The sequence below is a fragment of the Tanticharoenia sakaeratensis NBRC 103193 genome, assembly GCF_000963885.1.
In the GTDB taxonomy this organism is placed as follows: domain Bacteria; phylum Pseudomonadota; class Alphaproteobacteria; order Acetobacterales; family Acetobacteraceae; genus Tanticharoenia; species Tanticharoenia sakaeratensis.
Map to the genome: position 1 here is coordinate 1 of NZ_BALE01000010.1, position 114,689 is coordinate 114,689.

General features: G+C 65.0%; 101 protein-coding genes and 1 tRNA gene (1 of these 102 running past the window's edge). 47 read left to right on the plus strand and 55 right to left on the minus strand.

The window, feature by feature from the left end; genetic code table 11:
• Window positions 1–478 precede the first annotated feature (478 nt).
• Together B8446_RS03875 and B8446_RS03880 are read left to right on the plus strand one after the other, a co-directional pair.
• Window positions 479–3,820, plus strand: coding sequence for a GH92 family glycosyl hydrolase (locus B8446_RS03875; RefSeq protein WP_084712055.1), 3,342 nt, complete (start codon window positions 479–481; stop codon window positions 3,818–3,820).
• Window positions 3,821–3,889: 69 nt separating this feature from the next.
• On the plus strand, window positions 3,890–6,187 hold the full coding sequence (locus tag B8446_RS03880) for a GH92 family glycosyl hydrolase (protein WP_048847466.1): 2,298 nt from the start codon (window positions 3,890–3,892) through the stop codon (window positions 6,185–6,187).
• A 236-nt stretch (window positions 6,188–6,423) separates the two neighbouring features.
• Here the strand turns inward: B8446_RS03880 and B8446_RS03885 are convergent, their stop codons facing one another.
• Entirely contained in the window at window positions 6,424–6,858 is a 435-nt protein-coding gene (locus B8446_RS03885) for a DUF4142 domain-containing protein (RefSeq protein ID WP_084712056.1), read from the minus strand.
• Between B8446_RS03885 and B8446_RS03890 the strand changes: the two genes are divergently transcribed.
• Complete coding sequence (locus B8446_RS03890; RefSeq protein WP_206742553.1) at window positions 6,839–7,444, plus strand: HAD family hydrolase; 606 nt, start codon at window positions 6,839–6,841, stop codon at window positions 7,442–7,444. The two genes, B8446_RS03885 and B8446_RS03890, sit on opposite strands and share 20 nt — an antisense overlap.
• A gap of 180 nt (window positions 7,445–7,624) precedes the next feature.
• On the opposite strand, the gene B8446_RS03895 is transcribed toward B8446_RS03890, so the two are convergent.
• Window positions 7,625–7,945 (minus strand): SemiSWEET family sugar transporter, encoded by a 321-nt coding sequence (locus B8446_RS03895; protein ID WP_048847470.1) that lies wholly within the window; start codon window positions 7,943–7,945, stop codon window positions 7,625–7,627.
• A gap of 317 nt (window positions 7,946–8,262) precedes the next feature.
• On the opposite strand from B8446_RS03895, the gene B8446_RS03900 reads away from it, so the two are divergent.
• Window positions 8,263–8,721: a YsnF/AvaK domain-containing protein gene (locus tag B8446_RS03900; protein ID WP_158507521.1), complete on the plus strand. Its 459-nt coding sequence runs from the start codon at window positions 8,263–8,265 to the stop codon at window positions 8,719–8,721.
• Window positions 8,711–9,628, plus strand: a complete 918-nt coding sequence (locus B8446_RS03905; protein ID WP_048847474.1) for a YsnF/AvaK domain-containing protein — start codon at window positions 8,711–8,713, stop codon at window positions 9,626–9,628. The genes B8446_RS03900 and B8446_RS03905 overlap by 11 nt, the downstream gene beginning before the upstream one ends.
• A 1,081-nt stretch (window positions 9,629–10,709) precedes the next feature.
• On the opposite strand, the gene B8446_RS03915 is transcribed toward B8446_RS03905, so the two are convergent.
• The 4 genes from B8446_RS03915 to B8446_RS03930 all read right to left on the minus strand — a co-directional run bounded on the left by B8446_RS03915 (window position 10,710) and on the right by B8446_RS03930 (window position 12,522).
• Window positions 10,710–10,800 (minus strand) — tRNA-Ser (locus tag B8446_RS03915).
• 35 nt (window positions 10,801–10,835) lie between these two features.
• Entirely contained in the window at window positions 10,836–11,495 is a 660-nt protein-coding gene (locus tag B8446_RS03920; protein WP_048847478.1) for a phosphoribosylanthranilate isomerase, read from the minus strand.
• A gap of 11 nt (window positions 11,496–11,506) precedes the next feature.
• The gene (pyrF, locus tag B8446_RS03925; RefSeq protein ID WP_048847480.1) at window positions 11,507–12,202 is read right to left on the minus strand and encodes an orotidine-5'-phosphate decarboxylase; all 696 of its coding nucleotides are present in this window, start codon (window positions 12,200–12,202) and stop codon (window positions 11,507–11,509) included.
• Window positions 12,202–12,522 carry a lipopolysaccharide assembly protein LapA domain-containing protein gene (locus tag B8446_RS03930; protein ID WP_048847482.1) on the minus strand — a complete coding sequence of 107 codons (321 nt, stop codon included), beginning with the start codon at window positions 12,520–12,522 and terminating at the stop codon, window positions 12,202–12,204. Before B8446_RS03930 ends, pyrF begins: the two co-directional genes overlap by 1 nt.
• Window positions 12,523–12,696: 174 nt before the next feature.
• Between B8446_RS03930 and B8446_RS03935 the strand changes: the two genes are divergently transcribed.
• From B8446_RS03935 to B8446_RS03960, 6 genes are all read left to right on the plus strand, one after another.
• Window positions 12,697–12,948, plus strand: a complete 252-nt coding sequence (locus B8446_RS03935; protein ID WP_373277126.1) for a hypothetical protein — start codon at window positions 12,697–12,699, stop codon at window positions 12,946–12,948.
• Window positions 12,949–13,090: 142 nt separating this feature from the next.
• Window positions 13,091–13,588, plus strand: coding sequence for a protein-export chaperone SecB (locus B8446_RS03940; RefSeq protein ID WP_048847486.1), 498 nt, complete (start codon window positions 13,091–13,093; stop codon window positions 13,586–13,588).
• 43 nt (window positions 13,589–13,631) lie between these two features.
• Complete coding sequence (locus B8446_RS03945) at window positions 13,632–16,667, plus strand: glycosyltransferase (protein WP_048847488.1); 3,036 nt, start codon at window positions 13,632–13,634, stop codon at window positions 16,665–16,667.
• Entirely contained in the window at window positions 16,664–18,076 is a 1,413-nt protein-coding gene (locus B8446_RS03950) for a M20/M25/M40 family metallo-hydrolase (RefSeq protein ID WP_048847491.1), read from the plus strand. Before B8446_RS03945 ends, B8446_RS03950 begins: the two co-directional genes overlap by 4 nt.
• 32 nt (window positions 18,077–18,108) lie before the next feature.
• Complete coding sequence (gene pdxA, locus B8446_RS03955) at window positions 18,109–19,098, plus strand: 4-hydroxythreonine-4-phosphate dehydrogenase PdxA (protein ID WP_048847493.1); 990 nt, start codon at window positions 18,109–18,111, stop codon at window positions 19,096–19,098.
• Entirely contained in the window at window positions 19,095–19,817 is a 723-nt protein-coding gene (locus B8446_RS03960; protein ID WP_048847495.1) for a pyridoxine 5'-phosphate synthase, read from the plus strand. Before pdxA ends, B8446_RS03960 begins: the two co-directional genes overlap by 4 nt.
• Here the strand turns inward: B8446_RS03960 and B8446_RS03965 are convergent.
• Both B8446_RS03965 and B8446_RS03970 read right to left on the minus strand, forming a co-directional pair.
• Window positions 19,801–20,397, minus strand: a complete 597-nt coding sequence (locus B8446_RS03965; protein ID WP_199484041.1) for a hypothetical protein — start codon at window positions 20,395–20,397, stop codon at window positions 19,801–19,803. The genes B8446_RS03960 and B8446_RS03965 overlap by 17 nt on opposite strands.
• 59 nt (window positions 20,398–20,456) lie before the next feature.
• The gene (locus tag B8446_RS03970; RefSeq protein WP_048847496.1) at window positions 20,457–20,963 is read right to left on the minus strand and encodes a hypothetical protein; all 507 of its coding nucleotides are present in this window, start codon (window positions 20,961–20,963) and stop codon (window positions 20,457–20,459) included.
• A gap of 206 nt (window positions 20,964–21,169) precedes the next feature.
• Between B8446_RS03970 and B8446_RS03975 the strand changes: the two genes are divergently transcribed.
• The gene (locus B8446_RS03975) at window positions 21,170–21,394 is read left to right on the plus strand and encodes a DUF3126 family protein (RefSeq protein WP_048847975.1); all 225 of its coding nucleotides are present in this window, start codon (window positions 21,170–21,172) and stop codon (window positions 21,392–21,394) included.
• A 31-nt stretch (window positions 21,395–21,425) separates the two neighbouring features.
• On the opposite strand, the gene B8446_RS03980 is transcribed toward B8446_RS03975, so the two are convergent.
• Entirely contained in the window at window positions 21,426–22,172 is a 747-nt protein-coding gene (locus B8446_RS03980; protein WP_084712059.1) for a DUF2939 domain-containing protein, read from the minus strand.
• Between the two features lie 200 nt (window positions 22,173–22,372).
• On the opposite strand from B8446_RS03980, the gene B8446_RS03985 reads away from it, so the two are divergent.
• From B8446_RS03985 to pyk, 3 genes are all read left to right on the plus strand, one after another.
• Window positions 22,373–23,167 (plus strand): HesA/MoeB/ThiF family protein, encoded by a 795-nt coding sequence (locus B8446_RS03985; RefSeq protein WP_048847498.1) that lies wholly within the window; start codon window positions 22,373–22,375, stop codon window positions 23,165–23,167.
• Between the two features lie 166 nt (window positions 23,168–23,333).
• On the plus strand, window positions 23,334–24,326 hold the full coding sequence (locus tag B8446_RS03990) for an SH3 domain-containing protein (RefSeq protein WP_084712060.1): 993 nt from the start codon (window positions 23,334–23,336) through the stop codon (window positions 24,324–24,326).
• A gap of 162 nt (window positions 24,327–24,488) precedes the next feature.
• Entirely contained in the window at window positions 24,489–25,937 is a 1,449-nt protein-coding gene (pyk, locus tag B8446_RS03995) for a pyruvate kinase (RefSeq protein ID WP_048847980.1), read from the plus strand.
• Between the two features lie 118 nt (window positions 25,938–26,055).
• Here the strand turns inward: pyk and B8446_RS04000 are convergent, their stop codons facing one another.
• Window positions 26,056–26,955, minus strand: coding sequence for a prephenate dehydrogenase/arogenate dehydrogenase family protein (locus B8446_RS04000; protein WP_048847499.1), 900 nt, complete (start codon window positions 26,953–26,955; stop codon window positions 26,056–26,058).
• Window positions 26,952–28,034: a lysylphosphatidylglycerol synthase domain-containing protein gene (locus B8446_RS04005; protein WP_084712061.1), complete on the minus strand. Its 1,083-nt coding sequence runs from the start codon at window positions 28,032–28,034 to the stop codon at window positions 26,952–26,954. The genes B8446_RS04000 and B8446_RS04005 overlap by 4 nt, the downstream gene beginning before the upstream one ends.
• A 323-nt stretch (window positions 28,035–28,357) precedes the next feature.
• Between B8446_RS04005 and hpnA the strand changes: the two genes are divergently transcribed.
• From hpnA to hpnC, 3 genes are read left to right on the plus strand one after another with little or no spacing between them, the layout of a single operon-like run.
• Window positions 28,358–29,356 carry a hopanoid-associated sugar epimerase gene (gene hpnA / locus B8446_RS04010; protein ID WP_048847502.1) on the plus strand — a complete coding sequence of 333 codons (999 nt, stop codon included), beginning with the start codon at window positions 28,358–28,360 and terminating at the stop codon, window positions 29,354–29,356.
• Window positions 29,357–29,361: 5 nt separating this feature from the next.
• Window positions 29,362–30,501 carry a glycosyltransferase gene (locus tag B8446_RS04015; protein ID WP_048847504.1) on the plus strand — a complete coding sequence of 380 codons (1,140 nt, stop codon included), beginning with the start codon at window positions 29,362–29,364 and terminating at the stop codon, window positions 30,499–30,501.
• Window positions 30,498–31,379, plus strand: a complete 882-nt coding sequence (gene hpnC, locus B8446_RS04020; RefSeq protein WP_048847505.1) for a squalene synthase HpnC — start codon at window positions 30,498–30,500, stop codon at window positions 31,377–31,379. Before B8446_RS04015 ends, hpnC begins: the two co-directional genes overlap by 4 nt.
• 51 nt (window positions 31,380–31,430) lie before the next feature.
• Here the strand turns inward: hpnC and B8446_RS04025 are convergent, their stop codons facing one another.
• Both B8446_RS04025 and B8446_RS04030 read right to left on the minus strand, forming a co-directional pair.
• Entirely contained in the window at window positions 31,431–31,772 is a 342-nt protein-coding gene (locus tag B8446_RS04025; protein WP_048847507.1) for a DUF1491 family protein, read from the minus strand.
• A 42-nt stretch (window positions 31,773–31,814) separates the two neighbouring features.
• Window positions 31,815–33,446 (minus strand): S41 family peptidase, encoded by a 1,632-nt coding sequence (locus tag B8446_RS04030; RefSeq protein ID WP_048847984.1) that lies wholly within the window; start codon window positions 33,444–33,446, stop codon window positions 31,815–31,817.
• Window positions 33,447–33,912: 466 nt separating this feature from the next.
• On the opposite strand from B8446_RS04030, the gene typA reads away from it, so the two are divergent.
• Both typA and B8446_RS04040 read left to right on the plus strand, forming a co-directional pair.
• Window positions 33,913–35,739: a translational GTPase TypA gene (gene typA, locus B8446_RS04035; RefSeq protein WP_048847509.1), complete on the plus strand. Its 1,827-nt coding sequence runs from the start codon at window positions 33,913–33,915 to the stop codon at window positions 35,737–35,739.
• A gap of 211 nt (window positions 35,740–35,950) precedes the next feature.
• Window positions 35,951–36,232, plus strand: a complete 282-nt coding sequence (locus B8446_RS04040) for a hypothetical protein (protein ID WP_148505835.1) — start codon at window positions 35,951–35,953, stop codon at window positions 36,230–36,232.
• Between the two features lie 713 nt (window positions 36,233–36,945).
• On the opposite strand, the gene B8446_RS04045 is transcribed toward B8446_RS04040, so the two are convergent.
• The 3 genes from B8446_RS04045 to B8446_RS04055 form a co-directional block, all read right to left on the minus strand.
• Window positions 36,946–38,202 carry a D-amino acid dehydrogenase gene (locus tag B8446_RS04045; protein ID WP_048847513.1) on the minus strand — a complete coding sequence of 419 codons (1,257 nt, stop codon included), beginning with the start codon at window positions 38,200–38,202 and terminating at the stop codon, window positions 36,946–36,948.
• Between the two features lie 871 nt (window positions 38,203–39,073).
• Window positions 39,074–40,204, minus strand: a complete 1,131-nt coding sequence (gene alr / locus B8446_RS04050; RefSeq protein ID WP_048847514.1) for an alanine racemase — start codon at window positions 40,202–40,204, stop codon at window positions 39,074–39,076.
• A gap of 185 nt (window positions 40,205–40,389) precedes the next feature.
• The gene (locus B8446_RS04055) at window positions 40,390–41,403 is read right to left on the minus strand and encodes an NAD(P)/FAD-dependent oxidoreductase (protein ID WP_048847516.1); all 1,014 of its coding nucleotides are present in this window, start codon (window positions 41,401–41,403) and stop codon (window positions 40,390–40,392) included.
• Between the two features lie 72 nt (window positions 41,404–41,475).
• Between B8446_RS04055 and B8446_RS04060 the strand changes: the two genes are divergently transcribed.
• The 5 genes from B8446_RS04060 to trxA all read left to right on the plus strand — a co-directional run bounded on the left by B8446_RS04060 (window position 41,476) and on the right by trxA (window position 50,180).
• Window positions 41,476–42,606 (plus strand): glycosyltransferase family 4 protein, encoded by a 1,131-nt coding sequence (locus B8446_RS04060; protein ID WP_241767623.1) that lies wholly within the window; start codon window positions 41,476–41,478, stop codon window positions 42,604–42,606.
• A 66-nt stretch (window positions 42,607–42,672) separates the two neighbouring features.
• Window positions 42,673–43,143: a tRNA (adenosine(37)-N6)-threonylcarbamoyltransferase complex ATPase subunit type 1 TsaE gene (gene tsaE, locus B8446_RS04065; protein ID WP_048847518.1), complete on the plus strand. Its 471-nt coding sequence runs from the start codon at window positions 42,673–42,675 to the stop codon at window positions 43,141–43,143.
• Window positions 43,140–46,208, plus strand: a complete 3,069-nt coding sequence (gene addB, locus B8446_RS04070; RefSeq protein WP_241767624.1) for a double-strand break repair protein AddB — start codon at window positions 43,140–43,142, stop codon at window positions 46,206–46,208. The genes tsaE and addB overlap by 4 nt, the downstream gene beginning before the upstream one ends.
• Window positions 46,201–49,743, plus strand: coding sequence for a double-strand break repair helicase AddA (addA, locus tag B8446_RS04075; RefSeq protein ID WP_241767625.1), 3,543 nt, complete (start codon window positions 46,201–46,203; stop codon window positions 49,741–49,743). The genes addB and addA overlap by 8 nt, the downstream gene beginning before the upstream one ends.
• 110 nt (window positions 49,744–49,853) lie before the next feature.
• Complete coding sequence (gene trxA, locus B8446_RS04080) at window positions 49,854–50,180, plus strand: thioredoxin TrxA (RefSeq protein ID WP_048847522.1); 327 nt, start codon at window positions 49,854–49,856, stop codon at window positions 50,178–50,180.
• Between the two features lie 31 nt (window positions 50,181–50,211).
• Here the strand turns inward: trxA and B8446_RS04085 are convergent, their stop codons facing one another.
• The 5 genes from B8446_RS04085 to B8446_RS04105 form a co-directional block, all read right to left on the minus strand.
• Window positions 50,212–50,622, minus strand: a complete 411-nt coding sequence (locus tag B8446_RS04085; protein ID WP_148505836.1) for a DoxX family protein — start codon at window positions 50,620–50,622, stop codon at window positions 50,212–50,214.
• A 291-nt stretch (window positions 50,623–50,913) separates the two neighbouring features.
• The gene (gene hpnK / locus B8446_RS04090; protein WP_048847992.1) at window positions 50,914–51,759 is read right to left on the minus strand and encodes a hopanoid biosynthesis-associated protein HpnK; all 846 of its coding nucleotides are present in this window, start codon (window positions 51,757–51,759) and stop codon (window positions 50,914–50,916) included.
• A 153-nt stretch (window positions 51,760–51,912) separates the two neighbouring features.
• Window positions 51,913–53,337, minus strand: coding sequence for a hopanoid biosynthesis associated radical SAM protein HpnJ (hpnJ, locus tag B8446_RS04095; protein ID WP_048847524.1), 1,425 nt, complete (start codon window positions 53,335–53,337; stop codon window positions 51,913–51,915).
• A gap of 85 nt (window positions 53,338–53,422) precedes the next feature.
• On the minus strand, window positions 53,423–54,598 hold the full coding sequence (gene hpnI / locus B8446_RS04100) for a bacteriohopanetetrol glucosamine biosynthesis glycosyltransferase HpnI (RefSeq protein WP_048847526.1): 1,176 nt from the start codon (window positions 54,596–54,598) through the stop codon (window positions 53,423–53,425).
• 83 nt (window positions 54,599–54,681) lie between these two features.
• A complete protein-coding gene (locus B8446_RS04105) occupies window positions 54,682–55,359 on the minus strand; it encodes an ABC transporter substrate-binding protein (RefSeq protein WP_241767626.1) in 678 nt (225 codons plus the stop codon).
• 502 nt (window positions 55,360–55,861) lie between these two features.
• Here B8446_RS04105 and hpnH point away from each other — a divergent pair.
• The gene (gene hpnH / locus B8446_RS04110; RefSeq protein ID WP_048847528.1) at window positions 55,862–57,064 is read left to right on the plus strand and encodes an adenosyl-hopene transferase HpnH; all 1,203 of its coding nucleotides are present in this window, start codon (window positions 55,862–55,864) and stop codon (window positions 57,062–57,064) included.
• A gap of 87 nt (window positions 57,065–57,151) precedes the next feature.
• Window positions 57,152–58,444 carry a hemolysin family protein gene (locus B8446_RS04115; protein ID WP_048847530.1) on the plus strand — a complete coding sequence of 431 codons (1,293 nt, stop codon included), beginning with the start codon at window positions 57,152–57,154 and terminating at the stop codon, window positions 58,442–58,444.
• Here the strand turns inward: B8446_RS04115 and B8446_RS04120 are convergent, their stop codons facing one another.
• The 7 genes from B8446_RS04120 to B8446_RS04150 all read right to left on the minus strand — a co-directional run bounded on the left by B8446_RS04120 (window position 58,445) and on the right by B8446_RS04150 (window position 65,978).
• Window positions 58,445–58,978, minus strand: a complete 534-nt coding sequence (locus B8446_RS04120) for a 6-pyruvoyl trahydropterin synthase family protein (protein WP_048847532.1) — start codon at window positions 58,976–58,978, stop codon at window positions 58,445–58,447.
• 33 nt (window positions 58,979–59,011) lie between these two features.
• Complete coding sequence (gene queE, locus B8446_RS04125) at window positions 59,012–59,644, minus strand: 7-carboxy-7-deazaguanine synthase (RefSeq protein ID WP_048847995.1); 633 nt, start codon at window positions 59,642–59,644, stop codon at window positions 59,012–59,014.
• 72 nt (window positions 59,645–59,716) lie between these two features.
• Window positions 59,717–60,607, minus strand: a complete 891-nt coding sequence (locus tag B8446_RS04130) for a DMT family transporter (protein ID WP_048847534.1) — start codon at window positions 60,605–60,607, stop codon at window positions 59,717–59,719.
• 127 nt (window positions 60,608–60,734) lie between these two features.
• Window positions 60,735–62,918, minus strand: coding sequence for a pyrroloquinoline quinone-dependent dehydrogenase (locus tag B8446_RS04135; RefSeq protein ID WP_048847536.1), 2,184 nt, complete (start codon window positions 62,916–62,918; stop codon window positions 60,735–60,737).
• On the minus strand, window positions 62,918–63,322 hold the full coding sequence (locus B8446_RS04140) for a hypothetical protein (RefSeq protein WP_048847538.1): 405 nt from the start codon (window positions 63,320–63,322) through the stop codon (window positions 62,918–62,920). The genes B8446_RS04135 and B8446_RS04140 overlap by 1 nt, the downstream gene beginning before the upstream one ends.
• A 102-nt stretch (window positions 63,323–63,424) precedes the next feature.
• Window positions 63,425–64,540: a hypothetical protein gene (locus tag B8446_RS04145; protein WP_241767627.1), complete on the minus strand. Its 1,116-nt coding sequence runs from the start codon at window positions 64,538–64,540 to the stop codon at window positions 63,425–63,427.
• Between the two features lie 538 nt (window positions 64,541–65,078).
• Window positions 65,079–65,978 carry a Rossmann-fold NAD(P)-binding domain-containing protein gene (locus B8446_RS04150; protein ID WP_048847540.1) on the minus strand — a complete coding sequence of 300 codons (900 nt, stop codon included), beginning with the start codon at window positions 65,976–65,978 and terminating at the stop codon, window positions 65,079–65,081.
• A gap of 77 nt (window positions 65,979–66,055) precedes the next feature.
• Here B8446_RS04150 and B8446_RS04155 point away from each other — a divergent pair, with 77 nt between their 5' ends.
• From B8446_RS04155 to infC, 3 genes are all read left to right on the plus strand, one after another.
• Window positions 66,056–66,973: a glycosyltransferase family 9 protein gene (locus tag B8446_RS04155; RefSeq protein WP_048847542.1), complete on the plus strand. Its 918-nt coding sequence runs from the start codon at window positions 66,056–66,058 to the stop codon at window positions 66,971–66,973.
• 62 nt (window positions 66,974–67,035) lie between these two features.
• Entirely contained in the window at window positions 67,036–68,958 is a 1,923-nt protein-coding gene (gene thrS / locus B8446_RS04160) for a threonine--tRNA ligase (RefSeq protein ID WP_048847544.1), read from the plus strand.
• A 212-nt stretch (window positions 68,959–69,170) separates the two neighbouring features.
• Window positions 69,171–69,692: a translation initiation factor IF-3 gene (gene infC, locus B8446_RS04165; protein WP_048847546.1), complete on the plus strand. Its 522-nt coding sequence runs from the start codon at window positions 69,171–69,173 to the stop codon at window positions 69,690–69,692.
• A 569-nt stretch (window positions 69,693–70,261) separates the two neighbouring features.
• Here the strand turns inward: infC and B8446_RS04170 are convergent.
• From B8446_RS04170 to B8446_RS04200, 7 genes are all read right to left on the minus strand, one after another.
• On the minus strand, window positions 70,262–70,498 hold the full coding sequence (locus tag B8446_RS04170) for a DUF3072 domain-containing protein (RefSeq protein ID WP_048847549.1): 237 nt from the start codon (window positions 70,496–70,498) through the stop codon (window positions 70,262–70,264).
• A 39-nt stretch (window positions 70,499–70,537) separates the two neighbouring features.
• On the minus strand, window positions 70,538–71,233 hold the full coding sequence (locus tag B8446_RS04175; RefSeq protein ID WP_048847551.1) for an SIMPL domain-containing protein: 696 nt from the start codon (window positions 71,231–71,233) through the stop codon (window positions 70,538–70,540).
• Between the two features lie 18 nt (window positions 71,234–71,251).
• Entirely contained in the window at window positions 71,252–71,545 is a 294-nt protein-coding gene (locus B8446_RS04180) for a hypothetical protein (RefSeq protein WP_048847553.1), read from the minus strand.
• Window positions 71,542–73,026 (minus strand): sensor histidine kinase, encoded by a 1,485-nt coding sequence (locus tag B8446_RS04185; protein WP_084712062.1) that lies wholly within the window; start codon window positions 73,024–73,026, stop codon window positions 71,542–71,544. Before B8446_RS04185 ends, B8446_RS04180 begins: the two co-directional genes overlap by 4 nt.
• A gap of 16 nt (window positions 73,027–73,042) precedes the next feature.
• Window positions 73,043–73,723, minus strand: coding sequence for a winged helix-turn-helix domain-containing protein (locus B8446_RS04190; RefSeq protein WP_048848002.1), 681 nt, complete (start codon window positions 73,721–73,723; stop codon window positions 73,043–73,045).
• A gap of 253 nt (window positions 73,724–73,976) precedes the next feature.
• Complete coding sequence (locus tag B8446_RS04195; protein ID WP_048847555.1) at window positions 73,977–74,936, minus strand: fatty acid desaturase family protein; 960 nt, start codon at window positions 74,934–74,936, stop codon at window positions 73,977–73,979.
• Window positions 74,937–75,072: 136 nt separating this feature from the next.
• On the minus strand, window positions 75,073–76,293 hold the full coding sequence (locus B8446_RS04200; RefSeq protein WP_084712089.1) for a S1C family serine protease: 1,221 nt from the start codon (window positions 76,291–76,293) through the stop codon (window positions 75,073–75,075).
• A gap of 258 nt (window positions 76,294–76,551) precedes the next feature.
• Between B8446_RS04200 and folP the strand changes: the two genes are divergently transcribed.
• Genes folP through folE form a run of 3 tightly spaced genes read left to right on the plus strand, consistent with a single transcriptional unit; the run spans window position 76,552 to window position 78,861 of the window.
• The gene (gene folP / locus B8446_RS04205) at window positions 76,552–77,376 is read left to right on the plus strand and encodes a dihydropteroate synthase (protein ID WP_048847556.1); all 825 of its coding nucleotides are present in this window, start codon (window positions 76,552–76,554) and stop codon (window positions 77,374–77,376) included.
• Entirely contained in the window at window positions 77,373–78,263 is an 891-nt protein-coding gene (folK, locus tag B8446_RS04210; protein WP_048847558.1) for a 2-amino-4-hydroxy-6-hydroxymethyldihydropteridine diphosphokinase, read from the plus strand. Before folP ends, folK begins: the two co-directional genes overlap by 4 nt.
• Window positions 78,253–78,861 carry a GTP cyclohydrolase I FolE gene (gene folE, locus B8446_RS04215; protein ID WP_048847560.1) on the plus strand — a complete coding sequence of 203 codons (609 nt, stop codon included), beginning with the start codon at window positions 78,253–78,255 and terminating at the stop codon, window positions 78,859–78,861. Before folK ends, folE begins: the two co-directional genes overlap by 11 nt.
• Window positions 78,862–78,888: 27 nt before the next feature.
• Here the strand turns inward: folE and B8446_RS04220 are convergent, their stop codons facing one another.
• Window positions 78,889–79,710 (minus strand): class I SAM-dependent methyltransferase, encoded by an 822-nt coding sequence (locus tag B8446_RS04220; protein WP_053053696.1) that lies wholly within the window; start codon window positions 79,708–79,710, stop codon window positions 78,889–78,891.
• Between the two features lie 233 nt (window positions 79,711–79,943).
• Here B8446_RS04220 and B8446_RS04225 point away from each other — a divergent pair, with 233 nt between their 5' ends.
• The 4 genes from B8446_RS04225 to B8446_RS04240 are packed head-to-tail and all read left to right on the plus strand — an operon-like array spanning window position 79,944 to window position 83,856.
• Window positions 79,944–80,843 carry a cytochrome c oxidase subunit II gene (locus B8446_RS04225; protein ID WP_048847562.1) on the plus strand — a complete coding sequence of 300 codons (900 nt, stop codon included), beginning with the start codon at window positions 79,944–79,946 and terminating at the stop codon, window positions 80,841–80,843.
• A 39-nt stretch (window positions 80,844–80,882) separates the two neighbouring features.
• Window positions 80,883–82,919 carry a cbb3-type cytochrome c oxidase subunit I gene (locus tag B8446_RS04230; RefSeq protein WP_048848008.1) on the plus strand — a complete coding sequence of 679 codons (2,037 nt, stop codon included), beginning with the start codon at window positions 80,883–80,885 and terminating at the stop codon, window positions 82,917–82,919.
• Window positions 82,916–83,542: a cytochrome c oxidase subunit 3 gene (locus B8446_RS04235; RefSeq protein WP_048847565.1), complete on the plus strand. Its 627-nt coding sequence runs from the start codon at window positions 82,916–82,918 to the stop codon at window positions 83,540–83,542. The genes B8446_RS04230 and B8446_RS04235 overlap by 4 nt, the downstream gene beginning before the upstream one ends.
• Window positions 83,539–83,856, plus strand: a complete 318-nt coding sequence (locus B8446_RS04240; protein ID WP_048847567.1) for a cytochrome o ubiquinol oxidase subunit IV — start codon at window positions 83,539–83,541, stop codon at window positions 83,854–83,856. Before B8446_RS04235 ends, B8446_RS04240 begins: the two co-directional genes overlap by 4 nt.
• Here B8446_RS04240 and B8446_RS04245 read toward each other — a convergent pair.
• On the minus strand, window positions 83,835–84,293 hold the full coding sequence (locus B8446_RS04245; protein ID WP_048847569.1) for an iron-sulfur cluster assembly scaffold protein: 459 nt from the start codon (window positions 84,291–84,293) through the stop codon (window positions 83,835–83,837). The genes B8446_RS04240 and B8446_RS04245 overlap by 22 nt on opposite strands.
• Before the next feature lie 67 nt (window positions 84,294–84,360).
• Here B8446_RS04245 and B8446_RS04250 point away from each other — a divergent pair, with 67 nt between their 5' ends.
• Both B8446_RS04250 and B8446_RS04255 read left to right on the plus strand, forming a co-directional pair.
• Entirely contained in the window at window positions 84,361–85,539 is a 1,179-nt protein-coding gene (locus B8446_RS04250) for an outer membrane beta-barrel protein (protein WP_241767628.1), read from the plus strand.
• Window positions 85,540–85,579: 40 nt separating this feature from the next.
• The gene (locus B8446_RS04255; protein ID WP_048847571.1) at window positions 85,580–87,466 is read left to right on the plus strand and encodes a potassium transporter Kup; all 1,887 of its coding nucleotides are present in this window, start codon (window positions 85,580–85,582) and stop codon (window positions 87,464–87,466) included.
• A gap of 204 nt (window positions 87,467–87,670) precedes the next feature.
• On the opposite strand, the gene B8446_RS04260 is transcribed toward B8446_RS04255, so the two are convergent.
• The 13 genes from B8446_RS04260 to B8446_RS04320 form a co-directional block, all read right to left on the minus strand.
• Entirely contained in the window at window positions 87,671–89,116 is a 1,446-nt protein-coding gene (locus B8446_RS04260; protein WP_048847573.1) for an NADH-quinone oxidoreductase subunit N, read from the minus strand.
• Window positions 89,113–90,657, minus strand: coding sequence for a complex I subunit 4 family protein (locus B8446_RS04265; RefSeq protein ID WP_048847575.1), 1,545 nt, complete (start codon window positions 90,655–90,657; stop codon window positions 89,113–89,115). Before B8446_RS04265 ends, B8446_RS04260 begins: the two co-directional genes overlap by 4 nt.
• Window positions 90,658–90,661: 4 nt before the next feature.
• Window positions 90,662–92,488: an NADH-quinone oxidoreductase subunit L gene (gene nuoL / locus B8446_RS04270; RefSeq protein WP_048847577.1), complete on the minus strand. Its 1,827-nt coding sequence runs from the start codon at window positions 92,486–92,488 to the stop codon at window positions 90,662–90,664.
• 13 nt (window positions 92,489–92,501) lie between these two features.
• On the minus strand, window positions 92,502–92,813 hold the full coding sequence (nuoK, locus tag B8446_RS04275; protein WP_048847579.1) for an NADH-quinone oxidoreductase subunit NuoK: 312 nt from the start codon (window positions 92,811–92,813) through the stop codon (window positions 92,502–92,504).
• 4 nt (window positions 92,814–92,817) lie between these two features.
• Window positions 92,818–93,327, minus strand: a complete 510-nt coding sequence (gene nuoJ / locus B8446_RS04280; protein ID WP_048847582.1) for an NADH-quinone oxidoreductase subunit J — start codon at window positions 93,325–93,327, stop codon at window positions 92,818–92,820.
• Window positions 93,324–93,836, minus strand: a complete 513-nt coding sequence (gene nuoI / locus B8446_RS04285) for an NADH-quinone oxidoreductase subunit NuoI (RefSeq protein WP_048847584.1) — start codon at window positions 93,834–93,836, stop codon at window positions 93,324–93,326. Before nuoI ends, nuoJ begins: the two co-directional genes overlap by 4 nt.
• Window positions 93,837–93,852: 16 nt before the next feature.
• Window positions 93,853–94,809: an NADH-quinone oxidoreductase subunit NuoH gene (gene nuoH / locus B8446_RS04290; RefSeq protein ID WP_048847586.1), complete on the minus strand. Its 957-nt coding sequence runs from the start codon at window positions 94,807–94,809 to the stop codon at window positions 93,853–93,855.
• Window positions 94,806–97,502: an NADH-quinone oxidoreductase subunit NuoG gene (gene nuoG / locus B8446_RS04295; protein ID WP_048847588.1), complete on the minus strand. Its 2,697-nt coding sequence runs from the start codon at window positions 97,500–97,502 to the stop codon at window positions 94,806–94,808. The genes nuoH and nuoG overlap by 4 nt, the downstream gene beginning before the upstream one ends.
• Before the next feature lie 11 nt (window positions 97,503–97,513).
• Entirely contained in the window at window positions 97,514–98,809 is a 1,296-nt protein-coding gene (locus B8446_RS04300; protein ID WP_048847590.1) for a complex I 51 kDa subunit family protein, read from the minus strand.
• The gene (gene nuoE / locus B8446_RS04305; RefSeq protein ID WP_084712065.1) at window positions 98,809–99,348 is read right to left on the minus strand and encodes an NADH-quinone oxidoreductase subunit NuoE; all 540 of its coding nucleotides are present in this window, start codon (window positions 99,346–99,348) and stop codon (window positions 98,809–98,811) included. Before nuoE ends, B8446_RS04300 begins: the two co-directional genes overlap by 1 nt.
• Window positions 99,335–101,041 carry an NADH-quinone oxidoreductase subunit C/D gene (nuoC, locus tag B8446_RS04310; RefSeq protein ID WP_373277127.1) on the minus strand — a complete coding sequence of 569 codons (1,707 nt, stop codon included), beginning with the start codon at window positions 101,039–101,041 and terminating at the stop codon, window positions 99,335–99,337. Before nuoC ends, nuoE begins: the two co-directional genes overlap by 14 nt.
• A gap of 85 nt (window positions 101,042–101,126) precedes the next feature.
• Window positions 101,127–101,765 (minus strand): NADH-quinone oxidoreductase subunit B, encoded by a 639-nt coding sequence (locus B8446_RS04315; protein ID WP_053053700.1) that lies wholly within the window; start codon window positions 101,763–101,765, stop codon window positions 101,127–101,129.
• Window positions 101,762–102,328 carry an NADH-quinone oxidoreductase subunit A gene (locus tag B8446_RS04320; protein WP_084712067.1) on the minus strand — a complete coding sequence of 189 codons (567 nt, stop codon included), beginning with the start codon at window positions 102,326–102,328 and terminating at the stop codon, window positions 101,762–101,764. Before B8446_RS04320 ends, B8446_RS04315 begins: the two co-directional genes overlap by 4 nt.
• Window positions 102,329–102,512: 184 nt before the next feature.
• On the opposite strand from B8446_RS04320, the gene B8446_RS04325 reads away from it, so the two are divergent.
• Together B8446_RS04325 and B8446_RS04330 are read left to right on the plus strand one after the other, a co-directional pair.
• Window positions 102,513–103,583, plus strand: coding sequence for an AbrB family transcriptional regulator (locus tag B8446_RS04325; protein WP_048848019.1), 1,071 nt, complete (start codon window positions 102,513–102,515; stop codon window positions 103,581–103,583).
• 73 nt (window positions 103,584–103,656) lie between these two features.
• Window positions 103,657–103,809: a DUF3309 family protein gene (locus tag B8446_RS04330; RefSeq protein ID WP_084712068.1), complete on the plus strand. Its 153-nt coding sequence runs from the start codon at window positions 103,657–103,659 to the stop codon at window positions 103,807–103,809.
• 56 nt (window positions 103,810–103,865) lie between these two features.
• On the opposite strand, the gene B8446_RS04335 is transcribed toward B8446_RS04330, so the two are convergent.
• The gene (locus tag B8446_RS04335; RefSeq protein WP_048847596.1) at window positions 103,866–104,642 is read right to left on the minus strand and encodes a DsbA family protein; all 777 of its coding nucleotides are present in this window, start codon (window positions 104,640–104,642) and stop codon (window positions 103,866–103,868) included.
• 249 nt (window positions 104,643–104,891) lie between these two features.
• On the opposite strand from B8446_RS04335, the gene B8446_RS04340 reads away from it, so the two are divergent.
• The 4 genes from B8446_RS04340 to B8446_RS04355 all read left to right on the plus strand — a co-directional run bounded on the left by B8446_RS04340 (window position 104,892) and on the right by B8446_RS04355 (window position 107,660).
• Window positions 104,892–106,343, plus strand: a complete 1,452-nt coding sequence (locus B8446_RS04340; protein WP_048847598.1) for a gamma-glutamyltransferase — start codon at window positions 104,892–104,894, stop codon at window positions 106,341–106,343.
• A 145-nt stretch (window positions 106,344–106,488) separates the two neighbouring features.
• The gene (gene ykgO, locus B8446_RS04345; RefSeq protein WP_048847602.1) at window positions 106,489–106,614 is read left to right on the plus strand and encodes a type B 50S ribosomal protein L36; all 126 of its coding nucleotides are present in this window, start codon (window positions 106,489–106,491) and stop codon (window positions 106,612–106,614) included.
• Window positions 106,615–106,905: 291 nt separating this feature from the next.
• Window positions 106,906–107,376 carry a hypothetical protein gene (locus B8446_RS04350; protein WP_048847607.1) on the plus strand — a complete coding sequence of 157 codons (471 nt, stop codon included), beginning with the start codon at window positions 106,906–106,908 and terminating at the stop codon, window positions 107,374–107,376.
• A gap of 56 nt (window positions 107,377–107,432) precedes the next feature.
• Entirely contained in the window at window positions 107,433–107,660 is a 228-nt protein-coding gene (locus tag B8446_RS04355; RefSeq protein WP_048847609.1) for a hypothetical protein, read from the plus strand.
• 488 nt (window positions 107,661–108,148) lie between these two features.
• Here B8446_RS04355 and B8446_RS04360 read toward each other — a convergent pair whose 3' ends face one another.
• Window positions 108,149–110,425, minus strand: coding sequence for a primosomal protein N' (locus tag B8446_RS04360; protein ID WP_084712070.1), 2,277 nt, complete (start codon window positions 110,423–110,425; stop codon window positions 108,149–108,151).
• Window positions 110,426–110,539: 114 nt separating this feature from the next.
• Between B8446_RS04360 and B8446_RS04365 the strand changes: the two genes are divergently transcribed.
• Together B8446_RS04365 and B8446_RS04370 are read left to right on the plus strand one after the other, a co-directional pair.
• Window positions 110,540–111,535, plus strand: coding sequence for a tyrosine recombinase XerC (locus B8446_RS04365; RefSeq protein WP_048847610.1), 996 nt, complete (start codon window positions 110,540–110,542; stop codon window positions 111,533–111,535).
• Complete coding sequence (locus B8446_RS04370; protein WP_148505837.1) at window positions 111,532–112,482, plus strand: retroviral-like aspartic protease family protein; 951 nt, start codon at window positions 111,532–111,534, stop codon at window positions 112,480–112,482. Before B8446_RS04365 ends, B8446_RS04370 begins: the two co-directional genes overlap by 4 nt.
• Here the strand turns inward: B8446_RS04370 and B8446_RS04375 are convergent.
• From B8446_RS04375 to B8446_RS04385, 3 genes are all read right to left on the minus strand, one after another.
• On the minus strand, window positions 112,472–113,011 hold the full coding sequence (locus B8446_RS04375) for a hypothetical protein (protein ID WP_048847612.1): 540 nt from the start codon (window positions 113,009–113,011) through the stop codon (window positions 112,472–112,474). The genes B8446_RS04370 and B8446_RS04375 overlap by 11 nt on opposite strands.
• Window positions 113,012–113,110: 99 nt before the next feature.
• Complete coding sequence (locus tag B8446_RS04380) at window positions 113,111–114,427, minus strand: ammonium transporter (protein ID WP_276325074.1); 1,317 nt, start codon at window positions 114,425–114,427, stop codon at window positions 113,111–113,113.
• Window positions 114,428–114,480: 53 nt separating this feature from the next.
• Window positions 114,481–114,689 carry the 3' portion of a P-II family nitrogen regulator gene (locus tag B8446_RS04385; protein ID WP_048847614.1) on the minus strand. Its footprint extends 130 nt past the window's final position, so only the last 209 of its 339 coding nucleotides appear in the window; the start codon falls outside the window, past its right edge — the gene reads right to left on this strand; it ends in the stop codon at window positions 114,481–114,483.

The following is a 114,689-nucleotide window of genomic DNA, read 5'->3' on the forward strand; positions in this document are numbered from 1 at the left end:
ACAGACCCTAACTTAAATCCGTGGGCATGTTCGGGGCAGGGTCAAGAGGCATCTTCTCCATAAGGGCATATCCTCGCGTGTCGGGTGGCAGGCAGGGTCAGGACACACATCGAAGACGACTTCGACCTGGCGCCGTCCACGCGCATCTCCGCCAGAAAAGCGATCCGATGCGCCTGACGCCTCGTCACACAAGCAGCGTCCAGGTGAACGACCGGCGTTCCCGGCCGTGATGCGCCGGGAGATTGTGGCTAGGCGCTCTATCGGGATGCCGGTAGCGTCATGAGCGACGCTGCGTGGCAGTCCCGGGATATTGACATGACAATAGACGACGGGCGGAGAAAAACGAGAAATGCATATGAGCGCGGACAGCCTGAATAGCTGCGAGACATCGAATGATGTCGCGATGCACACACTGTGCTGGCATACTTGGTCCCGGATGCGGCTTGTCGCTGTAGCCACAGTGGCGTGAGCGGCCGAGATGAAGAAATACATCCGCTCAAGCAATCTGGCCGCATTGTCATTGATTGCCCTGCACGCCTGCTTCACTTGGGCTCTGGCCGCGCCGATCCGGTTCGATCTACCTGATCTGTCGCAGGATCGAACCGGGCAGTCCGGCGCGGGTTGGCATATGTCTCTCGGCGGCCCGCAAAAAGACGAGGTGCTCACGGCGCGTCCCGACAGCGGTTTTACCAGCCAGCGTGCCATCCGTTTCGATGTAACGGGCAAGACAGTGTCGGCGGTCGTCGCACGGCCGTCGGATGGCGTGAATGCTCACGTCAGCTCTCGTAGCGTTTTCAGCTACATGATTTTCCCGGTCGCCGATCCTCGATCCCTGATCGATCCGGCCACGTTCACGACGCTCGACATCACGTTTTCCGACGGAAGCCGGGCATCGGCTCTCGGCGCGCATGATCTCGCAGGCGCGCCTCTTACCGCGCACGGGCAGGGAAACGGGCGCGCGCTGTATCCCAACCAGTGGAATCGCGTCGAGGTGCCGCTTGGCGCGATCGCTACAGGCAAGACGGTGTCGACAATCGAGATCCGCTCGGATGCGCCGGTATCGGTACCTTACCATGTTTATCTCGATGATATCGCGATTGAAGATGCCCAAGATGTTCGGGCGCTGACCCCGGCGGACTGGGTGGATACCCGGCGCGGCACCAATGCCAACGGCCATTATTCGCGCGGCAACAATTTCCCGGCCGTTGCAATGCCGCATGGCTTCAATTTCTGGACGCCGGCCACACGGGGCGACTCCAACTGGCTCTATCAGTATCAGGAGCGCAACGGCCCGAATAACAGGCCCCGCCTCGAAGCGCTTTCGCTCAGTCATGAACCCAGCCCCTGGATGGGCGATCGTCAGACTTTCCAGCTCATGCCGGTCCCCGGCGGTGCTGCGCCGTCTGCCGACCGGACGGCCCGCGCGGCGGCGTTCAGTCATGCACATGAAACGGCGTTGCCCTATCGCTATGCCGTGGCGCTCGACAACGGGATCACGGCGGAAATGGCGCCGACCGATCATGCCGCCACCATGCGTTTTCGATACCCGGGACCGGAAGGGCAGCTCGCCTTCGACAACATCAACGATCACGGGCGCCTGGTCATCGCGCCCGATGGACGAAGCGCTGCCGGCTATACGGACGTCGCCAGCACACTCTCGACCGGCGCCACGCGCATGTTCATCCATCTGGCGTTCGACCGGCCCGCCAAGGCGCAGGGACGCCTGAGCGGCCAGAAGCGCGACGACGTGGAAGCCTGGGCGTCGTTTGACACCCGTGATGGCAGGCCCGTCGAGATCCGCATCGCGACATCGCTCATCAGCCTTGATCAGGCCCGGCGCAATCTGGCCATGGAACTGCCGCCCGGTTCGACATTCGAGAGCGTTGCGAACGCGGCCCGGGATGCCTGGAACGCGCGTCTCTCGCGCGTTTCGATCCCCGGTGCGCCTGCCGATGAGCAGCGCACGCTCTACGGCAATCTCTATCGCCTGTATCTCTATCCCAACGAGGCGCACGAGAACGTGGGAACGTCCGGTGCGCCACGCTTCATGCATGCAAGCCCATTTGTGCCGTCTGGTGGCGCGAACACCGACACGCAGACCGGTGCAAGGGTCGAGCCGGGGAAGCTCTACGTTAACAACGGCTTCTGGGACACCTACCGCGCGGCATGGCCGGCTTATGCCCTGCTGACGCCCGAGGAAGCCGGTGCGCTCATCGACGGCTTCGTGCAGCAGTATCGGGAGGGTGGCTGGATCGCGCGCTGGTCATCGCCCGGGTATGCCGATCTCATGACAGGAACCAGCGCGGATGCCGCTTTCGCGGATGCATGGCGCAAGGGCGTGCGCAATTTCGATACGGATGCCTTCTATCGTGCGGCGTTGAAAGACGCGACGGTCGTGCCGGATGATCCGGGCGTCGGGCGCAAGGGACTGGCGCGATCGGCCTATCGTGGGTTCACGGATACCGATACGGACGAGGCACTTTCCTGGTCGAATGCCGCGACACTGAACGACTTCGCGTTGGGCGAGATGGCGTCGGATCTCGCCTCGGGTGCGCCTGCCGGCTCCGCCGCGCGTGCGGATCTTGCAGCGGAGGCCTGGTATCTGCACAACCGGGCGCTCGATTACGTCCATCTTTTCGATCGCGAGATCGGCTTTTTCGTCGGACGCAAGCCGGATGGTACGTGGCGTGCGACAAAGGCGACGTTCGATCCGCTCGCCTGGGGTGGCGACTACACCGAAACGAATGCCTGGACGATGGCGTTCGATTCCGTGCAGGACGGGCAGGGGCTCGCCAATCTTTATGGCGGCCGCGCAGGTCTGGCCCGAAAGCTGGATGCCTATTTCGCAACGCCCGGCGATTATCATGTCGGTGCCTATGGCGACGTGATTCACGAGATGCGGGAGATGCATGACATCCGCATGGGGCAATACAGCCACAGCAACCAGCCGGCCCATCATATCCTTTACATGTACGACTATGCCGGAGAGCCCTGGAAAGCGCAGGATAAGATCCGCGATGTCATGAACCGGCTCTATCGCGGCACGGCGATCGGGCAGGGTTATCCCGGCGACGAAGACAACGGCGAGATGTCGGCCTGGTGGATCTTCAGCGCCGCGGGCTTCTATCCGCTGCGGATCGGAACGCCGACCTATGCGATTGGCGCGCCGCGCTTCGAGACGATGCGTCTGTCCGTCGGGCACGGCAGAAGCCTGACGATCCGCGCGCCAGGCGTGAGCGACGACAATCGGTATATCCAGTCCGTGACGCTCAACGGCCAGCCACTGAGACGGTGGTGGCTTTCACAGTCGGAAATCGAAGCGGGGGGAGAGCTGCGCTTCACCATGGGACCGCATCCGTCGCACTGGGGCGCGGCCGAGATGGCTTCGCTGCCGTCGCTTACGCAAGGAAAGGCTCAGCCCGACCCGGCGGTCGATCTCATGGACATGGCAGGCGCTCGGATCAGCGCCCCGGCCACGGCGTTCGACAATGACGCAATGACGATCGCGACGATGCCGGCCGCGGGTCTGAGCATCACGCTGCCGGCACCCGTGCGCGCGCTGGCCTATACGATCACGTCCGGTACCGTGGCGACGCATGCTCCGTCCTCGTGGGACGTGCGCGCGTCCGACGACGGCGTGCACTGGATCGTCATCGATCATCGTGGCGAAGAGGTGTTCGCATGGAAGTATCAGCTCCGGCCGTTCCTGCTTCAGGACCGGCGTCCCCATCGCTTCTATCGCTGGATACCGCGCGATGGTCAGGCCGTCGAGATCGGCGAGTTCGAGCTTCTCGGGCGTCGGTCGAACGATCGGCGCTAGCGCGTTCGCCTGTTACCCATCGAGATATACCGTCCCTGAATTTCTGTTGTTTTGGTCGAGTTGTTCCGTATGAAATATCACGCTTTGTTCGCTCTCGTTCTTGCGAGTTCAACGGTCCTTCTGGCTGCGTCGCCGAGCCCGGCGCAGGCCGCTGACGACGCGGTATCCGCAGTCGATCCGCGCATCGGGACCGGGGGCGCGGGCCATACCTTCCCCGGGGCGACGGTGCCGTTCGGCATGGTTCAGCTCTCGCCCGATACGACGATGACGGATTTCAAACATTCCTATGCGTGGGCTGCGGGCTATCAGTATGGCGATCCCACTATCATGGGTTTCTCGCATACGCATTTTTCCGGCGCGGGGCATTCCGACCTCGGCGACGTGCTGGTGATGCCGATTTCCGGGGACGTGCGGCTTGATCCGGGCGATGCATCAGTGCCCGGCAGCGGTTATCGCTCGCGTTTTCGTCACGTAACGGAGGTGGAGCACCCGGGATATTATGCCGTGACACTGGATGATTACGATGTCCGGGCGGAACTTACCGCAAGCCGGCGCGTGGGCTGGCATCGCTACACGTTCCCTCGAGACAAGCCTGCGCATCTGCTGCTCGATCTACGGCCCAGCATCTACGATTATCCCGGTAAGGTCAGCTGGGCGCGTCTGCATGTCGGCGCGGACGGCACCGTGTCCGGTTGCCGCATGACGCGCGGCTGGGCGCCTGGGCGCGTGCTGTGCTTCGCTATCCGGTTCTCGCAGCCCATGACGGCGCGCACGCTCTATAATCGGGAGACGAACGTCCCGTACAAGGGGTTCAGGGGGCCCGGCAACCAGCCAGCCGATCATGACGCGCAGAATGGGCGTGCGCTCGAAGCGGTGTTCGATTTCGGCAAGCCCGTGGCGCCGGTCATGGTGAAAGCGTCCATTTCGCCGGTCAGCGAAGCAAATGCGATCGACAATCTTGATCGTGAAGGCAAGGGCTGGGATTTCGACGCACAGCGCACAAAGGCACAGGCAGCCTGGAAAAGCGCGCTCTCCGTGATCGACGTTCAGGGAACGGCCGACCAGCGCACGCAGCTTTATACCGCGCTGTATCACACGATGCTGGCGCCGACGCTCAGCATGGATGCAAACGGCGACTATCGCGGGCCGGATTACGAGGTCCACAAGGCCCGCGGATTTGACTTCTATTCGACCTGGTCGATGTGGGACGTCTACCGCGCGCAGCAGCCTTTGCTGGCACTTCTGCGGCCCGATCTCAGCACGGAGTTCGTCCGGTCACTGGTGGCATCGGCACAGAACAGCCCATTCGGCCTTTTACCCGTCTGGTCGTATCAGGGTCTCGAAACGTGGTGCATGATCGCGTATCACGCGGTGCCTGTCATCGCTGACGCCTATCTCGCGGGTGTGCGGGGTTTTGACGCCGATGCGGCACTCAAGACCATGGTGCGCAGCGCCACATACGGCCCTTACGGCGATCTCGCCGACTATATGAAGATCGGTTACGTGCCGATCGACAAGGAAGCCGAAGGCGCTTCGAAAACCCTGGAATATGCCTACGACGACTGGGCGCTTTCACGCATGGCGCGTGCCATGGGCCGGACAGACATTGCCGACGAGTTCGAACGTCGCTCGCATAACTGGCGCAATGTCTGGGACCCCAAATCAGGCTTCATGCGTGCGCGCCAGACCGACGGTCAGTTCCACATGCCGTTCAATCCGGCTGCCGCCGCCTATGGCAGCGATTATACGGAAGGCAATGCCTGGCAATATTCATGGTACGTCCCGCAGGATATCCCCGGACTTATTGCGGCAATGGGCGGCCAGGCACAGTTCACCGGCAAGATCGACGCGCTCTTCGACGCGAAGGTGGATCCGGCGATTTTCAGGAATGTCGAGGATATCAGCGGTCTGATCGGATGGTATGCCCATGGCAACGAGCCGGATCACCACGTCGCCTATCTGTACGATTACGCAGGAGCGCCATGGAAGACGCAGCAGCGTCTGACGCAGATCATGCAGACGCAATACGCCACAAGCCCGGATGGACTCGCAGGCAATGACGACCTCGGCCAGATGTCGGCATGGTATATCTTCACGGCGCTGGGCTTCTATCCCGTGACGCCGGCAGGCGGAGAGTACGCCATCGGCCGTCCGTTCCTGCCCAGGGCGGTGGTCCATCTCGGCAACAAGCATGATTTCACGGTGATCGCCGAGCACCTCGATGCAGAGCACCCTTACGTGGGGTCGGTAACGCTCAACGGTCAACCGCTCGAAAAGCCCTTCCTGTCGCGAAAGAGCGTTCTGGCAGGCGGCGAGCTACGTTTCGTCATGCAGGCACAGCCGAACACCACCAAGGCCTTTCAATAGGGCGCTATAGAAGTCGCTCTGCAGCGCTGGGTGGCCTGTCGGAAGCACATCCATCGTGTTGCAAAGAACCGATAAGGCACTTCAACTCAGCTATGGCGACAGCTGAACTTGTACGAGAGTTGAGGCCGGTCAAGCCTTATCTCTCGCCAGATACCTGCCAGCAGGGAGCATGCAGCATGCTCCCTTGTCTCCAAGATGTTCCGCCCAAGGCTGACTATCCGCGCGCGAACAGCAGTTTATTTCGGCAGGTTCCTGGCCAGCTCAAGATGATGCTCAAGCGTCGGCAAGGTCTGCCCCGCCCAGTTCTTCAACTGTGCATTATCGCCGTTCTGTGCATAGCGACGGAACAGAGCAACCGCGTCTTCGTGGCCGCTGATCTGGTCGCGCCGGTATTCGGTGACAAATGCGTGGCCGTGCAGCGTCCGAAGCTTTTCCAGCATCTCCTTGTGCGCGCCATCCAGAGCCGTCGGTATCTCCGCCTGTGCGGAGCCGCTCTGCACCATGGACTTGAGTTGGGACGACGTCTTCTGATGATCCTCGATCATTTGCGTCGCAAATGCTTTCGATTTGGCCTCGCCGCCCTGAGAGGCAAGCTGGCTGGTGTCGATTTCAAACATATCGCTGATTGCGGCTTCTTTCACGAAATCAGCGGTGGTGGGCGCGATTCCCATTGCGGATACGTTCGATTTCCAGAAGATCCGGGCGGAAATCGGTAAAGGCGGCGATCAGCTGCTGCCGGTTTTCCTCACGGAAGAGGAAATCACCAGGGACGGAAAAAGTATAGAGAACCATCGAAGCGATTTGCTCAAGGAACGCTATCTATCGAAGTTTACAGCCTTTCCGAAAGTGCGTTCGTTGTTCCTGCGCCTCAAGGAAGACCATATCCAGACCGTTCTGGCATCCTCGTCAAAAAGCGCCGAACTCGAAGTCTACAAGAAAATCGCCAAGATCGACGATCTGGTCGATAGCGAGGTCTCTTCCGAAGACGTCACGCAGTCGAAGCCAGCGGCCGACATTTTCGTGGTCGCCGTGAAAAAATTGCATTCTGTCTTTCCGCAGGACGTCGTCGTCATCGGTGACACGCCCCATGACGCAACAGCGGCGCGGAAAGCCGGGCTGAAGCCGATCGGCGTTTTATGCGGTGGCGTCTCTGATGAAAAATTGCGCGATGCAGGATGCGCTGCAATCTACAAGGACCCGGAGGACCTGCTGAACCGCTACGAGACATGGACGGGCGCCGGTCAGACTGGCTCCTGACAGGCATTCTCGAGCGAAATCCTCCCGGAAATTTACGTCTGGCCTCATCCCTTGAGCGAATGTTCGTCCCGCTCCCGGAAGCGCTCGTTCCGTCATCAGCGTCTCGACCGCTATTCGGCAGGCTGGAAGAAGAACCCGGACCCGGTTGGGCTGCCTGCAGAAGGTAGTCACCAAACCAGTCTATGGATCTTCACTGACGAATTTCGGGGTGAGCGTTTCGGCGACTGCTTCCTTGTGTTGCTGAGGCAGCAACTTCATCACGAGAATCAATGTCGAAAGACTGAGGCAGATAATGTTCTGCCCGATCATGGCCCACTGCATGAGCAGAATGCCATCAATAAGCCAGGCGACGAATCCCGCGACTGTTATTACATACATTTTCAGGGAAATTTCGTCTGTATTGCGTGATTTGATGACGCTCCAGGCCTGCGGCACGAAGCTTACCATCGAAAGCGTCGCCGCGAAGATACTGACGACCGTCACTGTGCTGGTAATCAACATGGAATGGATTTCCTCGCAGCGCCTGTACGGGCAAGTTTTGGCATCTCGCACGCATACCGCTTCATCTTTTACGCCACGGAGCGGCGCTTGTTCCGTCCGGCATTGTTTGCGGGAAGCTGTTGAGACCAGGGCTCGGGCATATGAGCCTCCAGGTCTGCGCTGGCGATCACGGGAGCGTGTGTCGAAAGAGCGCCCCACGTCTTCGATCGATACGTAATCGGACAGAACTCGATATTTTACAAATGAGGGTTGAAACCCCCTACCGATCCGGGCGCTTTCAGATCACCACTTCATCGTAGGCTGGACTGAGTAGCATCTTGGATAATGAGCCGACGCCAGAAACACCGGATCAGCAAATTCTGCGGCTTAGCGCCGAGCAGGTCACGGTTGAGGCAGGTCAGCGCGTTACCGGGAAAGTGGACGTTTCAGTCAGGACAAGCACGCATACGGAAAATGTGCGTGCAGCGCTGTCAGACGAGCGCGTCGTAGTGGATCGCGTTTCCGTAGGGGCGGTTGTCGATGAACTTCCTCAACAACGGCAGGAAGGCGATACGACGATTATACCTGTTGTTGAAGAAATCGTCGAAGTCCGGAAGCGTTATCTCATTCGAGAAGAAGTGCGTATTCAACGCATCATAGAACATCGCATTCACGAAGAAGCAGTCGATCTGCGACGAGAGGAAGCGACCGTTCACAGAACCGCGTTTACAGATCAGCCCGACGAAGCATCACGCCTGGCAGATAGCCAACCTGGAGATTCACATCATGAACAGTGAAACAATTGTCGCCGTGTTTGACGAACCCGCGGCAGCATCACGTGCGATCGAAGCGCTCGGAACGGCGGGTATTCCCCGGAACGCCATTCATCATTACGAGCGCACTGACGAAGCGAAAGGGGAAAACACCGAAAGCTCCGATGTAGAGACCCATCATCATACTGGGTTCTGGAGCTGGCTGACGGGCGGCGAGGCCAATCACGAGCATCACGCCCTGTATGACCAGACAGTCAAAAGCGGCGGAACGGTGGTCACCGTTGTCTGTGAAGGCAATCAGGTAGACGAGATCTATCGTGTGTTGGAACAGTATGGGCCCATCGATCTGGAAGAGCGTCACTCGCAATATCAGACCAGCGGTGCCTATGGCGCGACATCGGACATAACAGGCAGCAGCAATGTTGCGAATGCCGGGCTGAACGACGTCGCCCCGACGGGCGGGGTTGCCTCCAGCGGCGCCGCTCTGGGAGGCGCTGGCTCGGGCGATGTTCGATCTGGTGGGAATGCGTCGGCGGCGGCTGAGCAGGTTATTCCTTTGGCGGAGGAGCAGCTCGAGCTTGGCAGGCGGGACGTCGATCGCGGAACAACCCGCGTCCGGCGCTATACGGTGTCACGCCCGGTCGAAGAGCATATCCGCCTGCGTGATGAAGCCGTCTCCGTTCTGCGCCGGCCGGTTCATGGTGATCCCACTGTCGGCCCCGACGCGTTCACGGACCGCGAGATCAGCGCGACCGAAATCGACGAGGAAGCGGTCATCGGCAAGACCGCCCATGTCGTGGAGGAAGTCGTGTTGAAGAAAGATGTCAGCCACCACGACGAGACGGTGCATGACACGGTGCGCCGCGAGGAAATCGAGGTGACCGGCCCGAAAGGTCATGAGATCGAAAAAACTAACGATCGCAAAATCTGATCTGGAAAACGACATGTGCTCGCATTCAGGATGCTGGCACATCTGAACAGGGTTTTGCGTGAGGCCGCGCCGTCATGCTGAAGCAGGATGACGGCGCGGTTGTATTTCTGGCGTCCTGGTTTGCGAATGATGCCGGTGACCGGATCGGCGTGCCTGATTGACTCCAGTGGGCGTGGAATTCAGCTTTTTTGAACTCGCTGCTTGGCGATTGAGCAAACGAACGCGTTACAAGATACGGCGCCGGATGCGTTATTCACCTGAGAGGCACGCTTGCGGAACCTCTTTTCGCGGCAATTGGGACGCGATTTTAGGGTAATTCTGAAAATTCGTTTCTGTTTTGAGGATTTATTGCGGAGAAAGCATCTGTCTCGCGTGCATTTCTCAAGCTGAGAAATTGATGTCGGTAATTCGTGTCCGGTGCCGATTTCAAGTCGCATGTTTTCGAGCTCCGGCGAAGTCACGGCAATACTGCGAAGACGGAACCGAATGACATCCGGCTGTCGACATGCATCGGCGTAATTGGGCAGCGGCGCGGGCTCCCGATGATGGTTCTGTCGGATGCGCGCTGTTTGCGTGACTTTGTGCATAGAATTTGGATGACAGAAGGTCTTTCCGTGTTCGCAATTTCGTCGGCAATGCACGTCCAAGGTGGATTGTCCGACTATGGACGATTCACCTTTGCTGACAGCCATGAAGTGCTTTTGACGCCAGCGATGTAGTTATGTCCGTCAATCCTTCCGACTTTGGCTCTACGTTGGAGCGACTGCGTCCTATGCAGTGGAACTGGATCGGTTGGTGTCAGTCGTATCTCTGTTGCGACGATATTCTGTGGTCCGCGAGCAGCAGCCCCTGGGGAATAGCCAGAAAGACAGCCAACTGATGTAGTGCATTTCCGTAGCTATAGGCTGTTCTTGTCCTCAGGCCGGACGGCGCGTATTTCACCGGGACCGCAATGGCGGTGCTTGTCGACCAATACTCGTTGTGAAAATGACGCGTCTGTCATGAAGACGCGCGATAGTCACGCATCAGCATTTCTTCATACACAAGAATGATTTGTGCAGGCAGCGTGCAGATGGGAGGCTGGCGGAGAGAGTGGGATTCGAACCCACGGTACGCTATTAACGTACACACGCTTTCCAAGCGTGCGCCTTAAGCCGCTCGGCCATCTCTCCTGCTGAGCGGCGCGGACCATACCAACTTGCGAGGGTTACGCAAGGGGGTTCAGATGGCGTCGTGCCTCGTCAATGAAGCGGGCGATCAGGGCAGGGGACTTTTCGCCCGGTGCGGTTTCCACGCCCGATGAGACGTCCACGGCAAGCGCGCCGCTCGCGCGCAAGGCATCGGCCACATTGTCGGGCGTCAGCCCGCCTGCGAGCAGCCACGGGGCTGGCGCGTGCCAGCCTGTCAGGATCGACCAGTCGAACGTCAGGCCATTGCCGCCGGGTCGGCCGGCTTCTCTGGGTGCCTTGGCCTCGATCACCAGGCCTTGCGTATCGGCGGTGCGTGGCAGGTCGCTCTTTTCAGAAATACCGATAGCAGCCCAGATCGGCAGGCCGGTGCGGCGGCCGATCGCTGTGATCCGCTCAGGCGCGTCATAGAGCTGCAGGATGTCAGGCTGAAGGATGTCGCAGACGGCATCGACCAGCGCGTCGTCCGGTTTGACCAGCAGGGCCACGCGACGTGGTCCACCGGCGGCATGCGACGGCGCTGCCCTGCAGAGCGACGCCGCGGCGTCAGGCGTCACGTAGCGCGGAGAGGCAGGATGAAAGACAAGCCCGATCCAGTCGGCGCCATGGCGAACGCAGGCGTCCACATCCGCAGGCTTCGTCAGCCCGCAGATCTTGATCCCGATACGGCGCGCCGTCATCGCGGCCCCGATCAGGCTGTCAGTTCGGCGCGGATACGACGCGCCGCATCGCCTGGATCAGCGGACCCCGTGATCGGACGCCCGACGACGATCCAGTCCGCACCTGCGTCTGCCGCCGCGCGCGGCGTCATGACGCGGGCCTGATCGCCATGATCGGCGCCCTCCGGACGAATGCCCGGGACGACCAGAACAGGCTCCGCGCCGAATGTGCGCCGAAGCGCCGGAAGCTCCGCGGGCGAGCATACGAGCCCGTCGGCACCGGCATCGAGTGCCAACGCACCCAGGCGCAACACCTGCTCCTCCGGCGTGCCTTCCACTCCGATTTCGTGCAAGGCGTGACCATCCAGGCTGGTCAGCACCGTTACGGCGATCAACCGGGGCCTTTCGCGTCCGACGCAGCTCTGTTCCAGCGCCTCACGCGCACGGCCGATCATCGCCCGCCCGCCCGCGGCATGGATGGTGACAAGGGCGGGGGCGAGCGGCGCAAGGCTTCTGAGCCCACCCGCCACGGTGTTCGGGATGTCGTGCAGTTTCAGGTCGAGAAACAGCTGTCGATCCCGCGCGAGTTCTGCTACGGCGTCGAAACCGCGCGCGTAGCAGAACTCCAGGCCCAGCTTGATCGCATCGACATGACCGTCCGTCGCGCGCGCGAGTTCCGCGGCCCGGTCCATGTCGGGCGTGTCGATGGCAACGATCAGGCGTGTCATCAGAGGGGCTGCCCGCCTACGGGCGTGGTGGTCACGGTGGCGGTCTGCGCGTTCAGGCGGTTATGCAGATCGACCACCTGGGCCTGCAACTGGCGGACCTGGGCTTCGGCGCGCCGGGCACGGCGGCGCTGGCGCAGTTCACCAAGCCAGAGCGCAAAGGCCCCCAGCACGAAGAAGATCGCCCCTGTCGCAAGGGCAAGAATGCCTGCCGGCGTCTTCCAGCCATAGGAGACGAACCACATCTGCTGCGGGTCGGGATTCGTCACCGCGAAGATGACGAGAGCGAGGATAAACGGCAGAACGATAAGCAAGCGCAACATGGTCAAGTCCTATCCCGGCGTCCCACGCGCGGCAAGCCGGGCGCATTGTGCTCAAAAGCACGATCGACGCTTGCGTTCCTTGGGTGGACGCGCGCACGGTTCATGAACTGGTGCAATGGATCGGGGGCATCACGAGTGAATGAAGTCATCACGTTCCGGGCCAGGCTCCCAAACGTGGATACACTCTGGGCCGTGGTCGCCCGGCAGGGGCGCACGACACGGATCGCCGATGTGCACCCCGATCAGGCGGCGGCCCTGGCCGACTGCGCCTGGCGGGCACAGCAGGTGCGGGCCTATGCACAGTTCATCCTGGGCGAGCGCCAGCCGCTGCCCCAGTACAGCGTGCGCACGATCAGACGTGCGGAACTGCCACGCGCCTGGCGCCCGTTGCCGGCCTTGGGAATCCTGCGGGGCCAGGCAATCTGACGACGCATGTGATCAGCCGCGTGCACGGGTTTCGTGGCGGGTAGTCAATTCGGCGGCAGCATGACACAACATGCCATCGGATCCGGGCCCGATGGCAGCTGGATCCTTCAGGCCACGTGTCATCAGGGAACGCGCCCGCCATATGTCTCCGAACGATCATGCCGATTCCGTCCAGGGTGCCGCGCAGGCCGGCTCACCCGGTCTTCTGATCGGCAACCAGTATGTGCGGTCCTTCTCCCTGACAGTACCCGGCGCGCCAGGCGTTTATGCCAATGTTCCGCTGCGCGTGCATATGGCGCTGGGGATCGATGTGAGTGCACGGCAGCTTGCCGACAACCAGCCGAACTTCGAGGTCACGCTCGTCATGCGGGCCCAGGGACTGCGCGACGCGCCGAGCGCCGAGGTGCCGAATCCTGAGCGTCTCTACGAAGCGGAGCTCGCCTATTCCGGTCTCGTGATGCTGCAGAACGCCGGGCCGGACACGTTCGAGCCGCTCCTGCTGATCGAGGCGCCGCGCATGCTGTTTCCGGGCGCGCGCAACGTGCTGGCCATGAACGTCCGCGAGGCGGGCTTCCCGGTCACCATGCTGCAGCCGGTCGACTTCGTTGCCCTGTGGCACGCCCGGCGCGCGCAGCGCTAAAAATGTACCGCTTCCACTCGATCCCGGCAGACGTCTTCGAGCCATGACCGATATCCTGATGCCTCACCAGTCCAGACACGGCACGAACGAGGCACGCTGGCTTCGTCCGGACGCGGGATGGGCGCGCGTGCACCATGCAGAAATTCTTGCCCGGGAAGCGCCGGATGCCATCCACGACGATGTGGCGCTGGCAGCTTTCTTCAGAACGCGCGGCAACGAGCTTGGTCTCGTGCCGAACCGGCTGTTCGACGAAGGCTGGTATCTCGCGGCGAATCCGGATGTGGCGGCCGGCGTCCGGGAAGGAATTTTCGCCTCGGGCTTCCAGCATTACTGCGAAAGCGGCTTTCGCAGCCGGGCGCCGCACTGGCTGTTTTCCGAGCAGGATTATTTCACCCGCAATCCCGACCTCACGCCCCATGCACTTGACGAGCGCGGCTTCCACAACGGGTATGATCATTTCCTGAAGGTCGGAGACCGCGAAGGGCGTATCGGGCACCAGTTCTTCGATCCGCTGGTCTTCCGTGCGGACGCGCTGGCCGCGCATAGCGGGATCGACCTCGATCGCGGCCTCTTCGCCCAGTATCTCGCAAGCCCGCAGACCACGCGCACGAGCTGGTATTTCGATCCGGCATGGTATCTCGAGACCTATCCGCAGGTCCGCCAGGCGATCGAGCAGGGTGAGTATAGCGGTCCGCTGCATCATTACCTGACCAACGGCACGCCACAGGCTTTCGATCCCAATCCTTTCTTCAGCGAAGCATCGTATGCGTCACGGTATCCGGACGTGGATGCGATCGTCCGATCGGGGGGATTTCGCAACGGGTTCGAACATTTCCGGAAGTTCGGTGCCCGGGAGGGCCGTGATCCCGGGAACATTGAAAACTTCGGGGCATATCGCAGCCGCCCGGATGTCGTGCGCGACCTGCAGATTGGCCGCGCGCCCGATGCATTCGCCCATTTCGTGGCCGCGCGCACCCTGCGCGGCGTCGATGTCGATCATGCGCCGGAGACGCTTCGCGGGCCGTTTGCACCGGAACTCTGCCGTGCGCTGGCCTATCGGCGGGCCGAGAGCCTGCTGCCGCTCGTGGCACGCGCGCCGCTCGATTTTCGCACGTTCGGACTGCCCAGGCTCAGTGTCGTCATCACGGCACGCAACGGCTTCCTCTGGACGCTGGCGGCCCTCGCGGCCTTGCGCGACTGCACGCGCGCGCCGATCGAGCTCATCCTGATCGATGACGGATCAACCGACGGCACCACCACGATCGAGCGTCTCGTGGACGGGCTCACGGTCATCCGGCCCGAACACCGGATGACGCTGCCGGCGCGCCTAACCCTCGGACTTTCGCGTGTCCGGGCACCGGCCGTCCTGTTGCTCGATCAGGCGATCCAGCTCCGACTGGGCGCGGTCGATGTCGCATTGTCGCATCTGGGACAGGCGGACGTGGCGGCCGTGACCGGCCGGGTGACCGCACTCGACATGACCGTGATCGAGGCAGGGCTTACCGTTTACCGGGATGGCAATCTCGAGCGGATCGGTGCGGGATCATCGATCGAGACGCCGGAAATCGGCTTCGTTCGTGATTGCGACGCCGGAAGTGCCGGGGCGCTTTTCGTGCAGACGGCGCGTCTGCGTGATGTCGGTCTTGATCCCGAGGCGCGGTCCATGGGCGCACTGTTGATCAGCCTGTCCCTGTCCCTGCGTCAGGCCGGCGGGCGCGTGGTGTACGATCCGGCCATGCTGGCGCGCAGCATAGGCATGACACCGGAAGCACAGGATGCGCGTGAAAGCGCGCGTATGCAGCGGCGGGATCGCTTCCGCACTCTGTTGCGCGGCCAGCCGGCCGGTGCACCGTTCATGAGCGCCCGCGCCGGGGCGGACGCAGACCGGCCTCGCGTTCTCGTCTTGTGCGATCGCGTGCCGATGCCTGAACAGGGCCGGGATACGGCGATCCTGGTGGCCCGTATCGCGATGCTGGGACAGGCCGGTTGTCGGGTCACGCTGTATCCGCTTGATGACCGGATGCCTGACGCCTCCGGGCTGGCCCTGACCTTTGGCGACGATGTCGAAATTCTGCGGGGCGCTGGTGCGGCCGGGCTTGCGGCCTTGCTGGACGGACGCCGGCTCGGCTTCGACCGGATCTGGATCGCCGGGACACGCGTGCTTGGCCAGTGCCTGTTCGTCTTTCACCAGATGGCGCATACCCTGCCGACACAGGGTTTCGTCCTCGACGTTTCGGCGCTCCGCAGCGTGGAGCACCGCGGGCGTCGTCGTCTCGGTGGCATCCACGATCATGAAGCGCTGATGGCGGACCTCCGGCAGGAACTGCAGGATGCCTGGTTCTGTCAGGGGATCGTCGCCAGTAACGACGAAGAGGCGTCCCTGATCCGGCAGGCAGGCTTCGATAACGTCCACGTGCTCGCCTACACGCCCGGCGGCGCCCATGAGCCGGTGCCCTCCGTCGGTTACGCGTCGCGCCGCGATGTCCTGTGTCTGCCCTTCATCGGCGCAGGCGGAGATGCGGCGCATGACGGCGTGGACTGGTTTGTCCATACGGTGGTGCCGATGCTCGATCAGCATCTGCCGCCCGAGGTGACGATCGACATCGCAGGCCGCCGACCGGATACCGTCGATCTCTCGCCGCTGGCGCGCTACCGGCGCGTGCGGCTCGTGTCACCGGACGTGACGATGAACGAGCTGGTCCGGACCCGCCGCGTCCTCGTGGTGCCGGACCGTTTCAGCGCGGGGCTCGCCTCGGAGGTCCTGTGTGCCGCGGCGGCAGGCCTGCCCGCCGTTCTCAGCGACGACATCGCCTTGCGGCTCGGATGGCGGGACGGGGACGCCTGCCTCGCAGGCGGCGTGGGCGATGCTGCCCGCCTGGCAGACGCGATCGGCCGGCTGTATGGCGACAGCGACCTGTGGACGCGCCTCAGCCTGGCCGCGCGTGATGCTGCAGGCTCGCGTTACGGCGCCGCTTCCGCGTTGTCGCAGCTCCGCGTCATTCTGGCGGAGGCGGGCGGCAAACCGGCGGCTGCCACCGTGTCACAATCTGCCCCGATACTGGACGAGACCCTGTCATGACTGACCCGTCGCTTGCCGCAGCACTCGAAAAGGCCGATGGCACGCTGGACGCAAGCCTTGCGCGACTGTTCGAACTGCTGCGCATTCCGAGCATCTCGGCCCAGCCTGCCCATGCGGCCGACTGCGCGCGTGCAGCCGAATGGCTTCGTGCGGAGCTGAGCACGCTCGGCTTTGCGGCAAAGGTCTGCCCGACGCCGGGTCATCCGATGGTCGTGGCCCACGACGCGGCTGACGAGACCGATATGCGTCCGCACGTCCTGTTCTACGGGCACTACGATGTGCAGCCGACCGACCCGGACACGCTGTGGGACGCGCCTGCCTTCGACCCCTACGAGAAGACGCTGGAAGACGGACGTCGCGTGATCGTCGGCCGCGGCACGGCGGACGACAAGGGCCAGCTCATGACGTTCCTCGAGGCATGCCGCGCGTGGCGGTCGGTCTCGGGGCGGCTGCCGGTCCGCGTGACGGTCCTGATCGAGGGCGAGGAAGAGAGCGGCGGCGCCAATCTGCTGCCGTTCCTGAAAGCACATGCCGAGGAACTGCGCGCCGATATCGCTCTGATCTGCGACACTGGCATGGCGGACGTTCGCACGCCCGGTATCACCACGGGCCTGCGCGGTCTGGTCGGTGAAGAAATCCGGATCACCTGCGCGACACACGATCTGCATTCCGGCCTGTATGGAAACGCGGCACGCAATCCGATCGAGCTGCTGTGCCGCGCGCTGGCCTCGGTGCGAGACGGGCAGGGACGGGTGACGCTGCCCGGTTTCTATGACGGCGTGCGCGTGCCCGACGAGGCAACCCGCGCGGCGTGGCGTCGGCTTTATCCCGATGATTCGGGGCTTCTGGCGCCGGTCGGGCTGTCCGTTGCCGCCGGCGAAGACGGATTTTCCGCGATCGAGCAGACCTGGTGCCGCCCGAGTTTCGAGATCAACGGTATCTCGGGTGGCTACGAAGGCGACGGGTTCAAGACCGTCCTGCCGTCGAGAGCGATGGCCAAGGTCTCCTTTCGCACAGTGCCGGGGCAGGATCCGCAGGCGATCCGCGACGCATTCCGTGCGCATGTGCGCGCCCTGCTGCCCGCCGATGCCACGGTCTCGTTCGCATCTCATGGAGCCTCGACCGGCTTCGCGGTCCCCGAAGACGGACCCTTCCTCCCGGCGGCGCTGCAGGCACTCACGGATGAATGGCAGGTGCCCGCCGTGACCATCGGTTCGGGCGGTTCGATCCCGGTTGTCGCCGAGGTCGAGGAAGCGCTCGGCATGGCCTCGCTGATGATCGGTTTCGGCCAGGCCGACGACCGCATGCACTCGCCGAACGAAAAATACGACATGCAGTCGTTCCACAAGGGCATCCGGTCCTGGATCCGCGTCATGGCCGCGCTGGCGCAGGCGAGGCGTCCGGCTTGATCTGAAGCCCGTTCGGGCCGATCTTCAGGTCCATGACGATACCGCCGCTCGCGCTCACCATGGGCGACCCCGCTGGTGTAGGGCCTGAACTCGCTGCCCGCGCCTGGCATGCACTGCGCGACACGGGGCAGCCCTTCGTCTGGATCGGCGACCCGCTCCTGCTCGATGGCCATGCGCCGTATGGGATTGTGCACGAACCCGGACATGCCGATGCAGTCTTCGCCTCGGCGCTGCCCGTCCTTCCGCTGACCCTGCCTGCGCCGGTCACGCCGGGCACACCCGATCCGGCGAACGGTGCTGCCGTTGTCGAGAGCATTGCCCGCGCCGTGGAGCTGACGCTGCTTGGCAGGACGGGCGCCGTCGTCACGGCGCCAATCGCCAAATCGGTCCTGCGCGCAGGCGGTTTCCAGCATCCCGGCCATACCGAATATCTTGCCGACCTGTGTGGCGTTGCCGGGCAGGAATGGATGATGCTGGCATCGCCTCAGCTGCGCGTCGTGCCCGTCACCATTCATGTGAGCCTGCGGGATGCGATCGCAGCCCTCTCCACGGATCTGATCGTCCGCGCAGGCCGGGCCCTGGCGCGCGCGTTGCACGAGGATCTGGGCGCATCGGGCCGGATCGCGGTCGCGGGCCTGAATCCCCATGCCGGCGAGGAAGGCCTCATGGGGGTGGAGGACCAGACAATCGTGGCGCCTGCGATCGCCATCCTGCGTGCCGAAGGGATCGCAGCCTTCGGGCCGTTGCCGCCGGATACGATGTTCACCGAAGCGGCACGGCGACGGTATGACGCCGCTCTCTGCATGTATCACGATCAGGCCCTGATCCCGCTCAAGACGCTCGACATGGCGCATGGCGTGAACGTGACGCTCGGCCTGCCGATCGTGCGCACATCGCCCGACCATGGCACGGCGTTCGACATCGCGGGCACCGGGCGCGCCGATCCATCGAGCCTGATTGCGGCCCTTCACATGGCACGGGACATGGCGGCCACTCGGGCAGCCCAGGGACACATAAAATGACGATCCGGCTTGGTGTGAACATCGACCACGTGGCGACCGTGCGCAATGCGCGCGGTGGCGATCATCCCGATCCGGTCGAGGCGGCCCTGCTGGCCGCGCGGTCCGGTGCAGACGGCATTACCGCGCATCTTCGGGAAGACCGGCGCCATATCCGCGACGCTGACATGGAACGCCTGCGTGCGGTCCTGCCGGTCCCGCTGAATTTCGAGATGGCTGCGACCGACGAGATGGTCGACATCGCCTGCGCGCTCAGGCCGCATGCGTGCTGCCTCGTGCCGGAGCGGCGCGCGGAAGTCACGACGGAAGGCGGCCTCGACGTGGTCGGGCAGGCCGCTCATCTCGGGCCGCGAATTGAGAAACTGGCGCGCGCCGGTATCCGCGTTTCGCTGTTCATCGATCCTGATCCGGCACAGGTCGCCCAAAGCGCCGCGCTGGGTGCCGCCGTCGTCGAGCTTCATACGGGCGCATACGCGCACGGCGTGGCGGGACAGATCGAGCGGCTGCACAAGGCGGCGGACATGGCGGCCCAGTGCGAACTGGAACTCCATGCCGGCCATGGCCTGACCTACGATAATGTGGGGGCTGTGGCCCAATTGCCGGGGCTGGCCGAACTCAACATCGGCCATTTCCTGATCGGAGAGGCAATCTTCAGCGGGCTTCCGACGGCGATCGCACGTATGAGAACGGCGATCGTCGTGGGCTTTACTTCCGCTGAATGATGATCGGGTTCTGAGCGGACGGCGTCGGGTTGAGAACGGTCGCACCCGACTGCGTCGAATACGTCGCGGCCGGGCTCTGCTGCGGTGTCGCTGGCGGATGGAAGCCCGAGATCTTCGTCTGGCCGCGCAGGGTAAGGGGACGCATCGTTGATTCCGGCTGACGGGCACAGCCGCGCGTGATGATCGAGCAGACGCCGTCTTCGCCGAACATCTCGTCGTCGTCACCGATGTAGTGCACTTCCGAGACCCGGTCGTGATCAAGCCGGATGACGGCCGTGCAGGTGGTGCCGCCGCCGCCAAAGGCCTGCTGCCAGATATTCAGGACAGGCTGGATCGGCAGAAGCGTCGACCCCGATGACGTCTGCGCCGTCGCCGTGCCGGAATACTGGTAGATCTGCGTCGTGTCGTTCAGGGTCTTGGTGCTGGACGGGATCCCGGCACAGGCCTGCAGATCATATCCCGTCATGCCGACCATCGTGTACTGGGCCTTGTGAGCCAGGCGGGAATCGAAATAGCCGCATCCGCTGAGAACCGTGGCGCAAGCTCCGAAACTCATGGCGCGCAATAATGAAAACCGCATCAGATCTCCCCGGATGACGTGTCCAGCATTGGTTTGTGATCAGTTCAGGGCTGCCGCATTCAGGACGGGTTGGCAACCCCGAGTGCGCGCAGGCAATCTATTCTCTGTAGTGCGTGCACGACGTCATGCGTTGAATTGATGGCCTGCACGGCGCGTTGTCGCCATGCGGTATCGTGGACGGCACAGACCGCAGCACCGTTGAACGGCGCTCCATGGGCCGGATCGAGGAGTGCGATCGTCTCGACGGGTGCCTGCACGAGACGGCGCCGGAGTGCCGCGCGAAGGGCCGGCTGCTGGGCTGTCGGTGCCGCGCGCAGCAGGGAAGGCAGCACGGGGCGGACATCGGCCGTATCCTGCACGATCGCATCGCTCACAATGGCCCAGCGATGATATGCCGTCAGTTGCTGCGCCACAGTGCCGACGCCCTGATCGTCGATCATGTCGGGAAGCCGGCTGGCCGTGATCGCGGTGCCGGCTAGGGGATCGGAGACGGCTGCATGCACCCTGCCGAACCCGAGCAGAAGGCTGAAAACCGTCGCGGCGAAAACCTGCAGGCGTATCGTCAAGACAAATCTCCACTGGCGAAAGCGTATTCACGCCAGTGTGTCCTGCGCATCATGGCGAGGGCGTGGCAGTATTGTGATGCCGTGCGACGATGCGAAGGCCTGGGCCGCGGGGTTTCACGAACGCTGCCGATTGCTTTATGAGCGGGCGACATGAAGCGACCCGGCTCCGTGCAACGGCCAGCCGGGTTTCCACTTGGAGTATGACGATGAGCGCCCTATCCGCGTCCGAGATCGCCCGCCTGCAGGTTACGCTGCGCCGCCTGTTCGGCTCGCCGACCCTGACGGTCAACAAGCCGCCGCGTCCCGGCCTGTCGGTTGAACTGTCGGTCAACAACGAGGTCGTCGGCACCGTTCACCGCGACGAGGACGAGGGCGAAGTGTCCTACGCGATCCATGTCACCATTCTGGAAGAAGACCTCCCCGAGGCCTGATCCTGGGGCGCGGCACGGCTAGGCCTGCGGGTCAGCCGTGCATCGCCACCGTATTGTCCGCGACAGTAGCGCCCGGCATGGCCTGCGGCATCTCCAGCCGCGTGATCTTCCAGTGCCAGTGCTCGAACTTCAGATGCACGACCATGGGCGTCTCGTTGGCCGGACCAGGCACGCTGGCTTCGAAGCGGGCAGGCGCCACGAAGCGTGCATGAACACGGGCCAGCGCCGCATATCCGGGCGCGGACCGTGCATCGGCCGGCATCATCTTGCCGGCCATGTCCAGCAGTTCCTGCGTGTTCAGTTGTGTGTCGATCGCATTCGATACAGCCGTCGAGGCGAAGGAACTGCCGAAATCAGGCAGATCGTCAGCGCCCGGCGGTGGTCCTACGATAGCTGCGATCGTGTCGGACTTGAGGCTGCCGTTCAGGGCGCTCCAGTCGATATGTGCCGCAAGACGCGCGGGATCGTGCGTCCGGATTGCCGAGTCGATGCTCCACAAGGCGATGTAGGGCGACAGCGCATAGGCCCCGAGACAGAAGCAGGCGAACCCCGATCCGATGCGCGTCGTGCCACGCGGGCTGCGGCGACGCGGGGCGACGGTATCGTCGTTGACGAAGGGGGCGTGATCGAAGACCTCGTTCCCATAGGCCGAGAAGGCATCCCGATCTGCCGTTCCGGGAATAACGGTGCGACGACCACCGAGCAGGCCGCCAAAGGACACCACCCGCTGCAGTCCTGCGCGGGATCGGGCGAGAGAGGATCGAGCAAGGCGTCTCATAATCTGGCCTCAAGGCAAGGAGGTCGATGGCGGCGCATTGGGCGAAGTGCATGCGAAATCAGTATTTCACTGGCCGCCATGCAAAAGCTTGCATTGGTGCCAGCGCTGCCGCCATCTGATCGCGCTCGCGCGCGGATTTCAACCAAAATCGCAGTGCGCGCGCCAAAGTTTCGTCATAATGTCATATATGGCCGCCTCAGATGTCTCTTGATTTTTCCGCTGACGAAGTCGCGCGCTATGCGCGGCATATCCTCCTGCCCGAGATCGGCGGCACCGGGCAGGCCAGACTGCGCGATTCGAGCGTTCTTATCATCGGCGCGGGCGGCCTCGGTGCACCGGTATCGCTTTATCTCGCGGCAGCCGGGATCGGCCGGATCGGGCTGGTCGATGGCGACCACGTCGATCTGAGCAACCTGCAGCGGCAGATCCTGTTCACGACCGGCGATGTCGGCCAGTCCAAGGCCGAGCGCGGTGCCAAGCGGTTGGGCGCACTGAACCCCGACATCACGATCGAGCCGCATCTTCTGCGGGCGGACGCCGCGTCGCTCGCGGATCTCGTGCCGCGTTACGACCTTGTCTGTGACGGATCCGACAATTTCGAAACGCGCTATGCCGTCTCCGACGCCTGTGTCGCCGCCGGACGGACGTTGGTTTCGGGGGCGGTGCTCCGTTTCGAGGGACAGCTCTCTACCTTCGATCCGCAGCGCGGCGGTCCCTGCTACCGGTGCCTGTTCCCGCAGGCCGACGCGCAGGACAGCCTCTCCTGCGCCCAGGCCGGAATCTTCGGGGCCGTGACGGGCGTGATCGGCACGCTGGCGGCAACGGAAGTCCTGAAGGAAGTGCTCGGGCTCGGGCGGGGCCTGTCCGGGCGCGTTCTGACATGGGATGCGCGCGGGGCCTCGTTTCGTGAATTCGCGCTGGCGCCCGATCCCGACTGCCCGTCATGCCATGGTGGTCGCATGCCGGTCGAAGAGGGCGTCCCTCTTGCCGAATGACGCGCATCTTGGCACGGATGCGCGGATGCCGATCCTCCCGCAACCTGCCATCCTGCCCGCCCGAGCGGACCGTCTCCGTCTGCCCGGCCGAAAGGCGCCGAAGCCGGTCCGGGCCCATGATGGAACGCCTTGCGGTTTCGCACCTTTCCCGAGAATCGGGATTAGCATGCTGGCCTTCGGTCTGGCTGCGGCAGCCCCCATGGGCATAGCTCGCGCCCAGACGCCCGTGCCGCATCACCATCACCATGCGGCGACGGCCGGAACACATGACGGCGCGCACACCGCGGCCGCGCATCATACGGCAGCAGCAGGGCATCATGCGGCCGATCACCACGCCGCATCGCAACATCCGCAAGCGTCCCACGGGGCTGGACATCATGCGACCGATGCCCGCGAGCCGGGCAAGTCGACGACCGCCCATCATCCGGCGGCACATCACGGCGCGGATCGCCATCCGGCCCCGCATCATGCGAGCGTGCATCATCCGGGCGTGGTGCATGAGGTGGCCCGTCCGATCGCACGACCGGCGCCTGTGGCTCCCGCGGCACCCCCGGCTCCGCTTCCAGCGCCGCCGCCGGCCGACAAGGGCACCAACACCGGCCTGCCGTTGCCGCGTTTCGCCGCGATGCGCGCCGATGAAGTCAACATGCGTGCAGGTCCCGGGGACCGGTATCCGATCCAGTGGGTCTATCACCGACGCGGTCTGCCGGTTGAGATCGAGCGCGAATTCGACGTCTGGCGGCTGGTCGAGGATTCGGACGGCCAGAAGGGCTGGGTTCATCAGGCGACGCTCGTCGGCGAGCGCACGTTCGTCATTCCGGGCCTGCCGCCGGAAGGCGCCGCTGCGGCACCGGGCGAAGCCAGCGCGAAATCCGGAGACGTGATCGGCCGGGCGGACGCGCGTGTCGTGGCCCGCGTCGCCGATCAGCAGGACGCACGCGCCTTGCCCGGCGTCACGCTGATGTACGACAAGCCCGACGAGCAGAGCCCTGTGGCCGCTGCCCTGCGTCCCGGCACCGTGGGTACGCTGAAGCAGTGCCCGCCGAATACGGGGGCGGGTGCCGGATGGTGCCATGTCGTGATCAAGGGTTACAGCGGCTGGCTGCCGCGCCGGGTGTTGTGGGGCCTGCTGCCCGATGAAGCCATCATGCCGCCATGACATCGCGGATGTGAGCACAAGGCGCGGCAGTCCCTGATGACGCGGCGATGAAAGCCGGGCACAAGGGCGCCAGCAAACGAGCATCCGCCAGTCATGCGGATGCTGGCAGCAGTCAGTACGCGTCGCGGTGTCAGGCTCACCGCAGATGCAGAAGGAGCGATCATGAGCCAGAACGAGCCCACGGGTATTCAGCCAGACCGCCGTCGCACGAAAATCGTAGCAACCCTCGGCCCGGCCTCGTCCGACGCCGCGATGATCCGCGTCCTTGCCGAAGCCGGCGCCAACGTGTTCAGGCTCAATTTCTCCCATGGTTCGCATGAGGATCACGCAGCCAGGCACGATGCGATCCGCGATGTCGAGGCGCAGATCGGCCGTCCCATCGCGATCCTGGCAGACCTTCAGGGCCCGAAGCTGCGCGTTGGACCGTTCGCGAACGGCCGCATCATGCTGCAGCCGGGACAGTCCTTCCGCCTCGATCTCGATCATGCCCTGGGTGACGAGAAGCGCGTGCGCCTTCCGCATCCCGAGATCATCGAGGCCGCCACCGTCGGAAGCCATCTTCTGCTCGACGACGGCAAGCTGCGCCTGCGCGTCACGGGACGTGGCCCGACCCATCTCGACACGGAAGTCGAGATCGGCGGCGCGCTGTCGGACCGCAAGGGCGTGAATGTGCCGGAGGTCGTGCTGCCGATCCCGGCCCTGACGGAGAAGGACCGCGCGGATCTCGACTTCGCCCTGTCGCTCGGTGTCGACTACGTGGCGCTGTCCTTTGTGCAGCGCGCCGAGGATGTGATCGAGGCCCGCGAGATCGTAGGCGATCGCGCCTGGCTCATGGTCAAGCTCGAGAAACCGCAGGCCATGGCCGAACTCGATGCGATCCTGGCCCATACGGACGCCGTGATGGTCGCGCGTGGCGATCTCGGCGTTGAACTGCCGCCTGAAGAGGTGCCGGTCGCCCAGAAGCGCATCATCAACGCGGCGCGGTCGCTCGGCAAGCCGGTGGTCGTCGCGACCCAGATGCTCGAGAGCATGATCACGTCACCCACGCCGACCCGTGCGGAAGTCTCCGACGTCGCCAACGCGGTCTATGACGGTGCGGATGCGGTCATGCTGTCGGCCGAGAGTGCGGCAGGCCAGTATGCGCGCGAGGCCGTTCAGACGATGGCCCGCGTTCTGGCCCGTGTGGAGCGGGATGACGACTGGCGCGCACATCTGCACGCGGTCCACCCCGCCCGCCCGGCCGGCACGCCGGATGCGATCGCGGGTGCTGCCTGGCATCTCGCCCGGACGCTGCCGGCGGCGGCCATTGCTGTCTATACGCAAAGCGGGAAGGGTGTTCTGCGGATCGCGCGCGAGCGTCCCCTGTGTCCGGTCCTCGCCCTGACGCCGCATGACGAACTGGCCCGCAGGCTCGTGCTCGTCTGGGGCGTGCACGCCCAGTCCGTCGGGCAGGAAGCACCTGTCAGCGGCATCGAGGACGTGGTCGAGCAGGCGAGCGAGCTGGCCCGGGCGGACGGCATTGCAAAGCCCGGCGAGCAGATCGTGATCACGGCCGGTCTGCCGTTCGCCCATGCGGGCACGACCAACACGCTGCGTGTCGCCCCGGTCTGAGCCTGTAAAGGCTCCGTTCTCACGGCTTGGCGAAGGGCGCGCTCCTTCGCCAGGCACACGCCTTTTCCGGTAGGGAAGCCGCCGGCCGCGTCCTGGCCAGACGCGCGTGAAATCCGGCCTATGCCTGACGGTTTTCGATCAGCGAGCGCCGGATTTCGCGCCCGCGGCGGATCGTCTCGACAATGCGATCCGCGTCACCATGGCGGATGGCCTCTGCCATGGCATCTGCATCGGCGCGAAACCGGTCCAGCATGGCCAGAAGCGCTTCTCGGTTATGCAGGAAGATGTCGCGCCACATGACGGGATCGGACGCCGCGACCCGTGTGAAGTCGCGAAAGCCCGAGGCCGCATAATCCAGCACTTCCCCACGCGTGTCTTCGGCAAGCTGATCGGCCGTGCCGCAGATGGTGAAGGCGATGAGATGCGGCAGATGGCTGACCATCGCGCAGACATTGTCGTGATGTTCGGGATCCATGATCCGCGTCCGCGCGCCGAGCCGCTCCCAGAGCGCCACGATTCTTGCGGTCGCATCCGGCGGTGTGTCGGCACGGGGCGTCAGAAGGCACCAGCGATCAACGAACAGGGTCGCAAACCCCGCATCGGGTCCGGAATGTTCAGTGCCGGCCATTGGATGCGCCGGCACGTAGGCTGCGCCGGGCGGTAGCGCGCCGTCCAGATCGGCGAGGACCGACCGCTTGACCGATCCCGTATCGGTCATGATCGCGCCCGGCTTCAGATGCGGATAGAGCGCTCGCGCGACCGGCGCGATCGCACCGACCGGCACGCAGAGCATGACCACGTCCGCGTCTGCCACGGCCTTCGACGGGTCCGTGTCCACTTCGTCGGCGATGTCGAGCTCACGGACGCGCGCGCAGACAGCGGGATCGATGTCGGTCGCGATCGTGCGGCGCGCGATGAGTCCGTCGGCCCGGGCGGCCCGCAGGACGGACGAGCCGATCAGGCCGGGCCCCACGATGCACAGCGTGTCGACCAGCGGTTCGGAAGGAACCTGGGTCATGATGCGCGACGCGACCCGTGCGCCTCGAATGATTCGCTCTCGAACGCATCGGGGTCAGGTTCAGCATGAAGCGTCGCGGGCAAGGCGCGCGCATGGCGCAGGCGGCGCATCTCGTTACCCTGCCACAACGCCAGCACCGGCACGCCGATCACGAGATCGCGGCCGCGTCGGAGCAGCGACAGGCCGAGCGAGATCTTCGGGTCGATGCCGAAGATCATGCCCAGGCCCACATAGCCTGCCTCCTGCACCCCGAGCGAGGACGGAACGAGGAACGAGGCCGACATGATGCCGCATTCGACACCCTCGATGGCGATCGCATCGGTGAAGGACAGGTGCGCGCCGAGCAGCCGGTAACACAGCCACGTCATGCCGGCACTGCCCATCCAGACCGTCAGATGCGTGACGGCGCCAAGCCCGATCTGCCAGGGGCGGGCCCACAGCGCGTCCAGTCGCCTCTGGAATTCGTCGGTATTGCCGATCAGCGCCGTGCGCCATTCGGCGGCAATGTGATTGCCAAGAAAGCCCGCGATCCGCCGGACACTCGCGCCCCCGCGCTGCTGCGTCCAGATGAACCCGGTGATGCCGCAGATCAGGAAGCATGCGCCGGCAATGACCGGCCAGACATAGCGATGCGCGCCATGATGGCCGACGAGGCAGAACAGGGCGAGGATGATGAACGCGACCTGACCGAGGACTTCCGTCGTCACATCGACGATGTTCGCCGAAACGGCTTCCGGCCAGTGTGTCTCGCCATCGGGGTTTTTCCGGTTCCCCGGACCGAGTGTCGCACGGATCCCGAGCGCCATGCCGCCGAGTTGCGAAAACGGCAGGCACGCGCCTGCCGCATCGCGGACCAGACGCGCACCGGCCAGGCGCCAGAATGCGAAATCGGGGCAGGCCATGCGCCAGGCGAGCCCGAGCCCCGCGTCGATTGCGATCTGCACGGCGACCATGAGCGCGAAGCCGCCGATCCCGATATGGCGCACGGTGTCGAGCACCGGGCCGATGCCCTGCCATGCCGTAATCGCCGTGAAGACGGCGATGCCCACGATCGTCAGGATAAGAGTGAGCGTTTTCAAGGCAGACCGTGAACATCCCTCGGGCGCTGGCGAAGCCGCCCGACAAGTCAGAGAGCCGGCGCAGGAAGCGGCGCCCCGCAGGAAATCCCGCGGATGATCGACCCCGCGGGCCAACGCGGCGCCCCTGACGAAGAATGGTGTGGCACCAAGGGGATGATGCGATCCAGGTCAGGATCGGCACGACTTACACCAGGCAACCGCGATTTCAAACCAGCCTGTATCAGGCCCGGACCTTCCGGTGACGCATGGCGGGACGCTCTTGTGTCTGCGCGTCCGGGCCGTAATGTTACCGGCCTAACCTTTGCAGGAGTGCCGGAACCGCCATGAATGCCGATTATACGCTCGTGACGGGTGCCACCGGCTTCGTCGGATCCGCCGTGGCCCGTGTTCTGCAGGAACGCGGCCATAAGCTGCGCGTCATCGCGCGGGCAGGCTCGGACCAGCGAAACCTGGACGGCCTCAATGCCGACATCGTCACAGCCGACCTCTCCGACCCTGCGTCCCTCCGCGCAGCCCTGACCGGCTGCCGCTACCTGTTTCATGTGGCGGCCGACTACCGTCTCTGGGTGCCGGATCCCGTGCCGATGATGACGGCCAACGTGGAAGGCACGTATCAGCTCATGCGGGCGGCCCTGGAGCTGGGTGTCGAGAAGACGGTCTATTGCTCCTCGGTCGCGGCCCTCGGCCTGACCCATGACGGCACGCCTGCGACCGAGACGACGCCCGTCACCGAGAACGACGTGGTCGGCGTCTACAAGCGCTCGAAATACCGTGCCGAACAGGTCGTGCTGCGTCTGGTGCGCGAGCGGGGCCTCAAGGCCGTGATCGTCAATCCGTCCACGCCCGTCGGCCCCCGCGACATCAAGCCGACCCCCACCGGGCAGATGATCGTGGACTGCGCCTCGGGCCGGATGCCGGCCTACGTCGATACCAGTCTCAACATCGTGCATGTCGACGACGTGGCCGAAGGCCATGCGCTGGCTCTGGAACGCGGTGTGGTCGGCGAGAAATACATCCTCGGCGGCGAGAACTACACGCTGCACGACCTGTTCGCTCTGGTCGGCGAGATCGCCTGCGTGCGTCCGCCGCGGATCAGGCTGAACCAGTCCGTGCTCTGGCCCGTGGCGGTGGCGTCCGAATGGCTGGCGCGCGGGTTCGGCATCGAGCCGCGCGTGACGCGCGAGATGCTGGCGATGTCGCGCAAGCAGATGGTGTTCTCGTCTCTCAAAGCGCAGGACCATCTCGGCTATGCGCCCCGCCCGGCCCGCGAGGCCGTGGCCGATGCGATCGCGTGGTTCAGGGCCCACGGGATGGTGCGCTAAGTCCGATGCCGCTTGTTGCCGCTGTTCTCTCCTGCCTGCTGTGGATTGGATTGTGGTTCGGTCACGGACGGTTCTGGCAGAAGGGGCCGATCCTTACGCCGAGGAAGCCGCCCCGCGCCCCTGATGTCGCCATCGTCGTGCCGGCGCGGGATGAGGCCGAATCGATTGCCGAGGCCCTGCGCTCGCTTCTCGATCAGGATTATGACGGCCGCCTGCGCGTCATCCTCGTCGACGACCAGAGTTCGGACGGCACCGCAGCCATCGCGCGCGGTGTTGCGGATCCCCACAAGCGGCTGACCGTCATCGACGGTCTCGCACGGCCCGAGGGCTGGAGCGGCAAGTTGTGGGCCGTGCATCAGGGGACCCAGGCAGCCCGCGCCGATCTGGGGCCGGACGGGTTTCTCCTGTTGACCGATGCCGATATCCTGCACGCGCCGACACACGTCGCGACACTGGTCGCCAAGGCGCTGGAGGACGGGCTCGATCTCGTTTCCGAGATGGTGGCCCTGAATTGCGAAAGCGCCGCCGAACGGGCGCTGGTCCCGGCCTTCGTATTCTTCTTCGCGATGCTCTATCCGTTTGCGAAAGTCGCCGATCCGTCCTCGCGGGTTGCGGGCGCTGCCGGCGGCACGATCCTTCTGCGGGCCGGAGCTCTCGATCGCATCGGCGGCATCGCCGCCCTTCGGGGCGCCCTGATCGATGACTGCACGCTGGCGGCGCATGTCAAACGCTCCGGGGGCAAGCTGTATCTCGGCCACAGCACGCTGGCCTGGTCGGTGCGTCCGTATCCGGGCATTGCCGATATCTGGCGCATGATCGCCCGGACGGCCTATGTGCAGCTGCGTCATTCACCGCTGCTGATGCTCGGCACGGTGCTCGGCATGACACTGATCTGGATCGCACCGGTCTTCCTCGCCCTGTTCGGACGTGGCACGACACGGCGTTTTGCCACGGGCGCCTGGATGATGTCGATGATGTCCTATGTTCCGACGCTGCGGCGCTTCGAGCTGGGGTTCTGGCGTGTCCTGCCGCTGCCGCTCGTGGCGGCTTTCTATCTCGCCGCGACCATCGGTTCGGCGGTCGATCATTATCGTGGCAGGGGTGTTCGGTGGAAGAACCGTGCCTATCAGGAGACGGGATCATGAACATCGCGACGCGGCCCGACCAGAGCTGGGGCCCGATCTGGGGCGCAGCCGACGTCACGTCGGCCAAGGGAGCCGGAGACGAGAATTTCCCGGTCGGCTCCCTGCTGATCGCGAAAGCGATGCGCCCGCATGTGCACGCGTATTATGCGTTCGCCCGTGCGGTGGACGACATGGCCGACAACACCCGCCTGAGCCCGCAGGCCAAGATTGCGCGGCTTGAGGGCATGGCGGGCGTGATCCGCGGCGAACTCGAGGCGCCGCCGCGCGCCGATGCCCAGACGGCGGCGACGCTGCGTGTCCATCTGCTGGAAACCGGTGTCCCGTTCGAGACGGCAACCGACCTGACGGTCGCGTTCTGCCGGGACGCCGTGAAGACCCGCTATGATTCGTGGGACGAGCTGGTCGATTACTGCCGCTATTCCGCCAACCCGGTGGGACACTTCCTCCTCCGGCTGCACGGGGAACCTACGCGTACCCTGGCGCCGTCCGACGCGCTGTGCACGGCGCTCCAGATCCTCAACCATCTTCAGGACGCATCGGACGATCTTCGGATACTCGATCGGTGCTACATCCCGCGCCCGTGGCTCGCGGAGGAGGGCGTTACGGTCGATGATTTGCGTCTCGTCCGGGCCAAGCCCGGGCTGCGGCGTGTGTTCGATCGCATCCTCGATGGCGTCGATCGGTTCAACCGCGATGCGCGGGCCTTGCCGGGCATGATCCGTGACAGGCGCATGCGTCTGGAAGCGGCCGTGATCGTCAATCTGGCGCATCGTCTGGCGGCGCGCCTGCGACGCGAAGATCCGGTGGCGGGTCGGGTCGAGCTCAGCAAGAGCGACAAGATCGCGGCACTGGGTGCTGCGCTCCGCTTTCTGCCCTGACAGAGCAGGCCGACGTCGCGACGTGCCGAACCGGATCGGCCCTGGCGGCTTTCAGCTCCCGGAGCGGCCGCCGAGCCAGTCGAATCGGTCTTCAATGAACTCGACCTCGAGTTCGAGCACCCACAGGTCCGGATCGTACCGTCGCTGCCGCGTCACATAGTCGTCCACGGCTGCGGCGTCTGCCATGGGCTCGCGCGTCCACGTGGTCGTGCCGTCCATGTCGGTTCCTTCCCGAACGATGCAGGTCTCGCCCTGGCGGGTCCGGGCGACGACGAGGACGGACCCGCGCTCCTCGTCACCTTTCGACAGGACCATTGCTGACCGTCCCGTGGCCAAGATCCGGCGCAGGAGAGCGCGGGCCCAGAGGCCAGTGTGAACGCGAGCGACACTCATCGATATTCCTTCCTGCGCAGCGGCATCATGAGCATGCTGACGTCACGGGCGTGCGGGCGAAAGGTCGTCGGGGATCTGGGCAAGGGCCGCGCGATACGCGGTCGGGTGATCGAGCAGATCCTGTGCTGCGTCCATGTCGGTATCGGTGCCGATCGCGGCTGGGCAGTTACGACGGATTTCGAGAATGCGCGAGACGGGAACGGGATAGCGCACGCTCCGGCTCGCCACGATCGCGGCGCGGTTGGGTCCGGTGCCGTGCGCCAGCGCGCCGAGTTGTTGGTCCAGATCTGCCTGCCCACGCGCGGTGCAGACCTGGGGCATGACGCCGAGGCCCTGCAGCGGCCAGCCGAGCGGCGCAAGCACGCGGCTCCAGGTCACGAACAGCTCTCCTCCGTTCGGCATCTGCCCGATTCGCTGGACCAACCCCTTGCCGAGGGTCGCACTGCCTACGACGACGGCGCGTCTGTGATCCGAAAGCGCTGCGGCCAGGATCTCCGCGGCACTCGCCGTGCGTCCGTCCACGAGGATCACGATCGGCGCACCCTTCGTCATGTCGCCGCCCTGGACGGCCCAGACGTGATTGGCCTGCGGGTCGCGCCCTTGCGTGACCACGGCAACGCCCCGGTCGAGCACGAGGGCCGCGGCCGTCACGGCCTGCTGCAGCACGCCGCCACGATCTCCGCGCAGGTCGAGGATCAGGCCTTCGAGATGCGGGTCCTGGATCGTCTGGTCGAGATACTGGCTGAATTCGTCCGCCGTGTTGGTGGAAAACCGTGTGATGCGGAGGACGGCCACATGGCCGCGCGTGAAGGCGAACACGGTCTCTGGAGGCAGCATGGCGCGGTGCAGGCGAAACGTCTGCGCCCGCCTGCGTCCCGGTCCTGCAAGCATGAGGGACACCGTGCTGTCAGGCGCACCGTCCAGCCATTGCTGAACAACCTGCGCGGACTGGTTGCGCGCGCTGTGGCCATCGACCGAGAGCACGCGCTGGTCCTGTTCGATGCCGGCACTCCAGGCGGGACCGTCAGCATTGATCGCGCTCACCACGATGTCGTCCCCGTGCCGGGCCAGCGTGAGGCCGACATTGGCCGCCCCTCCGTCGCGGGTCGTGCGGTCCGTCACGGCAGGCACGGGTCCGACATAGCGCGAGTAGGGATCGAGATGGTTGAACAACTCGTCGAAGAAGCTTTGCAGCAGGGCATCCTGGCCCGCGCTTCGCAACGTGTCGGACTGCCCCCAGGCCGCGTTCATCGCGCCGACGACAACGGCGGTCCAGCCTTCGACATCCTGATCGCCCGGGATCGTGAACGTCGCCAGTTCCTGATTGCGCAGGGCAAGCCGCAGGCGATGGGGCGCATTCGCGCTGGCATGCGCCGCAGGTTCGGCAATCTCGTCGATATCCAGTCCGGGATCGATCGCACCGAGCCCGTCCAGTCCCCACAAGCAGAACTCCCTGATCGTGTGCGCATCGACGACTCGCGGTGCGATGAACGACAGTGCGGTCGAGATCACGGCGGCGGTCATCGGTGCGTTCGGCAGGCCGGTGCCGGCAGCAGAGGGGCCGGCGGTCGATCCGAGCGCCGCAGGCTCGGCCGCCTTGACGGTCGTCGACAGCGACAGGGCCGCGACCAGCGCCCAGGCCAGCGCCGACGGCCACAGGCGCGACGCGGGCATGAATGCCCCTGGCACCCGTATCCGGCTCAGCACCGCCCGGGTTCGCGCCTGCGCTGCTGGTCGTGTCGTGAAAGCCGCGCCCGTGATATCCATCGACCGTGCCAGGAAATCCGAATGATCGAGACCGGGCCGCCAAGCCCTGATCGTGGAGCGACACTGCAGCCACGCATGCCGATGGAGACGCGAACATCCGGCCGGATCGGCCCGCGCCCGCATAACGTCTCTTAGCGGCTCGGGCGGCAACTTGAAAACCGGCATCTGTCCGATCAAGGCCGAAGTGAGGCGCGGGCGCATCACCCCGTGACAATCAGGCCACCGGCAGGAAAACAGCACGTGATGTGCGGCTTTCGTTGCACGCTGAGGCGAAACCGTGCAGAACACGGCCCGACAGCAGACAGAACAGACGCCATGGGCGCGCCAGCTATCGGGCGTGCGCGGCGTCTTGCATACGATCAGGACCGCCGACATGGAAATCCGCAACATCGCCATCATCGCGCACGTCGATCATGGCAAGACCACGCTGGTCGATCAGTTGCTCAAGCAATCGGGCTCGTTCCGCGACAACCAGCATGTTGCCGAGCGCGCCATGGACAGCAACGATCTCGAGCGTGAGCGCGGGATCACCATCCTCGCCAAATGCACGTCCGTCGTGTGGAAAGACACGCGCATCAACATCATCGACACGCCCGGCCACGCCGATTTCGGCGGTGAAGTCGAGCGTATCCTCAGCATGGTGGACGGCGCGATCATCCTCGTCGACTCAGCGGAAGGCGCGCTGCCGCAGACCAAGTTCGTGCTCGGCAAGGCGCTGAAGCGCGGCATTCGCCCGATCGTCGTCGTGAACAAGATCGACCGCTCCGACGCCCGTCCGGACGAGGTGCATGAGGAGATGTTCGATCTCTTCGCGTCCCTCGACGCCGACGAGACGCAGCTTGATTTCCCCATGCTGTATGCCTCCGGCCGTCAGGGCTGGGCGGATGAGACGCTCGATGGTCCGAAGAAGGACCTGTCCCCGCTGTTCGATCTCGTGCTGCGCCACGTGCCGACGCCGGGGCTGGACCCGGATGCGCCGTTCGGGATGGTCGCGACCATTCTCGAGAGCGACAACTTCCTCGGCCGCATCCTGACAGGACGGGTGGAGCAGGGCCGCGCGCGGGTGAACATGCCGGTGCGCGTGATGCGTCGTGACGGCAGCATCGTCGAAACCGGCCGCCTGACGAAGCTCCTGTCGTTCCGCGGGCTGGACCGCGTTCCGGTGGAAGAGGCGGAAGCCGGCGACATCATCGCAGTCGCGGGCCTGTCGGACGCGACGATCCCCGACACGATCGCATCTCCCGAAGTGGGCGAGCCGCTGCCGTCGACCCCGGTCGATCCGCCGACCCTGTCCATGACCTTCCGCATCAACGATGGCCCGCTCGGCGGCCGCGAGGGCAAGAAGGTGACGTCGCGCCAGATCCGCGACCGTCTGTTCAAGGAAACGGAAGGCAACGTCGCCATCAAGGTGACCGAGAGCTACGAATCGGAGGCTTTCGAGGTCGCGGGGCGTGGTGAGCTCCAGCTCGGCGTGCTGATCGAGACGATGCGCCGCGAAGGCTTCGAGCTGACGATCGGCCGCCCGCGCGTGCTGTTCGAGACCGATGCCGAGACCGGCGAGCGCATGGAGCCGTTCGAGGAAGTCCTGGTCGACGTGGACGAGCCGTATTCGGGCGTCGTCGTCGAGAAGATGTCGGTCCGCAAGGGCCTGATGCAGGACATGCGTCCCTCGGGTGGCGGCAAGGTGCGTCTGACGTTCCTGATCCCTGCCCGTGGCCTGATCGGCTATCACGGCGAGTTCCTGACCGACACGCGCGGCACGGGCATCATGAACCGGATGTTTGCCGGCTATCAGCCGTATGCGGGTGTGATCGAAGGCCGTCGCAATGGCGCGCTGATCTCGTCCGAAGACGGCGCGACGACGCAGTATTCGCTGTTCTCCCTGCAGGATCGCGGAACGCTGTTCGTCGATCCGGGCGAGAAGGTTTATGTCGGCATGATCCTGGGCGAGCATTCGCGCGAGAACGATCTCGAGGTGAATCCCGTTCGCGAAAAGAAGCTCACCAACATCCGTGCGGCCGGCAAGGATGACGCGCTTCTGCTGGTGCCGCCGCGCAAGATGAGCCTCGAGCAGGCGATCGCCTATATCGAGGACGACGAGCTGGTCGAAGTCACGCCGTCCGCGATCCGCATCCGCAAGCGCTACCTCGACCCGAACGAGCGCAAGCGCATGGAGAAGAAGGGCACGGCCGGCGCCTGACGACACGGCCCGTCCGACCCGCCGTTTCGGTCAATATGGCCGAAATGCGGCGCGGGCAGGGTATTGCTGTGTCGGGCGTGAAATAAAGGCTGCACGGACGGGCAGACGACATCTGCGGGTCATGTTAGAACACACTTGACCCGGCCCGGTCTGCATTGGCTGGAACGCTTGTGTCGCCTTTCGAGTTCGATCCGTCTTATCGGAGAATACAATGTTCGCTTTTAACCGCAGCCTGATCGCCGGCCTTTCGGCCGCTGCTTTCGTGGCCGCCGGCGCGCCGGCTTTCGCCCAGACGACCCAGGACGCTCCGGGCGCCGTGACCACGGCGCCGCAGACTCCGCCTGCCGGTCAGGCCGCTCCGACGACGCCGTCGGCCGAGCCCACGACGCCTGACTCGTCGACGCCGTCCACCGGCACGAACACGACGACGAAGAAGAAGCATCACCACAAGGCGAAGCATCACGGCAAGAAGATGCCGACCCCGCCGGCGTAAGCACCCGGACGCCTCGTCTGTGAGGAAAAAAGCCGGGCGCAAGCCCGGCTTTTTTGTTTGCCCCGTCAGGCACTCAAGCCTGATTACGGGCGGTGTTCACTCGTCAGTGCCCGTGGCTTCTCATCCTGATGCTTCTGTGTTGGCCGTTCCCGGATGCGGGATGCTCTTGCCACAGACGTCGTCTGAATGCTGTGGTTCGACACAGAGTGTGACGACATGGCAGCGCGCCTGCCCCGGTTTGCCTCGCCACTATAATCAGGCCGAAAGCATGCCGGTCTCCGCATCAGCGGTGTCAGTTCCGGAAAGAGGTGTTCTCCGGACTGTTGCAATCGCGTCAGTCCACATGGCGATCCAGGCCAAGGCCAGCGAGGGAGTAGAGCGCCGACGGCCAGAGCGTAATGGCATCGCAGCGGGCCCACCTTTGGCGCGCGTCGCCATCATGTTATGCTGAAAGCACGCCGATATCCGGATTGGCGGTGGTCGGTCCGGGACACACGTGTTTCCGGAACTGACGCAATCATATCAGGTCACATGATGATCCGTGCCGAGGCAAGCGTGGCGATAGCCCTCCGACGACCAGAGCGTGACCGCATCGTAGCGGGACCGCCTCCAGCGCACATCACCATCATGATTGCGCCAGAAGCACGCTGATATCTGGATCGGTGGCGCCGGTTTCGGGAACAATTGTTCCCGGAAACGCCGCCATGATCGCGTCAGGCCGCGTAGCGATCCAGGCTGAGGTCCAGCGAGGGAATGTCCGTCCGACGACCCGAGAGGCGATCGGCCAGCAGCTTTCCGGAGCCGCACGCCATGGTCCAGCCCAGCGTGCCGTGGCCGGTGTTGAGCCACAGATTACCGTAGCGTCCGGCCGGACCCACGACCGGCGTGCCGTCCGGCGTGCAGGGACGCAGCCCCGTCCAGTATTGACCCTGTGACAGATCGCCGCCGCCATAGAGCTCCGAGAACGACAGTTCCAGCGTCTCGCGGCGGTCGGGGCTGAGCTTGAGATTGTATCCTGCCAGCTCCGCCGTGCCGCCGATGCGGATGCGATCGCCCAGCCGTGTGATCGCGACCTTGTAGGTCTCGTCATTCACTGTCGAGCGGGGCGCATGCGTCTCGTCGGTCATCGGCACCGTGAGCGAATAACCCTTCACCGGATAGACCGGCAGGTTGAGCTCGATGGGCTTCAGCAGGCGCGGCGAATAGCTGCCGAGCGCCATGACATAGGCATCCGCCGTCATGCGGCCCTTGCTGGTCCGGATGCTCATGATGGAGTCGGCTGTTGCTTCCAGCGCCTCGATGCGGGTGGAGAAGCGGAAGGTGACGCCCTTTGCCAATGCGGCTTCGGCCAGGCGGACCGTGAAGAGGTAGGCATCGCCCGCCTGATCGCCCGGCAGGCGCAGCCCGCCCGCGAGCTTGTCCCGCGCACCCATCAGCCCCGGTTCATGCGCCAGCACCGAGGCGACATCGAGCAGCTCGTGCGGGATGCCGCTCTCCTCGAGCAGGCGCACGTCATGCGCCGCATGATCGATCTGCTTCTGGGTGCGGAAAAGCTGGATCAGCCCGGACTGCGACCCGTCATAGGCAAGGTCGAGCTTCTGGCGCAGGTCATCGAGACAGTCGCGGCTGTATTCCGCGATCCTGAGCATCCGGCCCTTGTTGATGTCATAGGCATGCGACGTGCAGTTGGCGAGTAACTGTCCGACCCAGCGCATCATTGCGGGGTCGACACGCGGACGGATGGCCAGCGGGGAGTGCTTCTGCAGCATCCACCCCAGCGTCTTGAGCGGCAGGCCCGGGGCCGCCCAGGGTGTCGAATAACCCGGCGACACCTGCCCCGCGTTGGCGAACGACGTCTCCAGACCAACCGATGGCTGACGGTCGATCACCTCGACCTCGTGACCCTGCTCCGCCAGATACCAGGCCGTGGAGACGCCGATCACGCCGGCGCCCATGACGATCACCTTCATTCCTAAATCCTTGAACAAGTTTGAGCCGCGTGCGCGGGACTGACGTCGCAATGGCGTTCTGTTGCGCTTGGCAGTGCAGGGGCGTCAAGGGTCAAGGAAATCGTAGCCCCCGCACCAGCCCGTTGCCGACCGTCATTCACCATCCTTGTCGCCAGGACGGATGAGGAGCAGGTCACAACGCCGATCGTCTGGACGAAACAGCAGAAAAGGTCGGCTGCGGAGATGGGAGACAGAACGGCCCAGATGCCGGACTGGAAAGATAGCAGGCTGCCAGTATTGCGTTTTTCGAAGACTGTTCACGGTAACTGCCGGTTTGGCATGTTTCGTTGCGATTTTTGTACCGCCCTCATCAGAACTTCCAGTGTGGCGAAGGGGGCCGTGGCGGTGACGCAATTCGCGAGCCTGTCGCCGCAATCCCGGCCGCCTCGTGCGGGCGGGCTGCGCGACCTGAACGACAGAGATTGCAGCCGGCTCACCGGACAAGTTCGGAAGGCAAGGCCAGAAGTCGGAAGGTTCCGGACGCGATTGCCTACAGGATCATGGAGAAAGACACGCATACCGTGCTGCATGTCCGCCCGTCGTCGATGCTGACCGTCAGGCCGGGAGGTATCAGGCCATCCGGCTGGAACGTCGGCGATTCATGGCATCGCTTGCTCGCGGATGTCCTTCGATGAACGTATCGTTGGTTACGCGCAGTCGAGCTGTGATGGGTGCTCGTCTGGCAGCAACGCGCTTCCATCACTGTCTGGACAGCGCGTTCACTGTTTCAATGGTGTTCGGCGACCATGGGGATGCTGCGCGGCTTTCTCGTGAATGTCGCCAGACGGATCCGCGTGTGCACCTGCAAGGAGCGCCTGAGGGCTAAGACCGGTCAGCCGTTCACATAGGTCCGGTGATAGCGGCTCCCGAGTGAGGTCAGCACCTCGTAGCCGATCGTCTGCAGGCCTTCGGCCACCGTTTCCAGCGGGACATGCGGGCCGATCAGCTCGAACGGCACGCCGGCGGGCAGCGGCACGTCGCCGAGCTCCGTCACGTCGAGTGCCAGCGAATCCATCGAGACGCGGCCGATGACGGGGAGATGTATGTCCGGCTTCTCGGGCAGCACGGCGAAGGCACGCCCACCGGCAACGCGCGGCCATCCGTCGCCGTAGCCGACGGCAAGCGTCGCGATCCGGCGCGGGCGATCCGCGATGAAATGCGCGCCATATCCCACTGCCGTGCCGGTATCGACGTTCCGGGCCTGGATGAGACGCGCATACAGACGCACGACATCGCGCATCGGATTGGGCTGACCGGGCGTCGGATTGATGCCGTAGAGCGCGGCACCGGGCCGCACGAGGTCGAAGTGGAACGACGGGCCGAGGAAGATGCCGCTCGACGCGGCGAGGCTCGCCAGCGCTTCGGGCAGCATCGGGCGCAATGCGCGAAACGCCTCGAACTGGGCGCGATTGGCAGGGTGAGCCGGCTCGTCCGCGCAGGCCAGATGGCTCATGACCAGGACAGGGATCAGCCCGCGAAAGGCATGGGCGTCCGACTGAAGCGCTCGGACCTCGCTGGCACTCAGGCCGAAGCGCGACATACCCGAATCCACCTGCACGGCGCAGGGCAGGGACCGCCCGGCGGCCTGTGCGCAGGCCCGATAGCGCTCGATCTGGTCGAGGCTGTTCAGGACGGGCAGGAGATTGGCGTCCGCGACCGCGTCCTCGGCGCCCGGCATGCAGCCGTTGAGCACGAAGATCGCAGCGTCACGCCCGATCATCGGGGCAAGCGTCAGCCCTTCGCCGGCGTGCGCCACGAAGAAATTGCGGCAGCCGGCGGCATAGAGCGCAGGAGCCACCCGATCCATTCCGAGCCCATAGGCATCCGCCTTGACCGCAGCGCCGACGCGCACGTCCGGCCCGACCTTTTCGCGCAGGGCGCGCCAGTTCGCGGCAATCGCGCCGAGATCGACCTCGAGCCAGCCACCGGCCCCGGCACGCGGGGTCGCCTCGCGCGCGTTCATGATGGCGCGTGCGATGTGCAGGGGGCGGAGAGGCCCGGGCGGCGGAGAAGCATGTCGTATGTCACGCGGAACAACCTATCGCGGGCGGCAAGGCAGGGTCCAGATGCCGCACGCGCCATTCGCGCCATGGCAGCCCGCGGACTGTCCAAACCTGTGGGCAAGTCACGGCGTTCCAGGCTGCCTGCTTACGGCACGCCCTTGCTGGTCGAATACTCGAAATGCAGCGCCGTGTCGGGATGGACGATCGGATGGATCGCATGGGCCGCCATGGCGCCCTCGGCGAAGCCCTGGAGAATGAGCTTGAGCTTGCCGGGATAGGTCGCGACATCGCCGATCGCGAAGATGCCCGGCACGCTGCTCTCGAGCGTGGACGGCGTGACCGGGATCGTGTTGCGATGGGTGTCGAAGCCCCATGTCGCGATCGGGCCCAGATCGGTCGAAAGCCCGAAGAACGGCAGAAGCGTGTCGGCCTCCAGCGTGCGGACCTGCCCGTCGAGCGTTGCGACATCGACGCCGGCAAGCTGTCCGTTGTCCCCGCGCAGACCGTGGAGCTGATAGGGGACAACCTTCTCGATCTTGCCCGCGACCGCCAGCGCCTCGATCCGCGACAGCGTCTCGGGCGCGCCGCGGAAACGCTCGCGACGATGCAGGAGATAGACGTGCCCCGCGATCTCGGCGAGGGACAGCGCCCAGTCGAGTGCCGAATCGCCGCCGCCCGCGATCACGATCTTCTTGCCCGCGAACGCGGCGCGGTTGCGCACGAAATACTGCACGCAGCCCGAGTTCTCGTAGGCGTCGAGGTTTTCGAGCGGCGGGCGGTTGGGACCGAATGCGCCGGCGCCGGCTGCGATGATTACGGCGCGCGCCTGGATCGTGTTGCCGCGGTCGGTGGTCAGCGTGAAGGCGCCACGCCTGCCGGCCAGGGAGACCACGCGCTGTCCGAGCAGGCGCGGGACGTTGAAGGGGGCGATCTGCGCTTCGAGACCGGCAATCAGGTCGCCGCCCGTGATCGCCGGGTGGGCCGGAATGTCGTAGATCGGCTTCTCCGGATAGAGGGCCGTGCACTGCCCGCCGGCTTCTTCCAGCGCGTCGATCAGGACCGAGCCCAGTTTCAGCATCCCGCATTCGAACGCGGCGAACAGCGCGGTCGGTCCGGCGCCGATGATCGCGACATCGGTTTGGGTCGGGGTTTCGGTCATGATAGACGTCCGGCTCGTTAGAGGTTTGGGAAGGTCGGCGATCGGGCCGTGCCGGACAGAAAGCGCGGCACGATGCGTGCGTCAATTGCGATCCGCAATCGCACCGATCTTGAGAGGTTGTCCGGTTTGCGCGTCTGCTTCGTCATCCAGCATATCGGCGCCCTTGGCGGAACGGAAAGGGCCTGCGCTGCCGTCCTGAACGGGCTGGCCGAAAGCCATGCCTGCGAGAGCCTGGATCTCGTCGAGCTTTTCCCTCAGGGGCCGTGTCCGTTCCCGCTGTCCCCGGACGTGAGGGTGTCGGCCCTGTTCGACCGGAAGGTGACGCTGATCGGCAACTGGCCCCGGATCGTCAGCCGCCTGTGCCGGATGTTGCGGAAAGCCCGGATCGACACGCTGGTCGCCGTCGAATCGACCCACGCCCTCTATGCCGTCGCGGCGGCCCGCCTGCTCGGGATCCGCGTGATCGTCTGGGAGCATTTCAACTTCAACGCCACGATGGGCAAGCGCAAGCGCGCGCTCGGACGACGTGTCGCGGCCCGTTTCGCCGACGACATCGTCACGCTGACGCATCGTGACATCGCGTTGTGGCAGGCGGGGGCTCACCCCCGTGCACGGCTGACCTGCATCCCCAATTCGGGGCCCGCGCCGACCGCGGAGCCCTATGATCCGGCGCGCCGCCTCGTTCTCGCGGCAGGGCGTCTCGCGCCACAGAAAGGCTTCGATCGCCTGATCGCGGCCTGGGCGATCATGGAGCGCGATCCGCGAAGCCACGGATGGCGGCTCGACATTCTCGGCGACGGGCCGGACGGCGCGGCGTTGCAGGCGCAGGCCCGCGATCTGACGCGGGTGACGATCCGGCCCGCGACGGCTGCGATCGATATGGCATTTGCCGAGGCCGGCCTCTTTGCCGCGAGTCCCCGCTTCGAAGGGCTGCCGATGGTGCTGCTCGAGGCCGCTGCTCATGGTGTGCCGGCAGTCGCCTTCGACTGTGAAACGGGGCCTGCCGAAATCATCGTGGATCATGAGACCGGCCTGCTGGTGCCTGAAGGCGATGTCGAGGCTCTGGCCGATGCGCTGTTGCGGCTGATGGACGATGCAGCCACGCGGCGGCGCCTGTCGGATGGGGCGCGCGTTCGGGCCCGGGCGTTCGAACGAAGCCGGATTGTCGAGGAGTGGCTCGCGCTGCTGCGCTGCCCGCATTGACGGGTGCCGCGTGATGCCGGGGGCGTGTCCTTGCCAGCCCTGGCAGCCGTCGCCACACTAGGTGGCATGATCCCCGCACGCATCGATCTTGCCGACCCGTCCCGGACCGAGGCGCTGGCCCGGATCGTCGCCGGCGTGGCGCGGGCCGGGGATGTCATCGCGCTTTCGGGCGAAATGGGCGCGGGCAAGAGCGTATTCGCCCGCGCGTTCCTGCGGGCTTTTGCGAACGATCCGGCGCTTGAGGTGCCCAGCCCGACCTTCTCCCTCGTGCAGCCCTATGACACGGCGCAGGGCCCCGTAACCCATTTCGACCTCTGGCGTCTGGGTGGCCCGGATGAGCTGGAGGCACTGGGCTGGGAGCTGGCGCGCGAGGGGATCGTGCTCGTGGAATGGCCCGATCATGCAGGCGACTGGATCGAGGATGATGCATTGCGGATCACTTTGTCGGCCGGGCCGCGGGACGATGCCCGTGTGGCGACGATCGCCGGCTGGCCGGACCGGCTGGCTGCCATCCTCCGCGTGATGGCGCGCCGATGAGCCCCCAGAATGAGCGTCAGGATATGAGAGCGATCGCGACCGTTCCGGCGCATGTGCCGTTCCTCGATACCTGCGCCACCCGTTGGCTGACGCTTGTCGATCGCGCGGGCGGGGTGATCGTAGTGCCGGGCCGCCGTGCAGCGCGGGGTCTGATGGAGGCATTCCTGCGCCGTCTCGATGGCGAGGCAGCCCTGCTGCCGCGCATCGTCTCAGTCGGCGATCTGGATGACGACGAGATCGCGCTGGGCGGAGATGCGGAGCTGGCACTCCCGCCGGCCGTAACACCAGCCCGGCGCCTTTCCGTTCTGGCCGCCATGGTGCTGCGGGCAGGCGACGCGTTCGGCACCACGCCGAGCATCGATCAGGCATGGCCTCTGGCCCGTGCACTGGCGGACCTGATGGACGAGGCCGAACGCAGCGGCTGCGATCTGGCGAGCCGCCTGCCGGATGCCGCGGAACCGCGCTTCGCAGCACACTGGCATCAGACGCTGCAGTTTCTGGAGATCGTAACCGCCGCATGGCCGGCATGGCTTGCCGAAGCCGGCGTCATGAACCCCGTCGCGCGGCAGGTGGCGCTCGTGAAGGCGCAGGCCGATATGTGGAGAACCGCGCCCGTCGATGCACCGCCGATCTGGGCGATCGGATTTTCGGAAGGCATGGCGTCGGTTGCAGGCCTGCTGGATGCCGTATCGCGCCGCCCGAACGGCTGTGTCGTGTTGCCGGGCGTCGATCTCGCCCTGGCTGAAACACTGTGGGGAACGCTGCCCGAAAGTCACCCGCAGGCGGGACTGGCCCGGTTGCTGGGCGATCTCGATTGCAGCCGTGCCGAACTCGAAATCTGGGGCGACGACGGTCCGGGGCCGCGTGCCGATCGGGTCGCGTTCGTCTCGACGGCGCTCCTGCCGCCGGGCGGCCTGCCGGTCTGGGGACAGGACCGGGCACCGTTCGCCCTCGACGGGGTATGGGATCTGCCTGCGCCGGATCAGCAGCACGAGGCGGTCGCCATCGCGCTCATCCTGCGCGACGCGGTCGAGCAGCATGGCCGCAGTGCGGCTCTGGTCACGCCCGATCGGCAGCTCGCGCGCCGTGTCGCGACCGAGCTGCGCCGGTTCGGCGTTCTGGCCGACGACAGCGCGGGCGAGGCCCTGTCCTCCACGCCGCCTGCCGTGTTCCTGCGGCTGCTGGCGGCGGCTGTCGCCGACGAGCTGTCGCCTGTCTCGCTGCTTTCGCTCCTGAAGCACCCGCTTGCTGCGGCAGGACTTGCGCCCGGCGACGCACGGGCCAGTGCGCGTCTGCTCGAACGGCGCCTGCTGCGCGGTCCCGCGCCGCCCCCCGGCATCGCCGGCCTGCGGGCGCGTCTGACGCAACAGGCCGAGGATGCGCGGCTGGATGCGCGCAGCATGCGGCATGTCCTGCCCGAGGACACGGGCGCCATCGCCGATGCACCCGACGCGCCGGAAAGCATCGCACCGTTTCTGGATCGGCTGGAAGATGCGCTCGCTCCGATCCTGCGTCGCACATGGGGCCCGTTGCCGGATCTGCTGGCAGCGCTGGTCGAAGCCGCCGAGAACCTCGCACAGACCGATGAGGTGCCCGGAGCCGCGCGTCTCTGGGCTGGCGAGGACGGTCATGCACTGAGCACGCTGCTCGCCGACCTGCTGGATTCGACCGACGTCCTGCCCGAGCAGCCCTCTGCGCGGCTGGAATCGTTTCTGCTGGCCACGATGGCGGGACAGATGGTGCGCGGCGCGCTCAGACCAGCGGGTCGTGACGAGATCGCGCAGGCGCGCCATCCACGCGTGTTCATCTGGGGCGTACTCGAGGCACGTCTGCAGGCGGCCGACCTGATCGTGCTGGGCGGCCTGAACGAGGGAATCTGGCCACCGAGCCCGGACCCGGGACCGTGGCTCAGCCGGCCCATGCGCACGCGGGTCGGCCTGCCATCGCCGGAACGGGCGATCGGGGCCGCGGCTCATGATTTCGCAGGCCTCCTGCTGGCGGCCCCGACCGTCGTGCTGTCGCGTGCAGGCAGGCTCGATGGCGCACCGGCCGTGCCCGCGCGCTGGCTCGTGCGATTCGGAGCCCTGCTCGGCGGACGGGGGCAGCGCCTGCCACGCCATCCCGCACTCGACTGGATGCCCCGGCTGGACCAGCCGGACGGACCCGCCCGTGCCGTCGCGGCACCACGGCCCACGCCGCCGGTCGCCCTGCGTCCTCGCCAGCTGTCGGTGACCGAGATCGAGACCTGGCTGCGTGATCCTTATGCAATCTACGCGAAACATATCCTGCGCCTGCGCAAGCTCAGCCCGCTCGAGGAAGATGCCGATCACGCCGATTACGGCACCATCGTCCATCGCGGCCTCGACCTGTTCCTGGCCTGGAACGCGTCGAACTGGCCAAAGGATGTCGAAAGCGCCCTGGCCTCCTGTCTGATGCAGGCCCTTGAACAGGCGCGCCTTCGACCGGCACTGGCGGCATGGTGGCGGCCGAGGCTGCTGCGGATTGCAGCCTTCGTTGCCGAGCGGGAGACGCTGCGTCGTGCCGAGTCGGGCGCGCCGGAGCGGATCGTGGCGGAAGTGCCCGGGCTTGCGGTGCTGAAATCCGCGCCGGGCGGGCCGTTCCGTCTGACGGCGCGGGCGGACCGGATCGAGCTGTATGCGGCCGAAATTGCCGCCGTGATCGATTACAAGACGGGTCAGCTTCCCCGGAAGAAGGACGTGAAGGACGGCTGGTCGCCACAGCTCGTGCTGGAGGCGGCGATGCTGTCGTTCGGGGGCTTCGGCGCGTTGCCTGCGGCACGGGCAACGCTGCTCGAATACTGGCGCCTGACCGGCGATCGCGATCGCGGCGAGACGCTTCCCTTCGGCGCGGACGACGACATCGACGAGATGATCGTCGAGGTCTGGGAGAGGCTTCTCGCCCTGATCGCGGCGTATGACGTTCCGGCCCAGCCCTATCTGTCACATCCGAGCCCGAAGCGCGGCCCGGCCTACGCGGACTATGCCGAGCTTGCCCGTTATGCCGAATGGAGCGCCGCCCGCGACGAGGAGTGGTCCGATGCATGACGCGGACATGAATGGCGTACAGATGCCCGACGCCCGGGCAACGGCCATCGCCTTCGCCGGGCAGACGCAGAACATCGCATCCAGCCCGGAGGCGTCCGTCTTCGTGTCGGCCTCCGCCGGCAGCGGCAAGACGAAGCTGCTGATCGACCGCCTGCTGCGCCTGATGTTGCCATCGCAGGGCATCGACCCGCGCACCGGCGAGCCTGTTCTGCTGCCCGGCACGCCGCCGGGGCGCATCCTGTGCCTGACGTTCACGAAGGCCGCCGCCGCCGAAATGGCGATCCGTCTTCAGGATACGCTGGGACGCTGGGTTTCGCTGTCGGACGCGGCGCTGGATCGTGCGCTGGGCGGCCTGGACGTTCCGACGAGCGAGGGCGTGCGGGCTGCGGCGCGTGCGTTGTTCGTGGCCGTGCTGGATCTGCCGGGCGGCATGCGCATCGGGACGATCCATGCGTTCTGCCAGTCTCTGCTGCGTCGCTTTCCACTTGAGGCGGCGGTCAATCCGCACTTCACTCTGCTCGAGGAGACCGATTCGCGCATCGCCTTGCATGAGGCGGTCGAGGCGGTCTTGGCCGACAGTGATCGCGCGGCCGTCGAGCGGCTGGCGGCGGAGACCGGGCTTGCGGATTTCACGCGGCGTGTCGGCCAGATCCGTGATGCGGGCGCGGACGGCGATCGCCTGCTGGCAGCCTATGCGGCCGACCCGGCCAGGGTGCGCCGCGCCTATGAAAAGGCGTTGGGCATCGACGGCGACACGCTTCCGGGCCTTCAGGCCGAGAGTGTATCGCCGCCTGACGAGAAGCGGCTGGTCGGGTTTCTGCGCCTCGTCATGGACAAGGGGTCGGCGACGATCGCCAAACGTGCGGCGCTGCAACTCGACTGGCTCGGAACGCCACAGGACCGGCGCGATCCCGACATCTGGCGCACGAGCCTGCTGACGGCGGCCGGTGCGCCGCGCGTGCGGGGCGGGATCAACCCGAAGCTGGACAAGGACCATCCCGAGGTCGGCGATGCGCTGCTGGTGGAAGCCGAGCGCCAGATCGATCTGAAAGCGCGCGCGAACGCGGTCGAGCTTCTAGCGCTCAACATGGCGCTGCTGCATCTCGCGACGCCCGCACTCGCGCGCTTCGGCGTCGAAAAGGCCGCGCGCGGTCTCGTTGATTACGACGACCTGATCGCACAGACGCGCGCCTTGCTGCAGGAGCCGGGTGCGGCCTGGGTTCTCTACAAGCTCGACGGCGGCATCGACCACCTGCTGCTGGACGAGGTGCAGGACACCTCCGCCGCACAGTGGGAAATCGCGGGCGCCCTCACGCAGGAGTTCTTTTCGGGCGAAGGCGCGCGCGACGACCTGGCGCGGCCCCGCACGGTGTTCGCGGTCGGCGATTCCAAACAGTCTATCTATGCGTTCCAAGGGGCCGATCCCGCCGGCTTCGTGGCGTGGCGACATCGTTTCGATGCCATGGTGCGGCAGGCGGGACAGGATTTCCTGACGCCGGGCCTGACGGTGTCGTTCCGCTCGGTCGAGCCGGTGCTGAAGCTGGTCGATGCGGTGTTCGCGCGTCAGCCCGCGGCAAGCGGCGTGCGCGAGGCGGGCGCTTCGTTCGTAGCGGAACATATCTCCGCCCGGCCCGATCAGGGTGGGCGCGTCGAGCTCTGGCCGCTGGTGCCGGCAAGCGAGGCGGGCGAGGAAGCGAGCCCGTGGGTTGCCCCCAGCGCCAATGCAGGACAGCAATCCGCGCCACAGCGACTGGCCGATGCCCTCGCGCGGTGGATCGCGGACCAGATCGGGCAGCCTCCGCAGCCGGGCCAGGCGCCGCTGCGCGCGGGCGAGGTTCTGGTGCTGGTGCCGCGCCGCTCCGCGTTCGTCACGGCGCTGATCCGCGCACTCAAGACGTGCTCGGTCCCGGTTGCGACGCTCGTGCGTGTCGAGCTGACGGAGCAGATCGCGGTGCGCGACCTGATGGCGTTGTGCGAGGTGCTGCTGCTGCCTCAGGACGACCTGACGCTCGGGTGTGTCCTGACCTCGCCGCTCGGCGATCTGTCGGATGACAGCCTGATGGATCTGGCGCTCGGGCGGGGCAATCAGCCGTTGTGGAGCGTGCTGCGATCGCGCCATGCGGAGCGGAAGGACTGGGCGCAGGCCTGGGGTCTGCTGGCGCCGCTCTACAACCGCGTCGATTATGCGACGCCGTACCAACTCCTGACCGAAGCGCTCGGCCGTCTCGGCGGGCGCGCGAGACTGCTGCGGCGCCTGGGTCCCGAGGCCGCCGAGCCGGTGGACGAACTGTTGAGTGCGGCCCTGCGCTACGAGGGGCTGCACCCGCCGTCGCTTCAGGGCTTCCTGCACTGGCTTCGTGCCAGCGAAACCACGGTCAAGCGCGAGCCTGAGGCGCAGGCGGATGCCGTGCGCGTCATGACGGTGCATGGCGCGAAAGGACTGCAGGCGCGTCTCGTCGTGCTGCCCGACACGGCTTCAAGGCCGCGGGCCGACAATCCGCTGTTGTGGACAGCCGCCGACGGCATGGCGCTGCCCCTGTGGCAGTCCCGTGCGGCTCTGGCGACCGGACGCACGCGCGCGCTTGGGGATGCGTTGCGCGAACAGGTGGCGGAAGAGCGCAATCGCCTGCTCTACGTCGCACTGACCCGCGCCAGCGACTGGCTGGTGATCTGCGGCTGGTCGGGTGCGAAGCAGGGACCTGGCGAGGACAGCTGGTATCGGATGTGCGAGGCGGGATTCGAGGATCTCGAAGCGCATGCCGAGCCTTTCGCGCTCGGGTGGGAAGGCGAACGGCGGGTTTACGAGATCCAGCCCCGGCACGTGGCCGGGCAAGGCGAAGCACGAGCACCGCGTGCCCCGGTATCGCTGCCTCGCTGGCTGGGTGCGGCACCTGACTGGCGCGCGTCGCCACCCGTGGCCGAACCTGCACTGACCCGTCCGCTGGCGCCGAGCAGGCCAGAGGGCGCCGCGTTCGGGCCGTTGCCGGCGGCGCGGTCGCCTTTGCAGCTGCGCTCGGGCGAGGCGCCGCGCACGCGCGCCTTGCGGCGTGGTGTCCTGATCCATCGCCTGCTGCAGCTTCTGCCCGACTATGCCGCGGCGGCCCGTCCGGCCGTCGCACGGCGCTTCCTGTCGCGCGCGGGTTTCGACCTGAACGAGACGCAGGTCGAGCAGATCGCGCGGCAGGCAATTTCGGTGCTGACGCATCCGGTGCTTGCCCCTGTGTTCGGGGCCGACAGCCGCGCCGAGCAGGCGATCACGGGGATCGCAGGCGGCAGCGTGGTGGTGGGCCAGGTGGACAGGCTGCGCATTGCGGACGACGCCGTCTATCTCTGCGATTTCAAGACCAACCAGTCTCCGCCGCGCAGTGTGGAGACGGTGCCGGATGCCTATCTGCGGCAGATGGCGGCCTATCGCGCCGTTCTGGCGCAGGTCGCCCCCGGACGGCCGATCCGCTGTCTGCTGGTCTGGACCGAAACCGGGGATGTGATGGCATTGCCGGATGCGGCACTCGACGCCATCATGGCGCTCGTGTGAGGGCAGGCGGTTGCACCTGCCGGTTTTCTTACCGATATGGAATCAGCGGCCGGCGGAGAATCAGAAGCGTTCGCTCCTGACGCACATATCCCGGCCAGACGGAGAATGAGATGAGCGACAATACGGTTGCGGTCACCGATGCAAGCTTCGAGACCGATGTCCTGAAGGCCGAGGGACCGGTTCTGGTCGATTTCTGGGCCGAATGGTGCGGTCCGTGCAAGATGATCGCGCCCGCGCTCGAGGAGATCGGCGCCGAGCTGAAGGGCCAGCTCAAGGTCGCGAAGGTCAATATCGACGACAATCCGGAGAGCCCGAATCGCTACGGCGTGCGCGGCATCCCGACGCTGCTGGTGTTCAAGGACGGCAAGCAGGTCGCCGCCAAGACCGGGGCGCTGCCGAAGAGCCAGCTCAAGGAATGGGTCAAGGGCGCGCTCTGATCCGAAACCAGGCCCGTTCCGCCTGCGCTGTTCATGCGCGGCGGAACGGCCAGGTCACGACGACGCCTGCGAACAGCGCCCACCAGACCAGCACGGGCTGAAGCGCCAGACGCGGTCCGTGATACCACCATGAAAGCTGCGGATATCCGGGCGGCAATCCATGCAGCGCATGCTGGATGTTCGCCGGGAAAACGCACACGGCATACAGGGCCAGCCCGATACCGGCCGCACGCCGTAAAAGCGGTATCTGCAGCCCGACGGCGCCCACGATTTCACACAGGCCCGTTGCCGCGATCACCAGATGCGGGCTCGGCACCCAAGTCGGCGTGATCAGCAGAAATCCGGCAGGCGCCATCAGATGCAGCACGCCTGAGGCGGCATAGAGCGCGCCAAGGACCCAGCGCGACAGGCGACGCGCCTGCGACTCCCGATCCCGCATCATGTGCATGTCAGACGGCATCATCACGCGTTGTGACTGGACCGTCAGCTACCCGCTGCTCCATCACGGCGGGGCAGGTGAAGGTAACCCCACGACGGTGATCGCTCATGCAGGGTTCCGGCAGCATGTTAGACATGGCCTGCACCGAGTGCGACATCATGATCGGTCGCCGTCCTCGTTCGTATGCCGCGCGTCGGGAAACGGCCGATCGTCCATCCGACACCATGCCTAATGATACTCTTGCATTCGGACGTACCGCCCCCGGTGGTACGATGATGCCGGGATGGAGCGAGATCAGATGTGCGATCCGTCCCACGTCACCTGCTGGACGCCAGCATGATCCAGTGCCGATCGCAGCTGCGGATTCGTCAGGGCAGCGAGTTCGCCGACGTGATCGTAGTCGGGCATGAGGCGATCAATGACCGCATCGCGGCGGGCCGCGGGGTGAAAATAGAGCTCGGACAGGCCCGGCGGCAGGTTGGCCGCCAGCGGCAGAAGCCGGTCCGACGTCATGTGCCCGCTCCAGGCAAGGCCGAAGCAATGATCGTTGGTGCGCAGGCGTGCACGATGCGCCTGCGCCCGCAGCACGCGGGTCCACAGCCGCAGGATCGCGGCCCCTGCCGTATCCTTGTGGTCGGGGCCGAGCGGCGCGGGTGGCTCGCAGGGAATCCGGATCGCGGGCAGGCCGTACTCGGCGCCGGTCTCGATCAGCATTCGGCCGACCGTCGGATGCAAATGCATGTGTTTGTGTGCATTGGCGTGATCGAGCGTCAGGCCTGAGCGGGCAAAGGCCCGGTACTGCGCCTGAACCTCGCGTGCCAGGGCGGCGCGCCCGGATCGTGTGAAGAAGTAGCGTATGCCTAGGCCCAGCTGATCGGACCCGATCCAGCCCGACGGGTCGGTGATCGCGGACGCGCCGTTTGTCGCCTGACCTTCGATGGCCACGAGATGCAGGCCGACACGCAGATCAGGCAGGCGTCTTGCGCGTGCCATGGCATCAGCCGCCGCATCGCCCGCGACCATCAGGCTCGCGGTGGACAGAAGGCCGTCGCGATGGGCGATCTCGATGCCTTCGTTGACCGCTTCGGACAATCCGAAATCATCGGCCGAGACGATCAGGCGGCGGGATTCAGTGTTCATGCAGGCATTGGCTTCCGGCTTGGAGACGAGGGGCTTTGCCAAGCCCCCGGGAAGGGCCCGCGCCCCTTCATCCTGTTTGCCTGACGCCGGGAATTCCGAAGGGCGATTGGCCCTCCGGCCGGATCTCGGGGGGCAGAGCCCCCGAAGACAGGATCACGCGGCGTTGCGGTCCTTGAGGAAGTGGAAGAATTCCACGCCCTCGCGCAGGCGGCGCTTCATCATCTGCGGGCTGCGCACCATCTCGTTGACGATCGAGGCGATCTTCGGCGCCCGGAAATAGAACTTCCGGTAGAATTCCTCGACCGAGTTGAAGATCTCGGTGTGCGACAGATGCGGATAGTGCAGGGGCGCAATCTGCACGCCGTGTTCGTCGATCAGCTCGGCCTCGGCCTCGTTGAACCAGCCGTTCTCGGTGGCCTGCTTATGCAGGAACGTGCCGGGGTAGGGGGCTGCGAGCGAGACCTGGAGCGTATGCGGGTTGATCTCGCGGGCGAAGCGGATCGTCTCCTGGATCGTTTCCTGCGTCTCGCCAGGCAGGCCGACGATGAACGTGCCGTGGATCTTGATGCCCAGCTCGTGGCAGTTCTTGGTGAACTCGCGCGCGACCTCGACCCGCATGCCCTTCTTGATGTTGTGAAGGATCTGCTGGTTGCCGCTCTCATACCCCACGAGCAGCAGGCGCAGCCCGTTGTCCTTCATGACCTTCAGCGTCTCGTAGGGCACGTTGGCCTTGGCATTGCAGGACCACGTGACCCCGAGCTTGCCCATTTCGCGCGCGATGGCTTCCGCGCGCGGCAGGTCGTCGGTGAAGGTGTCGTCGTCGAACATGAATTCCCGGACCTGCGGGAAATACTGCTTGGCGAGACGGATCTCGGCTGCGACGTGCTGCGGGCTGCGCGTGCGGTAGCGATGGCCGCCGACCGTCTGCGGCCACAGGCAGAACGTGCAACGCGACTTGCACCCGCGACCCGTATAGATCGAGATATACGGGTGCATCAGGTAGCCGATGAAGTAGTCGTTGATGTTGAGGTCGCGCTTGTAGACCTCGGTCACGAACGGCAGGCAGTCCATGTCCTCGATCATGGCGCGGTCGCGGTTCGTCACCACGACGCCGTCGTTGTTGCGCCACGTGATGCCGTCCACGTCCTTGAGGTCGCGGCCTTCGGCGATCTCCTTGATTGTGAAGTCGAACTCGTTGCGGGCCACGAAGTCGATCGGACCGCCCTTGGCCATGCTCTCGTCCGGCTGCACGGCGACCTTCGCGCCGACCATGCCGATCTTGAGGTTCGGGTTGGCGTCCTTCAGCATCTGCGCGACCTTCACGTCGGATGCGAAGGACGGGGTGGACGTGTGCATGACGACGAGATCGCGGCTCTTCACGTCCTGCAGGATCGGCTCGATGCCCATGCGCGCTGGCGGCGCGTCGATCAGACGCGAGCCATCGACCATGGCGGCGGGCTGCGCCAGCCATGTCGGATACCAGAACGACTTGATCTCGCGCTTGGCCTGGTAGCGAGACCCGGCACCGCCATCGAAACCATCGAACGAGGGCGGCTGCAGGAACAGGGTCTTCATCATGGGTCTGTTCGTCCTTGAAGCGTCGGCCCGAAATCCGGGCAGTCTCATCGCCGTAAACGGCACCTGGGAAGTCTGTGTTCAGTAACTATTCGCCCGGACCGACGGGCTGGCTGGGTTGGCTCATAGCCGAATGTCGCATGATATGCATCGTCTGTCCGCGCCACGCCACCTGCGTGCCCCGCGCCGAGCCCACCATGACGGCGGCCGACATCCAGTCGCGGAAGGGAAGCAGCGGCAGCGTGGCAAGGCTCGGCAGGCCAAGGCTGCGGTCGAGCATCAGGCTGAACACGGCCCTCAGGGTCCAGACCACGGCAAACAGGATCCAGATTGCCGTGCTGTGCGGCAGGAAAGCCACGGCGGCGGTGGCCCAGAACAGGGGAAGCTGGATCGACGACAGCGCATAGCCGAAGGGCTCGACGTTCTTGACCGTACGGCCCCATCGCAGCTCGTGCGCCAGAAGGTCCCGCATCGTGCGTTCGCCAATCGTGGTCCACGTCATGCAGGGCGCGATTGCGATGTCGAGGCCAAGGCCACGTACCGCGGTGCCGAGGATCGCGTCATCCGCCACATGGTCGACCAGCGCGCGAAGGCCGCCGATCTGCTCCAGCGTCTTGCGCCGCAGTGCCATGGTCGCACCCAGACAGTCCTGTCGTCCGAGATGGCGGGAAAGCAGGACGCCGGGCAGAAAATTGTGGTTGATCTGGCAGGCGGAAAGCCGGCGCACGATGGTCTCCGTTGCCGGCAGGCCGGCATAGAGCGTCGTGACGAGCCCGGTCTGCGGATCGGCCAGGGAGGCCGCGATATGCCGCAGATAGTCGTGGCCCACGTGAATGTCGGAATCGGAGATGACAAGCGTCTCGTGGCGCGCCATCCCGATCATGTTGATGAGATTGCCGACCTTGCGGTTCACCCCGTGCTGCTGACGGTCGATCACCAGGGTCAGATCGCGATCAGGATAATGAGCCTGGAGCGCATGGACGACCTCGATCGCCGCATCGTCCTCATGCTGGACGCCGAAGACGATCTGATACGCGGGATAATCCTGCTCGACGAACGAACGCAGCGCCTGCTCGAGCATCGGCTCCGCGCCATGCAGCGGCTTCAGCACGGTAATTGGCGGCAGGTCGTCCGACACTGGTGAACGCCAGACCTTCTCCCGACGGCGAAAGCCCATGACCAGAGCCGCGCCGAGCATCGACTGAACGCAGCCTGCCGCTGCAATGATGCCTGCGCCCCAGCCCATCAGACCAAGTACCGTCATGCGCGCGTCAGCCCCCCTGGAACCGGCAGGTCAGAAAGGCTTCTGGTCCAGCATGGAATGGGGAACGGCAGGCTCACGCGCAATCAGCCGTTCAGGAAGCTCTGTGTCTTGCTGTTGAGATGCTTGATCAACGCGTCGACACCACCGCGGGCGATGGTGGCGCTGAAGTCGGCCCGGTTGGTCGCGACCTGGCTGATATGCGCGTTCAGCAGCACGTCGTCGATCTGATATCCGCTTGCACCGGAACGCACGACATAATCGACTTCCGTGCCATCATCCGCGCTGCCGCCGATCTTCGTATCGACAATGGCGCCGGACGCGCCACCCGGCATGGCACGTGTCTGCGGCGCAATGGAGAAGTGCGCGCCGGCGCCCGGCTTGAAGGTCGAGACGTAGCGCGCGACCGTATATTCGCGAAATGCCTGGAGCAGGCGGTCCTGATCGGCAGACGAGAGGGTCTCGAAGCGCATGCCGATGGAGTTGCGCAATACGGTGCGCAGATCGAAGGCGCGGTCGACCACAGGGGCCAATGTCTGCGCGCGCTGGGCGGTGCTGCCCCCGGACGAGGCCTGGATCTGCTGCAACGCCGCATACAGTGCCGTGATGGGTTCGGCCGGACCAGAGCCTCCGCTTCCTGCGGTCTGCGCCATGGCACCGATCGGCGCCTGCATGGCGATGACGGCGGCCAGTGCGCCGAGGCGATACAGGCCACGAAGGCGGGGGCGGAGCAAGGGGAGTCTGGAGGCGGAGATCATGGTCATGCTTTCGTCTCTGAAGGCGCTTTTTGCAAGGGGCGGCCTCTCGCTGGTGCATGGCAGGGTGGCGCATTCGGCATCGAAGGAAACGGCTTCGACGCCGGGATGTAACAGTTGCCGGTTACACGCCCGCGCGCAAATCTGAAGGAAGGCAGTCATAATAGGACACAGGACACGGCGCGTGGAGTGCAGAGGCAATCAGGCGAGGCCCATCATGCCGACCGTCCCGTCAACGTCCGCGACAGTCGGACTGACGCATAAATCGCTCGATAACTGTGTCGGAAATATCACAAACAGGCCGAATGATTTGAGACAAGAGATGACGATGGTATATGTGACACCCACAAGACATGTGGGATAGGTAGCGCGGTGGCGCCGTGGTCGACGCTCGATCACCTCGCGACACGCGCCCCCGGTTCGTTCGGCACCTGCCTCTTGAGACAGACGGTCGAACCCGGAAATCGTGACAACCCGCCGGCCATCCCCCGGCGCAGGAGCGCAAGTACATATGGCCGTTCCCCTGATGCAGGCCGTCCGAGTTGGACGCTATGTGGTCAAACAGCATTTGACGGGCCGCAAACGTTATCCCCTCGTGCTGATGCTCGAGCCCTTGTTCCGGTGCAATCTCGCGTGCGCGGGCTGCGGCAAGATCGACTATCCGGCCCAGATCCTCAATCAGCGCATGAGCCTCCAGGAATGCCTGGACGCCGACGCGGAATGCGGTGCGCCCGTGATTGCGGTCGCAGGTGGCGAGCCGCTTCTGCATAAAGAAATGCCCCAGATCATCCAGGGTTTGATCGCGCGCAAGAAATACGTGTACCTCTGCACGAACGGTCTGTTGCTCGAAAAGAAGCTCGACGATTACGAGCCTTCGCCGTTCTTCTCATGGGACGTGCATCTCGACGGCGACCAGATCATGCATGACGCGTCGGTCTGCCAGGACGGCGTGTTCGACAAGGCCGTCTCGGCGATCAAGGCCGCCAAGGCGCGCGGTTTCCGCGTGTCCATCAACTGCACGCTGTTTGATGGCGCCGATCCCAAGCGGGTCGCGGCGTTCTTCGACGAGGTGATGGCACTCGGCGTCGATGGCATCATGACGGCGCCGGGCTATGCCTACGAGCGCGCGCCGGATCAGGCGCACTTCCTGAACCGCCAGAAGACGAAGCAGCTGTTCCGCGACATCTTCCGCTACGGGAAGGGCAAGAAGTGGCGCTTCACGCAGTCGCCGCTGTTCCTGAACTTCCTGGCCGGCAACGAGACCTATCACTGCACGCCATGGGGCAAGCCGCTGCGCACCGTCTTCGGCTGGCAGCGTCCGTGCTATCTGCTCGGTGAAGGCTACGCCAAGTCGTTCCAGGAACTGATGGACGACACGGCCTGGGAACAGTACGGCACCGGTGCCTACGAGAAGTGCGCCGACTGCATGGTCCATTCGGGCTATGAGTCCACGGCGGTCATGGATGCGGTGAAGCGCCCGTGGCACATCGCCAAGGTCGCGCTGTTCGGACCCGAGACCGAGAAGCCGATGGCGCCCGAAATCTCGCTCGCGAACCAGCGGCCGGCCGAGTACACCTACTCAGCGCAGGTCGAGAGCCAGATGGCGGCGATCGCGTCCCGGAAGCCCGCGCGGTCTCCGCGCGTCCGCGTGCATTCCGGCAAGGACACGACATCGGGCGAGACCCGAATCGAAACGGCCGACGCCGCCGACTGAAGACCTGTGTCGCAGGTGGGACATGTCCCACCTGCTTCAGGAAATGCTAGGATGCGCGGTATCCAACCAAGGAGCCGCGTGTCCTAGATGTTCGTCCCCATTTTCATCATTGTCCTGCTGATCGCGCTGAACGGCGTGTTCGCGATGGGCGAACTGGCGCTGATCTCCGCCAAGCGGCCGCGATTGGCCGCTCTGGTCAAGCGCCGGGTCAAGGGAGCGGAACGGGCACTGCGCCTTTCGGACGAACCTCATGCCTTCCTGCCGACGGTGCAGGTCGGCATGACGCTGGTCTCCATTCTGGAAGGCACGTTCGGCGGCGCGCAGATCGAGGACACGCTGACTGGCGCCATTCGCCGCGTTGCAGTGCTGCGCCCCATTGCCTCTGAACTCTCCATCTTCCTCGTGGTCGCGGCAATAACGTACGCCATGCTGGTCTTCGGCGAACTCGTGCCGAAGCAGATCGCGCTGCGTCAGCCCGAACTGATCGCATCACGCCTGTCGCTGCTGCTCGTCTGGCTTGAGCGGATCGCAAAGCCGGTCGTGCTCCTGCTCAACGTCTCATCGCAGCTCGTGCTGCGCCTGTTCGGCGCAGGTGCGCATGCCCGCGCGGCCGTGACCGAAGAGGAACTGCGCGCGGTTCTGGCCGAGGGCGCCCAGGCAGGTGTTCTGGAGACGGAAGAGCGCGTCATGATCGAGCGATTGCTGCGTCTGGCCGATCGGCCGGTTCGCGCCATCATGACGCCCCGCAACGAAGTGACGTGGATCGACCGGCATGCGCCGCGCGACGCGCTGATCGCTGTTCTGCGGCGGTCGCAGCACTCGCGCATCGTGGTGTGCGAGGGCGATCTAGACAATCCCGTGGGCGTCCTGCTCGCGAAAGACGTGCTCGACCAGCTTGCGGCGCGCGAGGATATTGCAATCGAGCCGGTGCTGCGCGAGCCCGTGTCGGTGCCGGATACGATCAGCGCGCAGGACATGATCGAGCGGATGCGGGGCCTGTCCCTGGGCATTGCCTTCGTGCTCGACGAGTACGGCTCGTTCGAAGGGATCGTGACCGCGTCCGATGTGTTCGAGGCGATCGTCGGCGACGAACATGCCGAGCCGCGTGCGCCCGAACACGCACATTCCGGCGGTGCCGACGAATACATGCTGGACGGCTTCCTGCCGGCCGACGAGGTCCGCACGATGCTGGACCTGCCGGAACTTCCCGGCATGGGCAGCTACCACACGCTCGGCGGGGCCATCCTGGCACTGCTGCGCCGCGTGCCGACTACGGGCGACAAGGTCGCGTTTGCCGGCTGGCTGTTCGAGGTCGTCGAGATGGAACGCCGGCGCGTCATGCGCGTACGGGCAAGCCGGCAGGTCCTGGCACAGAACTGATCAGGCAGCGGGATCGGCGATGGAGAAATCCGGCCGATGCCACCAGCATGCGCCTTCGGGTCGCGGTGTCGGCAACCAGTCCCGGGCCGGGCCCGTCAGACGCACGGTATTGGTCGGCGTCTCCTGAATCTCGATCCCGATGCAGCGCAGACGATCGCCGTCCTGCAACAGGAACGCATCCAGCTTCGCCATCAGCAGGGCCGCCATCAGTTCCGTCGTGGGATCGCCGGGCGTGACCACGATCCGTGCCGCGCGTTCAGGTTCATGCGTGCGGAACCAGGACAGGAGAGGGTCGGTTTCGGACAGCTGCAAGGCATGATCGAGGCGTTCGTCCACGAAGCGGTGCCAGTGCGCCTTGGCCTCCGCAAACGGGACCGTCATGTTTCGGTCCCCGTCCAGCCCGGCGGGTGCCGTCGAGCGCAGCGTCACTGTGACGAGTTCGTTGTGGCCGTGCGGGAGGGCACACCGTTCGGACGCGCCCGCGATCAGGCGGTGGCCCATCGAGAAGCGCCGGGTGAAGACCAGATCAAGCATGGATTTCGAACCGACCGGAGTGGTGCGCCACCATCATGGAATCCCGATCAGCTTGTGAGTCTGCAGCGACAGCCGCCAGCGCGGATGGGTCAGACAATATGAGACTGCGGCGGCGGTGTTTTTGCCCTGATCAGGCCCGTCCATCGGCTGCAGCATGAAATGGTGGAATGCGAGGTCGGCATAGCGCTCCGGCGGGCAGGCGGCCTGCGGATACACGAGCTTCAGCTCATCCCCTGATCGTTGCACGAGGTCGTAACCCGGTTTGGGGCTGACGCAGATCCAGTCGATACCCGGCGGTGCGGCGATCGTGCCGTTCGTCTCGACGGCGATCGTAAATCCGTGCGCATGCATGGCGTCGACAAGGGCGGCGTCGAGTTGCAGCAACGGCTCGCCACCGGTGAACACGACGTGCCGCGCCTGCGTGCCCCCGCGCCACGCCGCCTCGATCGCGCGGGCGAGTGTCGCAGCATCCGCGAAACGGCCGCCACCCGGCCCGTTCGTCCCAACGAAATCCGTGTCGCAGAATGTGCAGGCCGCCGCTTCCCGATCGGTCTCGCGGCCGGACCAGAGGTTGCAGCCTGCGAACCTGCAGAAGACCGATGCACGACCGCTCTGCGCACCCTCGCCCTGCAAGGTCGGGAACAGTTCCTTCACCATGTATGCCATGGCGCGGGATGTCGTCGGAACGCGCGCCGGATGCAAGGATTTTTGTCAGCGCCGTCCGGCCGCTGCGCCAGTTCAGGCCGTGCGGACGCGGCTGCCTCGACCAAGCGTGTTGGTCATGATGACGCCTGCCATCACGATGGCGCCGCCCAGAAGCGTGCGCAGCGTGGGCACTTCTCCGGTCAGGCCGAACGCCAGCACCATCGTGACGGGTGGCAGCAGATACAGGAAGATCGCACCGCGCGCGGCACCGAGCCGCCCGATGACCGCACCCCAGGCGGCGTAGCCGATGGCTGCCGGAAAAATGCCGAGCTCCATCACGCTGAACCGGCTCGTACATGAAGCACGCGTGTAGTCGGACAGCGCTTCCGGCAGCCATGGCGCCAGCAGAACTGCGCCCACGATCAGGATATAGGCAATGGTCGGCAGCGCGCCGTATCGCCGGACCAGCCCCTTCTGCAGGACGGTATAGACCGCACCGCAGACCGCGGCTCCGAAGACGAGACTCGCACCCGATCCGAGCGCCAGTCCGCCCGCCTGTCCCTGCGCGATCATGGCGACACCTGCAAAGCTGAGCAGCGAGCCGATCCAGCCCCATGCCGGCATGCGTTCCCCGAGAAAGATCGTGGCCAGCACGCCCGCCATGAGGGGCGCCGCACTGATCAGGAGGCTCGCAGCACCCGAGGACACCGTGACTTCGCCCTGGTTGAACAGGATGTTGTAGAGCGTGATCCCGATCGCACCCGATGCCAGGAACTGCGGGATGTCCGAAAGTCGCGGTGGCGTCGGGCGCGTCCAGGCCAGCCAGGCCAGGGCGAGGACAGCCGCGATGGCGTAGCGCAGGGCCGCAAGCGGAATGGGCGGCATATCGCGCAGGGCGATACGCACCACCGGATAGGCACTGGCCCAGGACAGGATGGCGATGCTTGCGACCAATGCGACGCTGCGACCGGTGGAATGGCTCATGCCAAGGCGGTAGCGGAAAACCGATGCGTGCGGAAGGCATCGCAACGGGCGCGCAATGATGAGCGAGGCTTAGAAAACCGCGGGCGGCAGGGGTGCTGCCCGCCCGCGGTCATGATCCTTGGAAGGATCAGTGCGTCCCTTCCGGGAGCGCATAGACGACGAGGTCATCGGAGACCGGCGTCATCATGAAGTGATGGCCGCCGGCCATGATGGCGACGTACTGACGGCCCTTGTACTCGTAGGTCATCGGCGTCGCCTGACCGCCGCCGGGGAGCACGTCGCTCCAGACGGTCTTTCCGGTCTTCATGTCGATGGCGCGGATCATGTTGTCGGTTGCCGCCGCCACGAAGACGAGGCCGCCCGCCGTGATCATCGGGCCGCCATTGTTCGGCGTTCCGATGTTCAGCGGCAGGTAGGTCGGCAGGCCCCACGGACCGTTCGCGCGTGCCGTCCCGAGCGGCGTCTGCCACAGGACCTTGCGGGTGTGCATGTCGATGGCCGTGATCGCGCCGTAAGGCGGACGGTTGCACATCATGCCCGTGTACTGATCCCAGAACGGCGTGACCACGATGCCGTAGGGCGTATCGGCCATGGCGCCGTTGCCCTCCGCGCCACCGCCCGACGGGTTGAAGTTCGGGTCGTCGATCGGCATCAGACCAAGCTTGTCCGCGTGCTTGCGCGTGACGAGCTGGTCATACATCGGCGTGTTGTTCCAGTTCGCGATCAGGATGCCGGTCTTGGCATCGTAGGCCATGCTGCCCCAGTCGCTGCCACCGTTATAGCCGGGATACTCGATCCAGGGCTTGTCGATGCTCGGCGGCGTGAACTCGCCGACATAGTTCGCCTTGCGATACTTGATCCGGCAGAACAGCTGGTCGATCGGCGACATGCCCCACATGTCGCTTTCCTTGAGCGGCGGAAAGCCAAGACGCGGCATGCCTGTCGACCAGGGCTGCGTCGGGCTGCGCACGTCACCGGGCACGACGCCGGGCGTCGGCGCCGGACGTTCCTCGACGGGCAGCAGCGGCTTGCCGGTCGCGCGGTCGAGCACGAAGGTCTGGCCGCGCTTGGTCGGCACGACGAGCGCCGGGGTCGATCCGTTCGGTCCGGGGAAGTCGATCTTGGTGGGCTGGGAGCCCATGTCATAGTCCCAGACGTCCTTGTGGACCGTCTGGAAGACCCAGCGCGGGGAACCGGTCTTTACGTCGATCGCGACGATTGCGGACGAGACGGCGTTTTCCTTGTCCGTGCGCATCGCCGAATAGTAGTCGGCAGCCGAGTTGCCCGTCGGCACGTAGACGAGGCCGAGCGCGTTGTCCCCGGTCATGGCGGCCCAGGAATTGGGTGTGCCGCGGCTGTAATGCTCGCCCGGACCGGGCTGGTTGTGGTCGTCGGGGCGGTTGACGTCCCAGGCCCAGTCGAACTTGCCGGTCTCGGCGTCGTAACCGCGGATGACGCCCGACGGTGCCCAGCGACGCTGGCCGTCCAGCACTTCCTGGTTGGTGACGATCACGCCGTTGACGATCGGCGGCGGCGCCGTCTCGGACACGAAGCCCGGCACCGACTCGCCCATGCCCTGCATGAGGTTGATCTGGCCGTGGAAGCCGAAGGCCTCGCAGGCCTTGCCGGTATCGGCATCGACTTCGATCAGGCGCTCGTCCAGCGTCGCCTCGAGGATGCGGTTATGGCAGGGCTGGCCTTCCGGCACCGTCGACGACGTGTAGTAGACGACGCTCTTGCAGGCGGCGGTATAGGGAATGGAGTGGTATTTGACGCCCGCGTTGAAGCGCCACAGCTCCTTGCCGGTCGCCGGGTCGAGCTTCATCATGTCGTTCATGGCCGAACACGTATAAAGCCCGTCGCCGACCTTGATCGGCGTCGTCTCGGCCGCCCACTTGTTCTGCTGGCCGGGGGCCGGCTTGCTGCCTGTGTGATAGATGAAGGCGCGCTGAAGCTGGCCGACATTGGCCGGCGTGATCTGGTCGAGCGGCGAATAGCGTGTCGCGTCGTCGTCATGCCCGTAGGCCGACCAGTCGCCCGGTGCCGGATTGGCGCTCTGCTGCGGCACCATCGGCGTCGCCTGGCTCATGTCCATCTGCGGATCGTCGGGCAGGTTGGCGGCATTGACGCCCGGTGCCTGCGGCGCGGACGGAGAAGGACCGGCAAACCTGTTGGCTTCGCCAGGAGACTGGTTGCCGCCTTCCTGGGCGCCGGTGCCCGGAACGGACGAGCTCTTGGACGCAACCTGCGCATGGGCGGTGGAAATCAGGCCGGCAGCCAGGGCGGTCGCGATCAGAAGGGACGGGCGCATCAGACGGCTCCTCGCGCGGTTGCGGGCGTGCGTCCGGACATGGCGCGGGCGCGGTCCTGACGACGCAGAACCGGAATGGTCAGGAGGACGAGGATCGCGAGGATCGTGGGGCCGAACAGGCGGGGCAGCAGCCCCCAGCCGTCGAAACCGACTTCCCACAGGGACCAGACCAGCGTGCCGAACCAGGCGAGGAGATAGAGGGCGGCGCCGAGGCTGCGGCCGAGAAGAATGAAGACGCCGGATGCGACGACAAGCGCGCCGCAGATGGCGTAATACCAGGAGCCTCCCAGGCTGATGAGTTCGATCCCGCCGATCACCATCGGCAGACCCAGAAGCGTGACGATCACGCCCAGAACGATTGTGGCCCAGTCACTTGCGCCACTGGGCCAACGGGCGACAGACATACGGTTCTCCAAGAATGCATGTCCGTGCTCCTTGGCATACAGTGTATCACACCCGAAAAAACAAAACTGTGAACTTTGTGTCTACTATGTGTCTCGCGTCTTTTACCCGGCCGGGATCGTAATGATCGCACCCGGCGTATGACTGGTCGCGGCGAGGGCTGCGAGTACCTGAACCATGGTGAAGGCGAGCTTGGAGCGGAAATCGTTGTTTTCGATCCAGAACCACCAGTCGTGGTATTCTACAGCTGCATAGCTGTCCTTCGGCGGGTGTTTACCGTAGTGGATCGCCACATCCGGGCGAGTCTCGATGCCAACCGGATCGATGGTCGGCAGCGTTCGGTTGCTGTCGATATCCGCCTGCGGCACGTCCATCTGATAGGCGAGCTGACTGAGCACGCCGAGCATCGAGCGCGTCAGTACCGCGATCTGGCCGACCTTGATCGGGTAGGGGCCATAGACCAGTTCGGCTTCGGTCTCGTTGGGCGGCAGGTGAAGCATCTGCCGCACCGCGTTCTGCAGGACGTTCAACCCCCGGTCGCTCGTGCGCGACAGGACGAGATAGACGTGCTCCTGCGGTGACGCCTTTCCGCTGTTCGCCGATTTCGAGCCCTGCGGCTGCGCATGGGCCTGGTCCGTCGACAGCCGCACGCTCAGCGCACCTGCCATCTGCAATGCCCGCAGATCCCGCAACAGCAGATAGAACTTGATCGAGCCGCCGTTCATCTCGCCGCTGGACAGCGCACGGACGTTCGACAGGCCGGCGATCGACTGGGCCGTCAGACGCAGCAGCATGTCGATCGGCAGTCCGCCGAGCGACAGCGGGAGCAGCACGACGGGGGCAATCGGCCGGATGATGTTCTCGGCGTACTGTTCGCCCGTCACCGGCTGATAGGTGAAGGTCGGGCTTTCCTGTGTCTGGATGGAGCCAGAGCCGAACAGATAGCTGCCGATGCCGCCATTGCCCGGATAGGCGTAAAGACCGCCGCTTGCGTTGCGCTGGAGCTGATAGCCCGCGATGACCTGTGTTGTATCCAGGAAGGTCGGCGGATCGGCATAGCGAATCCGCACGATGTTGAGCAGCATCTCGCGCTTCTGCGCTTCGCCCAGTGCGCGCGAATAATCGAGTTCGTCCCGGCCGAGCTTGGTCGGGCCGAGCGGCGCGCAGCTACTCAGGCAGAGGCTGACCAGCAGGAGCGCAACGCTGCCGAGTGGGGCCACGGATCGGAACAGAACGTCACAGGAGCGAATAGGCAGGGTACCCCGGCGGCGCGGTGGCCACGATGGAGAAATCGAATGCGGATCGTGCGCGCGCTTCGAGAGAGGCAGCGACATTCCGGTTCGCACATTCGCGACAGGCGCGCCGATGCGCAACACCCCAACCGCCTGCAACCGGTTCAATCATCATCCCCGGTGGCGTTCTTTTCACCCGTGCGAGAGATGGTGGAGACGATCGCGGCCCCGCTCGCATGCGGTGCATGCGAGCGAATCGTCGTGGCTCAGGTGAAACGAATCCGGGGCCAGTCCGCATCCGGACGTCGCTTCCCGCATTTCATGGCAAGGTTCGCAGTCAGCGTGATGATCGAAGAATCGCCTGCTTTCAGACATCGGTCGCCGTTCGGAGGAACAACCGGATTGGCGCTCCGCATTTCGGGGCGATGCGTCAGCGCTGCTCACGTTAGGTAGCATTGTCTCCGGAGCGGGTGCTTCAGGCGGGTGAGTCCCAGGGCATGACGCCAACCATTCAGCGGGGCAGGGCTCAGGAACGGTCGTTGGTTGCTCCCAAGCCGGGCGCTGCCTCGGATGCTCCCGCGACGCTCTCCTGACGCAGGAGCGCGGTCAGCCCGTCGCGACAGTTCGGATAGATCCAGTCCAGCCCCAGCGCGGCCTTGGTCCGGGTATTGTCCACGACACGGCGGTCGGCCCAGAAGCTGCGCGCCATCGGCGACATTGTGGGCCATGCCTCTTCGAGCGTATGGGCCGCAGGCGGCGCAACTCCGAGAAGAGCGGATGCATATTCGGTGACGACGTAACTCGGGCTCGGTTCGTCGTCGACGAGGTTGAGGATGCGCGTGCCCTGCGTTGCCGTAGCCATGGCGGCCAGCGTAGCTTGGGCGATGTCATCCCGATGAATGCGGCTGAAGACGTGGCCGGGTGCTACGGTGCGGCGCGCGGTTCCGGCGCGCAGCGCATCGAATGCAGATCGGCCCGGGCCGTAGATTCCGCCGATGCGCATGATGTCGAGCGGAATGGCGTGACGGGAGGCGACCTCCTGCCAGAACGCCTCGGCGGCCAGACGGGCCTGACCGCGCGGGCCGCACGGATCGGGCGTCGTCGTCTCGTTCACCCGGGCGCCCTGCGCGTCGCCATAGACGCCGGTCGTCGAATAATAGCCGATCCAGCGCAGGTTCGGCGCGGCCATCAAGGCATCGCGGAAGCAGAGGGCGGGATCGACACCGTCTTTCGGCGGCAGGCTGACCAGAAGATGTGTCGCGCGGGCGATCGCAGGCGCTGCCGCATCGAACGCAATCCGGTCCAGCCCATCCGCCGCGTGCGCGTCCGGATCGCGCACCGTTCCGGAGACTGCAAAGCCCGCCGCCTGCGCCGCTACCGCGCGACCGCAATAGCCCAGTCCCAGAATCAGGAGTGTCTTGTCCATGAATGCGAGGGTGGGCGTGTCGTCGGGCGCACGTCAACGATTTCGGCCCGCGCCGTGACTGCAGTATGGAAGGCGCCATGAGCCACAGGCCTTCCTCGATCCTTGTCATCCGCCACGGTGCGTTCGGTGACTTCGTCCAGTCCTTCGCACCCTTCGAAGCCGTGCGCGCCCATGCGCCGCAAGCCCGCATCACGCTGCTCACGACGCAGCCTTTCGTGTCGTTCGCCGCGCAGAGCCCCTGGTTCGACACCGTGCTGGCGGATCCGCGTCCTGACTGGCGCGATCCGGTGGGGCTGTGGCGTCTGAGGCGTATCCTGCGCGGGGCCGATCTGGTGGTCGATCTGCAGACCTCGCGTCGGACGCAGACATATTTCCGCCTGGCCGGCCGGCCGGTCTGGTCCGGGCATGTTCCCGGAAGCGCTCTGCCGCATGACAATCCTCGGCGCGACGACATGCACACGCGGGCACGTCAGGCCGATCAATTGCGTCGTGCCGGGATCACGCCGGTCGAGCGAGCGGATATCTCGTGGCTCCAAGGGCCGTCCGGCATGCCGCAGGACCGGCCCTATGCGCTGCTGGTCCCGGGAGCGGCCCCGCATCGGCCGGCGAAACGCTGGCCCGTTGCCCGGTTCGCGGCCCTTGCGACGGCGTTTGAGGCCGCAGGCATTCGTCCCGTGATCGCAGGCGCGGCCCATGAGACGCCGCTTGCAGACGCCATCCGGGCGGTGTGCCCGTCGGCGCTGGACATGACGGGCCGGACCGACCTCGTGGGGCTGGCGCGGCTGGCAGCCGGCGCTGCGTTCGCCGTTGGCAACGATACCGGCCCGATGCATCTCGCAGCCGAGATGGGCACGCGCAGCGTCGTCCTGTTCTCCGGCGACAGCAATCCCGCCCTGACCGCGCCGGTCGGGCGCATGGCGGGGCAGGTGAGCATCCTGAGGTCCGACGATCTGGCGCGGATTTCCGCCGAAAGGGTTGCAGCTCTCCTGCTTTGACGCCATGAAAAGGGCGCCACCGCCGACCGTATGGCGGACCACGCTTGATCTGGAGAGTTCCGATGCCCGCGATCACCCTTCCCGACGGTTCCGTCCGCACATTCGAGGGGCCGGTCACGGGAACCACGATCGCGGCCAGCATCGGCCCGGGCCTTGCCAAGGCGGCACTGGCCATGATCGTCGACGGCGCCGAGCGCGACCTGTCGACCGAGATCGCGCAGGATGCCTCCGTGCGGTTCATCACCCGCAAGGACGAGGCGGCGCTGGAGATGATCCGGCATGATGCGGCGCATGTGCTGGCAGAGGCCGTGCAGTCTCTCTGGCCGGGCACGCAGGTCACCATCGGTCCGCCGATCAAGGACGGCTTCTACTACGATTTCTTTCGCAACGAGCCGTTCACGCCCGAGGATTTCGAGGCGATCGAGGCGCGCATGCGCGAGATCATCGCAGCCAACGCGCCGTTCGAGCGCGAGGTCTGGGACCGCAACGAGGCGATCGCGTATTTCGAGGACAAGGGCGAGCGCTTCAAGGCCGAGCTGATTCGCGACCTGCCGGAAAGCGAGGCGATCTCGATCTATCGCCAGGGCGCATGGCTCGATCTCTGCCGTGGGCCGCATATGCGCGGGACGGGCGATGTCGGCTCCGCGTTCAAGCTGATGAAGGTCGCGGGCGCCTACTGGCGGGGCGACCATCGCAATCCGATGCTGACGCGGATCTATGCGACGGCCTGGCGCGACGGCAAGGAGCTGGATGCGTACCTGACCCGTCTGGAAGAGGCGGAGCGCCGCGACCATCGCCGGATCGGCCGCGAGATGGACCTGTTCCATATCCAGGAAGAGGCGACCGGCTCGATCTTCTGGCACCCGAAGGGCTGGCGTCTCTACACCACGCTGACCGACTACATGCGTCGTGCGCAGACACGGGGCGGATATCAGGAGGTGCGGACGCCGCAGCTCGTGGATCGCTCGCTGTGGGAGGCGTCAGGCCACTGGGACAAGTATCGCGAGCACATGTTCATCGCGACGGTGGAGGACGAGGACAAGACCCTCGCGCTGAAACCCATGAACTGCCCGTGTCACGTGCAGATCTTCCGCCATGGCCTGCGCTCCTATCGTGAGCTGCCGCTGCGCATGGCGGAGTTCGGCGCCTGCCATCGCTATGAGCCGTCGGGCGCCCTGCACGGCATCATGCGCGTGCGCGGCTTCACGCAGGACGATGCGCATATCTTCTGCACGGACGACCAGATCGCGCCGGAGACGGCGAAGTTCGTGGCGATGCTGAGCGAAGTATACACCGACCTCGGTTTCGAGAGCTTCCGCGTGAAATTCGCCGACCGTCCGGAACAGCGGGCCGGCAGCGACGAGAGCTGGGACAAGGCGGAGCAGGCATTGAAGGATGCCTGCGCGCTGGCAGGCGTCGAGTACGAATACAATCCGGGCGAAGGCGCATTCTACGGCCCCAAGCTCGAGTTCGTGCTGACGGATGCGATCGGCCGTGACTGGCAGTGCGGCACGCTGCAGGTGGATTACGTTCTGCCCGAGCGTCTCGATGCGTCCTATATCGGCGAGGATTCCGCGCGCCATCGGCCCGTCATGCTGCATCGTGCGATCCTGGGCAGCTTCGAGCGCTTCATCGGCATCCTGATCGAACAGTTTGCCGGCAAGTTCCCGCTATGGCTTGCGCCTGTGCAGGTGGTCGTGGCGTCGATCGTCACCGATGCGGCCCCTTATGCGGAGGAGGTCGTCGCGGCGCTCAAGGCGGCCGGCCTGCAGGCCGAGGCGGACGTGCGCAACGAGAAGATCAACGCCAAGATCCGCGAGCACAGTCTGGCCCGCGTGCCGGTCATCCTCGTCGTCGGCCGTCGCGAGGCCGAGAATCGACAGGTCGCTCTGCGCAGGCTCGGCGGCGCGGCACAGGAGGTTCTGGACCTCGATGCGGCCATCGCAGCGCTGGGTGCGGAGGCTACGCCGCCCGATCTGCGCTGACATGTGCAGAATGCGGCACGGGCGCGCGGAGTCTCGCCTTGCACGCCGGGCAGCGGCGCATTATGTCCGGCGGGTCAGGCCATGTGCTGTCGCGCGTGCGTGCCGTTGAAGTAAACCTTCGGTGAACGGCAAACCCGGAACGGGTTTCGTGCGATAGGCATTGCCGGACAGAGTTTGACGACCGACAGGAGCCGACCATAGCCAGACCGCCGATGCAAGCCGCGCCTACTCGTGAAGGGCCGCGCGTCAATGAAGAAATCCGCGTGCCGCAGGTGCGCCTGATCGATGCCGATGGGGAAATGATCGGCGTGATGCAGACGCGCGACGCGTTGGCCCAGGCCTATGGCGTAGGCCTCGATCTGCTTGAAATCAGCCCGACGGCCGAGCCGCCTGTCTGCAAGATCCTCGACTACGGCAAGTTCAAGTACGAACAGCAGAAGAAGCGGAACGAGGCGCGCAAGAAGCAGAAGGTCATCGAGATCAAGGAAGTCAAGGTTCGTCCGAATATCGACGAAAATGACTACATGGTTAAGATGAAGGCGATGAATACGTTCATCGACGACGGCGACAAGGTCAAGGTCACGCTTCGCTTCCGTGGTCGCGAAATGGCGCATCAGGAACTTGGCATCAAGGTTCTCGAGCGCATTCGCGTTGCCATGGACGAGAAGGCGAAGGTCGAGCAGATGCCGCGTCTTGAAAATCGCCAGATGGTCATGGTCCTTGCGCCGCGCTGATCGCACGCCGGTCATGAAGATCTGAAAAAAGCCCGGGCTTCACCCCGGGCTTTTTTATTGTCTGGCTGGCCGTCGAAACGAGCGTGACGCAGCTCTTCATGTCGCGCAGCAGGCCGAGGCAGACATCGCGCACGCCCTCTGCACATCTATTGCTAAGGAACCTCAATCGTCGTTCGGCAATCGAATGATGCTGATAATCGCAAAGCAGTATGCGGTGGATGAGACGGCTTCCTGTTCACGGAACATCGACTCGCCCGGTCTGATGCACAGAAGCCGCCTTTTTCAGATGAATAGGCGCCCGTTCAGGCATTGGCCGCTACCTGGAACAGCCGGGCCGGATAAACAGGAAAGCCTGATACAGAGCAGAACGCTTCCGCATCCGAACATGCTTTTTATCTGGCATCTGATCGGTTTCGCTCAACGCTTGGGATGACGCGTATGCCACCGCGATATCATCGATCCTGAGCGTATCCCGCTTCTTGCGGACGCTGCGGAAAAAACAGGCAGAAAGTTGCGGGCGACAGCTCTGAACCACGCCCGCACATCAAGGACCACATTCGACGGATGGATCAGTGCGAGTGACCGCGGCCCGTCTTGTTCTGCAGCGCATCGATCTTCTTCGATGCACCCGCCTTGCTGAGATCGGGCTCGAACAACTCGCCCGCTTCCTCGCATAGCGTCTTGAGATAGGACGCCTGTGCACCGGTCATGCTTTCGCCGCCCGTGCTCCAGTCGTCAGGGTTTTTCTCGGTGTTGGACGGCAGATCCTGCTCGTCCGCGGCCGGTACTTTCGGGTTCTTGCTCATGAAGGCACAACGCGTATGTTCGCATTGTGTTCCCAAAAATCACGGAGCCAGGATCGCCGTGCCTGAGGCGGTGACCTGAACATCCTGGGTCTGCGGCGTGCTTTGTGGCGAGGCGAAACGGGCGGCCATCATGACCTGCGGTCGAAAGCCCCCTGATGTCGCAAGGTTGACCGTCTTGAACCGCACGACATGCAGCCCAAGTGCTTCTGCCGCCGCCCGCGCCTGCGCCTGCAGTGCATGAATCGCGTTCAGGCGCGCCGTGGCGACCAGCGCGTCGCGATGCTCCGGCGAGATCGACCAGTCGAGGCCGGAAACCCCCAATCCCTGTGCCTGGAGCGCTGCCACGGTCTCGAGAACGACCTTGCCGTCGTCCTTCTGGCCTGTGCTCCTGATGCGGATCGTCTGCTGCGCGACCCAGTGCGCGGGCTTGTCGGTATTCTGGGAGGCCTCGTATTCGGCGCGCGTGACATCAATGCCGGGATGACCCTTTGCCGTCGTCATCGCCCGATCGACCATCGTGTTCAGCGTGCCCTGCGCTGTCGACAGGCTCGCGGATGTCGCCTGCGCGAAGAGGGTAGCCGTGAAGGTATCGGGACTGGCATCCGCCCGCCCTTCGGCATCGAGGCTGAGTTCGGTGGAGGGATCCGTGGGCGTAGCCTGTGCCCAGACAGTGACGGGCATGGCGATGAGAACGCCGCCGACGGCGACCCTCGACAGCAGGGACAGGAACAGCATTGTGTAAAAAACCGTGCGTTATGAATGACGAAGCAGTTGCAACGCACGGCGCAGCCGGTCGATCCCCGGTCTTACATGTCCTGAATCGCACAGGCGGGCCCCTTGGGTCTCCAGCAGGCGGACATTCTGGAACGAGGCGGGAGCGCGGGTTTCAATGGTGCGCTCGAGCGTGTGACAGTAGGCGAGACTGTCGGTCGTCACCACGACGGCGTCGCTCGCCGGGTGCCAGCCGAGCTGTTCCGCATCCGGCGCTGCGGCACATAGCAGCACGACGGACGTGGCACTCACGAAAATCAGGGATCGCACCATCATGCGCTGCCTGATACCAAAACGGGGGTTGCGGACAGATGGGACGCGGATGAATCCTGCGTCATGCTGTTGCGATCCGTGCGAGGCGGCGGCTTGGTGGCGAGCGGCAGGACGAGGGCCACCCGCAGGCCGGGATTACGCCGCGACAGCTCCAGATGTCCGCCATGGAGCTGGGCGATGGCCTGAACCAGCGACAGGCCAAGGCCCGCGCCGGGTGTATTGCGCGCCGTCTCGGCACGGAAAAAGCGCTCCGAAGCCCGCGCGAGATCGCTCTCGTTCATGCCGATCCCTTCATCGGACACGGCAATCGTGACCCGACGCTGCGGCGCCGATTTCGAATCCACGGCGCAGGACAGCGTGATCGTCGAAGCCTGCGGCGAAAACTTGATCGCGTTGTCCAGCATGTTGGCAACGGCCTGCTGGATCATCCTCTGATCGCCGTAGAATTGCTGCTCGCCGGGCAGGGCGGTCGTCAGTGTGAGATGCGCGTCCTCGGCGGCGGCGCTGTAGAGTTCGCCGATATCCGTCAGCACCGTCGCCAAGTCGAACGTCTCGAACGCCGCGCGTCGCGCGCCCGCCTCGATCTGCGCGATACGCATCAGGGCTTCGAAGACCGCGGTGACATGATCGAGATCGCTGACGGCGCGTTCGATCGCGCCGCGCAGCTCGTCCGTCGTGTGGCAGTTCAGCGCCGCGTCCTCGAGCTGGGCGCGTGCGCGCGAGATCGGCGTGCGCAGGTCGTGGGCGATGGCATTGGAAACCTGCCGGACGCCGTCCATCAGACGGACGATGCGGTCCAGCATCTCGTTGACGACGACCGCCACGAGATCGACCTCGTTGCCCATCAGCGGCACGCGCTGCGCCATGTCGCCATGGGTGATCGCGGCCGTCGTACGGGCGATGGAGGAGACGATGCGCTTGAAGATGCCGCGCACGACAAGCGCGCCGCCGACCGCCAGCAGCGTCACCATCACCCACGACCAGACCAGCGTGTCCGCCAGCAGCGGCCGCAGGATCGCGCGGCCCCGGATGTCGCGCCCCACGATGATCCGGCAGCCGCCCGGCAGGTCGTAGGCATGCAGCAGCGACGTCGCCTTGACGCCGTCGCGCAGGATCGCGCGTTCGTAGTTCACGTCCGTCCGGGTGACGTTCCGGGGCCAGCTGACGAGATTGCCCTCGATCTTGCGGCCGTCGGGTGCGACCAGCAGATAGATCGCATCGTCATCGACGTTCTGCTCGAGCCGGTCCTGGATCGCGAGCACGAGTCCGGGCAGGCCATCCTGCACCCAGTGCTCGGCCAGCGCATGGTAGTCGGCATCGACCGCCTGCTCGACCTGACGTTCCATGAGACCTGTGGTCCGCCACCACAGGAACGACAGGAACAGCGCCGACGACAGCGCGTACAGAAGCCCGTAGGCCAGCGAGAAGCTCAGGCCCGCCGAGCGCAGCCTGAGCCGGACGAAGGCTACGATGGTGCGCATCATGGCGGAGTGTCGCGTCCTATTCCGCGCGCAGGATGTAGCCGGCGTTGCGGATCGTGTGGATCAGTGCGGTATCGAACGGCTTGTCCACCTTCTGCCGCAGGCGTGAGACATGGACGTCGATTACGTTGGTCTGCGGGTCGAAGTGATAATCCCACACCCGCTCCAGCAGCATCGTGCGGGTCACCACCTGGCCTGCATGACGCATCAGGAATTCCAGCAGGCGGAATTCGCGGGGCTGGAGATCTATCCTCTCGTTGCCGCGCTTGACCGTGCGCGAGAGCAGGTCGATCTCGAGATCGGCGACGCTCAGCTTCGTCTGCGGTGCCTGTTCGGCCCGGCCGCGACGCGCGAGCGCCTCGACACGCGCCAGCATCTCGGAAAAGGCGAACGGCTTGGTCATGTAGTCGTCGCCGCCCGCCTTCAGGCCGGCCACGCGTTCGTCCACGTCGGCCAGTGCCGAGAGAATGAGGACGGGCGTCGCGTTGTTCTGCGACCGCAGGGTCTGGAGAATACGCAGGCCGTCGATCCCGCCGGGCAGCATCCGGTCAAGGATGACGAGATCGAAGTTCTCGCTGACCGCCATGAACAGGCCGTCCTTGCCATTGTCCGATTCCTCGACCACGTGTCCCGCTTCACGCAGGCCCTTGGCGGTGAAGCTCCGAACGGTCGGATCGTCCTCGACCAGCAGAATACGCATGAAATCGTCCGCTCCCTCGATCACGCGTGCGGCGGCGATCGGCCGTCGCTCATGCGCCCGGCTCTCAAATTAGTCCGTTACGCAGCGCTCCGATAGGGCGCACAGGGATCGACGGGAGCGGTGCATGGCCCGCAGGCGATCGAAACCGTTATCCGCAGGCCGCAGCTGCGGCGGTTTCGGGCGGACGGCGGCGTGCGATATGGAACGGGACCATCGTCTTGCCCACGTCGTCCCACAGCGTGTGGCTGGCGATCTAGCGGACGGCTTCGCGAAAGCCGATCGTCTTGACGTTCTGAAACACCGCATGGGCCTCATGACAGTCGGCAAGGCGATAGTTCGGAATGCCGGGCGCTGCATGGTGGATGTGATGCAGACCGATGCTGCCGGAAAACCAGTTCAGGACGGCGGGCAGGCGCAGAAACGAACACCCGGTCAACGAGGCCTCGAAAGGGTCCCAGGCGTCCTGCCCGACCCAGTGAACGCCTTCGAACTTATGCTGCACGAGAAACAGCCAGACGCCGATGATGCTCGCCGGATAGATCACACAGAGGGTGACGAGGCCGACGGTCGCAAATCCGAACGCATATCCGAGGCCGCCGTACAGAAGGACGAGGCACAGATTGGTCAGATGAACCCCGAGACGCTCGCGCCGCCAGGCGCTGGGTGTGTCGAACGGGATGCGATACACGATGAAGAAGATGATAGGCGGCATCAGCAGCAATGCAATGACGGGATGCTTCGACAGGCGATAGACCGCCTTCTGCATCGAGGTCATGGCATGATATTCGGAGATCGTGATGCAGTCCGAATAGATGTCGGACAGGCGCCCGCGGCTGTCGATGTTGTTCCATCCGGCGTGATGGAGCGCATGATGGCTCCGCCAGTGGTCGTATGGTGTCAGCGTGAGCAGGGAACACAGACGTCCGACCAGCGCATTGGCGCGCGCGCCCGGGAACAGCGAGCCATGTCCGCAATCGTGCTGCAGCGTGAAGGTCCGGATCGCAAGGCCGGTCGCGACCGGTGCGAGCAGCAGAACCATGCGGTGCCCATGCGCGAGACCCACGAGCAGGACCGCGTAACAGACGAGCAGGGCGCCGACGGTCGAAACCGTCTGGCCGATGCTGGTCAGCAGGTCGGGGCGCTGGAAGCTCTTGACCGAACGGATCGTCTCCGCGCGCTCGATCGGGCAGAAGGGGGATGCCTCGGCATTCATGCAGACCTCAAAATCCGGAAACGCCGATTTCGGTCTGTGTTAATGAGCACGCCCCGGTGTGGCAAGCAGAACGCCGGGGTGAGATTTGAATTGTCACATTTCACGCGGCGTCGCGTGCCGCGCGGGGGAGCGTCTCTTATTCGTTGGCGTCTGCCGGCCGGCTGCCGACCTTGACCGGAACGTCGCGCTTCTGACCGTGGCGGGAGATGTTCAGCGTCAGCGTCGCCCCGGGGCGGGCGGCGGCTACGTCGCGCAGGAGTGCCCGGGCACTGTCGACAGCGGTGCCATTGACGCTGAGCACGACATCGGAGCGTTTGAGGCCGGATTTCATCGCAGGCCCTCCGTCATCCAGCCCTACAATGGTCACGGCATTGTCGCCGTCATCCAGCACGACGCCGAGCCAGCCATGGTCGATGTGACCGTGGCGGCGCAGTTCCTCGACGATGGGTGCCACGTATTCGGACGGAATGCTGAACCCGACGCCGACCGATCCGCCGGTCGGCGAGACGATGGCCGTGTTGATGGCGACGACCTGCCCGCGCATGTTGAAGGCCGGTCCGCCCGAATTGCCGGGATTGATCGGCGCGTCGAGCTGCAGGAAGTCGTCGAGATCGCCGGCCTCGATATCGCGTCCACGGGCCGAGACGATGCCGGCCGTGACCGACGAGCCGAAACCGAACGGGTTGCCTGCCACCAGAATCCAGTCGCCGACCTCGACGGAGCGGCTGTCGCCCCATGTGACGAAGGGAAGGGGCTTCGGACTGTCGACCTTGATGACCGCGATGTCGGTCAGCTCGTCCACGCCCAGCAGACGCGCGGGCAGTTCCTGTCCATTGTAGAGCGACACGGTCACGATATCCGCATCGCCCACGACATGGTTGTTCGTCACGATGATGCCGGACGGATCGATGATGAAACCCGACCCCGCGCCCAGAACCTCTTCCTGACGCTGGCGCATCCGGTCGCGATAGCGCTTCTCGAACGGCGTTCCGCGCAGCTGGGCCGGCACGTGTCCCGCGTTGGCGCTGCTGTTCTGTGTGATCGCGATGTTCACGACGGCCGGGACGACGCGCTTGACCAGCGGCGCGAAGGTCATCGGCCGGGATTCGACCAAGAGTGGCGGGGGCGGTCCGGTCACGGACGGCGCCGGTGGTGCGACCGTTGGCGGAAGCGTATCCGGGGACGGCAGGTGCGCGGCGGCAGGGGGCTGCGATGGATCGACAGCGGGTTGCGGCGCGGCGGACGCCGGAGCGGGCGCGTCGGCGGCGCGAGGCTCCGTGCCCCAGACAGCCAGGCCCGCAGCGCAACCTGCCAGAGCAACCAGTCCGGCCGTCAGGGAGAAACGGAAGGAACTCATCGAGAATGCGGTGCCGTCATGCCCGGAACGATAGCGCACCTGTCCGAAAGCGCCATATCTATCCGAAGGGACGGTTCCGGATGCCGATACGGCACGACCCGCGCAGGTGCCGGAACACTGTTCCGCCGGCTGTGTCTGCGAGTGGACGCAGGGCGGTCGATTGGCTAGAGAGCGCTCCCCGCCCGTCCCGGCTGCGGGATGATGTTTTCCTTCTGCCGTGCGAGGTGGCTTCAGTTGGGTATGCCCGCGACAACACCCATGACACGCCCGGATCTCGCACGCCGGATCGCGGGCGCCTCTGCGATGCCCATGATCATGGGCATCCTGAACGTGACGCCGGATTCATTTTCCGATGGCGGCCGGTTCGACGACGTGTCGCGCGCGCTCGACCATGCCCGCGAGATGGCGGCGGACGGCTGCGACCTGCTCGATCTCGGCGGCGAGTCCACCCGTCCCGGCGCAACGCCGGTCAGTGCCGAGGAAGAGGCGGCCCGCGTGCTGCCGGTCCTGCGGGCGCTTGTCGCCGCTCTGGACGTCCCCGTCTCCGTGGATACCAGCAAGGCCAGCGTCGCCCGGGCGGCGCTCGAGGCCGGTGCCGCGATCATCAATGACATCTGGGGCCTGCAGGGCGACCCGGACATGGCCGCCGTCGTCGCAGCCGGCAATGCCTGGGTCGTCGTCATGCACAACCGCCATGACATCGATCCTGCCTGCGACATCGTGGCTGACATGCGCCGGTTCTTCGATCGTACGCTGGAGATCGCGGATCGTGCGGGGATCGCACGGGACCGGATCATCCTCGATCCCGGGATCGGCTTCGGCAAGACGCCGACACAGAACCTGCGCTGCATCGCCCGCCTTGACGATCTGTCGGATTACGGTTTGCCGATCCTGCTGGGAGTTTCGCGCAAATCCTTCATCGGTCACGTGCTGGGGCGCGATGTCGGTGCGCGCCTGTGCGGGACATTGGCCGCGGGCCTCGCGGGTGTCGGGCGTGGCGCATCGATCCTGCGGGTGCACGATGTGGCAGCGCATGTTGACGCTGTTCGCATGACGGCCGCGATTGCGGAGAGCGCATCATGACGGATACGGGGTTTGCCCGCACGACGCGCCTGAGGGTGCGCGATCTGTGCGTGTTCGCGCGTCATGGCGTGATGCGGGAGGAGACGCGCCTCGGCCAGCGGTTCTTCATCGACATCGACGCGGAGGTTGAGATCGACGCCGCCATCCGCGACGACGATTATGTGCAGGCCGTGTGTTACAGCGCGTTAAGCGATCTGGCGGTCAACATCGCCCGAGATCGTACGTTCCGTCTTATCGAGACGCTGGCCGATCGCATCGCGGATGCGGCCTTGGCCGCGCAGGCACGCATCGTCTGGATCGAGGTCGGCGTGCGCAAGCCCGGTGCGGCGGTGCCGCATGCGCTCGACCATGTCGCGGTGTCCGTGCGGCGGCAGCGGGCCCGGCTGGCCGCCTTTTCATTCGGCAGCAACCAGGGCGAGCGGGAGACGATCCTCCAGTCGGCGCTGGCCCTGCTCGGCACGGCTGAGGGCGTCAGGATCGCGCACGTGTCCTCCCTGTATGACACGGTGCCATGGGGCGGCGTGGCGCAGGAGGGGTTCGTCAATCTCTGCGTGACGGCGCGAACGACGCTCGGCCCCCATGCGCTGCTCCGGCTGTGCAAGGAGATCGAAGCCTCGCTCGGGCGGGCGCCGGCGGTCCGGTGGGGCCCGCGCGTCATCGACGTCGATCTGCTGTTCCTTGACGATATCGCCTGCGCCGACCCGGTGCTGACGCTCCCCCATCCGCATCTGGGTGGTCGCGCCTTCGTCCTGGCCCCGCTGGCCGAAATCGCGCCCGATCATCGTGTCGCGGGACGCACGGTTGCGTCTCTGCTCGCGGCATTGCCGCGCAAGCCCGGCGATGCCGAACGACGCTCCATGGAGGCAGACATATCCCATGAAGACTGAAGGATTGCGGCCGCTGGGGCCGATCGATCGCCCGGCCGACGCGGACGTGCGCATTGCGCGCGCCGTGCGCGACCTGCTCGAGGCACTGGGCGAAGACGTCTCGCGTGAAGGATTGCACGACACGCCGCAACGTGTGGCGCGGATGTATCTCGAGGCGCTGGGGGGACTGCACGCGGATCCCCGTGAGCCGCTGCGCACCCGCTTCGTGGCCGATCACCACGAAGGACCGGTGATCGTGCGCGATATTGGCTTTCACGCGATGTGCGAGCATCACCTGCTGCCGTTCTTTGGCCGCGCGCATGTGGCCTACCTGCCGGATGCCGGCGTCCTGACGGGGTTGAGCAAGATAGCCCGAACCGTCGAGGTATTGGCACGGCGTCCGCAGCTTCAGGAGCGCCTGACGGATCAGATCGCGCAGGCTCTGGTCGAGACGCTGGCTCCGCGTGCCGTTCTCGTCGTGGTCGAGGCCGAGCATCTGTGCATGGCGATGCGCGGCGTGCGCGCACATGGCGCGCGCACGATCACGATGAAGGCGCGTGGAATCTGGGCTGACGATCTGGCGGCCCGTGCGGAAATCATGGCGCTGCTGAAGGCGTGACCGGGAGGGCCGATCGCGCCCGACCGATCACCGACCGACTTTTTCAAATTTCAGCACGAAATTGTCGGCTTCCCCGATCGCCTGATATTTCGCGCGGTCCTTGTCGCCGAGCGCGAGTGACGGGGGAAGCGTCCACACGCCCTTAGGCCAGTTCGCCGTATCGCGCGGATTGGCATTGATTTCGGATGTGCCGACCAGCCTGAATCCGGCCTTCTCGATCATCCGGATAGCATAATCCTGTCGGACGTAACCGTCGGCAGCCTTCGGGTCCTGCGGGGCTCGTGTGTTGCCGCGATGATCCTCGATGCCGAGAATACCATGCGGTTTCAGTGCATGATGGATGCCGCGCAACAGTGTCTGCGCGTCGCCTTCGCTCATCCAGTTGTGCAGATTGCGAAACGTCAGGACGAAATCGGCGCTGCCCGCTGGAGCGGGCGCCGGATGGTGCAGACCGAACGCGGTGAGATGTACATGGTCATAGACCGCAGGCGCCCCATCCAGCATCGCTTTCAGCTTGGGCGAAAGACCGAACTCCCGTTCGATCGGCGTGCCGTCCGGCTGGCCGAGTGCCAGGTCATAGGTGCCGTGATCGTGCAGGTAGGGTGCAAGGATCTGCGTCCAGTATCCGCCGCCCGGCCAGATTTCGACGACCGTCGATGACGGTGTGATGCCAAAGAACGACAGTTCCGCGACCGGATGCCGTGCGCCATCCCGATCGACGAGTTTCGGGGACCGGGTGGGCGCATGAACGGCCTGCGTCAGTGCCGGATCATCGGCATGGGACGCGACGGGAAACGCCAGGATGCTCAGGGCGACGGCCCCGGCCGACAGGAAGGCGCGATGCGACATGATTGAAGGAGCTCCGCAGGAAGGATTTCAGGCGTGGAGCATGGCACATGGTGCGCTGCGGCACATGTGACGTCCGCACCATGATCGGCAGGATAGCGACGGGCGATCACATTCCCGGCACGTTTTCGACGAACCCAACCCGGAAATGATTCGTTGCACCCCGCACGCGACAAAACGGGAAGGTGCTGTGTGAGACATTGGGACGATGACGCCATTGCGCGGAGCAGGCGGCGATGAGGCGCGCATGTGGCCGGCGCATTGCATCCGGCCTCGGCGCGACACTGGCCAGTGTCTTCCTGTCCGGCTGCGGGACGCCCGGTTCGTCATTCATGTCGCCGGGCGGGATCGTTGCGGCAAGCCAGCGTCACTGGCTGATCGAGATCCTGCTGATACTGACCGTCGTGGCCGCTCCGATCTTCATCGGACTTCCATTATGTATCTGGCGCTACCGGCGCCACGCGGGTGGGGCATACCGGCCGAACTGGGGGCTCTCCCGTCCCTTGGAATATGTGATCTGGGGCGTTCCGTGCCTGATCGTGCTGCTGCTCTCGTTGCTGGTCATCGGGCCGGAAAACCGGTTTTCGCCCTACGATCCGCTGCCCGGTCCGCCGCCTTTGCGGGTTCAGGTCGTCGCCCTGAACTGGAAATGGCTGTTCATCTATCCGGATCAGCACGTGGCAAGCGTCGACAAGCTCGCAATCCCCGCCGGTCGTCCGGTGCGGTTCTTCCTGACCAGTGATTCGACGATGCAGTCCTTCTTCATCCCGGCGCTGGGCAGTCAGATCTATGCGATGGCGGGGATGGTGACGCAGCTGAACCTTCAGGCCATCAACCCCGGCCATTTCGACGGCAAGAACACCCAGTTCAACGGTATGGGCTTCCAGGACGACCGGTTCGACGTCGAGGCCCTGTCGGAGAACGATTTCCAGGCCTGGATCAACCGCCTGAAAACCCAGCCGCGGCTTGATACGGCCACATACGCCGTGATCGCCCGTCAGGGTTCGGCGCAGGAAGCGGCCCACACGCTTGCCCAGGCCTCGTCACTGACCGGAATGCCGAGTTTTTCCGAAGCACCGCCGGATCTCTTCAAGTCCGTCGTCGATCGATACAGCCCGAGCATGGCCACGAAGTAAGGACATCCAGCGATGCTGTCACAAAATATCCGTTTCGCGGTGTTCGGAAACCTGAGCTTTTCGGCCCTGCCGTTCTACAGCGTCATTGCAACGATCGCCGCATCCATGGTCGTGCTCGGTGCGATTGCGTGTATCGTCGTCATTACCCGGGCGAAAGCCTGGACGTATCTGTGGAAAGAGTGGTTCACGAGCGTCGATCACAAGCGGGTCGGCATCATGTATGTGATCGTGGCACTGATCATGCTGCTGCGGGCCGCGATCGAGGCGATCCTGATGCGTGTGCATCAGGCGACCGCCTTTCAGCAGCAGGGCATCCTGCCGCCCGAGCATTTCGCGCAGCTTTTCACGACCCATGGCACGATCATGATTTTCTTCATGGCGATGCCGTTCCTGATCGGGCTTTTCAATCTCATCATGCCGCTGCAGATCGGCGCCCGCGACGTGTCGTTCCCGGTCATGAATTCGGTCAGTCTCGGCATGACGATCGGCGGCAGCGTTCTGATGATGATCTCGCTCGTCCTGGGCAAGTTCTCGACCGGCGGCTGGTCCGGCTATCCGCCCTATACCGAACTGGCCTTCAGCAATGACATGGGCGTCGATTACTGGATCTGGGCGCTGACACTGAGCTCGCTCAGCACGACCATGACCGGCATCAACTTTGCAGCCACGATCTACAAGAAGCGCTGCGAGGGAATGACGCTGATGGCCATGCCCCTCTTCACGTGGACATGCCTGTGCACGTCCATCCTCATGATCTTCGCCATGCCGGCGATCACGCTCGCGACAGCACTGCTGGCGCTCGACCGCTATGCGGACATGCATTTCTTCACAAACGGCATGGGCGGGAACATGATGAACTACATCAACATGTTCTGGCTGTTCGGCCATCCGGAAGTCTACATCCTGGTGCTGCCCGCCTTCGGTGTCTTTTCCGAGACGATCGCGACGTTTTCGGGAAAGACGCTTTATGGCTACACGTCGCTGATCTACGCGACGATGGTCATCGCCGTTCTCTCGTTCACCGTCTGGCTGCACCACTTCTTCACGATGGGGCAGGATGCGAACGTGAATGCGATCTTCGGCATTGCGACCATGCTGATCGGCATCCCGACGGGCGTGAAAATCTACGACTGGCTGCTGACGATGTTCCGCGGCGAGATCCGTCTGACGGTGCCGATGCTGTATGCCATCGGCTTCATGATCCTGTTCACGATCGGCGGGTGCGCGGGCATCGTTCTGGCCAACCCGGGCGTCGACTATCAGGTTCACAACACCCTGTTTTTGGTGGCGCATTTTCACAACGTCATCATTCCCGGAACCCTGTTCGGGATGCTGTCCGGCTATCATTACTGGTTCCCCAAGGCGTTCGGTTTCCGCCTGAGTGAGACCTGGGGACGCCGTGCCTGCCTGTGCTGGATTGCAGGTTTCGTGCTCGCATTCTTCCCGCTCTATGCGCTCGGGCTGCTCGGCATGCCGCGTCGCACGGCGGAGTATTTCGATCCGGCCTATCGTCCTTGGACGCTGATCGCGGCAGTCGGCGCGCTCATCATCGCGGCAGCGCTGGCGTGCCTCGTGATCCAGCTCGTGGTCAGCATCCGCGACCGCGCACAGCAGGCGGTGCCGATCGGCGATCCGTGGGACGGGCGCACGCTCGAATGGTCGATCGCGGCCCCGCCACCCGAGTACAATTTCGCCGTGCTCCCGACGGTCCATGGCCGCGATGCCTTCCTCGACGCCAAGCATGACGGTTCGGCCTATCGCGCGCCGGAGCATTACGAGGACATCGTTCTTCCGAAGAATGCCGCGATCGGCCCGGTCATCTGCGTGGCCGGGGGCGCCGCAGGCTTTGCCCTGACGTGGCACATCTGGTGGCTCGCGATCGTGGGTGTCGCCACCATGTTCGCAGCGCTCATCGTGCGCAGTTTCAACCGCGACACGGAGCGGGTGATTCCCGCCGCCGAGGTGCGCGAGACCGAAGAAGCGTGGCTGCGTCTGGCTCACAGTCTCCCGCCTCGTGACCGCAATGCGGAACTCAGCATCGAAAACGAAGGGCTTGCGACGGTGGCAGCAGAATGAGCGGGCAGGTAAAGCAGCATCCGGGTCTCAACCTGCATCGGGAGGATGCCGAGACCCGCGACCAGACCGAGGAAGTCCTGTTCGGCTTCTGGGTTTTCCTCATGAGCGACCTCGTGCTGTTTTCGCTCCTGTTTGCGACCTACGGCACGATGCTGCACTCGATGGCGGGCGGCCCGGGTCCGAAGCAGCTGTTCGACATCAGGAATGCCGGTATCGAAACGGTGGCACTTCTGCTCAGCACGTTCAGCTTCGGGCAGGCCTCGCTTGCCATGAAATATGACGATGCTCCGGGCCGCGTACAGACCTGGCTGCTGGTGACGCTGGGCCTGGGCCTCGTCTTTCTCGGATACGAGATCTACGATTTCGTGGACATGATCGGCAAAGGCGGCCCGCCCAGCCGGTCGGGCTATCTGTCGTCGTTCTTCGCGCTGGTGGGAACCCACGGGCTGCACGTAACGTGCGGCTGTGTCTGGATCATCGTCATGATCGCACAGGTCAGGATGTTCGGGCTCGACACGCTCGTGAAGACGCGCCTGCTGCGCCTGGGCCTGTTCTGGCACTTCCTCGACGTGATGTGGGTCGGGATCTTCTCTGTCGTGTATCTGCAAGGACTGGTCGGATGAGCGCGCAGGACGCAAAGGAACGAGCGCACGACGCCCGGGTCTATCAGGTCGGGCTCGTGCTCGCGCTCGTATTGTCAGCCGTGCCTTTCGGTGCCGTCGCACTGGGGCTGCTCCCGGCATCGGGCCTGCTCTGGATGATCGCGATCTGCGCAATCGTGCAGATTCTCGTCCATTTCCGCTGCTTCCTGCATATCGACCTGTCGTCCAATCATCGGCACGACCTGCAGCTCATCCTGTTTTCGGTGTGTATCGTGATCCTGATGGCCGGCGGCACGCTGTGGGTGATCGGCAATCAGCGCGCGATGATGATGTGATCGCAGCCCTCGAGTGCTGCGATCGTCGCAAGGAAGGGCAGGCGTGCTGCCGCATGGCGGCTGCGTAGATCGGCGACGGGGGCCAGAGCCTGAAGCGCTTCCCAGCCGGGCGGGAGCAATGGTTGCTCCTTGCGCAGCAGGGCCTCGAGCGCATCCAGTGCGCTGCGGCAGTCGTCCAGCCCCTGATCCGGAATGGACGATGCCAGCACGGCAGCACTTGCGCGCCCGATCTGGCAGGCGTTGAGTTTGTGTCCATAGTACGTAACACGACCTGCCTCGACGCACAGGTCGACCCGGATCCGGCTGCCGCAGACGCGCGAACGTGCTTCCGCGCTGCAACTCGGCGCGGGGAGCGGACCGATGACGGCGGCGGTTCGGGCCAGATCCGCGATCTCAGCGGAGTAGGCCGGTGATGCAAGGGGCGTGTGGCCGGTCATGGAGCGTGATCGTTCATGGACATTAAACATGGATGCGCCCGCGCGTTTGACAATCCATGTCATGTGCATGGCCGCGTCGCTTTCGATCGTGCCGGCACATGCAGCGTCGCCCGTGTTCAATGACATCACGTTCGGCGCCCAGATCGAGGGCGGTCTGATGGCCAATCCCGCGCGTCCGGCCGATGCCCTGGATTTTGGCCAGTTCTCCCCCGACCATGCCAACCAGCCCCAGCTCGACCAGCTCACGCTGACGCTGACCAAGCCGGTTGATGACATCGGTGGCGGCTATGGTCTGGGGGCCAATCTGCGCGTGCTCTATGGTGCGGACGCCCGGTATTACGCAATCGCCGGAATTTCGGACAAGCTGTTGAGCGGGCGCTATCAGATCATGCCGGTCTTCGCCAATGTCGCGGCACATCTGCCATGGCTGACCAAAGGCGGGCTCGACGGGCAGTTCGGCGTGCTGACCTCGCCCATGGGTGTGGAAACTCTCGATCCGACAACTCGCGCCTTCTACACCCTGGCCTATACGACCGAATATTCGACGCCGTTCGAGCATGTCGGCGCGATCTTCCAATGGCATCTGGACCCTCTGCTGGACGTTCAGTTCGGCATCGATACCGGAAACCAGACGTCGTTCGGCCGTGGAGACAACAATGCAGAGCCTGCGGGCTATGTCGGACTTTCCGGTCATGGCCTCGCCCATGGCGCGCTTGCATTCACATATCTGCTGCGCATCGGGCCGGAAAATTCCGTTCGGGCACTGGGCATGCGGGCGAACGCGGCCCAGCGCGTCTGGAACGACCTGAACGCGACCTGGCAGATGACCCAATCGCTCAACGGGACCATCGAATTCAACACCGTGCACGACGACGGGCTGCATGCATCGACCTACAGCGTCGTGACATGGCTCGCCTGGCAGATGTCGCCCGATCTCACGCTGAACTACCGCGGCGAGCTCTATCGCGACAACAGCGGCGGTTTCGTCACGCAGTTTCAGTCCGATACGGCCTATGCGCGCGTCCTTCTCGGGGCACCGGCGCCTGTATCGAACGCACCGGCCACGACCTATGGCGCGCTCAGCCTGAATGCGAGCTGGCGCCCGAAGCTGGGGCATGGCGTCAGGCTGTTCCAGCTCCGTCCCGAAATCCGCTTCGACCGGTCGTTGAACGGGACCGCTCCGTTCAACGGCTTCCGTAATTGCGGCATGTTCACATTCGGCGGCGACGCGACACTCGGATTCTGAAAGACCACCTGATGCAGGGAACGACAATGGGCGACATGCGATGAGCAGCGCTGAACATGAAGAGGGACGACGACTGGTCCCTGGTGCGCTGGCAGCGCTCGGCATCGTCTTCGGCGATATCGGCACAAGCCCGCTCTATACGTTCCAGACCGTGATGAACGACACCGGGGGCGCCACCGACCCGGAGACCCTGCTGGGCGGGTTTTCGCTTCTGGTCTGGACGATGGTGATCGTCGTCGCCCTCAAATACGCAGTCCTCGTGATGCGCGCCGACAACCGGGGGGAGGGCGGCATTCTCGCCCTCCTGTCGCTGGTCGGGCCCCGTTTCGGGGCATCATGGCATTCCCGCGCGACGCTGCTTGCGGCAGCGGGCCTGTTCGGCGCGGCCCTGTTGTATGGCGACGGCGCCATTACGCCTGCGATCTCGGTCCTCAGCGCCATCGAAGGCATCGGCGTCGTAGCGCCTCACGTCCACGCCTATGTCCTGCCGGCGGCTGTCGTGGTCCTGTTCGGGATCTTCATGATCCAGCCCTTGGGCACGGCCCATATCAGCAAGGTCTTCGGGCCGGTGATGGCGCTCTGGTTCGCGCTGATCGGCATTCTCGGCATCCATGAAGCACTGTCGATGCCGCGCGTGTTCGTCGGCCTCGATCCGATCCATGGCCTGCGTTTCCTGCTGGTCCATTACCAGCGCAGTCTGGTGATCCTCGGCGCCGTGTTCCTCTCGGTTACAGGCGCCGAAGCGCTCTATGCCGACATGAGTCACGTCGGACGGCCCAGCGTGCGTCTGGCTCTGGGTGTCGTCGTGCTGCCGATGCTGATCCTGAGCTATGCGGGCCAGACGGCCTACCTGCTGGCGCATCCGAGCAATACCGCCAATCCGTTCTTTGCGATGTTGCCGCACCCGATGATCCTGCCGGTCGTGGTGCTTGCGACCCTTGCGACCATCATTGCAAGCCAGGCGATCATCACGGGCGCCTATACGCTCACACGGCAGGCCATGCAGCTCGGCTGGTTCCCCGGCCTCAACATCCGCCAGACTTCGGATACCGAATACGGGCAGATCTACGTGCCCGTCGTGAACTGGATACTGATGATGGTGACGCTGGCCGTCGCCCTGTTCTTCCGGTCGTCCGACAATCTGTCCGGGGCCTACGGCACCGCTGTTTCCACCACGATGCTCATGACGACGATCCTGATGTTCGACGTCATGCGCAAGAAGTGGAACTGGCCGTTTGTCGTGGCCGGCGGCATCGCGCTGTTCTTTGGCGCGATCGACATGGTGTTCTTCGTGGCCAACCTGATGAAGATCGCCCGCGGCGGCTACGTGCCGCTGGCGATTGGGCTGGCGATCTTCATCATCATGACGACATGGCGGCGCGGCGTCGATCTCATGCGCGAAGGCTTCGCCCCGCTGGGAGAGCGGGCGAGCGATGTGCTGGCGCAACTCGATAACGGCACGCTCATGCGCACGCCGGGCAGCTTCGTGTTCCTCTCTCGCTACGACAGCGCGGTGCCGCCGCTGGTCGCGCGCCATGTCGCGGATTTCCAGTCGCTTCCCGAGGTCACGGTCGCACTCAACGTCAGCTTCGAGTCGGTGCCCCGTATCCTCGAACAGGACCGGATGCAGGTCCGTCGCACGGCGGAGAAGATGTGGCAGATCGGCGTGAAGTTCGGCTTCGTCGAGATCCCGAACCTGTTTGCCGTGCTGCGCGAGGCCAAGGAGCTGGGCTGTCAGGTCGATCTGTCCGAGGTGCTGTTCATCGTGGGGGATGACGACATCGTGGCCAGTGATCAGAAAACCCGCATGAACATGTTCCGCAGGCTGCTGTTCGGCTTTCTCTACCGCAACGCCGTGCGTGCGCCGGACCGCTTCACGCTGCCGCGCGAGCGCCTGATCGAGATCGGGCATCAGGTCGGGATCTAGCGCGCGATCCCGCCATATGCGGACGGTGCGAGCCTGCCGCGGCACCTGTCTCAGGTACCACGGACATGATCAGAGCAGTCGGAACGTCTCGAACGGCGTCACAGACCGACGCCGCGCTGCATATCACGAATTTTGGGGGGCTGATGTGATGGACGCTCGGCGTCCAACAGCGCGGGCGCCTTTCGGGCGCCCGTGCGAGCCCGGTCAGCGGATAGCTGTCTGCGTGGAGACGGGCAGCGTCGCCGCTTCCACGTCCGCACCGAGATGGATCGGATTGCGGGGAATCAGGAGGCTCGGATAGACGCCGAGCACCAGCGTCACCAATGCCAGTGCCGAGATCAGCACGGCGTTGCCCGGAGCGGCGATGCGTCCTGTGCTGACCTCGTCCGTGGCCGGCATCAGCATGACCCGCACGACACGCAGGTAATAGAACAGCCCCATGACCGAGCCGACGATCAGACCGGCCAGCAGCAGGTCCCGATGGGCCGAGACGCCTGCGACGGCGACATAGACCTTCGCGAAAAACCCGACGGCGGGCGGGATGCCCGCGAGCGACGCCATCATCACCGCCATGCCGAGCGCCAGCGCCGGGCGGGTGCGGAAGAGGCCCTGCAGCGAGTTCAGATGGGTATGGTTGGGGCTGACCGCCTCCATGATGGCGAACGCGCCGATCGTCGCCGCCGCATAGGCCGCGAGATAGAACCCGGCGCTGCCGAGCCCGAAGGCGCCGGGTGCCAGAAGTGCCACCATCAGGTAGCCGATATGGGCAATGGATGAACCCGCGAGCATGCGCTTGAGATCGGTCTGGCCGATGGCGAGCAAATTGCCGCCGATCATGCTCAGAAGTGCCACGGCCGTGACCTCATCCGACACCGAACCGGGCGTCATCAGGTCGAAGCCCGCGAAATAACGCAGCATCGCGGCAAACAGGCCGATCTTCGAGACGACCGACAGAAGAGCCGCGACCGGGATCGACGTGCCTTCCAGCACGTCCGCCAGCCACGTGTGGAACGGCACGGCGGACAGTTTGAAGAACATGCCCGTCATCACGAGCACGGTCGCCATCGCGGCCAGAAGCGGCTCCACCGGATGAAGCGCATGGGGCGCTGCAAACACGAGCGATCCGGTTTCGGCGTAGGACAGCGCGAAGCCGAAGACCAGGATCGCCGACGATACGCCCGACAGCACGACGTATTTCATCGCGGCCTCGCCGGCCTCGATCCGGTGCTGGCGATAGCCGATCAGGCCGAGCAGCGAGAGGCTGAGCGTCTCGAGCCCAATGAAGAACGTGATGTCGTTCCGTCCGGCCGTCATCAGGACCGCGCCGAGCGCCGACATCAGCAGAAGCAGATAGAACTCGTCGGGCGCATGCGCCTCGCGCACGGTCGGATCACGCCATGACATCGCGAGCACGCCGATCGAGGACAGGATGATCAGCGCGGACGAGAAACGGTGCCAGTCGTCGACTGCGAACAGGGCGCTTGGCGCCGCACCCATCGGCAGGACGGCGAGGGCCACGAGCAACGTCAGAAGTGTCAGAACCGCATCGATGATTTCGGAGCGTTTGATCGTGATGGCCAGCATCAGCACCATCGTGCCGAGCGACAGCACGACGACGGAGGGCGGGAGAGCGGAAAAGGTCGGCATCATTGGCCTGACACTCCGGCGGATTGAACGGGCACGGCAAAGGCAAGTCCCGTGGCGGCGGTGGCGCGGGATGCGGTCTGCAGTGCGGGAGCGGGGGCCGAAAGATCGATGATCGGCTGCGGATAGATGCCGAGCGCCAGGAGCAGCACGGTTGCGATCCCGAGGAATGCGAGATGGCCGAACGGGCCGTCAGGCATCGCGGGCGTGCGGTCGCCGGCCTTCAGCGGGCCGTAGAACACCTTCGTCATCATCGTCAGCGAGTAGATCGAGGACAGGATCAGGCCCGTCGCCGCGAAGAACGTCATGATGTGGCTGACATGCCAGACCGCGAGCAGCACGAGAAACTCGCCGATGAAGTTCCCCATGCCGGGCAGGCCGAGAGATGCTGCGGCAAACACCATGCCCATGGCCGACAGTTTCGGCATCCGCGCCCACAGGCCGCCCATCTCACGCATGTCGCGCGTGCCAAGACGCTCTTCGAGGGCGCCCGCAATCAGGAACAGCGCGCCGGTGCTCAGACCGTGCGCCACCATCTGCACGATGGCGCCCTCCATGCCGATGGCTGAGCCCGAGAATACGCCAAGCAGCACGAAACCGAGATGGCTCACGCTGGAATAGGCGATCAGGCGCTTGAGGTCGGTCTGGGCGGCCGCAAGCCATGCGCAGTAGAGGATGCCCGCGACACCCAGCGCCATGGCGAGCGGCGCCAGGTGATGCGCGGCTCCGGGGAAGAACAGGACCACGAACCGGATCAGTCCGTAGCCGCCGGTCTTGGCGAGAATGCCGGACAGGAGGACGGATGCTGCGGTCGGCGACTGCACATAGGTTTCGGGCAGCCACAGATGCAGCGGCATGACCGGCAGCTTGACGGCAAAGGCAAGTGCAAACCCCAGCATCAGCAGCGGAGCCGCAGGTGACGTCGCGGCAGTCGTGGCCAGTGCGAAGTAGTCGAAGGTCAGCGTGCCGGTGGTGCGTGCATTGACCAGAACGAGCGCCAGGATCGCCACCAGCATCACGAGGCCACCGGCCTGCGTGAAGAGGAAGAACTTGATGGCGGCGCGGGCGCGCTCTTCATGCCCCCAGATCAGGATCAGCACGAACATCGGCACCAGCATCAGTTCCCAGAAGAACAGGAACAGGAACAGGTCGGTCGCGATGAACACGCCGTTGATCCCGGCGATCCCGGTCAGGATGAGGAACTGATAAAGACCCGGACGATCGCCCGCTTCGCGCCTCGACAGCGCAACGCAAGGGACCGCGATCACCACCGTCAGCCACAACATGATGAGGCTCAGCCCATCCATGTCGAAGCGCAGCGAAATGCCGAGGTTCGGGATCCAGGGCGCATCGAAATGCGCGCGCCAGCCACCGGTGTCCGCAGGAGATGCGGACAGCATGACCAGCAACGCTGCATCGACGACCAGCGTCGCAAGCGCGATGAGCCACGGAAGGCGGTTCGCACCGCCGGGAGACACGCGGCCCGCGGCCCAGGCGAGCAGGCCGCCGGCGATGGGGAGGAAGACGAGGGCAGGGAGAGCAAGCATCGGTTCAGATCGCCAGACAGAGGGCAATGACGGTGCCGGCTGCGATCCAGCCGGCGTAGCGGCGGACCTGTCCGCTCTGCATCCGTGCGAGCACCTGGGAGCCCCCGTGCATGACCCAGGTGATGCCGTCGGAAATGCGGTCCAGCCCGTCGCGACGATTCAGTGCGCCGAGTGTGAAATACGGGTGCACCAGCAGCCAGTTGTAGATCGCATCGAAGCCCCAGTTGGCCCGCATGACCTGCTGGACGGGATGATTGGCAGGTGCGGGCACGGCATCGCGCGGCTTCCAGATCGTCCATGCCAGCGCCACGCCGATGATCGGCACGAGCGAGCCGATCAGCAGGAGACCCGTGCCGCCGACTTCGCGCATCGGGCCGAAAACCGGCGAGAGCAGGTTGGCGAACATGTTGATGCCGCCGATCTCGGCCGGCGTCTGCATGTAGCCGCCGAAGATCGCGAGGACCGCAAGGATGCTCATCGGGATCGCCATGGCGAGTCCCGTATGACCATGCGCATGACCGCGCGCGGTGCCGAAGAAAGTCAGGAACACGCAGCGGAACGTATAGAGCGCGGTCATGAACGCACCCGACAGCGCGCCGAACCACAGGAGCGGGCTCAGGTTCCACGCGTTCGACAGGATCAGCTCTTTCGAGAAATAACCTGCCGAGATCAGCGGCAATCCGGCGAGCGCCACGGAGCCTGCGAGAAATGCGTAGAACACGCCGGGCATGTCCGCCTTCAGGCCGCCCATCCTGAACATGTCCTGTTCATGATGCATCCGCAGGATCACGGCCCCCGCGCCCATGAACAGCAGCGCCTTGAAGAACGCATGCGTCACGAGATGGAAGATGGCGCCCTGCCAGCTGCCGCACCCGAGCGCCAGATACATGTATCCGAGCTGGCTCATCGTCGAATAGGCGAGCACGCGCTTGATATCGGTCTGCGTCAGAGCACTGCCGGCTGCAAGCAGGAGCGTCACCGTGCCGACGATCGCGCAGGCGACCATGGTGAACGGGCTCGCCAGGAACAGATCGTGCAGGCGGGCGATCATGTAGACGCCGGCCGTCACCATCGTTGCCGCGTGGATCAGCGCCGAGACCGGCGTCGGTCCGGCCATCGCGTCCGGCAGCCAGGTCTGGAACGGCACCTGCGCGGACTTGGCCATGGCACCGCCCAGCAGCAGCAGGCAGCCGAGCGTCGTCTGTGGTCCGGCGTGGATGGTGTGCAGGACCGTCGGGATATCGAGCGTGCCGACGTCCGTTGCGATCAGGGTCAAACCAACGAATAGAAGCGCATCACCGATACGCGTGACCACGAATGCCTTGCGGGCGGCGAGCGCGTTGTTCAGCTCGCCATACCAGAACCCGACCAGCAGGTAGGAACACAGGCCAACGCCTTCCCAGCCCACATAGAGCGCCAGCAGGTCGGAGGCGAGGACCAGCAGCAGCATCGAAGCCACGAACAGCGTCATGTAGGCGAAGAAGCGGCAGATATCCGCATCGTCGTCCATGTAGGCCGCGGCATAGACCAGGATCAGAAATCCGATGCAACTGACGACGAGCATCATGACGAGCGAAAGCTGGTCGAGGCTCAGGGCGATCTGGGCCGCGAAGCCCGGCAGGGTCAGCCAGTGCCACAGCACGACATGAAAGCTGCCGGACACCGGCGGATCGCTCAGAAACGATGATGCCAGAAACAGCGCGCACAGGGCGGACAGTCCGACACTGCCCGGGCCGATGAGTTGTGTTGCCCGCCTCGGCATCTCGCCGGCCGAGAGCAGGAGGATGATCGAGCCCGCCAGCGGGAAGGCAATGACCATCGGCAGTAGCATGCCACCCAAGACTCTATCCTCCGAGACGGTTGCCGCTGTCGGCGTCGAGGGTCGGACGGCCGGCGGCATGCATGCGCAAGATGATGGCGAGGCCGACGGCGGCCTCTGCGGCGGCGAACGTGATGATCATGATGAACATCACCTGGCCGGACGGATCGTGAAACCGCGCGCCTGCGGAGACGAAGGCGAGGGCGGCCGCGTTCAGCATGATCTCGACCGAGACCAGCATGAACAGGAGGTTGCGGCGAACCAGAACGCCCGTCAGCCCGAGGGCGAAGAGTATGACGGCGACATAGAGGCCGGCTGAGGGATCGGCGGCTGACATGGCTCTAGCGTTTCTCCCCGAGTGCGCGCCCGATGTGAAAGGCGCTGACCAGGCCGGCAAGCAGCAGGAACGAGGCAAGCTCGACGGTCAGCATGTAAGGCCCGAATAGGCTCATCCCGACGGCGGTGGGTCCGACTTCCGTGATGTTCGGGCCGGTGGCGGCATCACCGTGGCCGAGCGCGAAGATCAGGGTCGTGAGCAGAAGGGCCGCCAGCACGCTCGGTCCGAACCAGTTGCTGGGCGTGATCCAGCTACGCTCGCGTGTTTCGTCCGGCTGACCGAGGTTGATCATCATGACGACGAACACGAACAGGACCATGATCGCGCCCGCATAGACGATGACATCCAGCATGGCCGCGAACGGCGCGCCGAGGCTGTCGAACAGGCAGGCCAGCGCAAGGAGGGCGACCACCATGTACAGCAGGGCATGGACGGGCCTTGCACGCGTGATCACCATGGCGGTGGCGGCGATGGCGATCAGGCCATAAAGGCCTACGGAAAAGTCAACGCTCATGGCAGCAGCGCATGGATATCGATCGGAGCCGCTTCGCGTTCGGCTTCGCCCTTGTCCTTGCCGGGAATCGCGAGCCCGGACACGTTATAGAAGCTGTAGTCGGGGTATTTCCCGGTTCCGCTGATCAGCAGGTCCTGTTTTTCGTAGACTAGGTTCTGCCGGACATATTCACTCATCTCGAAATCCGGCGTGAGCTGAATCGCGTATGTCGGACAGGCCTCTTCGCAGAACCCGCAGAAGATGCAGCGGGAGAAATTGATCTGGAAGAACTCCGGGTACCACCGGCCGTCCTTCTCGCCCTTCTGCAGGCTGATGCAGTCGACGGGGCAGGCGGCGGCGCACAGATTGCACGCAACGCAGCGTTCCTCACCGTTCGGATCGCGCGAGAGAATGATCCGTCCGCGATAACGCGGGGAGAGATACGGCTTGGTCTCGGGATAGGGAACGGTATCGTTCTTGTGGAACAGATGCAGGAACGTGAGCCACAATGTGCGGATGATGCCGATCATGGCACGGTTTTTCCTTTCACGCGCCGGCCTGCCACAGCAGGATCGCGCCGGTCAGGACAATATTGATCAGGGATACGGGCAGCAGGATCTTCCAGCCGAACGACATCAGCTGGTCGTATCGCGGGCGGGGAAGGGCTGCGCGCAACAGGATGAAGAAGCAGATCAGGAACACGACCTTGATCGCGAACCAGAGGAACGGCGGCAGGATCGGGCCGCCCCATCCGCCGAGATACAGCGTGGTGATCAGGGCCGAGATCATGGCGACGCCGGCATACTCCGCGAGGAAGAACATGCCGAATTTCATCCCCGAATATTCGGTGTGAAATCCCGCGCCCAGCTCGTTCTCGCCTTCCGGAAGATCGAAAGGCAGGCGGTGCGTTTCGGCAATCCCCGCGATCAGGAAGACGATGCAGCCCAGGAACTGCGGGATCACGAACCAGCATCTGGACTGGGCGAGGACGATGTCATGCAGGCTGAAGGAGCCTGCCGTCATCACGACGCCCAGAAGCGACAAGCCCATGAAAACTTCATAAGAAATCATCTGGGCCGCCGCGCGCATGCCGCCGAGAAGCGCGAACTTGTTGTTCGACGACCAGCCCGCCAGCACCACGGAATAGACCGCAAGCCCCATCATCGCGAACACGAACAGCAGGCCGACATTCAGGTCGCCCGCGATGCTCCAGTGCGGCGTGATCGGAATGACACCGAACTCGAGCAGGACGGCCATGAAGCCGACGATGGGCGCCAGCAGGAAGACCGGCTTGTCCGCAAATGGTGGCACCCAGTCCTGCTTGAACAGCATTTTGACAGCGTCGGCCACGACCTGGAACATGCCGAACGGCCCGACACGGTTCGGCCCCGGCCGATCCTGGAAAAAGCCCAGAAGCCGGCGTTCGACCATCGTCGAGACGGCGGCAACGCCCATCACGGCCGCGAACGTCACGACGATGATGATTGGCATCGGCACGATCATGCCAGTGCCTCCGCGGTTTCGAGCGACACCCAGACGGGAGCCGCAAACGCGCGCAGCGTCATGTGTGCAGGATAGAACGCAAGACCCGGCGGCAGGCTGTCGTCCCGCAGGACGGGCAGACGATGGCGGATGCCGTCCAGCGTCAGCGTCACTTCCGAAGGTCCGTCGCCCGCCATGCGGACGACAGCCGGCTCGGCCCGCTCGGCGATGGCAGGCGCCAGGGCGCTGAGTTCCTCACTTCCGAAAATACGGCTTTCGGGCAGCAGAAGGATCGATCCGTCGCGCGGAGCAAACGTTTCCGGCAGGTCCGTCGAATAGTGCGCGGACGACCAGACCGCCTCAGCGGCATCCACAAGCCGGACGCCCGGATAGCCGCCGCGCATCGGGCCGCCGATTTCCTGCTGGAACCGGTTGAGCGACTGCTCGGAGTTCCAGCCGGGTGCGTGGTAGTAGGGCACGAGCGCGCCGGGCATCGACGTGCTGTAGGTGCCTTCCATGGTCGGGCTGAGCGGGGAATCCGGCATCGGCGGGACGGGCTGATCGCGCACCGAGATATGCGAGCGGATCGCCGTCCGTCCGCTGACCCGAGCGGTCTGGCTGCGGATGTGACCACTTTCCAGCATGTATTGTTCGCTCGGCGCGGCTTCTCCGATACGGGCGAACACCGTAAGCTCGCGGGCGATCGCCGCCACGACGTCATCCAGTGTCTGCCACGCCATGCGGTCGTCCTGACCGATGCTTTCGGCAAAATCGCGCAGCCAGCGCCACGACACTTCCACCGGGCCTTCGGGGAAGGCCACCGGCAGGAACCGCTGTGCGCGCCCTTCCATGTTGACCATCGTGCCGCCCGAATGAGTGATGGGGGCCGCAGGCAGCACAAGCTCCGCCCGTTCGATCAGCGGGCTCTCGCTGTGATCGATCAGGACGAAATGCCTGACCTGTCCAAGAAGGGCCTCGACCCGTTCCGGCGCGAGCTGCCGCGTCAGGTCGGCCTCGGCCACGATAAGCGTTCCAACCTTGCCATCTCGCGCCATGTCACACACGGCGTCGAGCGACAGGCCGCCCATGAGTGCGACGCCCATGCTGTTGGCATCCGGCAGCACAAGCGACAGGGCGGCGGGCTTGCCGCGCACCATCAGCGCCGCTGCGATGCTGGCCGCGGCCTGCATGAGGGCGGCGGATCCGAGCTGCGTGCCGGACACGACCAACGGCTTGTCAGCCGCCAGAAGCGCTTCGGCGATCCGGCCTGCAACTGTGCTTTCCGCTTCCGTCAGGCCCGGCACCGCCGGTGCGGCCTCGTCGATCAGATGGGCGACCGCAAAGCCGAGCCGCGCGAGATCGTCCGGCGCTGCGTGCTGCGTCAGGACAGCGCAATCATCGAGGCCTGTTGCGGCAGGTGTTGCGATCATCAGCGGAGAGATGAAATCCTGCCCCATCATCCGGACCGAGGCATCCATCCAGCGCGGAATACGGTTGCGATCCGCGTTCAGGAACGATGCATGACGCGTCGCCTGCCGCATGGACAGGCCCAGGCGCGGCGCCGTCGAAAGCGCATCCTCGCCCAGCATGAACACGGCATCGCACTGTTCGACGTCATGGAGCGAAGGTGTATGCGCAGGTGTCGTGCGCAGGATGTCCGCCGCAAGAAGCGTCAGGCCATGAGCAGGCTCGGCAAGCCCGGTCGAGAACTGCGCCGCGCCAACCAGCGAGCGCAGGGCGTAATTGGTTTCGAGCGACGCGCGGGCCGAGCCGATACCGATCACCGGGCCGTCTTCGGCGAACGTCGCAAAGTGCGAAATTGCCGCCTGTGACGGCACCTGATGATGCACGCCGTCGATCAGCTGGCCGACCACGCGGATGCGCGTATCCGCGTTGGCGTAACCGTGCCCATAGCGACCGCGATCGCACAGGAAGTAGCGATTGACCTCGTCGTTGTAGCGATTGATCGTCCGGCGCACCGTGCCCGCGCGCTCGTTGACGATCGTGTTGCAACCGACCGAGCAGTGCGCGCACACGGACGGTGCGCCGCGCATATCCCACTTGCGGCTGTAGGTTTTCGAGAACTGCTTGTCGGTGAAGACGCCCGTCGGGCAGACCTCGATAAGGTTGCCGGCAAAGGGGCTTTCGAGCGTGCCGCTCTCGGCGCGGCCGAAATACATGTTGTTGTGTGAGGCGAACGCCGCGAGATCCTGACCGCCGGCATAGTCACGGTAGAAACGCACACAGCGATAGCAGGAAATACACCGGTTCATCTCGTGCTTGACGAACGGCCCCAGATCCTGATTGCGATGCGTGCGCTTTTCAAAACGATAGCGGCGCGCACGATGGCCGGTCATGACCGTCATGTCCTGAAGGTGGCATTCGCCGCCTTCCTCGCAGACCGGACAGTCATGCGGGTGGTTCGTCATCAGCCACTCGACAACCTCGCCACGAAATTCCTTCGCTTCCGGGTCCGAGACGGAAATGATGGCGCCCTCGGTCGCGGGCGTCATGCAGGCCATGACGATACGGCCGCGCTTGTCGTCGGGGCCGTTGAACTGCTTGACCGCACACTGTCGGCAAGCGCCGACCGAGCCGAGTTCGGGGTGCCAGCAGAAATAGGGGAGGTCGACGCCTGCTTCCAACACGGCCTGAAGCAGGTTTTCGCCATCACGTGTCTCGTGCGGCTCGCCGTCGATATGGATCGTTGCCATGGGCGGCTCCTTCAGGCTGCGTCTTGATAGGTGCAGCGACGTTCGCGGATGTGCGCCTCGAAATCCTCGCGGAACAATGCCAGTCCGCTGGCGAGGGGAGCGATCGCGCCTGGTGCATGAGCGCAGAACGTGCGGCCCATGGGGCCGAGCAGCCGGACATGGTCGGCGAGGCGATCCATGTCTTCCTGCTCTCCTTCGCCTTCATCGATGGCATTCAGGAGACGTTCGACCCACGGCAGCCCGTCGCGACACGGCGTGCACCAGCCGCAGGATTCCTGCGCAAAGAAATGTTCGAGATTGCGGATCATGCCGACGGGGCAGGTCCGGTCGTCCAGCAGGATCGCAAGGCCGGTGCCAAGACGCGATCCGGCTTTTTCGACGGTCCCGTAATCCATCACGATATTCTCGTGCTCGGCACCCAGGAACGCAGTCGATGCGCCGCCCGGCAGGAATGCACGCAGCTTGTATCCATCCTGCATGCCGCCTGCGCGGTCCATGATCTCGCCCAGCGTGACGCCGAGCGGCAATTCCCATGTGCCGGGACGCTTCGCACGGCCGCTGACACCATAGAGCTTGGTGCCCCCGTCGGCGCAGGCCGAAAGGCCGAGATACCAGTCCGCACCATTGGCGATGATGTGGGGAATATTGCAGAAAGTCTCTATATTGTTCACGACGGTCGGCGCGCCCCACAGCCCGCCGACCTGCGGGAATGGCGGCTTGCTTCGCGGGTTGGCGCGGCGGCCTTCCAGCGCGGTCAGCAGCGCTGTCTCTTCACCGCAGATGTAGCGCCCGGCACTCGGGTGAACGTGGATGTCGAAATTGAAGCCGGAGCCGAGAATGTTCTCCCCCAGCCAGCCGCGTTCGCGTGCTTCCAGAACGGCGTTTTCAAGACATTCAAGGCCGCGATGATATTCGCCGCGCAGGAAGATCACGCCAAATGACGCCTGAATGGCGAAAGCGGAGATGATCATCCCCTCGACAAGCTGAAGCGGATTGCCTTCGACCAGAAGGCGGTCCTTGAACGTGCCCGGCTCCATCTCATCGCCGTTGGCAACAAGATATTTCCGGCGCTGGCTCGCGGGATCCTTGGGGACGAAGCTCCATTTCGGGCCGGTGCCGAAACCCGCGCCACCACGTCCGCGCAGCTTGGATTTGGTGACTTCCTCGATCACGTCGCCCGGGCTCATGCCCGACAGCGCCCGGCGTACGCCACGAAATCCGCCCATGCGCTCATAAGCGGCGCAGTCCGGCGGCCCGGCCGCGCGGTCGATCATTGCGGTCAGGGGGCGGCGTTCTGCCTCGTCCATCACGACTCTCCCCTCACGGAGCCATTCTTCATCTGGTCGATCACCCGATCGACTGTTTCGGTATCGACATTGCCGTAAAGCTCTTCGTTCACAAGCATCGCAGGTGCGTGATCGCAATGACCGAGACAGACGATCGGCAGGAACGTCACCTTGCCGTCCGGCGTCGTCTGGCCACGCTTGATTCCGAGTTTCTCGCAGAAACGGGCGCGAACCTTTTCCTCGCCCATCAGCCAGCACGATACGCTGTCGCACAACATGACGACGTTTTCGCCGACCGGCTTGCGAAACAGGAGGTTGAAGAAGGTCGCGATCCCGTCGAGGTCGGCCATGGACATCGAGCACAGCTTCGCGATCTCGCGCATATGCGCATCGCACAGCCAGCCGAAGCGCTTCTGCGTCAGGCGCATCGCCTCGATGGCAGCGCCGCGCGCATGATGCTCATGGGCGACCATGTCGGCGATCTTGTCCCGCAGGTCCTGCGGAAATTCGGGCGGCGTTCCGGCGGGGACGCCGGACGCAGGTGTTTCAACGATCGACATCGGCCATCACGAAATCAATGCTGCCGATGATCGCGATCAGATCGGCAATCAGGACGCCGCGGCTGAGCAGCGGCAGCATCTGCAGGTGAGCGAAAGATGGAGTTCTGATCCGCGTTCGATACGACATCGTGCCGCCGTCACTGACGAGGTGGTAGGAATTGATGCCCTTGGTCGCCTCGATCATGCAGCGTGCCTCGCCCGCCGGTACGACAGGTCCCCAAGTGACGCTGACGAAGTGATGGATGAGGGTCTCGATGTCATGCATCGTGCGCGCCTTGGGCGGCGGCATCGACAGGGGATGCTCCGCCTTGAACGGGCCGCTCGGCATGTTGTCGACGCATTGGCGAATGATCCGCAGGCTCTGGCGGATCTCCTCGATATGCACGGCCACGCGGTCGTAGCAGTCGCCATTGACGGCGGTCGGAATATCGAACTCGAGCTGGTCGTAACAGGCATAGGGCTGGACGCGCCGCATGTCCCACTCGAGCCCGGTCGCGCGAAGGCCTGGACCCGTGATGCCCCAGTCGATCGCCTCTTCCGTTGTGTAGGCGCCGATACCCTTGGTGCGCGCCTTGAACAGCGGATTCTGCATCACGAGCTTGTCGTATTCCGCAAGCCGGGGCGGCATATAGTCCAGGAACGCGCGGATTTTCTCGTCCCAGCCGTTCGGAAGGTCGAGTGCGACGCCGCCTATACGGAAGAAGGCAGGATGCATCCGGAAGCCGCAGATGGCTTCGATGATTTCGAAAACCTTCTCGCGGTCTGTGAAGATGTAGAAAACCGGAGACAGCTGACCCAGATCCTGGACCATCGTCCCGTAGAACACGAGATGGCTCGCGATCCGGAAGAACTCGGCCAGCATGACGCGGATCATCTGGGCGCGATCCGGCACCGTGATCCCGGCGAGCTTCTCCACCGCCATGACGTAGGGGAAGTTGTTCATCACCCCACCGACATAATCGACGCGGTCGGTATAGGGGATGAACGTGTGCCAGGACTGGCGCTCGGCCATTTTTTCGGCGCCGCGATGATGGAACCCGATATCGGGCACCGCATCGACGATTTCCTCACCTTCGAGCTGCAGGACGACGCGGAACACGCCATGCACGCTGGGATGGTTCGGGCCGACATTGAGGAACATGAAGTCGCTGTTGTCGGAATGCTTCCGCATCCCCCAGGCCGAGGGGTCGAACCGCAGTGCTTCCTGTTCGTGAAAGACCTGATCCTCGCTTAATGTATACGGAGGACGCTCGGTCGCACGTGCATAATGGTCCTTGCGCAGCGGATGACCGACCCAGGTCGGCGGCGTCAGGATCCGTGTGAGATGCGGGTGCCCGTCGAACACGACACCGAACAGGTCCCAGACCTCGCGTTCGAACCAGTTGGCACTCGGCCAGATGTCGGAGGCGGTCGGAACGTGCGGATCGAGCCCGAGCAGCGGTACCTTCAGCCGGATCTCGTCATGCGGACCAGCGAATGCCACGAGGTGGTAGGACACGGTGAACGTGCTGTCGGGCAGGCCATCGCGATGTTCGCGCTGGCGCTCGTCGAGGGCCGTGATGTCGTACAGCATGCGCAGGCGCGCCGCCGGCTGTTTCAGCGTGAAGAGCACGGTCCGGATGTCCGAGGCGGACACCCAAAAATTTACCAGACCGTCCTTGGCGATTTCCTCATGAAGAATGACGTGCGCCATGCCGCGCATCGTCTCCGCCATCAGGGCGTCGCGGACGACCGCATCGCCGCGTGAAGTTTCGATCGTCTCGCTCATGACCTTTGTCTCACACGCTGTCCGGTGTGCGCAGGGTTGTCGCCGCCCGGCGCTCCTCGCGCTTCAGGTCGCGCATGCTCGGCGGCGTCACGCGTTCCACACCCTGCGGGCCGACCATCCAGCTGAGCGGGCGGCGCTGCTGGCCGATCGAGTTCTGCAGCAGCATCAGCCCCTCGAGCAGGGCGTCGGGGCGGGGGGGGCAGCCGGGCACATAGACATCCACGGGCAGGAAGCTGTCGACACCCTGGACGACGCTGTAGATGTCGTACATGCCACCCGAATTGGCGCAGGACCCCATGGAGATCACCCAGCGGGGCTCCAGCATCTGGTCGTAGAGATATTTGACGATCGGGGCCATTTTCCGAAAGACGGTGCCCGCGATCACGATGAGGTCGGCTTCGCGCGGGGTCGCGCGCAGCACTTCAGATCCGAAACGGGCGATGTCGTAGCGGCTGGTGAATGCGGTTGCCATCTCGACGTAACAACAGGACAGGCCGAAATTGAACGGCCAGACCGAATTCTTCTGCCCCCAGGAAATGAAGTCCTGCAGACGACCGACGACGAGATTGCTGCGAAGCTCGTCCATGCTGGTCGCCTCGTCGGGACGCGAGGGCAGGGTGGCCGTGGCCTTGCTGAGCGACCATGTCATGGCGCGCGGGCTCCTTCGGAAAATGCCTGACCGGGCAAGACGTGTCCTGGAAGAGGGCGTGACGGATCCCGCGCTCCGGCGGGCCGGCGACGCAGACCCCATTCAAGGGCACCGCTGCGCCAGAGATAGGCCAGTGCCACGCCGAGGAAGGCGATGAACACGAGCACCGTGGCATAGGCCGCCCAGCCGGCGCGCACGGCGACCGTGGACCAGGAAAAAAGGAAGACGCCCTCGACATCGAAGATCACGAAGAACATCGCGATCAGGTAATACTGGACGGGAAGGCGAATCCTTGAAGATCCGGACGGCAGAATTCCCGATTCGTAGGGAATGCTCATCGAACGTCCGCGGGCCGCGCCAACGCGCCTGGGACCAAGGACGGACGACAGCGCCACGACAATGCAGAGCAGGGCCGTCACAAAAACAATGTAAATCGCCAGTGAATGACTATTGAAGAATTGTGTCACAACTGATCCTGACACGTCTGCGAGCCAGCAATAACGACGAAGCAATGGCGCCGCGTCTTGAACGGCTCCAGTCCCCGCCAGGTGGGATCGGAACATCACTGATCTTAGATTAGAGTTTCGCGCCGCGCATCCGCCATATCGAGGGTACACACAGAGGTGAAGACCAAGCGGGTTCAGTTAAACCGGGATGGTTACTTGTTGAGAACCATTCTCAAACACGGATGGCGCGTTTGTGTGAGCGATGTATAATGCGAGGACAGTCTCGCAAATGGTCTGCTCGATGAATTTTCCGCCTGTCTCAAAATCCGCTCTGCGGTGGGTCTGCCTGGTCGCATCATCGATCGCGGCAGTCGTGCTGCTCGAAACATGCCGTCTCCCGGCGGCGCTTTTGCTCGGCCCGATGTTCGCGGCCGTCATTTTTGCGGTGAGGGGGCAGGACGTCCGCATTCCGAACGCCGCGTTCATTGTCGCGCAGGGTCTGATCGGCTGCATGATCGCGCGCACCCTGCGTCTGTCGATCGTCACCGAGATCGCCCATGCATGGCCGATGTTTCTGATGGGCATCCTTTCGGTCGTCGCCATCAGCACGCTTCTGGGCTGGGTCATGACCCGCCTGCAGGTGCTTCCGGGCACGACCGCGCTATGGGGTTCGTCTCCGGGGGCTGCCGGCGTCATGGTGATCATGGCGGAGGCATTCGGTGCCGACATGCGGCTCGTCGCATTCATGCAATATCTGCGCGTCGTGGCCGTGGCGATCGTCGCGTCCGTCGTGCCCCTTTTCTGGGTGCATGGCGCATCCCATGCATCGGCACACGCCCTGTGGTTTCCGCCCGTGCAACTGTCCCATCTCGCCCAGACGGGGGCGCTGGTGGCGCTGGGCTATGGCGCGGCGCGGCGCAAGCTGATCCCGGCGGGCGGCCTTCTGGTGCCGATGGGATGCGGTGCGATCGCGCAGGATGTCGGCTGGATCGCAATCGATCTGCCGGCCTGGCTCCTGGCCATGGCCTATGCAACTGCGGGCTGGAGCATCGGCGGGCGTTTCTCGCCTGACATCCTGCACCATGCCCTGCGCGCGCTCCCGAAAATCCTGCTGTCGATCGGCGTTCTGATCGGTCTTTGCGGTGGCATGGCCGCCGTCCTCGTGACCTGGGGCGGGATCGACCCGCTGACTGCCTATCTCGCGACAAGTCCCGGCGGTGCCGACACGGTCGCGATCATCGCGGCTTCGGCCCATGCCGACATGCCATTCATCGTCGCGATGCAGGTCGGGCGATTTCTGGTGGTCATGCTCACGGCGCCCTTGATCGCGCGGCGACTTGCCAGACAGCATCTGGCGCGTGTCAAAACATGACAATCAGTGACAGCAGAACTTTGAAAGATTGCCGACGTTAGGGGATCGTAACTGCTTTCAGGTGAGCATCCCCATGGGAACCATTCTTCTTATTGTTCTGATTCTGCTCCTGATCGGCGCGTTGCCGACCTGGCCCTACAGCACCAACTGGGGTTATTTCCCTTCGGGCGGCCTGGGCCTCATCGTCGTGATCATCGTGATCCTGGTTCTGATGGGGCAGATATAATTCTGTCCGATGCACCGCCCGGTCTCGTGCCGGGCGGCTTTTTCATGTCTGGCGGCTCAGGTTCGAGCGTGGGCGATTTCCGCTTCCATATCGTCGCGTGACAGCGCGCCCGGCGCGATTCCAGCCGTGCCGAAGACGAAGGTCGGTGTACCGTCGAGGCCGATCCCCTGCGCCTGTGCCATGTTGGTCTCGATCGTCTTCACAACGTCAGGCGACTTCATATCCGCGTCGAGCCGCGCGGTATCCAGCCCTTGCGCACGTGCCAGTTCGTGCACCCGCTCGATCGTGGGATGCTGCGTATCCGTCATTAGGGCCGCGCGCAGGTGCTCTGCGCCTCCCTGCCTGGCGGCGGCCATGATGGCCTGTGTTTCCAGCACGCTGTCCTGTCCGAGGATCGGGATGAGTTTCTGGACAAAGCGCACATCGTGATCGCGGGCCAGCAGATCGTTCACGATCGGCTCCATCCGACGGCAATACGGACACCGCGGGTCCAGATACTCGACGACCGTCACCCGTCCTGCGGGATTGCCCCTGATATATTGTGCATCGGCACTCTGGACCGCGAGCTGGTTGGCGCGGACATAAGCCAGCGCCTTGGTCTGGGCATTGCCCTCCTGCTGGGCGCGCAGGGACGTAATGGCGTCCGCAAGGATCGATGGATCGCTTTTCAGCGCGTCCCGCACGATCGACACGATCTGGGCGCGCTGGGCGGCCGTGAACTCCGATCCGTCGGCATGGGCCGGCCGGTCGAGCGTGAGGCTAGCCGCCAGGGCGACGCCGAGACCCAGCGCGCAGGCGCCCGGAATCCAGCGGGTAAGGGTGAAACGTGACACGAAACAGGTCTCCTGCGATCTTTTCGGATCGATGACGCCCGAGGCATCCGACCAGGGCCTTCTAGCCCAAAGGCCGGGAGGCTGGGAAATCTTCGGTAGCGCTTTGCCGTGTTGCCGCAGGACCGTAACGACGCTAAGTGCGATGGGCCACGCCCTGTGGCCAGCGGCTGGCTCACTGGTCGACCCGGACGACATCGTCTGAACAGAAACAACGCGACGGCATCTGAAAGCGACGGAGTACAACTGGACGTGGCGCAGACCCAAAGACGGCATCATTCCGCCTCACGCCGTGGCAGACGGCAGGGCGCCGCCGCCGCAGGCCTTGCGATCGTAGCCTCCTTGAGCGGATGCGCCTCGGTCCCGACCGGCATTCAGACCATCGGCCACGACCTGTTCGGCCATTCGACCCTGGCGCTGAGCGGCTATGTCGGCACTGTCGTCACCGACGAGCCCCAGGCGGCCCTGACGGGACGCGAGGTTCTGGTGCGTGGCGGCAATGCGGCCGATGCGGCCGCCGCCGTCGGTCTGGCGCTCAGCGTCACCCTGCCGTCCCGCGCATCGCTCGGCGGTGGCGGTGCCTGTATCGCGGCCAAGCCCGGCGAGCCTGCACAATCGTTCCTGTTCCTCCCGGTTGCAGGGTCCGCGCCCAATGCCGGCGATCGTCCGGCTGCGGTACCGATGCTCGCGCGCGGTCTGTATCTCATGCAGTTGCGCTACGGCAGCGTCGACTTCAGCGATACCGTGGCCCCGGCCGAATCCTTGGCGCGCAACGGCATCACCGTCAGTCGCGTCTTCGCGGGCGATCTCGCGGCCGTGCAGTCCGCGCTTCTCGCCGATGACAACATCCGCAGCACGTTCACGCGTGCCGACGGTTCCGTGGTCCAGTCCGGCGACACGCTGGTGCAGCCCCGGCTTGCCGCGTTCCTGAGCCGTCTGCGCGCGCAGGGCGTTGGTGATCTCTACGATGGTCCGCTGGCCCATCTGTATGCCCAGGCGGCCACGGCCTCCGGCGGCGGCCTTGATGCCAGTGACCTGCGACGTGCACTGCCGTCCCAGACCAGTACCCTTCATGTCACCGAAGGCTCCGTCACCGCGGAATTCGTTGCACCGCCCGCCGATGGCGGTCTGGGTGCGGCCAGCGTGTTCGCAAGTCATGGAGCCCGGAGCGCCGACGGCGTCATCGCCGCATGGCGTGCCGCGCACCCCGAGAGCCAGTCCGGGGCCGCCGCCGTGAATACCGATGCCGCGGCACTGACAAGCGCGGCGCAGGCCGCTCTCGATTCGGGGGCAGGTGGTTCAGGCGCGCTCCCGGCGCTGCCGGCCACTACATCGTATGTCGTGGTCGATCGGTCCGGAGAAGCCGTCGCCTGCGCGCTGAGCGATGGAAATCTGTTCGGCACCGGTCGTATGGCCGGTTCGACCGGGATCGTGATGGGCGCCTCGCCGGCTCATGCGCCGGCCCCCGTGCTGCCTGCCGCCATCCTGCGTCGCGGCAGGGCGCTGAGCGCCGTGCTGGCGGCGTCCGGGCAAGGATCCGCCGCAACGGCCCTGGGCCATGCCGCCGTGTCCGAAGCATCCGGCGACACTCCGGAGCACACGGGACTCGGCCGCGTGAACAGCGCGATCTGCACCGGCAACGAACAGTGCCGTGGCGATACCGATCCGCGTGGTGATGGCCTTGCGACGGGTGACGCTCACTGAACTGCGAGAATCGGCCGCCCTGCGGCCGTCTTTCGATTGACTCTCCTGCCTGCTGCCGGTAAATGCGCGGGCTCTTGCGGGCCGTTCCCGGTTCGCGTCTTTTGTTTTCGTTACGAAATCGCCGACGATAGGGGCCCGAACCGTTATGAAGATCCGCAACAGCCTGAAGTCGGCCAAGGTCCGCGACAAGGATTGCCGCGTCGTGCGCCGTCATGGCCGCATCTATGTCATCAACAAGAAGAACCCCCGCATGAAGGCGCGCCAGGGCTGAAGCCCGGCGCATTCGATGCGATGAAAAAGGCCGCGGCAGGACCATCCTGCCGCGGCCTTTTTTCATGATGCATTCGGCCCTATCGTCCCGATGATGATGTCCAGAGCCGTTTGCCTCGTCCCGATCCTGGCCTGTCTTTGCGCCGTGAGCTCTGCGGTCCACGCACAGCCGTCCGCGCACTCCTCTTCGGCCGCTCCGGCGCCGGTCCCAAGCAAGCCACAGCCCCAGCCGCCGGCACAGGCCAAGACGTCAGGGCAGGGCAAGGCACCCGCAAAACCTGCGATTCCGCCCTTGCAGGATGCCGAACAGAAACTCGCCAACGCGACAGACTCGCAGCAGGCGCAGACGCTGGCGCGGCAGGCGGAGGCCCTGCGGCAGCGTGGGGTTTCGCCAACGGCCCAGCTTTTGATGCGCGACGCGCAGCATGCGCTCGAACAACATGACATGAAGACGGCCGAAGCCAGCATGGACGATGCGATCGTCCTGCAGCCCGATGCCGAAATCCTGTGGCGCTCGCGGGCCCAGGTGCGTGCGGATGCGGGTGATTTCGCAGGCGCCATCGCCGATCTGGGTGTGGCGCTGCAACATGATCCGGGCGACATCAATGCCTGGACGATGCTTTCGGATACGGAGTCCGACCGGCATGACTTCTCGGCGGCCTACGATGCCTACGAACATGTCCTGACCCTCAATCCGTTGGTCAAGGACGGGCACAGGCGACTGGACAAGCTGAAGGTCGCCCGCGACGGCCAGCCGCTCTGAAACGGAACCCGAGACCATTGTCGCCTGTTTCAGTTCCCGTCACACAGGAGTAGCCGATGTTCTTTCGTAAAAAGTCCGCCCCGCCGGCACCGCAGCCGACAGTTACGCCAGGCAACGCCAAGCCGGCCGCTGGTCGTCACATCGGTGGCCTGACCACGATCAATGTCGGCCTCACCGCGTTGGCCAGCATCGGGCCGCGCCGGTTCCGCCCCCATGCGCAGGCAGCCCTCGCCATGATCGCCGCCGCCCAGGCTCTCTGGACGCTGATCCGCAAGTCGTCCTGATCGGGCTCAGGGCACTGAGGCGTAATGCGCCGCCCGGTGCCCAATCGACTGTCAGGTCGTCTCAGGGGGCGGGATCGGTCATGGCTTCTATGCTTCCCTGTTCGATACGACGCATCCAGCTCTGTTCTCCTCCGGAACGAAACGGCCGGATACAGTAAGCTGACGCGCTTCGTTCATGGACACATTGTTGGCAGGCGCACGGGGCAGCGCAGGTCCATGTCAAAGTCGGGCAGAATTGTCTGGCAGTTTCTTCATGATCTCCGCGTTTACGGCGTCTCCCAAGCATATTCACACGGTCTGCAGGAGCTGCGAGACGCAAGCGCCATCGTCACCAGATCCAGGTCAGGGCGAGCGAACAGCATGCAGCCAGCTGCAACGAGAGGTGCGGCGCGGATCATGATGCTGGCCTTCGAATATATCTGTGCGCTTCATCTCATGCGGCGTCGCGGATCACATCGAGAGCCATAATAACGGCCGCCGGCCCGCCCTCACAGGAACGATACCGGGTCGATGTCGATGTCCACGCGGGCCTGAGCGGGGATCGTGACCCGTGCGCGCCAGGCCCGCAGGATCGGCTGCAGTGCGACGTTACGCGGGGCGCGCAGCAGCAGACGTCGCCGGTGGCGTCCGCGCAGCATGGCAAGCGGCGCCGGCGCCGGGCCGAGCACAGCAATGCCCGGCTGATCGGGCGCCGCATCGCCCAGCGCATTAGCCAGCGTGTCCGCGACGTCCGCGCTCGTCGCACTGACGATGAGGGCAGCGAGGCGACCATAGGGCGGCCAGTGCCCGGGGCGGCGCTGGGCAGCCTCCTGATCCATGAACGCGCGGAAATCCTGGCTGGCCAGCGCCAGCATGACCGGGTGATCGCAGGCATAGCTCTGCAGAAGCACATGCCCCGGCGCGGACGCGCGGCCCGCACGTCCCGCGACCTGATGAAGCAGCTGCACGGTGCGCTCCGCCGCGCGCAGATCGCCGCCGCCCAAGCCCAGATCGGCATCGACGACACCCACGAGCGTCAGATGCGGAAAATGCCAGCCCTTGGCGACGATCTGCGTGCCGATCACGAGATCGACTTCCCGATTGGAAATCTGATGCACCGCATGCGCCGTGGCATCCGGGGATCCCAGCGTGTCGGATGCCATGACCAGAATACGCGCGTCCGGGAAGCGGGCGCGCGCTTCCTCGAGGACTCGCTCGATCCCCGGCCCGATCGGCGTAAGGCTGCCGGCGGCTCCGCAACTCGGGCAGGTTTCCGGGATCGGCTCGACATGGCCGCAGTGATGGCAGGTCAGGATGCCCCGGGCGCGGTGCTCGACCAGCCAGGCCGTGCAGTTCGGGCACTGCATCCGATGGCCGCAGGACCGGCACAGTGTCAGCGGCGCATAGCCGCGACGATTGAGGAACAGCATGGCCTGTTCGCCCCGCGCCATCGTTTCCTCCATTGCCGTGACGAGGACGGGGGAGAGAAACGTCCCGCGTTCGGGCGGGTCGATGCGCATGTCGATCAGGGTGACGCTGGGCAGGGTCGCGCCGCCATGGCGCGATGTCAGGATCAGATGCCGGTACCGGCCGGATTCGACATTGGCGAGCGTCTCGAGGCTGGGCGTCGCCGACACGAGAATCGCGGGCACGCCGGAGAGGGAAGCGCGCACCACGCCCATGTCCCGGCCATGGTAGAAAAATCCGTCCTCCTGCTTGAACGCCGTCTCGTGCTCCTCGTCGATCACGACGACGCCCAGATCCCTGAACGGCAGAAACAGGGCCGATCGCGCGCCGACTACAACGCGCGCCTCGCCCGACAACACACCGTGCCACGTCGCGCGCCGCAGTCCCGGCGACAGGTCGGAATGCCACAGGGCCGGTGCCGTGCCGAAACGGCGCGCGAAGCGATCGACCCACTGGGCGGACAGCGCGATTTCCGGCAGCAGCACGAGCGCCTGACGGCCGGCCCGCAGCGCCTCGGCAACCGCCTCCAGATAGACCTCCGTCTTGCCCGAGCCGGTGACGCCTTCCAGAAGGATGCCCTGAAAGCGATCGGCTTTGACGGCATCAACCAGTACCTGCGCGGCCTCGGTCTGCTCCGTGGACAGGTCCGGCGGGGCGAATTCCGGATCGGGACTCGGGCTGCTTCCCACAGGTGCCATCGGCACCGATCGAAGGCCGCCCGCATCGGCCAGTCCGCGCACGACGCCTGAACTCACGCCCGCCATGCGGGCGAGATCTGTAGTGGTGAGCGGCACCGCCGACGCCTGCGCCAGGACGGCACGCCGACTGTCCGTCAGGCGCAGGTCGGGCGGCATTTCGCACCGGACCCACCCCAGCGCCGGCCTGGGCGCAGGCGACACCTGCATGCGCAATGCGGTCGCCAGCAGCAGGCCCGGCGGGGCAAGCGTGTAGGCCGCAACCCAGTCGATGAAGCGGCGCCAGCCGGGCGGAAACGGAGGCGCATCGCTCCGGGTGCACACGGCACGCAACTTGCTCGCCTCCACGACGCGCGCGGGTGGCGGGGCAAAGTCGGGCGGTGCCGCGCTCTCGTCGTCCCAGACGCAGCCGAGTTCCTCGCGCCGCCCCAGTGGCACGACGACGATCTCGCCCGGGGACAGCACCATGTCGTCCGGCACGCGATAATCGAGCGGACCCGGAAAAGGCAGCGGGAGCAGAACCTTGACCCGTGCGATGTCATCGACCGACAGTGACGGTTGCGCCGGTGTTGCGGTGCGCTTCGGCTTTTGCGCGCGCGGCGGTTGATCTAGGCTCGAAATCATGGACGCATCTTACCCGATCGCACGCATCCGTCTCCTGAAGGTCTGCCGGAAACATGTGCGGCGACCGAGGGGCAAATCTCCAGCGGATGGTTCGGCGGCGGAGGCGCGCGCTTCATGATGGCCGAGGATACCGTCGCGGGCTGGATCACGTTCCTCTCGCAGGAGCGTCGCGCCAGCGCAGCCACGGTCGCGGCATATCAGCACGATCTGTCCCGCGCTCTGGCGTTCCTGACGGAGCATCTCGGCGGTCCGCCGGATCTGGCGGCAATGGGACGCCTGTCGGTCGCGGATCTGCGCGCCTGGCTCGCGCACGAGAGCACGGCGCCCGGCAAGGCGCGATCCAATTCCACGCCGGATGCCCGAACCCGTACCCGCGCGCGTCGGCTGTCCGCGCTCCGGGCGTTCTATCGTTATCTCAACCAGCGGCATGGTATCGAAAATACGGCTGCCAGCCTGCTGCAGATGCCGCGCACCAAACGGCGGCTGCCGCGTCCGCTCGACGCGGACACGGCGCGCGCTGCACCGTCGGAAATCGCGGAACTCGGTCATACGCCGATGGCGCGGGCCCGCGATGTCGCGCTGTTCACATTGCTCTACGGCGCGGGTCTGCGCATTGCCGAAGCACTGGCGCTCGACATCGGCGATCTGGCACGACACGGCACGGGCATCCTGCGAATCCGGGGCAAGGGTGGCCGTGAGCGTCTGGTGCCGCTGCTGCCCGCCGTCTCCGACGCGTTGCGGGACTGGTGCACGCGGCATCCGAATCCGCAGCCCGATGCGCCGTTGTTTCCGGGCGTGCGCGGCGGCCGCCTGCAACCAGCCATTGCCCAGCGGGCGATGCGGGAATGGCGGGCACTGTCGGGTCTCGGCGGCCATGTCACGCCACATGCACTGCGGCATTCGTTCGCCACGCATCTGATGGAAAATGGCGCCGACCTGCGCTCGATTCAGGAATTGCTGGGCCATGTCAGCCTCTCTACGACGCAGACCTACACGCTGGCTGATGAAAAGCGGCTTCTGAAGGTCTGGTCGGACGCTCATCCGCGTGCCCATGGTGCACGCGATGCCAATGCCAGCCCTGGTGCGGGAACCGGAGAGCACGGCACGTGAAGAAACTGCCGCGCGTCGTCGGTATTCTGGCGGCGCTGGGTCTCATGGCTGCGGCCCCGCCGCGATGTGTGCTTCAACAGATCGCCGACGTGCCGCTGCGTGACGACGGTGGCTATCTCAGCATTCGCGTGCGGATCGGCGATCATGCCGCGAGCCTGCTGGTCGATACCGGTTCCGAAGGCAGCCTGATCACGCCCGAAGCCGCATCCGCGTTTGGTCTGACGCAGGACGCGGCGCATCAGACACGCGTGACCGGCACCGGCGGCATGACACGCATGGTGCCCAATGTCATGGTGCCGAATCTGGCTTTGGCAGAGAACCTGCAGCTCGGTCCGCTGTCACTGCCGGTCGGTGCCTTGCCGGGAAGTCCACGCATCGTGCCGGCTATTGCGGGATTGCTGGGTGGCGACGTGCTTGGCCAGTTCGACATCGTATTCGACGTGAAACGCCAGACACTCGCGTTCTGGCGGGTCAGCACGCCGAACGCGGCCTGTCGTTCGCCACCCGACTGGCATGGCCGCTATACGACGCTGATGCCGGAACGCGACGGCGCGCGCCTTTCGGTCGCGTTCACACTCGACGGGCAGACGGGGCGCGCATTGCTCGACAGCGGGGCGCGGTCGCGCATCGTGTCGATCCAGTTCGCGGCACGCGCAGGCGTGGATTCGGAGCAGCTTGCTCGCGACCCGGGCGGGACCACGAGCGGGATCGATTTTCGAGAGGCGCTCTATCACTGGCACCGGTTCGGAAGCCTGCGGATCGGCGACGATGCGCCGGTCCGCAGGCCGGTCCTGACCGTGGCGCCGCTGCATGACGATGCCGACATGCTGTTGGGCGCGGACTGGTTCGCGGAACGGCCCGTGTGGCTGTCCTATGCGACAAACCGCGTCTTCGTCGCACAGATGACGGAACGCGCGGCCGGGCAGGGCGCGCGCGTCAGCCCTTGAGCTTGGCGTTGCACTGGCTGTAGTAGCCGCCGCCCTTCTGGATCCACTTCAGGCCGCCATTGCCGCCGGATTCCTTGTTGGCGTGATACTGGTCGAGGCAGGTCTTCATGCGGGCCTTGCCGGCCGACAGCTTGCTGTACTGCGCAGAAACACTGGTCGGGAAGACGGCATTGCCCGATGCGACCGCGGCCGGCTTCGTGCCCAGCCCCGGACCCGGCTCGGCGGTCGCGGCCGGTGCCGTCGTGGGCTTTGCCGGTGCCGATGCCGCCGTGTCGGACGCCGTGGATGCGCCGGCGGCCGTCGGCGGGCTCGACGGCGCCGAAGCCGCGGCCGGTGTCGTGGCGGCGCACTGGCTGGCCTTGAAAGCCTTGTAGCTCTGGCCATTCAGCGTCTTGTCGGCTTTCGCCGCCTGGAACTTCGCGTGGCACTCCTTGGCGGTCAGGCCTGCGGCATGAGCCGGAAGGAGAGCCAGCGCGCCTGCGAACAACGTCACGGCGCTCAGTCGCGTGAGAACGGAAGATGTGGGCATCGTCGGTCGATTTCCTGTCGGGGTGGCATGAAGCGTGCGGGCGCGTGGTGCCGTCTGCAACATCACAGGATTACGCGCCGCCCACGAAGACACACAATGTTAATTAATGCGCTCCCCATGCAGAACCATGTCGAGACCCTCGAGTTCCTCTTCGGGTGTGACACGCAGCCCGATGGCGAGATCGATCAGCTTGAGCAGCACGTAGGTCAGCAGTCCGCACCAGACGATCGTGACCATCACGGCTTCAGCCTGCGCAATCACCTGATGGAGCGAACCCTGATAACCGGCGGGATTCGCATCGGTCGCCGACAGCGGGCCGAAGGCGAACACGCCCGTCAGCAGCGCGCCGAGAATGCCGCCCGTGCCGTGCACGCCGAATGCGTCGAGACTGTCGTCATAGCCGAGCTTGTGCTTGAGCCACGTCGCGCTCCAGAAGCACACGGCACCTGCGGCAAGGCCGATTACAAGAGCCGGCCCCGGCAGAACGAAGCCGGCCGCCGGCGTGATGGCGACCAGACCCGCGACCGCGCCGGAGATGATGCCCAGCGCCGTCGGCTTGCCGGTGCGGAACCGCTCCACCACCATCCACGCGATGCCGCCGCCGGCTGCCGCGATCTGCGTCGTCAGCATGGCCATGCCGGCGCGGCCGTTCGCGCCGACCGCCGATCCGGCGTTGAACCCGAACCAGCCGACCCAGAGCAGGGATGCGCCCACGATGGCGTAGGTCAGGTTGAACGGAGACATGTCATCCGAGCCGAGACCGCGACGCTTGCCGAGCACGAGGGCCGTCACCAGTCCGGCCACGCCCGAATTGATGTGTACGACCGTGCCGCCCGCGAAATCGATCGCGCCGAACTGGGCCACCCAGCCGAGCGGACTCCAGACCCAGTGCGCGATCGGCGAATAGACGACGAGCGACCAGAGGATCGTGAAAGCGCACAGCGCCGAGAACTTCATGCGCTCGGCGAACGCGCCTGCGATCAGCGCGGGCGTGATGATCGCGAACGTCATCTGGAACATCATGTAGACGCTCTCGGGGATCGTCATCGGCGTCGCGTTGCTCGACCCCGCCCCGAGGGTGAAGGCCGCATCCACGCCCTTCGACACGTTCGCCGCGATGCCGGACAGCATGAAGCGCGACAGGTCGCCGATCATCGGCGTGCCGGTCGAGAATGCGAGGCTGTAGCCGGCCACCATCCAGACGACGGTGACGATGCAGCAGATGGTGAACGACTGGATCAGCGTCGCCAGCACGTTCTTCTTGCGCACCATGCCGCCGTAGAAAAGGGCGAGGCCCGGGATCGTCATCAGCAGGACGAGCGCCGTGCTCGCCAGCATCCAGGCGGTGTCGCCCGTGTCGATCGCAGGCGTTGCGGCAAACGCGCCGACCGGGAAGCACAATGCCGCGCACGACAGGGCGGCGCGGGAAAGGACCGCGCGACAGGCAGCGCGGCCGGTTGCGGTCTGGATCACAGCGCGCCGTCTCCGGTCTCGCGGGTGCGGATGCGGATCACGCTGTCGAGCGTGCTGATGAAGACCTTGCCGTCGCCGATCTTGCCCGTGTGCGCAGCCTGCAGGATCACGTCGACCACGTCGTCGGCCACGGCGTCTGCGACGGCGATCTCGATCTTCACCTTCGGCAGGAAGCTCACGTGATATTCGGCGCCGCGGTAGATCT

Coding starts and splice junctions, on each gene's coding strand:
- B8446_RS04015 (WP_048847504.1), top strand. CDS start 29,362: ATGCCGCTTGTTGCCGCTGTTCTCTCCTGCCTGCTGTGGATTGGATTG.
- B8446_RS03945 (WP_048847488.1), top strand. CDS start 13,632: ATGACCGATATCCTGATGCCTCACCAGTCCAGACACGGCACGAACGAG.
- B8446_RS04040 (WP_148505835.1), top strand. CDS start 35,951: ATGTTCGCTTTTAACCGCAGCCTGATCGCCGGCCTTTCGGCCGCTGCT.
- B8446_RS04235 (WP_048847565.1), top strand. CDS start 82,916: ATGAGCGGGCAGGTAAAGCAGCATCCGGGTCTCAACCTGCATCGGGAG.
- B8446_RS04375 (WP_048847612.1), bottom strand. CDS start 113,011: ATGCCCACATCTTCCGTTCTCACGCGACTGAGCGCCGTGACGTTGTTC.
- folK (WP_048847558.1), top strand. CDS start 77,373: ATGACGGATACGGGGTTTGCCCGCACGACGCGCCTGAGGGTGCGCGAT.
- nuoL (WP_048847577.1), bottom strand. CDS start 92,488: ATGCTACTGCCGATGGTCATTGCCTTCCCGCTGGCGGGCTCGATCATC.
- B8446_RS04120 (WP_048847532.1), bottom strand. CDS start 58,978: ATGCTTGATCTGGTCTTCACCCGGCGCTTCTCGATGGGCCACCGCCTG.
- B8446_RS03975 (WP_048847975.1), top strand. CDS start 21,170: ATGAGCGCCCTATCCGCGTCCGAGATCGCCCGCCTGCAGGTTACGCTG.
- folE (WP_048847560.1), top strand. CDS start 78,253: ATGAAGACTGAAGGATTGCGGCCGCTGGGGCCGATCGATCGCCCGGCC.
- B8446_RS04300 (WP_048847590.1), bottom strand. CDS start 98,809: ATGGACGAGGCAGAACGCCGCCCCCTGACCGCAATGATCGACCGCGCG.
- pyrF (WP_048847480.1), bottom strand. CDS start 12,202: ATGACACGCCTGATCGTTGCCATCGACACGCCCGACATGGACCGGGCC.
- hpnA (WP_048847502.1), top strand. CDS start 28,358: ATGAATGCCGATTATACGCTCGTGACGGGTGCCACCGGCTTCGTCGGA.
- B8446_RS04000 (WP_048847499.1), bottom strand. CDS start 26,955: ATGACCCAGGTTCCTTCCGAACCGCTGGTCGACACGCTGTGCATCGTG.
- hpnI (WP_048847526.1), bottom strand. CDS start 54,598: ATGACGGTACTTGGTCTGATGGGCTGGGGCGCAGGCATCATTGCAGCG.
- B8446_RS04060 (WP_241767623.1), top strand. CDS start 41,476: ATGCGTGCGTCAATTGCGATCCGCAATCGCACCGATCTTGAGAGGTTG.
- nuoK (WP_048847579.1), bottom strand. CDS start 92,813: ATGTCAGCCGCCGATCCCTCAGCCGGCCTCTATGTCGCCGTCATACTC.
- B8446_RS03920 (WP_048847478.1), bottom strand. CDS start 11,495: ATGACGGCGCGCCGTATCGGGATCAAGATCTGCGGGCTGACGAAGCCT.
- alr (WP_048847514.1), bottom strand. CDS start 40,204: ATGAACGCGCGCGAGGCGACCCCGCGTGCCGGGGCCGGTGGCTGGCTC.
- B8446_RS04185 (WP_084712062.1), bottom strand. CDS start 73,026: ATGATGCGCACCATCGTAGCCTTCGTCCGGCTCAGGCTGCGCTCGGCG.
- B8446_RS04085 (WP_148505836.1), bottom strand. CDS start 50,622: ATGATGCGGGATCGGGAGTCGCAGGCGCGTCGCCTGTCGCGCTGGGTC.
- B8446_RS04195 (WP_048847555.1), bottom strand. CDS start 74,936: ATGAATGCCGAGGCATCCCCCTTCTGCCCGATCGAGCGCGCGGAGACG.
- tsaE (WP_048847518.1), top strand. CDS start 42,673: ATGATCCCCGCACGCATCGATCTTGCCGACCCGTCCCGGACCGAGGCG.
- B8446_RS04140 (WP_048847538.1), bottom strand. CDS start 63,322: ATGTCTGTCGCCCGTTGGCCCAGTGGCGCAAGTGACTGGGCCACAATC.
- B8446_RS03950 (WP_048847491.1), top strand. CDS start 16,664: ATGACTGACCCGTCGCTTGCCGCAGCACTCGAAAAGGCCGATGGCACG.
- B8446_RS04115 (WP_048847530.1), top strand. CDS start 57,152: ATGTTCGTCCCCATTTTCATCATTGTCCTGCTGATCGCGCTGAACGGC.
- B8446_RS03905 (WP_048847474.1), top strand. CDS start 8,711: ATGAACAGTGAAACAATTGTCGCCGTGTTTGACGAACCCGCGGCAGCA.
- B8446_RS04315 (WP_053053700.1), bottom strand. CDS start 101,765: ATGACATGGTCGCTCAGCAAGGCCACGGCCACCCTGCCCTCGCGTCCC.
- B8446_RS03875 (WP_084712055.1), top strand. CDS start 479: ATGAAGAAATACATCCGCTCAAGCAATCTGGCCGCATTGTCATTGATT.
- B8446_RS04320 (WP_084712067.1), bottom strand. CDS start 102,328: ATGTTCCGATCCCACCTGGCGGGGACTGGAGCCGTTCAAGACGCGGCG.
- B8446_RS04220 (WP_053053696.1), bottom strand. CDS start 79,710: ATGTCGCATCGCGCCTTCCTGTCGGCCGGGGCCGTCGCCCTGAGCATC.
- nuoJ (WP_048847582.1), bottom strand. CDS start 93,327: ATGAGCGTTGACTTTTCCGTAGGCCTTTATGGCCTGATCGCCATCGCC.
- B8446_RS04245 (WP_048847569.1), bottom strand. CDS start 84,293: ATGACCGGCCACACGCCCCTTGCATCACCGGCCTACTCCGCTGAGATC.
- queE (WP_048847995.1), bottom strand. CDS start 59,644: ATGGCATACATGGTGAAGGAACTGTTCCCGACCTTGCAGGGCGAGGGT.
- nuoH (WP_048847586.1), bottom strand. CDS start 94,809: ATGATCGTGCCGATGCCAATCATCATCGTCGTGACGTTCGCGGCCGTG.
- B8446_RS03895 (WP_048847470.1), bottom strand. CDS start 7,945: ATGTTGATTACCAGCACAGTGACGGTCGTCAGTATCTTCGCGGCGACG.
- B8446_RS04240 (WP_048847567.1), top strand. CDS start 83,539: ATGAGCGCGCAGGACGCAAAGGAACGAGCGCACGACGCCCGGGTCTAT.
- nuoI (WP_048847584.1), bottom strand. CDS start 93,836: ATGATCGGCATCATCCGCACATTGTGGCTCACGTTCCTGCATCTGTTC.
- B8446_RS04190 (WP_048848002.1), bottom strand. CDS start 73,723: ATGCGTATTCTGCTGGTCGAGGACGATCCGACCGTTCGGAGCTTCACC.
- B8446_RS03940 (WP_048847486.1), top strand. CDS start 13,091: ATGTCTCCGAACGATCATGCCGATTCCGTCCAGGGTGCCGCGCAGGCC.
- B8446_RS03980 (WP_084712059.1), bottom strand. CDS start 22,172: ATGAGACGCCTTGCTCGATCCTCTCTCGCCCGATCCCGCGCAGGACTG.
- B8446_RS04360 (WP_084712070.1), bottom strand. CDS start 110,425: ATGATTTCGAGCCTAGATCAACCGCCGCGCGCGCAAAAGCCGAAGCGC.
- B8446_RS03965 (WP_199484041.1), bottom strand. CDS start 20,397: ATGCGGTTTTCATTATTGCGCGCCATGAGTTTCGGAGCTTGCGCCACG.
- B8446_RS03930 (WP_048847482.1), bottom strand. CDS start 12,522: ATGTTGCGCTTGCTTATCGTTCTGCCGTTTATCCTCGCTCTCGTCATC.
- B8446_RS04025 (WP_048847507.1), bottom strand. CDS start 31,772: ATGAGTGTCGCTCGCGTTCACACTGGCCTCTGGGCCCGCGCTCTCCTG.
- hpnC (WP_048847505.1), top strand. CDS start 30,498: ATGAACATCGCGACGCGGCCCGACCAGAGCTGGGGCCCGATCTGGGGC.
- nuoC (WP_373277127.1), bottom strand. CDS start 101,041: ATGGCGCACGTCATTCTTCATGAGGAAATCGCCAAGGACGGTCTGGTA.
- B8446_RS04045 (WP_048847513.1), bottom strand. CDS start 38,202: ATGAAGGTGATCGTCATGGGCGCCGGCGTGATCGGCGTCTCCACGGCC.
- B8446_RS04225 (WP_048847562.1), top strand. CDS start 79,944: ATGAGGCGCGCATGTGGCCGGCGCATTGCATCCGGCCTCGGCGCGACA.
- folP (WP_048847556.1), top strand. CDS start 76,552: ATGACACGCCCGGATCTCGCACGCCGGATCGCGGGCGCCTCTGCGATG.
- B8446_RS03880 (WP_048847466.1), top strand. CDS start 3,890: ATGAAATATCACGCTTTGTTCGCTCTCGTTCTTGCGAGTTCAACGGTC.
- B8446_RS04055 (WP_048847516.1), bottom strand. CDS start 41,403: ATGACCGAAACCCCGACCCAAACCGATGTCGCGATCATCGGCGCCGGA.
- B8446_RS04105 (WP_241767626.1), bottom strand. CDS start 55,359: ATGACCATGATCTCCGCCTCCAGACTCCCCTTGCTCCGCCCCCGCCTT.
- B8446_RS04330 (WP_084712068.1), top strand. CDS start 103,657: ATGGGAACCATTCTTCTTATTGTTCTGATTCTGCTCCTGATCGGCGCG.
- B8446_RS04325 (WP_048848019.1), top strand. CDS start 102,513: ATGAATTTTCCGCCTGTCTCAAAATCCGCTCTGCGGTGGGTCTGCCTG.
- B8446_RS04265 (WP_048847575.1), bottom strand. CDS start 90,657: ATGCTTGCTCTCCCTGCCCTCGTCTTCCTCCCCATCGCCGGCGGCCTG.
- B8446_RS04365 (WP_048847610.1), top strand. CDS start 110,540: ATGATGGCCGAGGATACCGTCGCGGGCTGGATCACGTTCCTCTCGCAG.
- B8446_RS04130 (WP_048847534.1), bottom strand. CDS start 60,607: ATGAGCCATTCCACCGGTCGCAGCGTCGCATTGGTCGCAAGCATCGCC.
- B8446_RS04175 (WP_048847551.1), bottom strand. CDS start 71,233: ATGCTGTTCCTGTCCCTGCTGTCGAGGGTCGCCGTCGGCGGCGTTCTC.
- B8446_RS04180 (WP_048847553.1), bottom strand. CDS start 71,545: ATGATGGTGCGATCCCTGATTTTCGTGAGTGCCACGTCCGTCGTGCTG.
- addA (WP_241767625.1), top strand. CDS start 46,201: ATGCATGACGCGGACATGAATGGCGTACAGATGCCCGACGCCCGGGCA.
- B8446_RS03990 (WP_084712060.1), top strand. CDS start 23,334: ATGCTGGCCTTCGGTCTGGCTGCGGCAGCCCCCATGGGCATAGCTCGC.
- nuoG (WP_048847588.1), bottom strand. CDS start 97,502: ATGGCAACGATCCATATCGACGGCGAGCCGCACGAGACACGTGATGGC.
- B8446_RS04030 (WP_048847984.1), bottom strand. CDS start 33,446: ATGCCCGCGTCGCGCCTGTGGCCGTCGGCGCTGGCCTGGGCGCTGGTC.
- B8446_RS04135 (WP_048847536.1), bottom strand. CDS start 62,918: ATGCGCCCGTCCCTTCTGATCGCGACCGCCCTGGCTGCCGGCCTGATT.
- B8446_RS03885 (WP_084712056.1), bottom strand. CDS start 6,858: ATGGGAATCGCGCCCACCACCGCTGATTTCGTGAAAGAAGCCGCAATC.
- B8446_RS04355 (WP_048847609.1), top strand. CDS start 107,433: ATGTTCTTTCGTAAAAAGTCCGCCCCGCCGGCACCGCAGCCGACAGTT.
- B8446_RS04255 (WP_048847571.1), top strand. CDS start 85,580: ATGAGCAGCGCTGAACATGAAGAGGGACGACGACTGGTCCCTGGTGCG.
- thrS (WP_048847544.1), top strand. CDS start 67,036: ATGCCCGCGATCACCCTTCCCGACGGTTCCGTCCGCACATTCGAGGGG.
- B8446_RS03985 (WP_048847498.1), top strand. CDS start 22,373: ATGTCTCTTGATTTTTCCGCTGACGAAGTCGCGCGCTATGCGCGGCAT.
- pyk (WP_048847980.1), top strand. CDS start 24,489: ATGAGCCAGAACGAGCCCACGGGTATTCAGCCAGACCGCCGTCGCACG.
- hpnK (WP_048847992.1), bottom strand. CDS start 51,759: ATGAACACTGAATCCCGCCGCCTGATCGTCTCGGCCGATGATTTCGGA.
- B8446_RS04250 (WP_241767628.1), top strand. CDS start 84,361: ATGGCCGCGTCGCTTTCGATCGTGCCGGCACATGCAGCGTCGCCCGTG.
- typA (WP_048847509.1), top strand. CDS start 33,913: ATGGAAATCCGCAACATCGCCATCATCGCGCACGTCGATCATGGCAAG.
- B8446_RS04170 (WP_048847549.1), bottom strand. CDS start 70,498: ATGAGCAAGAACCCGAAAGTACCGGCCGCGGACGAGCAGGATCTGCCG.
- hpnJ (WP_048847524.1), bottom strand. CDS start 53,337: ATGATGAAGACCCTGTTCCTGCAGCCGCCCTCGTTCGATGGTTTCGAT.
- pdxA (WP_048847493.1), top strand. CDS start 18,109: ATGACGATACCGCCGCTCGCGCTCACCATGGGCGACCCCGCTGGTGTA.
- B8446_RS04200 (WP_084712089.1), bottom strand. CDS start 76,293: ATGAGTTCCTTCCGTTTCTCCCTGACGGCCGGACTGGTTGCTCTGGCA.
- B8446_RS03960 (WP_048847495.1), top strand. CDS start 19,095: ATGACGATCCGGCTTGGTGTGAACATCGACCACGTGGCGACCGTGCGC.
- addB (WP_241767624.1), top strand. CDS start 43,140: ATGAGCCCCCAGAATGAGCGTCAGGATATGAGAGCGATCGCGACCGTT.
- nuoE (WP_084712065.1), bottom strand. CDS start 99,348: ATGTCGATCGTTGAAACACCTGCGTCCGGCGTCCCCGCCGGAACGCCG.
- B8446_RS04150 (WP_048847540.1), bottom strand. CDS start 65,978: ATGGACAAGACACTCCTGATTCTGGGACTGGGCTATTGCGGTCGCGCG.
- B8446_RS04155 (WP_048847542.1), top strand. CDS start 66,056: ATGAGCCACAGGCCTTCCTCGATCCTTGTCATCCGCCACGGTGCGTTC.
- infC (WP_048847546.1), top strand. CDS start 69,171: ATGCAAGCCGCGCCTACTCGTGAAGGGCCGCGCGTCAATGAAGAAATC.
- trxA (WP_048847522.1), top strand. CDS start 49,854: ATGAGCGACAATACGGTTGCGGTCACCGATGCAAGCTTCGAGACCGAT.
- hpnH (WP_048847528.1), top strand. CDS start 55,862: ATGGCCGTTCCCCTGATGCAGGCCGTCCGAGTTGGACGCTATGTGGTC.
- ykgO (WP_048847602.1), top strand. CDS start 106,489: ATGAAGATCCGCAACAGCCTGAAGTCGGCCAAGGTCCGCGACAAGGAT.
- B8446_RS04260 (WP_048847573.1), bottom strand. CDS start 89,116: ATGATGCCGACCTTTTCCGCTCTCCCGCCCTCCGTCGTCGTGCTGTCG.